The sequence below is a fragment of the Planctomycetaceae bacterium genome (assembly GCA_041398785.1).
In the GTDB taxonomy this organism is placed as follows: domain Bacteria; phylum Planctomycetota; class Planctomycetia; order Planctomycetales; family Planctomycetaceae; genus JAWKUA01.
Genome location: JAWKUA010000004.1, coordinates 1 through 115343, shown reverse-complemented (window position 1 = coordinate 115343; position 115343 = coordinate 1). Strand labels below are relative to the sequence as shown.

The following is a 115343-nucleotide window of genomic DNA, read 5'->3' as shown; positions in this document are numbered from 1 at the left end:
CCGTGACTGACGACTCGCCGCCATCCGACGACGACGCGGTTCCGTCAGGCAAGTCAATTCCGCAGCGCGAAGCCGATGTTCGCGGGATCATTGTGACGAACCTGCTGTTTCAGCTTCTGATGTTCATCACGTTCGGAACCGTGGTGCTGATCGTTCAGCAGGGCCGCCAGCGCGGAGTGCGAAGAAGTTGCGGCTCCGATCCTGACCGAATGGCGCTGCCGAAGGAGGAATACGGTCAAGCCCGGTTTGTAACCAGCAATCCATGGCCGGATCTCGACATGCCGAATCGCCAGCCGGCAGCCGACAGCACTTCCGCGGATCTTCCGGAAACGCCCGGCGATTTGCAGGAAACCGGGGTCTCACACGACACCACGATCGACGGCAACCCGTATGCGGCGCCGGTGGCGGAATCTGAGACTGCCGAACGCGTTTCGAGCGCCGTCGCGGACGATATTGAATTCGAGAAGTGGAGATTCACCGCGGAGCTTTGGTGGGCCTTTGAGGTCTTTCTGGTAGCACTGTTGCCGACGATTCTGCTGAGACTGTTTCTGGTCTGGATTCTGGACGACACGTCGCAGCATCCGTTTCTGGAACTGATCTCCGAAGGCGTCCCGTGGACGATTATGGCGCTGATCGCCGTGATGGCCGTTGTCGTCGCGCCGCTGACGGAGGAACTGCTTTACCGTGTCATCGTGCTCGGCGGATTTCAGCACTCAGGGACAGTCGTGACGGGCTGGATTGCGTCGTCGGTGCTGTTCGCGTTTGCTCACGGTTTCCCCGATTCCATTGCACTGCTTCCGCTGGCATTCGTGATCGGCTACGCCTACATCCGTCGTCGCAGCTACCGGACGGTGGTGATGATCCACTTCCTGTTCAACGGTTTTAACATGCTGCTGGCAGGAATGACCCTGCCATAACCGTTCGATCCGCCCGAGTGTGAATCAGTCCTTGTCGGCGTAGCGTACCTGAGCCCGACCGACCAGCAGCGGATCGACGGCTCCGATCGCTTCCAGGTTCTTGTTCGCGTAAGGCAGGCTGTGCAGCACGTAGCGCAGGGCGTTCAGCCTCGCGCGCTTCTTGCAGTCGGATTTGACGACGGTCCACGGAGCGTCGACGGAATCGGTGTAATGGAACATGGCTTCCTTCGCCCGCGTGTATTCGTCCCATTTGTCGAGTGAAGCCAGGTCCACCGGCGAAAGCTTCCATTGTTTCAGCGGATGCCGTTCGCGTTCCTTGAATCTCCGGCGCTGCTCTTCGCGACTCACGGAAAACCAGAACTTGGTCAGATGGATTCCGCTGCGGACAAGGTTCCGTTCGAACTCCGGCACCTGCCGCATGAATTCGTTGTACTCTTCGGTGTCGCAGAAGCCCATGACACGTTCGACACCCGCGCGGTTGTACCACGAACGGTCGAACAGAATGATCTCTCCGCGAGTCGGAAGGTGTTCCACATACCGCTGGAAATACCACTGGCCCTGCTGCGCTTCGGTCGGCTTTTCCAGCGCGACGACTCTGGCACCGCGGGGATTCAGGTGTTCCATGAATCGCTTAATCGTTCCTCCCTTTCCGGCGGCGTCGCGGCCTTCAAACAGAATGACAACACGTTCGCCGGTTGCCCTGACCCATGCCTGAAGCTTCAGCAGTTCCACCTGAAGTTTGTACTTCTGTTTTTCATAGGCCTTGCGCTGCAGCAGGTTCTTGTAGGGATATCCGCCTTCCCGCCAGTCGTCGGACAGGACGTCATCGGCCGACCGGCCGGCTCCGTTGATAACCGGCTGAGGCTGCCGCAGCAGGGCGCTTCGCAGGATGGCGGCATCATCGGATGACGTTCCTTCCATGATGGCCTGCAGAACTCTGGCCAGCGTCTCCACATCGTGCGGCGGAACTCCTCCGACGATGTCTCGCACAGCCGCGATCTTGGCTTCCTGCGCCGCGGTGACCGATTCCGAAACGGAAAAATTCTCGATCCCCGCAGCGGTTAGTGACGGCGAAATATCACCCTGGGAAGTCCGCCTTGCAGTCCCGTTCATCTTCGCGCTGCTCGTCTTCCGGCGACCGGTCTTTTTGCTTCGTGGTTTCGTCGGCGAAGAATCCTGACGCGGCGATTTACTCTTCATCGTTTTTACTACCGTCGGTGCGAGGGTGTGAAATGGGACTCACCGTTAACTCAACCTTAACATACCTTACCGACTCGTGCACTCGGCATCCCTGACAATGCCGAAGGATCGATCGGCAGGGGCGACCCGCAACAAACGCACACCGCGCGGTCTATCGTGTGACATGCGCGCTGATGAGCGCGCGCCGCCGCCGGAAACCACCGATTGCGTGTGACTTTCGGACAAACCGGAATAAATGGAGCACAACACATGCCGGTCGGATACTTCCGTAAAGACGCCACGCAGGGAATTCCAACATGACGGTTTCGCATTCGGTCAGTCCGGTCGTTAGCCTGCGACGGCTGCAGGACGGAAATGCCGGTGCTGCCGGTCACCCACACCACCAGCGAGAAATCTCATGTGGCATACACCACGCGGTGACCGCGTGCTATCGGGAGCCGAAGCCGCTCTGGTCAAGGCATCTCTGACCGGAGCCGTGGAAGTTATTCGCGAAGAAAGCAGCGGCTTTGCTCCGCAATGGCACTACGGTCTTGACGTATTTGATCTGCTGACGTGGACTCAGCGAATGGTCCTGTTCGACCAGATCGCAACGGACCTGCTTACGGAAACTCCAACCGTGCCCGCTCTGCACGCTGTCAACGAAGCCGCCGTGGCAGTCCTGTTCGAACACGTATGCATGGAGATCGATCGGGAAATTGACGACCCGTCAAATCACGACTGCTTCTGGCGGCAACTGGCTCTGCAGGCCCACCGGGAACTCTTCCCCGATGCAGCCGGCGACGCTGTCGATTCCGACCCTGACCAGGATGCCCCGGATGACTTTGAACTTCCGACTTCAAGCGACTGCCGTGACAGCGACCGATGGCGAATTCTCGTGGAGAGTCTCTCGGACTGCATTCTGTGGGACCGCGATTTCGAATTGCACAACGAGTTCCTGGACACGCCGCCGGATCAGGCTGCGGATCTGCGAACGCTGCTTGGCATCGACGCGGATTACTTCGCGGTGGCCGCTCCCGACGCCGCTACCAATGCTTCGGTACAGTCCGCATTTCGACGGATCAAACGCCTGACGAAATAGAAGGCAGTCACTTCGACACGACCGCGAACCGCCGATCCGATTCCGGGCAACACTGCGTTGTGAGTTCCCGCATTCACTTTCCGGTCGTCGTCGCCGAATTCGGCACCTGCGGTATCCTGTCCAGAATCGCCTGCAGCTTCGCGCCGCGATTCGGGTGGACGGCGCGCACGTGGGCCACTCGGCCCTGCAAATGGGATCGGAAGTCAGCGTGACCGCTGTGATTCTGGGCATGCAGTCCGTACCGCACGCAGTTTGTCAGGATCGCCTTCAACCGGTCGTAGTCGCGACGGTCGATGTTCGGACGCTGATTGACGACCACTCCCGTGATCCGCTGGCATTCGTCCTGCTTCATCACAGCGGTCTTGCGCCGTCGGATTTCGAAACCTTCGTTGTGCGCGATCGCCAGTACGTGAATTCGAAATCGCTGCAGCCGCCGCCGGAATTCCAGACCTCCGCTGAACACCAGATCGTCCGCGTAGCGCGTGTAGAAAGCGTCAAATTTTTTCGCCAGTCCCGTCAGTCGGACGTCCAGCGAATACGCACACAGATTGGCGAGCGCGGGAGACGTCGGAGCTCCCTGCGGCAGATGCGGAGATGTCAGGATGCGAAGCTGCTCGCGAGCCGTTTCGATGCCGTCGCCGGGAACGAGGTCAATCACGCTTTGCCAGGTGCAGTTTGTGCAGAGTCCCGTCAACAGCGAAACCACGCGTTGAGGATATCCGGCGGATCGAAAGATCCCGGCCACGCGCGCCGCGGCAATCGACGGAAAGAAGTTCTTCAGGTCGATCCGCAGCACGACATCGCGGCTCAGATGGCGTCGGGCTGCCGACACCGGCGAACGGCCTGAGACGAATGCGTGAGCCGCGTCGTGAGCCGGAATTCTGTTCAGGATGCTTGAGGCGATCCACCGCTGAGCCGCCTTGAGTCGCTGTTTCGGCACTTCCAGCAATCTGTAGCCGCCGCTGCTCTTTCTGACCCACGTATACCGGTAGTTGCGTAATCGTTCGCCTTCGGCCGTCCGCTCCAGTCCCCGGCAATCCGCCAGCCAGTCAAGATGCGGCGCCGACAGTTCCAGAACATCGCAAAGCTGAGCCGGCGTCGTGATCGACGGAACATTCCAGGCTGCATTGTGATCCAGCCGCCACATCGCCGGCGCGCCGTCGGCTGTCCGCGCGAAGGCTGACCAGCGCAGGAGACCGCGTTCGGCGCGAGCGGTCACCTTCCGGGCGGCGGGGTGCATTCGCAGGAAGTCTGTGAGTTCGCCGGCAGCCGGGCGACGTTCGGGAAAAGCGGTCGGACCGAACAACAGAGCGACAAGTTTCGCGGGCCAGGCTGTGCCTTTTCCCGTGCGTCCAAGACAGTTCCGCAGCCGCTGCAGGACCTGTCGGCGATTCCAGTCACCGGCCAGCATCGCAGCGGTCATCGCCCTGGCGGCAGTAACGTTCATGGTTTCAGACCTGTCGGGCACAAAGTGAAACCGCCCACCGAAAACCGGCGGGCGGCTGCGCGGGTTCACTGCGAGTCATACGTGTGCCGTCCCACCGCAGCGCGGTGTATTGGCACACTGCTGCAAGGTCTGCGAAGTCAGTACAGCTCGGGGTAGCCCCGAACCGGTGTCGAAGCGACGAATCGATCAACACGCCAACTGAACGCGAGCGCAGTTTGCAGACTACCGGTACCGATTGTCGTTGTGAATCCATTTTGCAGGGAATCATCATTTCCAGCTCCTTAGTTGGCTTGCGCGGAATCTCACTGCTAACCTCCGCAGCCGGTCCATTCACTTCCCGACTGACAAGAACTGGTTCAGGCTGTTGAGTAACATCTTTCCCGCCGTCGAAGAACAGCTTCGCGTACTCACACGCGGAGTCGAAAAAGTCGTTCCTGAAGAGGAGCTGGCGAAGAAGCTGCAGCACAGCCGCGACACGGGTGTGCCGCTGCGAGTCAAATACGGCATCGATCCCACCGGCATCGACGTGCATCTGGGACACACCGTTCCGCTGCGGAAAATCCGGCAGTTTCAGGAACTGGGACATCAGGCCGTGATCATCATCGGCAACTACACGGCAATGGTCGGCGATCCCAGCGGGCGCGATGAAGCTCGCAGCAAGCGGCTGACCGAAGACGAGGTCGAAGCCAATGCCCGCGACTATCTGGCGCAGGTCGGCAAAGTGGTCGACATGGACCGCGCGGAAGTCCATCGCAACGGCAACTGGTTCGCAAAAATGTCGTTCGCGGACGTGCTGAACCTGTGCGGACGGGTCACGGTGGCTCAATTGCTGACCCGCGATGACTTCGCCAAACGCTACCGCGAAGAGAAGCCCATCTTTCTGCACGAATGCCTGTACCCGGTGATGCAGGCGTGGGATTCGGTCGAAATCAAAGCCGACATCGAACTTGGCGGGACCGAACAGCTCTACAGCTTCATGCTGGCTCGCGACCTGCAGGCTCAGCAGGGACTTGGCCAGCAGATCGGAATGATGTCGCCGATTCTGGTCGGGCTGGATGGCATCAAGCGGATGGGCAAGAGCCTGGGCAACTACATCGGCATCAGCGAATCTCCGTATGAGATGATGAAGAAGTTCATGCAGTTGCCGGACGGCGTTATGACAATGTACTTCGAATTGCTGACGGAAGTGCCGCTGGACAATGTGGACCAACTGCTGTCCGGTCATCCTCAGGAAGCGAAATTCCAACTGGCAGCAACTGTGATCGATCAATACCACGGAGCAGGGCAGGGAATCGAAGCCGCTGAACGCTGGCGGAACGAAATCCGCGGCGGCGCATTGCCGGAAGATATTCCGGAAGTCGAATTATCCGCGAGCGACCTCGATGACGACGGCACGCTTCCCGCATTTCTGCTGCTGAAGAAACTGAAACTGCAGTCGTCGAACGGCGAAGCCCGGCGCCTGATCGCTCAGGGCGGCGCGAAACTTGGTGAAGAAAAGGAAGTCATCCTCGACGCGAACCAACAAATCACGGTGGAAGACGGTCTGCTGGTCTGGGCCGGCAAAAAGAAATTCTGCCGTGTCAAACGAACCGTTTAACCGCGACCCCTGGGAAGCGCTGCGCTCTTAGCCGCCCGTTGACCAGCGACCATTTCGCCGCAATTGTCGGCCCGGAAACGTGAGTCTCCTGCCGCCGTTGTTAGGCGCAGCGCCTGCGGTTAGACATTCGCTATTCCCTCCCTCAGGGACACCTCCCGTGCCAACCGGACGTAAGAACCGCTGGCATCCGTTTGAAACGCCAGCGGATCAGTTCCCAAAGTGCCGCAAATCCATCCTGCCAGCGAATCTTCTTTCCCTGGACGCAGGAACGCGGTGCGTAGCGAACGGGCACTTCAACGATCTCGACGCCAATCCGACAGACTTTCGCCGTCACTTCCGGACAGAACTCGAATCGTCGGCATCGCAGATCCAGTGACCGAAGAAAGGACGTTGCGAACAACTTGTAGCACGTCGCCTCATCGGTAATGCAGCGGGCGAACAGCAACAACGTTGCCAGGTTCAAACATCGAATCGCGACGTCTTCAACCCGGCGTTTTGGCCGGGGCCACTCCGAGGACGACAGATAGCGGGATCCATACACAACCGGACTGACGCCGCGCCGCATCGGCTCCAGAAGGCTGTCGTAGTCCTCCGGGAAGTACTCTTCGTCAGCGTCCTGGATCAGTGTGAATTTCCGGTCCGCACATGCCAGTCCGGTTCGGATCGCGGTTCCTTTTCCGGAATTCTCCGGATGCCGCTGCACAATCAGTCTCAGCGGCTGCCGAAGGCTTTGCAGCAAATCGTGGGTTCCGTCAGAAGAGCCGTCGTCCACAACAATGACCTGTGCATCAGGAGCGGCGCGGCGAACCCGATGCAGCAGAGCGCTGATCGTCTGCTCTTCGTTGAACACCGGAACGATGATTGACAGATCAGCGTATGAGTCACCGGCCGAGACGACGGGTGACATCGCGTCCGAAGTCAGATGTCGGCGGCGGGCCGTCCCCGCAGCGAGAGTTACCCACACACAGACAGCCAGAGCGGTGAACGGCAGCAAGTCTCCAGCAACCAGATAGGGACTTCGCGCGTCGCAAAGCGGAATCTCCAGCGTCACTGGATCTTTCACATACGAATCCGTCGCGGAACGTGCCAGAACTCGCCCGCAGGCATCGACCGCAAACGATGTTCCTTCGCCGGACGTCCGGACCAGTGCCCGCCGTGTCTCAATCGCACGCAGCCGGGCCTGCACGAGAGCCCAGTCCGCGTAGCTGACGTTGCGGCCGCTGGAGAATACCTCATCCGCGATGTTTACCAGGAAATCAGGCAGTTCGTCGCCAGCCGTTGCGGATTCACGGAGGGCGGATGAAAACCAAAGGTCGTAGCAGATCGAACCGCAAAACCGGTACTGCGTCTTTCCGATGCGATCCGCGACTGAGAAGCAGTCCGCACGACCGCCGGCAGTGTGTCCCGTCCAGTTCAAAGCACCGGGACTCAGCAACTCAGTTCCCGCCGCAAACGACAGCCAGCGCGCGACAGGCGGCTGAAAGTCGTAGCCGGGGCTAAGGTACCGCTTGTCGTACGACTGAACGTTGCGGCCGTACGGTTGCACAACGCACATCGCGTTGTAAGGCATGTCAGGATTCGATGAACACCGCTTCGTACCGAACACCAGAACCGCGCCGTGCTTCTCTGCCTCCCGGATAACCGGGAACAGCGCGGAGTCTGTCGCCGGAACATTCGAATTCGTGCTGACGGTGCCCGGAAACGCCAGCTCCGGCCAGACGATCAGATCAACACGTTGAGCAGACGTGCCAGGCAGAGGACCGCGAGAGTCAGGCAAACGTTCTGGTGCTGCGACCGGCGAACCGGATACCAGCGCGACGGTCGGACCCTCGGTCTGCGAAATCGTGCGAAGCCGAACGAAGCCGTATCCCCAGCCACACAGCAGAATGCAGCCACAGACCGCAGCCAGCCGGAAGTACCGCCTGGCCGACGGTTCGAACCGGCTAAACAAGGATGCTAGACCTGCCGAAGCGATGCAGACCAGCAAAGTCAGTCCCGGCACGCCTGCCAGATCCGCACACTGCAGCAACTCGGAACTTTGGCACAACGTGGTGCCGGCGTGAAGGTACGGGAATGGTGCTCCTAGCAAAGGTGCCATCATCCACGATCGTCCGGATTCGAGGGCGACCCAGACCAGCGGAAACACAAGCCCGATATTCAAACGCAGCCGCTCGCTCAGCATGCGACCGATCAGCAGAAACGGAAAGCTGAATGCCGTCAGGCACACCGCCAGCCACGGCCACCACTGAGCCGCCTCAAGATTTCCGGACGCCGGCAGAAATCTCAGCCCGATCAGGTGAAATGCGAACAAGCCCCCGGCAGCGCTCACCAGCCACAACGTTGATGCCTGCCTGCTGACGGTCCACACAAACGGCACGAGTGCCACGAACGACAGCCAGCAAATCCGTGGCTGATCGAAACACAGGCCCAGCAGCGTTCCGCCCAAAAAAGGCATGGCCAGCGGCAGCAAGATCGCCAAAACACACGCTCGCTTTTCGACACCATCGGTCGTCATGGCCGGACTCCCTGTTCAGGAGCTTCCGGTAGCGGCGGCAGTCCCAGCCGGTCACGAACCGGTGCCACGTCTTGTGCAGTCAGCTGGTAGACGTAGATTGAGTACCCGACGCGGTCCACTGGTTTGAAGAAGCGAAAGTAGCCGCAGATCGGCATCCCGTTTCGCTGCAGATTCTCGCGGTCGGGGCGGGAATCCGAATGCAGCAGCGTCACTCCGACTGCGTACCAGCCTGGCAGCGGGCCCAGTTCCGACTCATTCACCTGTGAGTTTTCTGATCGAAATCCCGACGGCGGACGTCCGGCTGTTTCGATTCCCAGATCCTCCGGCTCCAGCGGCGAGAAATTGACGACGCGGATTGGCGACGCTTCCGGATGCCCGGCCATCCAGTCCTGCAGCAGGTACAAGTCCTGCCCCCATTCCATCCCGCTGTCCAGCAGGTGATGATGGCCGTTCAATGGTCCGCCGACCAGCCTGTTGAAGAACGACATGCTGTGAGGATAGACCCACAGGCTTTCGGGCGCAGCTCGCCAGCAGCAGAGCAGCCACGGGCAGACGCCGCCACATTCCCGCTGTCGCTGCGGGCCAGAACAATCGGCTGATGAAGATAAACAGAAAAGGGAGCGTCGGCATCACATATCGAAAATGGTGACTGAATCCGGTCTGCGAACTCACAAACGCCAGCACACCGATTCCCGGCAGCAGCATCGCCAATTCACGCCGCGCGGACACGCTGTCAGAAGACCGTCGGACGTACTGTCGAATCGCGCAGAGTATTGCCGCCGCGAGCAGAATGAGTGTTCCGACCGGCGTCTTCACCGCCAGGCCGTAAAGATAGAAGTACCACCAGCCGCGCTGTTTCCATTCACCGCGAAGGTAGGACAGAAATCCTTTTTCGAAGTCGACTTTCTGGCGGTCAATTCCCAGAACCATTTCGGCCGGCAGTGGCACCGGAAGACTGCCAAGCCACGTTCCGGCGAAGCGGTTGGAACATTCGGACTCGGCCAGGGCTTGACTCTGAAACGGAAAATCCCCCAGCAAAGTTCCCGTGCCGGAGAACCGGTATCCCGCATTCACCACACTCAGCGTTGTGAAGAAAATGAGCCGCATCGCGGAGTACCGGTCGAAATTTGCTCCGCCAGCCTGCCGGGAAACCGCCTAGAACCATCCACATCACCGGATAGATGGCAACCAGCAGAATCCACGTGAACTTGCTCAGCAGTGCCAGACCTGACGCCAGTCCGCAACCGACTGCAAGCGATCCGTTGTTGGATCCGTCGTCGCACCATTTCCAGAACAGGTAACACGCCAGCAACCCGAATGCCGTGGCGGCAGTGTCCGGAGTGATCATTTGAGCGTTGGCGATGATATTGGGATCGAAGCACCACAGAGCCAAAGCTGCGTACCCGGCCAGCTTGCCATACAATTCCATTGCCCAGCGAAAGCAGACCAGCCGCGGCGAGAATTGTGAACGGCACGCAGAAAATCCGCGCCACCGTGTAGCCAATTCGAATTGTTTGCGGATCGAGTTCCTGAATGACGGCAGGGCCGATGTACATTTCCAGCCGGTCAATTGGTTCGTCAAAGGACATATCGACGCTTGGCACGGCGAACGATACCGGCAGCGTGGCCCACATTCGAACCATCGGCGGATTCACGCGATAGGCGTCAAGTCTGCCGGTTTGCCAGTGATAGAGTCCCGCTCCAAAGTGTCCGATTTCATCGATGCAGGGCGAATGAATTGCTGCCCCGTACGATACCAGTCCGACGTGCAGGGCAATGAGGCCTGCGACACAGACCCGATCCCTGCCCGTGAGTGATTGCCACGGCATCTTTTGCGACCGCTGTTACGATGAGGAACGTCAAAACCGCAGTGGTCGTGGTGCGACCGGTACGAGCATGATCACCGGGCAGATTTTTGTTTTCTTCTAATAATCCAGATGGCGACAAAACACACCACGGCAAAACAACCGAAATACCATGCCATCAATGGCATGCCCGACAATCCTGGATCGCTCGTCATAAAAGTGATGCCGCAGCCTTCGAGAGTGAAGACGGCAGGGTCGGGAGTGGCGAATGAGAGTTCCTTCAAATTGAAATCGATCTGGCGCGTGACCGTTCCGTCTGACTCCGACCCGATCCATGTTGCAGTTTCCGCAACAGCATGGCCCCCGCGTTTGCCGATCTGGGCAATGTACTCAAGCGTACCTGCGTCGATGCCGTCGGTTCGTTTTGACTTCAGCGAAAAACGAGAGACAGTTCCTTGTGCTGGCGCGACCGTCATCAAGCCGAAAAAATGTACGAATTGCCGGCCCGCCATTCGTTTTGTGAAAGCGGGGATCATCACTTCGATGCGTCCATTTACAAAATCGGATTCCTGAAGACCCGTGGCGTGTTGAACCGACACCCTCAAACGGTCGCCATCGTTCATCGCATAGTAGGGCTCGCGATAAAATTCACTGAACGCGAACGGAATAAGCGTTTCTTCTGTGATTCCGTTCTCAACGGATTCGTGCCCGTAGCCGCGTCGCGGAGAGACAAACCGAACGACCTGCCGACCATCAGTGTGTTTGTCAACTGCGAACGAAATGCCTTCGGGATCACAGACCATCACCCGTTCCGGGCGCTCGGGGTCGTCTGGATACCGAAGTGTCAGCCGTGTCTTTTGGTCCGATCGAATAAACTCAAGTTCTGTCAGAATTCCCGTAGAATCCACGTTGTCATGTCGGATTTCGGTCATTTCCGCGATCATCGAAAATTGGCCGTAGGCCAATGACAGCGTTCGATTGTTGTTGACGAAAGTTTCCCAGTCGCCGGTAGCCTGGTCGTCGGCAGCGGCATCGCGATGAGCAATAGGCATCCCTACGGCACAGACCGCAGATGCCAGCACCATCAACCTCAAGTTTTTTGAGCGCATATTGCAGTCCGTGGACTTGCCGGAATGGAAGAACGAACACCGGTCTACTACCAAATACGATCAAAGCAATTTCAGAGTGCTCACGGTCCTCACCTAAACGAAGACCATGAGCAATCGTCAACCAAGAGGGTATACCCGGATTCAGTCAGCTACATTTGCACCGCTGTTGGTCCAGCGTTTCCCCGCATGCGTCACCCCCAGCGCCACTGGTAGCTTCTGCACAGGTGCCGACGCAGCCCGTTGACTTTTTGCATGTACTGGTTCCCTCGGGTTGATAGAGCTTCCCGGTTTTCGCAAACGCAGACGACTCAACCATGACCATCGCGGCAAGGCAAAGGCAAGTCAGCCCGGCCACACGCAACATCGAAACCAGAATGTTCAATCGAGAATTCAACACCTAAATCTCCTTACTCGAAAACAGGAACAGAATCACCGGGCGGCACCGAGCCGTCCGGAACGGGAATCGCAACTAAACTCACCGGATCCCCCGCTACGACTGCCGATCTGCCTCGCAGAGTCACAGTCGGTTGTTCATCGACGTTTGACGTGAACAGCGTCACCGTCACGTCGAATGTTTCGCCCGACCCCGGCGACGCCAGCCGCACGGGAATGGTCGCTCGCTCAAGCGAACCAATCTCCATTGGAAACGACTTCGTCACCACCGCGCATCCGCATGAGGTTGTCCCGCCGGTAATCAAAATCGGATCACCGCTGATGTTCTGCAGGGGGACATGCACGACATGGATCTCGTCCGGAGAAACCTCACCCAGATCGATCATGTCGTCTTCCAGAAAAACGCTTCGGCCGGACGCCATCGCCCGGACAGCAGCAAACGAGCCATATCGAACAACCGCCAACACCAGCACGAAGCAAACCAGACCGCCCGTAAACACCGCGGTGAACAGGAACCTCGAAACCGCTTGCGGGAATCGACCCGGCTGCTGCCGCGACTCAGAAACGTGAGGATTGCCAGCGATACTCATCACGGAACCGCCACCGCATGACCGTCCTGCCGGTTTCCTAAACGGGAATGAAGCTCAGCGTCAGTGGAAAACGACAAAAACCGCACAGAACCGTCGCACAATGCCATGAAGCAACCGCCACTGTGAGCGCTGCCAAAACGATCCGGCTGAACGTCGGATCCATCGGGCACCGGCGGACGCAGAACCCACCGTTTGTTGTCAAGGTCCGCTCCGGAAAACGCATTCTGGTCGTGTCCGGGATCGCCGCCCGCGCTGTAGCTGTCGGCCTGAACGTATTTCTCTCCCGCCAGATAGGTGTTGGACGTGCCGTCTGAAATTTCGGCTATTCTGACACCAAAGCGCTGCATACTGATGCCGGTGACCAGATCACGGTTGATCCAGTTGTATGCGGCCAGGTCGCTGTCTGACTCGCTCGCCGGACCTTCGCCGGAATCCTGCACAAAGTCGCCTTCGTTAACGGCGTAGTCGGTTTTGAAAACATCGGCGCGGTAAACCGCGTTGCGGAAGTCGTGTTCGAACTGAGGAGTTAAGGGCTGTTCGGGACGTGACGGACAGTCGAACACGGGCACAGGAGTCACCGTCAGCTCCCGCGAGTCCGCCGTTCCACGTTCCCACAGCGCTGTCTGCTCCAGATGAGGCAGCAACTGATAGACCCATCCGCCGGGCTGGCCCTGACCCTCACCGCGAGACGCATCGCCGACCCAGCGATATCCCCAGCCGTTGCCCGGAAAATGTCCGAACGTGCTTTCGTGTTCATGGAACGCCAGCGCAATCTGTTTCAGGTTGTTGCAGCACTGAGTCCTGCGGGCGGCCTCTCTGGCGTACTGGACCGCCGGCAACAGCAACGCCAGCAGGACACCGATGATCGCTATCGAGACCAGCAGTTCGATGATCGTAAAGCCCGCTGAACGAGCCACAAACTGGAAGGGTCGAGTTTTCATCTGGCGAAAAACCAGGGAAGTCGTGATGTCGTACAAAAGTCCGCCAGCCCCTTACGCAGCCCCAGTATACACACACACACACACACACACACACACAGCATCCAGCGTGCCAGCCGGATTTCCTGAGAATCACGAAAGTTTCTGAATCGAGCCCTGGACCACTTTTTTTGAATCGTGAAACTGCGCGGCCAGTCACTCAGGGCGGAGCGAAACCTCGTGAAGAAAAGAAAGTCATCGCCGACGCGAACCGGGAAATCACCGTCGAAAACGGCATGATCGTCTGGGCCGGAAAGAAGAAGTTCTGCCGAGTGACGCTCGTCGATTAGAACGGCGCAGCAACCGTCGCCTGATTGTTGAATGCTGCGGAACGAAGCGGAAAGCGCGGCAGGAGCACGCCGGGCAGACTCACCTTCCGTGCCGCATGAACTCATACCGCAACCCGGTGCCGATCGATGGTCGGCCGGTCCTGAATGCCGGAACTGATGGGAGCATCACCATGCTGACGTTTGTTTTTCGAGCTGTGTTTGTATTGGCAGTGGCCGGCAGCGCTGTCGGCGCGGCGGCTGCGGATCGGCCCAACATCGTCTTCTTTTTCATCGACGATCTCGGCTGGGCAGATCTGAGCTACGCGGGTTCCGATTTTCACGAGACTCCCAACATCGACGCGCTTGCAGCCAGCGGCACGGTGTTCACCAGTGCCTACGCGAACGCTCCCAATTGCGCTCCCAGTCGCGCGTGCCTGCTGAGCGGCAAATACACGCCGCGCCACGGAATCTACACGGTGGGGGATCCTAAGCGCGGAAACGACCAATTCCGCCGCCTTGAACCGGTCGAAAACAAGACGATGCTGGCGGACGATTTCGTCACGTGGGCGGAAGTCCTGCAGGACAACGGCTACACGCTGGCAAGCATTGGAAAATGGCATCTCGGTGCCGACCCTACAACACAGGGATTCGACGTCAACATCGCCGGACGCGAATGGGGCAGTCCGAGCGGCGGCGGGTACCACAGTCCATACAAGTTTCCGAATCTTGAACAGAAACATCCCGGCGAATACCTCACCGACCGGCTGACCGATGAAGCCATTCAGTTCATCGACGACAACAAGGCAGGTCCATTCTGTCTGTATCTGACGCACTACGCGGTCCACACTCCCATTCAGGCGAAGGAATCCCTGACGGAATCTTTCCGGAGCAAAGTCCCGGGGCAGCACCAAAAGAATGCCAGGTACGCCGCGATGCTCGCCAGCGTGGATGAAAGCGTCGGCCGAGTGTTGGCGAAGATCGACGAACTGAAACTGACTGACAGCACTCTCGTCATCTTCTTTTCGGACAACGGCGGCTTCGGAGGCGCCACGTCAAATCGTCCGCTCCGCGGCGCAAAGGGAATGCTTTACGAAGGCGGCATTCGAGTTCCCCTGATCGTGCGCTGGCCGGGAATCACTCGCCCCGGCAGCCGATGCGACGAACCTGTCATCGGGATCGATCTGTATCCGACGCTGACGGAAGTCTCCGGGTCAATGACGCCGGATGGCTATCAACTTGACGGAAAAAGCCTGGTTCCACTGCTGAAGGATCCGGCAGCATCGCTTCGCCGCGACGCCATCTTCTGGCACTTTCCGGCCTATCTGCAGGGTCGCGGTGACCCCGCCGGAGGTCCCTTCCGAACAACGCCGGCCGGAGCGATCCGCCAGGGCGACTGGAAGCTGATCGAATGGTTCGAAACCGGTCGACTGGAACTTTACAACCTTCGGAACGACCTCGGCGAAGCCCGCGATCTGAGTGAGTCTCAACCCGAAAAACTCGCCGAGTTGCACGCCGCCATGCAGCGCTGGCGAGCCGACGTTTCCGCGCCGATTCCGACGATGCCCAATCCCGATTTTGATCTCGACGCCGTCCACCGTTACCAGCGAGAAAGGTAGATGGCGGCCAGCAGGATCCAGCAGCAGAGGGGAACGCCGATCGCAACCAGCAGTTCTCGCCGATGGCGTTGCCGGAATGGTTCCATGGGGGAAACGGGCATGTCGGAATAGATGTCGTCGTCGTCGACTCCGTCGTCGCCGGTCACCATGTTGGGACCACTGGACAGAACGCGACTTTCACCGCCGGGCAGCACCATCAGCCGGTATTGTTGCCCCCACGGATCGGTCTTCTCCCACTCATTGTCACTGTTTGGCACGATGACGAAGGAGTTCTCACTGATCGGTTCCGCCGGCTGCAGACGTCCCTTTTGATAATCAGCAACCAGCCAACGGACACGATTGTAGGTCATCGACGTGCGAGCTTCCTGCCGGGACTGCTCGATCGGTGGGTGAAGGTAAAGGAACAACGCGAAGCATAATCCTCCCAACACCAACAGATTCATCGCATCGCCAATGCTTCGCGGAGGACGAATTCGCATCTGTCATTCTTTCGCCGCGACAAAACGTTCCAGCGCCTTCTGTTTGACGGCCTGCAGATCCAGCTTGCCGGTTCCCAGCAGCGGCAGTTCGCTGACTTCCACAAAGCTGTCTGACGACGGCAGCCACAGGTTGGGCATGTCGGATTTCTTCAGTTCGTTCAGAATCTCGTTGACCGAGATTCTCATCGGCTTGTGCAGCACGACAAGCCGCTCACCCTTTTTTTCGTCGGGCACCGAGGTGACAGCGCAGAGTATCTCCGGCTCATCGGTGTCGTCTTCATCGATGATGCGGGTGATTTCCTGCTCAATACGAATGTGAGGAACCATTTCGCCGCCGATTTTGGAAAACCGGCTTTGTCGTCCGGTGATTTCGATGAAGCCGTCGTCGTCGATCCGGCCGATGTCGCCGGTGTCGTACCAGCCGTCCTTCAGAACTTCCGCGGTCTTGTCCGGCTGATTCAGGTAACCGAGCATCACGTTGGGCCCCTTGATGCGGATCAGTCCTTCCTGGTTGGTTGAAAGCTGCTCGCCGGTCTCCGGATGGAACACGGCCGCGGCGCATCCCGGCAGCACGCGACCGACGGTTCCGGCTTTGGTTCCGGAAGTCCCCTGCAGATCGTCGCCGATGCGATTGTCAGGAACGTTAAAGGCTGCGGCCGGGGAAAGTTCCGTGGTTCCGTAGCCTTCGGTCGGTTCGTAGCCGAACTTCGCCTTCCAGGCATCGCGAAGTTCCGGCGGCATTTTTTCGGCGCCAACAATTGCCAGGTTCACGGACTTCATCTGATCGAGCTCGCAGCGTTTCAGATAAGTTCGCAAAAACGTGGGAGTCGCGCACAGGATCGTGACGTTGTGTTTCTCGCACAGCTTTCCGACGGTCCGCCCGTCCAGCGGATTGAAATGGAACACAACACCTGGTTCCGCACACAGCGGCAGCCACATCGTCACGGTGAAGCCGAAGGAATGGAAGAACGGCAGGACACCCAGCAGAACATCGTTGCTGGTCAGGTTCAACAACTGGTTGACCCCATCGATGTTGGACACGATGTTGTTGTTCGACAGCATCACTCCCTTGGGTTCACCCGTGGAACCGGACGTGAAAATGATTGTCATCAGATCGTCGGGGCCGACTTTGTTCAGGCCCATGCTGCCGACCAGCATTCCGGCGGGCATCAGGCGAGCCTTCGCCATCGCGACGGCTTTGGCGACGCCGCTGATCTGTTCGCGGATGTCTTCCAAATAGATCAGTTCAGCGTCCAGGTTAAGCGGCTTCTTTTCCAGGAACCGGCGGCTGGTCAGCACCTGTTTGACGCCTGCCAGCCGAATGCAGTAATTGATGGTGTCTTCGGTCAGGGTGTAGTTCAGGTTGACGGTGACTTTTCCCGCCAGAGTCAGTGCCGTGTTGGCCAGAATTCCGCCGACGGAAGGTGGCAGCAGCAGTCCGACCATGTCGGCGTCCGGCTTCAATACAGACGTGGTCAGAAGTTTGTGAAAGGCGAGTGACCCGGCCAGCAACCGGCCGCCCGTCAGTTCGGTTCCGGCGGAATCCGCAACTTTGACGCGGTTCCATGCCAGCCGACACTGGCGGATAAATCGGCAAGCCGGAATCATGGTGCGTTCCTTTCTGCGTTCGAGCGACTCAGCGCTCAGTGCCAGCACGGCATTGCGAACAACGCTGACGTCAGTCACGTGTTCGATGGGTGTTCCGAAACTGATGGAAACCGGGTACGGCCAGTTGCGCGGCCTTTTCCACAGAAACCGCCCGCCCCGATAGCTAAAGATACTCCCCCAAAGCTCGTCCAGATAGACCGGGACCACGGGAGCGTCCGTGCCTTTCAGAATTGTCAGCATCCCGCGTTCAAACTTCAGCAGCTGGCCCGTGCGACTGATGCGGCCTTCGGCGAAGATGCAGACCAGTTCGCCGTTTTTCAATGCGTCGCGAGCCGTGTTCAGCGACTGAATCAGGGCCCGCGGGCCATCGCCGCTGCGAATCGGAATAATGCCGAACAGTTTCGAAATGCGCCCCATCAGCGGCCCGCTGACATAGTCGGCGTAGGCAATCATCCGAATGTTGCGGGAACTCGCCAGCAGCAGCATCACTCCGTCGATCCAGGTGACGTGATTGGCCACCAGCAGTGCCGGTCCACGTTCCGGAATGTTCTCGATGCCGTACGTACGAACGCGGTAGACGGTGCAACTCAGCAGCCACACCACGAATCGAATTGTCGCCTGAGGAATAAGCCAGACGGCGTAAACCAGAATGGGAATGATGCCCAGACCGGAAACCAGAAAGATCGACGCCGCTGAGAGGCCCAGTGGATTTCGCAGCAGCCAGAACAATCCCGCCACCACCAGCATCCCCAGAGCCGTCAACTGATTGCCAACGGCCAGGATCGCTCCCAGAGATTTGTGCGGACTTCGTTCCTGGATGTACGCGTTCAGCGGCACGTTAAACAGACCGCCTCCCAGACCAATGGATGCCAGCATGACACCGGTCAGCACGGGCGACTGGCGACAGAAGAACAGCAGGATGCAGGCCGCTGCCATCACCAGAGCTCCCAGCGGCACCATTCCCAATTCGACCCGGCCGCCGGACCACCATCCGGCCAGAACGCTTCCCGTGCCGACGCCGATCGAAAGCACCGCCAGAAACAGGCCCACGTCGCGCTGTTTCAGGTGAAGCTGATGAATCACGAACGTGTCGATATTCATCTGCGCCAGCGAAGCCAGTGCCCAGAAGAATGTGATCCCCAGCGTGACGCGAAGAATTGCCTTGTTCTGCATCACCAGCTTCAGATCTCGCCATGAGAAGCGGACGACATTCCACGGAAACGCCAGCGTCGGGTTGGCTGCCGGCACACGTCCGATCAGCACCGCGCCGACCACTCCCAGCACGGCCACCGTCACCAGCGCGACGGCAGAGATCAGCAGGCCCCGTGCGGCGTCGGCCTGAGTTTCCGTCGCCAGCCAGTTGCCGGCGATCGTCCCGAAAATCACCGCCACCAGAGTCGCCAGAGCCACCAGCCCGTTCGCCGCGGAAATCGCGCTGCGGGAAACCAGTTCCGGGATAATTCCGAACTTCGCGGTACTCAGCAGAGCGCTTTGGGCACCGATCAAAAACAACACTGTGAACATCGCGGGCACGCTGCCGGAGTGAATCGTCCACAGCCCGATCGATACCAGCACAACTTCGGCAATCTTCAGGGCAATCGTCGAACTGCGTTTGCTGAATTTGTCCGCCACCCAGCCGGACCACGGAGCAAACACCACAAACGGCAGAATGAAGCAGCCCAGTCCCAGCGACAGCACCAGCGATTCCTGCTGCTGAGCGGCCTCGCCCGCGACATCCTTCCCCGCCAGAAACTGCTGCTTGGCGATCGGAATGATCAGCCAGCGAAACATGTTGTCATTGACCGCCGTCAGAAAGCTCATCGCCAGAAATCCGCAGAACGAAGCGGATGCCATGCGACGAGGCGATTCGGCAGATTCGGCGAGCGATTCCGTCATGAATGCTTTCAATGAATATGTGAAATCTGGTGTGACGCGCTGCGGCGAAAGACCCGACGTCCCGGCAGCTGCAACCTGCAGGCGGCGGGACCCGCGGAAACCGGCACCTGAACGTCCGCCGAAGGATTCTGCCAGCCCCCGTGTCCGATCTCGACGCGAATGCGCCGCGGTGCGCAGATTCGGGACGAGTCAGGCGGAATCAGAGTCAAGCCACGCTCCTTCTGCAAGGCAACTGCACGGCCAGAGCAACATGTTCCCGCCGGAAGACTGTGTTTCCGGCACTTCTCTGCGCACGTGCCTTCGACGCCACTTACTGACACGTTCACCGCTGGCGGTTTCGAAGGCTCAACCGCCGGTCCGGGAGAATGCGTCCACGCCGTTCGTTGCGGGTGCCTGATGTTGATCTGTGATCGTGCTGTGGAAACCTGTTAATCTGTCGTGCGGACTGCGGAAAGGCACTGGGTTCTCGTCACCGGCTTCAACCGGCGAAGCATTGTCCGGAAGAAACTGCTCCGCGGTGCGATCGCCAGGCCGTTCAATCACTGCCACATGGAATTTTCAGAAACTTGGAATTTCAGAACCACGGAACTTCGAAGTGATGGAACTCCCGAGCGTAAAGCCAACCCGACAGAAGCCGCGCCTGCGAACTCCGATGCCTGAACCAAACGTCGTGACCGATGCTCCTGACAACACAGCCGCTGTTGATCCTTCGCAGCCTGTCGTGTTCTTTGATGGAGTCTGCGGGCTGTGCAATCGGACCGTGAACTTCCTGCTGGCCCGTGATACCCGGCGACGCCTGAAGTTCGCGCCGCTGCAGGGCTCCACGGCACGCGCGGTTCTGCCGGCCGACGTTCGCAGTTCACTGGATACGCTCGTCCTGGCACATCGCGGACGGCTGTTCTATCGATCGACGGCTGTGGTCCGAACACTGATGTTGCTGACGGGAGTCTGGCACGTCGTCGGCTGGCTGTTGTGGCTCATTCCGTCGCCGCTGCGAAACGCTGGCTACCGCATGGTGTCTGCGCTTCGTTATCGAATCTGGGGCAGAACCGAAGCCTGCCGTCTGCCAACACCCGAAGAACGCAGCCAGTTCCTCGAATAGACACAGGCCACGTCCGAGTGCCGACGAAGCGGTGCGTCTCACGCTGCACCGCGGAACTCGCGCCGCAGCGTCCGCACAAGAACCAACGGCGACACAACGCTCCGTGCAGTCAGTTCCGGAATACGACAAAGTCCGCCGGGTTGGCTGACGTCGGAAAAGCGCGCATGAGAGCACGGCAGCGAGCCATTTCGGCGCGCGGGAGACCGAACATTCCACAAATGCTCACGTGACTGTGACGCAGCAGCGGATGTTCGTCAGCACCGCCATCCAGCCACAGACGGCCAGCGTGGTATGACAATTGCTCCCTGAACCAGGAACTCCTGTTGTATCGGGACGAATCATCATGCGAGACGACATACTTCGAAGCGATCTCAGCCAATTCGTGCAGGAACATGAACACCTGGCATCAAGGATCGGTGAGTTGCGAACGTGGATCGGCGAAGTGAGCGAACTCGGCATACCGCGCTTCGGCGAAATGGGGGACCGTTTGCGGCCACTGCATCACGAACTTCGCAGTCACTTCGAGCACGAAGAAAAGCAGGGCTACCTGTCGGATGCCTTGACGGTGGCGCCGGACCTCGCGAACAGCACGCAGGGACTGGTGCTGGAACATTCACAACTGCTGAAGCAACTGGATGTCCTGGTTGATCGCCTTCATCAGTCCGAGCCGCCATTCGACAGTTGGCAGCAGGCATGCGCCGAACTGGACACAGTGCTGGATTTGCTGAATCAACATGAAACCCAGGAACTTTCAATTCTGGCGGCAGCGGTAAACCACCAGGACGGCTGCGACGGCAGGTAGCAGGTCACTCAAGTACCGGAGTTGTGTCCGATGTCATCGGCATCGATGCCGACGAGTCGCGATTCCGCAGGTTCAACAGAATGGCCAGTCTGATCACCACACTGCGATGGATCGCCCGCCTCTGGAGCGTCGCCAGCCTGCTGCTGCTGGCCGCAATGGTCCTCGGTGAAGGAGACCCCGGCGCCGCGCGGCTTTCACCCGGTGAAGTGATTGGCCTGGTGTTCTTTCCGGCCGGAATTGTGGTCGGCCTGCTGCTGGGGTTTCGGAAAGAGAGACTTGGCGGACTGATCTGCCTGGCAAGTCTTGCCGGCTTCTATGTCTGGCACATCAGCACGTCCGGAATACTGCCTCGCGGTCCCTATTTCGCACTCTTTGCCGCTCCCGGCGCGTTGTTCCTGGCCTGTTCCATGCTGAATACTACGCGTCTGCACGGCTCGCGATCAGATACGCCGAACGATGGTGCCTGACGTTTGCAGGGCCAGCTTCCGGAATCACAGCTTTCCAGCCATTAGCCGTCTCCTGCTGGACTATGTCGACGCGTGTGACAGTTCGTCGGCAACATTGATAGACTATCGCACATTGTCCAACGGCGAGCTGCAGGGCTGCGAACAAACCGCGACGACGCCGGCCCGGTCAATGCACCGAGGCGAAGGCGGAAACGTCCGCGAGCCGTGTGTTCTCCCGCAGCGAAGCTTCGACATCACCCTGCCAACGGAATTCCCGCGATGACTGAACTGCTCCGAAGATGTCGTCCGACGTTGACATGTTGCGTGTCTCTCGTCGTCGCCGTGTCCGCGATGTCCGCCATCGGTGCGGAACCGTCCATTCGCGACCGGCGCGTGCTGTACAACTTCGACGGAGATTCGTGCCTGTGGACGAAAGCGAACAGCAAGGGCCCCGTCGCCCTGACCGTCGACGACGTAAAACATCTGATCGAAGAAGTCGCCTACGAAGGCAGTCGCGTCGACACGATTCTGGTCTGCATTGACGCGCAGGTGATGTACTACCCGACCAAAGTCGGCACGATGCGGGGGACTCTTTCGACGGACGAAGAGCGAGAGTCCTGGCCCGATTCGGAAAAACAGCGGTTCGAGAACATGAAGAACTTCTTCGACGCCGGCCACGATCCCTACGCGATCATGCTTGAAGAAGCAAAGCGGCGTGGCCTGGAAGCCCTGCTGACGTTTCGCATGAACGATGACCACGGCAACGACTTTCTGCAAACCAGGTTTCTGAAGGATCACCCGGAGTGGCGGCTGGGAACAGAACGCTACCGCGGCGCAGGAGCACTGGATTTCGGTCGCGAAGAAGTTCGCGAGTACGTGTTTCGTCTGCTGGAAGAAGCCGTGCGACGCTATGACAGCGATGGCCTGGAACTGGACTTCAACCGCTTTCCGGCATTCTTCAAAAGCGGCACAACCGACGAACGTGTGGCGATGATGAATTCACTCGTCAGGCGTGTTCGTGACATGCTGGACGAAGTCGGCCGGGAGCGGGGACGTCGGCTGATTCTGTCGGTGCGAGTACCGTCGAACTACGGTCGCACGCCGCCAACACCGCAAACCGCGCGCGAAATCGGCTGCGACGTTCCGGCATGGGCCGCCAGCGGCTGGGTCGATTTTGTCACGGTGTCCGAATTCCTGTTCGAACGCGGTGACCTGCCGATCGGCGAATGGAAACAGGCCATCACAAACGTTCCCGTCTACGGCGGCATCGAATGCACGCGCGGCAGCGGTCAGGACAATCTCACCGGCGACGAATACCAATCCGCGTCTGACAACCTGATCGAACAGGGAGCGGACGGCGTCTATCTGTTCAACTTCTTCACCTCGCGAGAACGGGGCAAAGACGCCAGCGAACCGCCGTTCGAGGTGCTCAGCCGCCTTTCGGTGGCCGCCAGCGAGTAAGCTCAGCGCCACATGATTGAAGCGCCCGGACTGTGAATGGAATCGCGCGTCGGGAAGCTCACGGCTGCGGCAGATCGCCGGCATTTGCGAAATCGTGTGCGGCGACCTTCTGCTGGACCAGGTCCAGCACGTCGCGAGCACGCCCGCCGGCGATTTCGACAAATTGTTCGTACACAGGCTGACTGGCGCTGCGAAACTGCATTCGCTGCTCGTCCGACAGACCTTCAACGATTGTCAGGTCCGGCCGCTTGTCGCGAATCATCTGCAGACGCTCCCGATTGTACGTCTGCTGAACCTGCAGGATGTATTCGTTCAGTTCGTCGGCAACCTCTTCAATCAGCCGGGACTGTTCTGGCGGCAGCGATTCGAAGAACTCGCGATTGGTGACGGTCGTCGTGATGAATGGCGCGTGATACGGAAAGATCATGTAATCGGTGACTTCGTGGAAACTCATTTCCTGAATTGCGAAGACCGGGTTTTCCTGACCTTCGATCATGTTCAACTGCAGCGCGCTGTAGACCTCGGAATACGGCAGCGGTGTCGCGCTGGCTCCGTACGCGTTGTACGCGGCCAGCAGCAGTGGCGACGTCATCACACGAAACTTCATTCCGCGAAAGTCGCTCGGTGCCGCCACCGGCGTCTTCGTGGTCCATACCTGCCAGCCTTCTGACCAGATTGACAGCAACTGCAGATTTCGGGCGGCGTAGAGTTCCTGAAACACGCGGCTCAGGTCCGGATCGTCGTTCAGCAGCTGGTTGTTGAACTGCTCATCATCGGAAAACAGGAAATGCAGCAGGAAGACCTGGACCTCGGGAATCAATTTTCCCAGATGGCCGGGTGAGGCCATCGCGAACTGCACAACATTCATGTCGACCAGTTCCGTGATCTGGTCGGAGGTTCCCAGTGTTCCGTACGGATAGACGGTCACACGAATGGCGCCGTCGGAACGTTGCTCAATCAGTTCGCGAAATCGTTCGGCGTATGCGTGCTGAACGCTGCCGACCGGCTCTTCGATCGCGAATCGCCAGTGAATCGTCGCACCGCGCGGCTCTGAACCGGCCGTCTCACACCCGGCCGGCATCATCGCCAGCGCCAGAATCGTCAAATGCAATCGCATGAAACTGTCCTTCGTGATCGTCACGTGACAAGGCCGCGGGAGGGCCATCGGTGAAGCCGCGGCGTAAAGGCATCGCGCTGGCGCGTCGCCGGCTATTCAAAGGCAAGGTCGCGCAGAAACAGGCTGACCTGTGGTACTCCGATCAGAATCACGGCAACCAGCAACAGGATGGCGATAAACGGCGGAGTGCCGCGAATGACTTCCAGATACGGTCTTCGAAACACAGCGATCGCCGTGAAGATGTCGCAGCCGAACGGCGGTGTCGCGGACCCGATCGCTACCTGCAGCGTCACCACAATGCCAACCAGCACCGGATCGATATGGGCCGCCGTGGCCACGGGATGAAAGATCGGTGTCAGAATCAGGATCACAACAATCGGGTCGACAAACATGCAGGCGACGAAGTAAGCCGCGGCAATTGTCAGCATGATCCGCCAGTAACCGGAGTCAGCGCTGAGTCCCAGCCAGTCACTGATCAGAACCTGCGGCAGTTCCGCGAACGAAATCGCCCACGAAAACGCGGCACCGGCTCCGACCAGCACAAACACGACGGCCGTAACGGTTCCCGTCGAAAGCGCGATTTCGGGCAGGTCTCGAAGCCGGAGTTCCCGAAAAATGCCAACTTCCAGCACCAGCGCGTACAACACCGAAACCGCTGCGGCTTCCGTCGGACTGAAGATCCCCGCGTAGATACCGCCGATGACGATCAGCGGAAATCCCAGCGGCAGCAAAGCCGCCCGCAGCGCAGCGATTCGTTCTGAACCAGACGCGGCCGGCTGCGGTTCGATCTGCATACGGTTCGATGCATGGCGGCAATAGAGGCTGAACAGCAGCAGAATCAGCAGTCCCGGACCAATCCCGGCGATAAACAACTCACCGATGGATGTCCCGGAGACAACCCCGTAGACAATCATGCCGATGCTGGGAGGAATCAGCAGGGCGATGTCACTCGCGTTAATGATCAGAGCAATCGTGAAGTCATCCGGATAGCCGGAACGCAGCAGCCGCGGGCGCAGCGGGCCTCCGATCGCGACGACTGTGGCCTGAGTCGACCCGGACATGGCTCCGAACAGAGTGCAACTGACCGCCGAAGCAATCGGCAGTCCCCCGCGCAAATGGCCGACGCACGAAGTCACCAGGTCCAGCAGGCGATTTGCCGAATGTCCGCGGGTCATGATGTCGGCCGCCAGGATGAACATCGGCACGGCAATCAGCGCCGCCGGTTTGATGCCGCCAATCATCTGCTGCACGACAACCGCAGGGGTGACATCCGGATGAAACACCAGCAACAGCGCCAGTGCGGCCGTGATCAGCGGAACCTTCATCGGAAAGCCCAGCATCAGCAGCAGCAACATCACCAGCGCAATAACAAACAATTCCATAACAACCGTCGATTCCCAATTCCCTGCGGAAGAACCCGGTGCCGGCCGCATTCATGCTCACCGCGCGAATGTGCGCCGCGCAGCTGCGCGACTCAAGGCGGCCGCGCGGCGTTCAGACTTCGCCGACAACCGGTTCTTCGTACTCGTCAGCGACTTCATACGACAGGTACACGCCCGGCGAAGTCACATTGCGAACCACGGCCAGCGCGTACTGAACCGCGGACAGAATCAGCCCCAGCGGGACCACCAGATAGACCAGATGCAGCGGCACTCGCAGCACCGGCGAAACGGATTCCAGAAACCGCACCGTGGCGATGTATTCCAGCGAACACCACGCAAGGACTGACAACAACGCCGCCGTCATCAGCGAGCTGATGACGATCAGAAGTTTGCGATACCGCGGCGAAAGTTGATCGCAGATCGCCGTCATGCGGATATGCCGGCCTCGACCCGCCGCGTAACTGAGTCCGACAAACGTAACCACGATGATCAGAAACTGCGAGAGCTCGCCGGTGAACGCCAGGCTGTCACCCGACACGGCTCGAGTCGCGACGTTGGCGATCGTCAGTCCGGCGATCAGCAGCACTGACCACGCCAGCAGGATTTCTTCGGTTCGACGGACGATCTGAAAACAACGCTGCATCGCCGTATCCTGTTCTGTCTCGAAGTACTCCCTCATGCAGGGAGGCTTCCGGTGTCCGGCGGGTTCGAACGCCACGACCAGTCTGTCGCGGCGTCGGTTCGACTTGTCCACGCACAGTCACGCGAAAATCACACGACTTCACACGTGAACGGAACACGTTTGCAATGTCCGCGGCCTGCGTCGCATGCCGCGAACGCGGAATCGGATGCGCTCACTCGCGCGAATTCAACAGCTTCTCAGAGTTCTCAGAGAAACATCAGGATTCACATAAACCGTTACTGAAACGTCAGTTGGAATCAGTCGGCCGGATCGAAATGGAAAGCAATCCGCGAATCGGGGTTGAGATCTGAGTCTGCACCAATATGGTAGTCGGAACAGCAACCGTTCTTCCTGCACGTTAGCAGAACGGCCGACTCGATGCGACCGCCTGCGAAATCAATGCACGACGCAATGAGCAGGATACCCACTTCGGCGAGTGATAGTTTCGTGAGTTCCGCGGCTACGAGTGAGCCAGCAACAGTCCAGTTCCGGCAGCCATGCGTTACTGACGCGAGCGCCATTCTTCGGCTGGTGCGCGAATCCGGAATCCTGGACTGCAACTCCCTCTATCTGTATCTGCTGCTGTGCAGAAACTTCGCTGCCACGTGCGCGGTGGCCGAACGCAGCAGTCAGATTGTCGGCTTCGTGACGGCCTTTCGATTGCCGGATCGCAGCGATACTTTGTTCGTCTGGCAACTTGGAGTCGCCCGCAGTGCTCAGCGACAGGGAATCGCCGGCGGACTTCTGGACTTCCTGCTGCCCCCTCTCATTCGCAGCGGAATTCGCTACGTCGAAGCAACCATCAGCGAATCCAATATCGCCTCTCGCCGGACGTTTGACGCTTTGGCAAATCGGTTTGGCACGGTGTTGAAGCCAACTGATGGATTCCCGGCCGAATGTTTTCCATCGGCGGAAGGTGCTCACGAAGCAGAACCCGGAATTCGAATCGGGCCCTTTACGCTGACTCAGCCGGATGCCGCTCGCGCGTCGGCCATGCGGTCGGCACGTCCACGGCAAACCAATAAACCGTCCGAAGTCAGGGAAGGCGACACCTTCGCGTGCGAAGAGCAGGCTCAGTCCTGTGCGGGCGGCGTTCCGGATTGATACCCGTCAGCGCTGCCGCGGTATTGCACAGCGACACGCGCCGCAACGTCGCGAACGTCCGGACGATTGCGGCAGTCTGCAGCCGGCGGCGGGCGATTTGACTTTCACCTTCAACAACCAGCAACTTTTCATTCAGACGATACTTCAGGAGCAGGACGACATGACGGACATCTTCGAACGACGCGAATCGGAAGTCAGAGGCTACTGCCGCAGTTTTCCGACAGTCTTCCAGACGGCATCGGGTTCCTGGCTGGTGGACGAAGACGGGCAGGAATTCATCGACTTCTTCGCCGGAGCCGGCGCGCTGAACTACGGGCACAACCATCCTGTCCTGAAGATGGAATTGCTGCAATACCTGAAATGCAACGGCGTGATGCATTCGCTGGACATGTACACGTCGGCCAAACGCGACTTTCTGAGTTCGTTTGAAAAGATCATCCTGCAGCCTCGCGACATGGACTACAAGGTGATGTTTCCGGGGCCGACCGGAACCAATGCGGTCGAAGCGGCTTTGAAGCTGGCTCGCAAATTCACCGGTCGGCACAACGTGGTTTCATTCACCAACGGATTCCACGGGATGACTCTGGGGTCACTGGCGCTGACGGGCAATGGCAGCAAACGAGCCGGAGCGGGAGTACCGCTGAATAACGTGACTCACTTTCCCTACTGCGGATACCACGGCACTGACGCTGATACGATCAGCTCGCTGGAACGCTTTCTGGAAGATTCCAGCAGCGGTCTGGATCTGCCGGCGGCTTTCATCGTGGAAACACTTCAGGCGGAAGGCGGCGTCAATGTCGCATCACGCACCTGGCTGCGGCAACTCGCTGAAGTGGCAGCGAGGTTTGGTGTGCTGCTGATCGTCGACGATATTCAGGTTGGCTGCGGCCGCACCGGTCCGTTCTTCAGCTTCGAAAGTTTCGACATCCAGCCGGATATCGTGTGCCTGTCGAAGTCACTCTCCGGTTTCGGACTGCCGCTGGCCGTGACGCTGATGAAACCCGAACTGGATGTCTTTGACCCCGGAGAACACAACGGCACGTTCCGCGGACACAACGCGGCCTTCGTCACTGCCCGCGCGGCGCTGGAGACCTTCTGGGTCGGCGATTCCATGACGCAGGCGGTTCTGAGCAACGCAGCGATCATTCGCGACTGTCTGCTGAATCTGGCGGATGAACACGATGCTGACGCTCGCGGTCGCGGCATGATCCAGGGGGTTGAGTTTCCGGATTCCGATCTGGCCTCGCTGATTTCCCGTGAAGCATTTCGTCGCGGCCTGATCGTCGAAACATCCGGACCCGCGGATGAAGTGCTGAAACTGCTGCCCCCGCTGAACATTTCCGAGGACGACCTGAACGCCGGATTGGACATCATCCGTGAATCCGTCGCCGCCGTTTCGTCTCGCGATCTGGTTGCATCCGGGAAATAGCTGATCCGCGACCCAGCGCATGCCCGTCCCCGAGACGCGCGAGTTCCGTTTCCTCACCTGCATCCATCCAACGCCCCGGAGCCCTGACTGAAATGATTGTACGTACCCTGGAAGACGTCCTGCTGACCGAGCGGGAAGTCGAAACCGAAAACTGGTCAAGCTGTCGACTGCTGCTGAAGCGCGACGGCATGGGTTTCTCGCTGCACGACACAACGCTGAAGGCCGGAACAACAACCTGCATGAAGTACACCAACCACCTGGAAGCCGTGTACTGCATTGAAGGTACCGGAAAACTGCGCGATCTCGACAACGATCAGGAATACGCGATCAAACCCGGCACCATGTACGCGCTTTCCGAACATGAACAGCACGAGTTGCACGCCGTCACACAATTGCGAATGGTGTGCGTCTTCAATCCGCCAGTGGTCGGGACCGAAACGCACGACGAAAACGGAGCCTATCCGCTCGTCGAATGACCGAATCCTGACACGTCCCGCGCCGCTGCTTTCACCTTACCGACTACAAAGCCCCGCAGTGATTGACAACTTCGCTGCCCGAATAACAGGATGCCGCCATGACTGCCGTCGAATCGCAATCCGCCGAATTCAAGACTTCCAACTCTCTCACTGATCCTTACGCATCGCGGTACGGCAACACGATGGAGATCGCTGACCGCGCCGACCCCGTTGTCTGGGGTTCGTCCCGATCCGAACTGCCGGCCGAGTTTGTGGAAGCCTACGACCGCGACGGCTTTGTCGTGCTGCCGGACGTGTTCGCCGACGACGAAGTGCAGCGGATGCTGAACGAAGCCAGGGAACTCGTGCAGCACTGGCCCGACGGCCAGCCGGGGCTGGTTCGCGAACCCGACAGCCGCGTCGTCCGTTCCGTCTTCCGCCTGCACCAACTCAGCGAACTGATGAATTCCGTGTTTTCAGATGCCCGCATTCTGGGACCTGTTCGCCGGCTGCTTGGTTCCGACGTTTACATTCACCAGTCACGAATCAACTACAAGCCGGCCCTCGACGGTCGCGAATTCTTCTGGCATTCGGACTTTGAAACCTGGCACGTCGAAGATGGCATGCCGCGGATGCGGGCCATCAGCATGTCACTGATGCTGACCGACAGTCATGAGTTCAACGGACCGCTGATGCTGATTCCGGGATCTCACCGGCGTTATGTGCGCTGTCCCGGATTGACGCCCGAAAACCACTTCGAACATTCGCTGCGCCGGCAGCAATATGGTGTCCCGCCGGTGGAAGCGCTTGAGGAACTTGTTGACGCCGGTGGCATTGTCGCTCCGAAGGGCACAGCGGGGTCCGTGATCCTGTTTGACTGCAACACGATGCACGGTTCGGCAGGCAACCTCAGCCCGTCACCGCGAACGAACCTGTTTGCGGTGTACAACAGCGTCGAAAACCACCTGACCCACCCCTTCAGCGGCCAGCCCCCGCGCCCGGAATATCTCGCCGAGCGAGACATTTCAGAAGCCGACATCCTGTCCTGAGATCCTGTTCGCGGCGCCGGTATCACATGCCGGTTCGAGGCTCAGGTCAGGATTTCGCGGATGATTCTCGAAGGCTCGACACCGGTCAGGCGCTGGTCGAGACCCTGGAATGGGAATGTCAGCTTCCTGTGATCGATGCCAAGCTGGTGCAGAATGGTGGCGTGCAGGTCACGGATCGCGACGGGGTTTTCGACGACGTTGTAGCTGAAGTCGTCTGTCTGGCCGTACATCAGGCCACCCCGGATGCCGCCTCCCGCCAGCCACCCCGAGAAACAGCGCGGGTGATGATCGCGGCCGTAGTCGTCGCGTTCCAGTTTGCCCTGGCAGTAGACCGTGCGACCGAATTCTCCGGCGAACACAATGATCGTGTCGTCCAGCAGGCCTCGCTGCTTCAAATCGGTCAGCAGTGCGGCACACGGCTGGTCGACGTCATAACACTGGCCTCGCAGTTGCTGAGGCAGAATGTTGTGGTGGTCCCAGCCGCGATGAAACACCTGTGTGAACCGAACACCGCGTTCCACCATTCGTCGTGCCAGCAGGCAATTCCGGGAGAACGATCCGTTCTTGTGAATCTCCGGCCCATACATGTCAAGGATATGTTGCGGTTCACCGGAGATGTCGGTCAGCTCGGGAACCGACGCCTGCATGCGAAACGCCATTTCCTGCTGAGCCACGGTGGTCTGGATTTCGGGATCGCCGATTTCCTGGAAGTGCTCGCTGTTGACCTGGCCGAGCGCGTCCAGCATTCGTCGGCGAACGCTGCGATCCACCCCGGCCGGATTTGACAGAAACAAGACCGGATCACCCGACGTCTGAAAGGCGGCTCCCTGATGTTTCGAAGGCAGGAAACCACTGCCCCACAGGCGGCTGTAGAGTGCCTGAACGTTGCGAGTTCCGCCGGTCCAGAATGCCGATGTCAGCACGATGAAGTCCGGCAGGTCGCGATTCATGGAACCGAGCCCGTAGCTGAGCCACGCTCCCATGCTGGCCTTGCCGGGAATCTCCGAGCCCGTGCAGATAAACGTCTTGGCCGGATCATGGTTGATCGCATTCGTGTACAGCGAATTGACAATGCACAGATCGTCGGCGACTTCGGAAAGATGCGGCAGAAGTTCGCTCACCCAGATTCCACTTTCGCCGCTGCGTTTGAAACCGAACATTGACGGAGCGACAAGCTGAGTCTGGCCTCGCGTCATCGCAGTGACTCGCTGCCCCATGCTGACACTTTCCGGCAGCGGCTGCTTGAACAACTTCCCCAGGTCCGGCTTGTAGTCAAACAGATCGACCTGACTGGGAGCCCCCGCCATAAACAGAAAGATGACCTGCTTTGCTTTCGGCGTGAGAGTACTGGCCGAATGCGCGGCGGCAGCGTTCTGAGGCAACAGCGAAGCCAGCGCCGTGACGCCCAGACCCATCCCGGAAGTCTTCAGGAACTGACGTCGGGCCTGAAGCTGGTTGTAAGGATCGCAAATGCTGTACATGGCGGTGGCTTTCGTAGGGAACGGTGATTCCCGGCGTGCGTCCCTGCCTGCCCGTGTCGCGGTCCGGGTCAAACCGGCGGATTTCGCAGGGAAGATTGATGGCTCAAAACGATCGGTCGCCTCGCAGAGACGACGCGCTGCTGAGTTCTTCGTCAAGCATTTCTGAAACGATCACTGTCGAGTCTTCGTGATGTCAAGGTTGTAGATTGAACTGACCAGCATCGTCCACGCGGACAGCCTCGCCTTCGACAAATCGTCAGACAACTCGACGCCGTCACAAAGCTGGTCGGCAAGCTCGGGATGATCGGCATAGATGTCTTCCAGATCCGCGACCATCTTCAGCAGGCGCTGAGACTGATTGGCGCCAGGCAGTTTCGAGGTGATCGTTTCGTAAATCAGGTTCAGTTGTTCTTCGTCACTCGCGGAACCATCCTGCAGCGTCGACCATGCCAGATGGCGAGCGGCATTCAGGAACTGCGGCTCATTCATCAGCAGCAGAGCCTGCAGCGGAGTATTCGTGCGTTCCCGGCGAGCAGTACAGGCTTCCCGCGTCGGAGCGTTCAGAATCGTCATCTGCGGCGGCGGCATCCCGCGCTTCCAAAAGGTGTAAACGCTGCGGCGATAGATTCGGTCACCGGTATCCGCCTCGTAGCTGCGAGGATACGAACTCGGCATGCTGACCTGTTCCCAGAGACCTGCGGGCTGTGGCGGCTTAACGCTCTTCCCGAACAGTTCGTGATTCAACAGACCGCTGGTTGCCAGGATCTGATCGCGAATCACTTCGGAATCCAGCCGGAACCGGGAGCCTCGGGCAAGCAGCCGATTTTCGGCGTCGCGCTGGAATTCCTCCGGCGTCGCTGACGAGGATTGCCGGTAGGTTTCGGACATGACCACGTGCTTCATCAGGGCCTTGACGTCCCAGCCGGATTCGACGAACCAAACGGCCAGATGATCCAGCAGTTCGGGATGACTCGGCCAGCTTCCCTGAGCACCAAAGTCTTCTGAAGTTTTCACGATCCCGACGCCGAACAACTGCTGCCAGAACCGGTTGACGGCGACTCGCGCCGTCAGCGGATGATTTGGCGACAGAAACCACTCGGCCAGATCCATCCGCGACTTGTTTTCGCCGCTGGCAGACATCGGCGGCAGGAACGCGGGTGTGTTGCGTTCGACCTGCTGGCCTGGCTTGTCGTACTGGCCGCGGATCAGGATGTAGGCCGGCCGCGGCTCGGCACGTTCCTTCATGACCATCGCTGCGGGAACGGTCATCAGAAACTCCTCCTGAGCATCCCTGGCTGCCTGTAGTTCCGATTCGGCAGCCTTCAGATCGGCTTCGGCCTGAGAAGAATTCGCCGCCTGGTTCGCGGTGCGCTGCTTCAGCTTCGCGATTTGAGCGTTCAGGTCATCGATCCGTGCGGTGAATTCCGCCAGCTTCGCGTCCTGTTCGGCGGTCGTGATATTGATGTAGGGCGGCTGCAGGCCACGTTTGAAGTCAGTTCCTTCGCGCCCGCCGGTTTCCGGTTCGGCATCGATGTTGTTGAAGAATGCCGACAGTTGATAGAAGTCCTTCATTGTCACCGGATCGTATTTGTGATCGTGGCACACGGCGCACTGGACAGTCAGACCGAAAAAGGCCGTCCCGACGGATTCAACGCGGTCCAGCACGTTGCGATTGAAGCTTTCTTCGGGCAGAGCTGTGCCGCGATCGATAATCAGATGCAGCCGATGAAACCCGGACGCGATCAACTGGTCGCGGGTCGGTTCCGAATAGAGGTCTCCGGCAAGCTGAAACTTCACAAAATCGTCGTAGTGCAGGTTCTGGTTGAATGCGCGAATCACCCAGTCACGATAGGGAGTCAGGTCGCGATAGTGGTCGTGGTGAATGCCATTGGTGTCGGCGAAGCGAACCAGGTCCAGCCAGTACTTGGCCATGTGTTCGCCGTACTGCGGCTTTGCCAGCAGATGGTCAACCAGGCGTTCATACGCGTCGGCGGACTCATCGGCGAGGAACTCCGCGATTTCGTTCCGCGTTGGTGGAAGTCCGGTCAGGTCGAGACTCAGCCGACGAATCAGCGTGCGCCGGTCGACGGTCGGCTTCGGCTGCAGACCTTCTTCTTCCAGCCGATGCATGACCAGGCGATCAATGGGATGTTGGTTCCAGCGATCGTCGCGGACGTCGGGATACTGCGGCACTCGCGGTGGAACAAATGACCAGAAATCGACGTATTCCGCGCCCTGTTCAATCCACCGCCGAATTGTGGTTTTTTCGGCATCGGTCAGCGGTTTCTTGTTGGAATCCGGTGGCGGCATCACGTCTTCGCCGTCCGACGTGATGCGCTGCCACAGGGCACTGTCTTCGATCGATCCGGGCTTGATGGCCTGAGTACCGTCGATCGTTCGATGTGCGCCGTCCGTACCATCGCTGCGGTCGAGCCGCAGATCGGCCTGGCGGTCATGTTCGTTCGGACCGTGACACTGAAAGCACCGATCGGACAGGATCGGACGAACGTCCCGGTTGAAGTTGACCTTTGGCTGTGCGAAACCAGTGATCGGCAGAGCCAGAACGACGACCGCGATACGAGCAATATTCACGTTCACGCTTACCTCGAAAACGAAGTCTCTCAAGTCAGTTCGTACTACGATAACTTAAGCTGTGAAACCACGCCTTTCCAGCGCCGGGTGCGCGCAGCAGCGGGTGCCAGTGAAGTTCTGGCTGGTGATGCACGTGAAGCTGCAGATCTCCGCGTCTGCTTCTATCAACGCGGGAGCTGTGGGAATCCGTGGCGGAGATCCTGATCACTCGGCGGCTGTCGGTTCCGTTGCAATCAACCCGAGTTCTCCGGCGATCGACTGCATGGCGGCGATCACGAATGAAATGTGTTCGTCCAGTTCGACGCCCAGGTCTTCTGCGCCTCGAACGATATCGTCCCGATGAATGGCTGAGGCGAAGGACGGCTGCTTCATTTTCTTGCGAACACTTTTCGGCGTCAGGCCGTCAAGACGGCCGGGACGCACCAGGGCACACGCACTGATGAAACCGCTGAGTTCATCGCAGGCATACAGAGCCTTGTCCATGCGCGAGACTCGCGGACAGTCTTCGAGATAATCAGCATGCGATTTGATGGCATAGATAACGTGTTCGGGATACCCGCGTTCCGCCATGATCGCAGCCCCCTTCAGCGGATGATCGGGAGGATCGGGCCAGCGTTCGTAGTCGAAATCGTGCAGCAGACCGACGGTTCCCCACGTTTCTTCGTCCTCGCCGAACTTCTTCGCGTACGCTCGCATCGCCGCTTCGACAGCAAGCATGTGACGAATCAGGCTGGTGCTTTCCGTGAACTCGTGCAGCAGTGCAAGGTCGTCCTGTCGTGACATGGTTAGTCTCCCGGAAAGATCTGAGACGTCGGGCGAGGATCGACCGCGGGTGGCACGACCCGTCGCAATACTGACCGCGGCAATCGTACGGAGGAGATCATTCGCGCGCAGTGATCCACTACTTGCGTGGTGTTCCGCCGATCGGTTTGCCATTCGTCGTCAGAATCTGAAAGTGATGAGCGGCCTGCGGACCTTCGTAGGTCCAGACAATCTTCCTGTCGGGCGTCACTTCGGTCAGCTTGATGCCTTCTTTGGCGTGGTAACTTGTGATGACTGTGTTGCCGTTGGGCAGCCGCTGAGCTCCGCAGGAATCGTCAAACGGCCTGCGGTCAAAGTCGTCATTGCTGACCATCCAGACCACTTTTCCGGACGGATCGAATTCCACGGTCTTGTTGCCGTGAGTCAGATTCACCAGCAGGTTGCCGTTGTCCAGCAGGATGGCGGTGAATGGCCAGTTCTCGGCGGCACGGCCGCCAAGCTGCTGAAGATCGGTCGCAATTTCGCGCACGACTTCTCCTTCCGGCGTGTATTCCTTCACTTTGAACGCCAGCAGGTGGGGCACGATGTAATTGCCGTTTGGCAGCTTGCGCGCCATTCGAGTCTGCATGTGGCCGTTGTCCGTTTCCGGCAGAAGAGGACAATCGACGACGATGGCTCCGGCGCGGCTGACTTCCATCAGGCGCGGCCGCTTGCCGAGTTCCGTGATCAGTGTGTTACCGTTTTCCAGGCGCTGAGCCGTGCCGATCTCCTGGTTGTCTTTGGACAGGTGATACTCGAAGACCACTTCCTTCGACGGCGTGAACTCCCTGACGACGTCGCCCCAGGCAATCAGCACATTGCCATCCGGCAGCACAAATCCGTCGCGAGCTCCGGCGCGGCCGGAATCCCAGATCTCCCGGCCATCTTCGTCGATGATGCCGGTGAACTGCGGTCCGGCGACGAAAAACGAATGCCGAATGGCATCCGCCGCGGCGGCGGAAACACTCGTGCAGGAAAGCAGAAACAACGCCAAAAAGACAAAGCGTCGCATGGGCACGGCATCCGAATTCTGGTGGTAAGACGAAAGGCGCCGCCGCGGAATTTCCAGCCCGGCGCCGCTGCGGATACCGTAGAGCTTTGTTCGCGGAAATGACAGCGAGTTCCCTGTCGCAGCCGATAATCAGACGCCGCTCCTTGAATCCTTCGGACAGCGACACGACGTCCCGTCGTTCGACAATCCGGATGAGATTCTGCCTGCCGGAAGACCCGAGATGTCGCGGCGTAGTTCCGGGCGCACTGCGGATCGCGCATTCGCAATCGGATTTGCATTCGGTAACCGACCGGCTCGCGCGTTCGAAGTCGTCGGAGTCTTCCGGGCGGCGGATAATCCCTGCATTCGGCAAACGCGGCGGCGGCGTCAGAGATTGCGGGCAATTCCCCGCCTGCGCGACAACAAAAGTCTCCCGGAGCGATTCTTTTGACCGAGATTTGCGCGTGACATACCAGCGCTGCAGGCCTCCAGGCTCAATGAGAGCCGCCGCAGCATGGCACGTCGGGGTGGCGGGCTCGGACCTGGAATCATGAGTTACCCAATTACGGCATCCATCGGAGTGTGGCTGTACCAGGTGCGTACGATCGTACGCGACCAGTTCGTCCACATGCAGCCAACCGACTACGGCATTGGCCTGGTGTTCTGCATCGCCATCGGCTGGGTTCTGCTGAACGGACGCCGCTGAGCCTGCAGACACCGCCGGCAGCGGTCGTCACCCGGCTGTCGTCGTCACCGGCTGTAGTCGTCACTCGGCGGAATGAATCGTCGCTGCCGGCGAACAATGGCGAAACGACCGCGCGCTGTGTGACGTCGCGAGCAACGTCGTTACTCGGCCTGATTGCCGAGCCCGCTTGCGAATGCAATCATCGCCCGGCGTTCGTCGTCGGTCAGCAGCGGCCCGACGACATCGCGCAATTCCAGACTGGTCGCCAGCGAATCCTGAGAAAACGGTTCAACGACGAACCACACGCCAGGGTGCGCGGCAACAAGGCTGCTGACAGCGGAAGCATCTCGCTGGTCGCCGTAAATCACAATCGGTGTCAGCCGCGTGCGAGCGTCTGCCCGCAAATTGCTGACCGTGGGACTCACGGTCCACCGATGCACGTTGCAGTGGATCAGGATCAGCGACGAATTCATCTGACCGGTTGCCGCGTCGAATCCTCGCGCGCCGCTGGTTGCGGCCCGGCTGGAGAAGCCCAGGTCAGCAAGAACGGTCGCGGAATGTCGCGAATCGTCAGGTCGCGAATCGATTGCCACAGCTTCCGGCATCGCGGTTCCGTGGACCGCCGACCTGATGACGTCGCGGTATAGACTTGTTCCCGGAAATCCGCGGCCGCTGTTCTGCACGATAGCGGCAGCGATCAGCCGAATGCGGGGATCTCCCGAAGCGATCGCGTCGCGAAGCAGGTCATTTCGAATTTGCGTGACCGCTGCCTGCACGTCTCCGCGATTGAGCAGGTGGATTGCTGCCGCCGCGTTTTCGGTTCTCAGTGCCGTTTCCAGCGCCTGTGCTGCGGTCACGGAGGACTCGTCGGTCGACGGAACTTCGTCCGCGGCATCATGCAGATTGACATCGTTCGGCCATCGGGCAGGCCAGTTCTCAGTGGCCGCCTTCGAGGCCAGTTTTGCGGCCGCCGCTTCGCTCGATGCCGGCTGGATGGCGATCGCGTCGCCGCCAAGACGCGCAGCCAGTCGCACCAGGTTCGATCCATAGGGCCGTTCCGCGGCGGCAATGTCCGCACCGAACATTTCGCCAAGGCGATTGTCCCGCTCGATGTCGACCGGTTGACGAAAGCGTTTACCGGCCGACTTCAACAGCTCTTCAGTTTCGCGAGCAAGCAACTCCGCGGCCTCGTGCGCCGACTGCGGAGCGGGCATCTGCGACATCAGCCGCTGAACTGCCAGAGCCGCCGCGTCGCGAACTGTGCCGGATTCGGAAGCGAACTGGTATCGCAGCAACGGCAGGGCGATCTCCGGATCAGCCACCGTGGCAAGCCGATTCAGGATCCGGACCTGAGTCGCCTCATCTGCGTTTTCGATCGCGGCCAGCAGGCCGAATCGATATTGGCGAGCGTATTTTGTCAGCAGAGCATCAGCGATTCTGCCCGCATCGGTTGTCGAATCAGCGGCCAGCATGGCGGGAACCGCGCGGTTGCCGGCGGACAGCAGCTTCATGGATGCATCAACGATCTGCGGCTTCGTTCCGCCCAGAACTTCGACCAGTGTCGTCAGCTCTGCGTCGGTTGCGATTCCCTGCCGTGCGGCTTCATTGATCAGACTCAGCAGTTCGCCGGCTTCCGGCTGCATCGTCGAGTCCGCGTTCATCCGCAGAAACGGACCGGTCCCGAACGATTCCCTCAAAGCCATCAACTGATCCGCGGAAGGCGAGCCATCCAGCAGCTTGCGAAGATAACCACGCGACAGGTCAGGACGGTCGACCCCTCGCGCCAGTTCGGCGGCTTTGACCAGCCGCTCCGGAGTGTCCGGGGGAAAGAAAAACAGTTCGTCAGCGGTATCTTCCCCCGACGAATCCTGAGCCAATGCGTGCGACATTCCGCCGGTCAGTAAAATCGCCAGAATCAGAATCGTCACCGCTGGAATTCGCCGCGATGCATTCAAAGGTCGCAGTTGTCCGATGCCGACTTCACGGCGGATGGTGTCTTCAGAAAGCTGCATTGAGTTCACCACTTTTGCGATACGGCGTGAATGCGATTCGGCGCCAATTCTGAATCCGTCCGCCCCGGCGGTTCCGCCGGGAAGGACACTTCGCCAACTATCGTCTGTCACGGAATCCAAACTTCGGTTGGCGTGCGTGCGACATCCATTCGGTTGACTCATAGCCGACGGAGCGGCCCACTGGTCGTCCGGCCTGACAACCACGCGTTCAGCACGGCAAGGCACGGCAGCGGTCGCACCAGAAATCGGTTAGCTGCCATCTTGTCCGGCGGGACGAGCGAAGTCCAGAACGGCCTGCGTCGCGGAATTCCGTTCGCTGTGATTTCATCGCGTTCCAAAAGTGCGATGCGCACGACGCAATCCCGTCGTTTCTGTGATCGACGAACTCCGGCAGCACGCTTGACGTCAACCGGATTGCGCGCGACCAAAGCGAATACACGAACCGGGCCGGTACGCTCGCATCCGGATGTAACGATTCTTCCGGCTGAACGGACGGCGAATCCCGGGATTTCACATCAGCCCGCGGCGGCTGAGTTCGGCGACAACCTGCTGGACAATCACCGAAACCTCCGCCGGGTCGGGCGCCGGCATCGAAGAATCGATCGGACAACCGCCGACCGGCTGATCGGTGAACCCGTGATTCGACAACATGCACTGCAGCTCGCGGCTGAGCGTCGCCAGGTCGGTCTTCTGTTCAGCGGACAGCGGCTGGCGCCCGCGTCCCATTTCGAATCCGCGCAGGTTCACCGCAGCGCGGAAGCCTTCAGGGAACTCGGCCGAATAGATCATCGTGTCGAACAGCCGCACCAGGTCGTACTGAATCGCCCGAGCCGCCTCGATGTTGTGCTGCATCGTCAGGTCGTAAAGTCGGCGAGTCAGTTCCGGAACGACACCGGAGCTGGCATTGGTTCCGCCGTCGCAGCCGACCAGCAGCATCGGCATCAATGCCGCGTCCCAGCCGGTCAGGAAGGCAAAGTCCGGACGGTTGGGCTTCACCGCCTGAATCATGCGGATCATGTGCGGAATTTCGCCGGAGGAATCCTTGATCGCGACAATCCGTTCGCATTCTTCAGACAACCGCTGAATCGTTGGCACATCGATCGGACTGGCGAACATGGGGATGTTGTAGAGCGTGACGTCGATGGGCGTATTGTCGCCGATCTCCTTAAAGTAGGCATACACCGACGCCGGGCTGAGCTTGTAATAGAACGGCGCGACAATCGCGACGGCGCGGATTCCCAGCGACGCATAGTATTCGCAGGCGGACAGTGTTTCCCGGACGTTGGCTTCGGCGGCACCCGCCAGAATCGGAACACGGCCCTTCGTCTGGTCGGCGATCACAGCGACAATGCGGCGGCGTTCTTCCGGAGTAAACCGGGTGAATTCTCCGGTCGATCCGTTCGGATACAGACCGTGGACACCGCGTTCGATGAGCCAGTCGACGTACCGCCGCAGTTCGTCTTCGTTGACGTTTCCGCGAGAATCGTATGGCACCAGGTTCGGAGTAAAGATGCCGGCAAGACGTGTTTGAGTCATGGGAAACTAGGGTTTGTCAATTGTGATTTGAGTGTCGCCCGCGAGTTCCGCTTCAGGCCGCTGTCCGAGAAATACGACGACTCCGACGCATGCCAGACAGCCCGCCGGCAGACAGATCCACCACGGAACTCCCAGGCCGATCGGCAGGTAACCGAGCAGCAGCGAACAAATCGCCGTCAGCATCGCGTAGGGAATCTGCGTGGAAACGTGCTGCAGATGATCGCATCCGGCAGCGGCGGAAGAAAGAACCGTTGTGTCAGAAATCGGCGAACAATGGTCGCCGAAGATGGCTCCGGCGAGAATCGCGCCCACGGTACTGAGAAACAGCGGGTCGCTGACCAGTTCTTCGGCTGGAGAAGAACCCGCCATCAGATTCAGTGCGAGCGGAATAAACATCGGCACCAGCAGCGCCATCGTCGTAAACGAACTGCCGATGGAAACCGCAATCGCACCGGAGGACACAAACGCGATCGATGGCAGCAACTCCGGACGAACCGAATCGCCGATCAGCGAGATAATGAAGCCGGCGGTGTCCAGCTTGTCGGGCCGGCAGACGTCCGACACCGCCCACGCCAGCACCAGCACGATGATCGCAGGAATCATCGATGCCACACCATTCGTCCAGCTTCGCGAACATTCCTGAAACGGCAGCCGCCGGCTGAACAGTGGCAGCACGAACGCGGTCGTCGACGCCGCCAGCGACGCAATCAGCAACAGTCGATACGCATCCTGGCCCTGGAAATATCCGACAACGACCAGCGAGACCAGCACGACAACCGGAATAACGGCATGCCACAGACTTCCGTCGGGCGCTGATGTGTCCGGAGTTCGGCCGGACCCGGTGTGGGGACTTCGTTCCGCCTTCAGCATCGGCCCGAAGTCACGGCCGGTATACGCGATGGCTCCGACCGCCGCGATCGCAATCAGCGGATACAGACGAAACGGGATCGTCGCAAAGAAGATGCGTCCGGGGTCTGCCTTCACCGCGGCCGACGAAAGACCTGCGGCCACTTGATCGATTTCAAACGCTGTCCATGTCGACAATGCCAGACCCGCAACGGGAGCCGCCGTCGAATCGATCAGAAACGCCAGCTTGGCTCGCGAGATCTTCAACCGGTCACTCAGCGGACGCATCGCGCCACCGATCAGCAGCGTGTTGGCGTAATCGTCAAAAAACACCACCAGACCAAGCACCCACGTCAGCAGCATTCCCTTTTCTCGAGTATTCGCGTACCGCATCAGCCGATCGACCACGGCTTTCGTACCGCCGCTGTCATTCATCAGCCCGATCATGGCTCCCAGCAGCACCGTAAACAGAATCACTGAAGCGTGGTCAGCGTCGGCCACCTGGTCGACCATCACCTGACAGAACAAATTCGTCGCACCGATGAATTCGACGCCGCGACAGAACAACAGACAGCCGCCGAACGTGGCCAGAATCAGCGACGATGTCACGTCCTTCAGGATGATCGCCAGGCCGATCGCCAGCAGCGGCGGGAGGATCCGCAGCCATGCCGGCATGTTCTGAATATTGATTCGCCAGCGGCTGGTCCCGTATTCGATCCGCAGCCCGGTGGGATCAATGGAGATCTGCCCGGTACTGAGGTCCGCAGGAGTCAGGGTCAGCACACCGTTAACGAAGTCGCGCCGGACAGTCAGCGGTTCAAAATCCGCATCCGGCGGAGCGTCCGGCGGTCGAACCAGCAGTCCTGATACGGTCACGGACTCGTTGAATTCGTTCATCACCGCGCCGCCCGCGCGAACCGCATGCACAATGATCCTGGGAAAAGCAGCCCCGGCCGGTAGTGATCGCGGTTCCTGAAGCGAAAGGCGCAGCGGCTTCAGTTCGGCGGGCGTCGCAAGACCACCGGCGTTCTCCGGGAAATCCTGCGCGATCAGTGGTTGCGCCGGACACGTGAAACTCAGCAGCACGAAGACGACAGCGGAAATGACGGCCGCACCGCGAGCCGGGCGGAGAGCGGCCATCTACTTGTTTCCGATCGCGTACAGAGTTTCCCTGCGCCGAGCGCCGTTGCCGGTGGCATGACGCAGATAGATGACGCTGTCCACTACCGTCGGCGTCGCAAAGGACTCGCTGCCAAGCTGGTTTCGGGCGACCGCTTCGTACTTCTGAGGATTCGCTTTGAAGACGAATGTCGTGCCGCCTTCATTGGACGCGTAGATCGTGTCGCCAACCAGCACAGGAGACGCGGAGACGGGGCCGCGCAGGCGAGTTCGCCACATTTCGTCGCCGGTTTTCGCGTTCCAGCAATACGTCACGCCTTCGTCGTTGAACGCGTACAGATAGCCGTCACGGACCACCATCGATTGTTCATAACACTTGATGTTGTTCTTCCAGATGATCCGGCCGGAACCATCGGCCTGCACAGCCACTGTTTCCGCCTTCGGATAGCCACCACTGGCGAACACGACACCGTCTTCGAACGTAACCGTCCCGGCGGTCGCGATTGTCAGGCACGGAGTACTCCACAACGGCGTCCCCGTTTTCGGATCATACGACGCCAGCATTTCGCAGCCACCGAGGAACAGTTGCTCCCGGCCGTCCATGTCAGCGACAATCGGCGATGACCAGTTAAGCATCCGCGGACGTTCCTGCTGCCATCGCAGCCTGCCGGACTTCGTGTCGAGAGCCTTGACCCAGGCGATCGTGTCGCAGTCGCCGGCGATGATTACCGTATCGCCATACGCCGTCGGAGAAGCCGCATATCCGTACTCATACTGCCGGGGAGCAAAGCCGCCGACATCCTGCTTCCAGACGATCTGCCCGTCATGATCCACGGCAACGGCTTCCACCTTGTTGTGATGAAAGAAGGTTGCGAAGAACAGGCGGCCGTCACTGGCCACGGTTGACGACGCGTGAGTGTTCTTGCCGTGGATCGACGGAAAACCTCCCTGGCTGACGACGGTCAGCCACCGCTGCTTTCCCGTTGCCCGATCAAACCCGATGACCGCCTGCTGCTGCGCCTGTTCATCAGCACTTGTCAGCACGATCAGATCGCCGACGACGGTGGGTGAGGAATGCCCGCGGCCGGCGACGTCGGATCGCCACAGTACGTTCTTTGTGTCGCTCCATTCGACGGGAACATCCTGTCCGGCATCGGCAATGTTGTTGTGGTTCGGCCCCCGCCATTGAGCCCAGTCGGCGGCGTCAACTGTCGGAACCGACGGCAGGGCCGACATCACCGTCATGGCAGTTACGAATCGAATGGCTGACATGGCGATCTTCTCCGGAATATCGGCAGCAAGTCTGAAACGGCAGCAGGAAGCCGAAAGTGTCGTCGACGGCCAACCGCCGTCAAGTTACAGCGTGGTCGTCGAAGCAGTGACGGCTCCGGCGCCGTCACTCCGGACCCCGCGGCATCGGCGGGATTTGCCAGGAACGCGGAGCCGATTCTTTCCTGGGTTTCCGAAAGTCGATCGGCCGGCATTCCGGGACCTTGGAATTGCCCTGGCCTCTGCCAGAATTGCCTGCATGGGGCGTCGCTTCAGACTGCATGTCAATAGGCATGTCCAGAAGAGAAATCCGCAATCCGAAGCAATTCAGAAACCGGTCGTTTTCCGGTCAAAGGTCGCTCAGGATTGGGTTTGTTTTATTTGGCGGCCCTGTCAGAATGCCAGCGCTCTACCGTTGCCCCTGCTTTTTTGACGTAAATTGATAACTCTCCGGAGCAATCCCTGATGTCCGCCGTTGATACTCCCGCACCGCCGCAAGGCCGCCGTCACGAATCTGTGGATACTGTGGTGATTCGGTTTTGCGGCGACAGCGGTGACGGAATGCAGTTGGCAGGAACTCAATTCACCAACGTTTCCGCGGTGTTCGGCAACGACGTCAGCACTCTTCCTGACTTCCCCGCCGAAATTCGGGCTCCCGTCGGAACGATTGCCGGAGTCAGCGGGTTTCAGATCTGCTTTTCCAGCCACGACATCTTCACGCCGGGCGACGAAGTCGACACGCTGGTCGCCATGAATCCGGCGGCCCTGAAGGCGAATATCGCTGACCTGAAACGCGGGGGCACGCTGATTCTGAACGAAGACGCGTTTGAAAAGTCCAACCTGCACAAGGCGGGCTACGATAAGAATCCGCTCAATGACCCCGATCAGCTGGCCGCGTATCGGGTTCACAAGGTTCCCATGACCCGCCTGACCCGCGATTCCGTTGAAGGACTCGGACTGTCCCAGCGGGAGGCCGATCGGTGCAAGAATTTCTTCGCTCTGGGACTGGTCTACTGGCTGTACGACCGGGATCCGAAGCCAACAGAAGACTGGGTCAAAAAGAAATTTTCCAAACTGCCAAACGTTGCCGAAGCCAACCTGCGTGCGCTGAAGGGCGGGTCGAACTACGGGTATTCCACAGAACAGTTCACCGTTCACTACGAGGTTCCTCCGGCAAAGCTGGCACCCGGCAAGTATCGCAAGATTACCGGTAACGAAGCCCTGGCAATGGGGATGGCAACGGCCGCCAGACTGTCCAATCTGGACCTGGTGTTTTCCGGATACCCGATTACTCCCGCCAGCGACATTCTTCATGAACTGTCACGACTGAAGCACTTTGGAGCCACAACGTTTCAGGCGGAAGATGAAATCGCCGCGATGGCCGCCACGTGCGGCGCCGCGTTTGGCGGCGCCCTGGCAGTGACCGCCAGCAGCGGTCCCGGAATCTGCCTGAAGGGCGAAGCCATGGGGCTCGGAATGATCACCGAACTGCCGATGGTCGTCATCAACGTGCAGCGCGGCGGACCCAGTACCGGTCTGCCAACCAAGACAGAACAATCCGACCTGCTGCTGGTCATGTTTGGCCGCAACGGAGAATCGCCGCTGCCGATCATTGCCGCGCAGACTCCGGGAGACTGCTTCTGGGCCATCCAGGAAGCCCTGCGTCTGGCCGTTGAGTTCATGACTCCGGTAATCCTGCTTTCCGACGGCTACATCGCAAACGGTGCCGAGCCATGGAAGGTACCTGCCGTCAGCGACATCAGTCCCATCATCGCCAATCTCGCAACGGAACCGAACCGAGGTGATGAATTCATGCCGTACCTGCGAGATTCACGGCTGGTACGGCCATGGGCGGCGCCCGGAACTCCGGAACTGGAACACCGCGTCGGCGGTCTGGAAAAAGCGGACACCACCGGCAACGTGGAATACAGTCCCCAGAACCATCAGCACATGTCCGACACTCGCGCCCGCAAGGTCGCCAACATGGCACAGTTCATTCCCGAACAGGAAGTGGATGGCCCGGACAGCGGCGACCTGCTCGTCCTGAGCTGGGGCGGGACGTACGGAACGGTCCGAACAGCCGTCCGTGAATGTCAGAAGAAAGGGCTGTCCGTGGCCCACGCTCATTTGCGGTACATGAATCCCTTCCCGAGAAATCTGGAGAAGATCATCCGCAGCTATAAAAAAGTCCTGATTCCCGAGCTGAATCTGGGACAGTTGTCGATACTCATTCGTAGCCGGTTTCTGGTGGACGCGATCGGTCTGAACAAGATTCAGGGAAAACCGTTCAAAATCGGCGAAGTCGTGACGAAAATCCAGGAGGTGCTGGGCTGATCTCGTGTGTTGACGTCCGGTCGTCGTACAAGCGGGGCACATTAAGCACCAGCGGAACGACGAACAATCGCCTCATGGCACGTCTTCAGCGCCCTGCGAACACTGACGTCCGCAAGTCGGGGCTGGCCGTGAACCGGACATGCGGTTCCCCGAAAAAGTCGTCCGACGGGTATGCAAGTTGCTGATCCCGGAGCAGAGATTGACTCAGGAATCACCGGCCATTTTCTCCCCACACCTTTTCCTCCACAGGTTCTTCAAACAACAGGATTCAGAAAGAGATGTCCACTCTGCTGCCTCAGCTTTCCGCCAGGGACTTTGCGAGCGACCAGGAAGTACGCTGGTGCCCGCGATGCGGCGACTATTCCATCCTGGCGCAAATGAAGAAGGTGCTGCCGGAACTCGGCATCCCGCGGGAAAAATTCTGCTTTGTCTCCGGAATCGGGTGTTCCAGCCGGTTTCCGTACTACATGAATACTTACGGATTCCACAGCATTCACGGTCGCGCGCCGGCAGTTGCCGCAGGCGTGAAACTGGCGAATCCGGAGATGAACGTCTGGGTTATCACCGGCGACGGCGACGCATTATCGATCGGCGGCAACCACCTGATGCACGCAATTCGCCGCAACATCGATCTGAACATCATCCTGTTCAACAATCAGATCTATGGCCTGACCAAGGGCCAGTACTCACCCACCAGCCCGCTTGGATCAAAAACCAAGAGTACTCCGTTTGGCTCCGTCGACAATCCGCTGAACCCGCTGTCTGTCGCCATCGGCTGCGAAGGCACGTTTGTCGCCCGATCCGTTGACGTCGATATCAAACATTTGACAGAAGTCCTGCATCGTGCCGCCCTGCATAAGGGCACGTCATTCGTGGAAGTCTACCAGGACTGCAACGTGTTCAATTCCGGCGCGTTTCTGTACGCGTCGAAGAAGGGCGAAAAGGAAGACAATGTCGTCTACCTCGAACACGGCAAGCCTTTGATCTTCGGCAGGAACCGGGAGAAGGGAATTCGACTGAACGCTCACGGCAAAGCCGAAGTCGTCGAACTCAGCAGCGGCATCTCCGAGGACGACCTGCTGTTCCACGATGAAAAAGCGGAAGACCCCAGTCTGGCGTTCCTGCTGGCTCAGATGCGGCGCCCCTATTTCCCGGAACCGTTGGGCGTCCTTCGCAACGTGTCACGCCCGATCTACGACGAACAGGTCCGCGATCAGGTCGCCGCCGCCCGCGAAAAGAACGGTGACGGTGATCTGGAAAAACTGTTCAACAGCGGCGACACCTGGGTCGTGAAATAAGCCAGACCCGCTCGCGCGTCGGTCCGTTCGTCGGCGCGATTTCGGCTGGGCGAGAGATCGACGCTGTTTCGTGCATGTCAGGTCACAACGTGCCTGGGCTTGGTATCAGCGAGCGAGATCGGATCGTCCATGAGCGCGTTTGTTCTTCATATTGCCAGCGGGCAGGTCTTCTTTACGGGAGTCGCGCTGCTGCTGTCCGGATTGTGGCTGACCCGTCGAATCCAGCGAAGATCAGGGCAGCGTCTGTCGGCACTTCTGCTTTTTCTCGGGCTGGTCGGCGTCGCGATTTCTTCCACGCCATTTCCATTGCCATTCTGGATCGTCGGTTCGCTGCTGGTGATCCTGGCATCGCGTCAGAAATTCCGCGTCAGGCGTCGGTGGCTGATGCCCGCGACAATTGGATTCTGGCTGCTCGCGGCCGGCTACGAGGCGACCTGGCAACGGACTCCGCACCTCCCGCGCGACATCGCTGCGAAAGAGTTGCCTGTGGTAGTGCTTGCCGATTCGGTAACCGCCGGACTCGGCGAAGGCGAAGCTGTGACATGGCCGAAACAGATTCAGGAAACCTCGAAGTTGACGGTGATCGATCTGTCACACGTTGGCGAAACTGTTGCCTCAGCGCTGCGGCGAGCCCGCGACGCCGAAATCCCTGACGAAGCCGTTGTGGTTCTGGAACTCGGAGGCAATGACATTCTGGGAAGCACGCCCGTCGACCGATTCGAAGAAGACCTTGATGCCCTGCTGACGTTCATTTCACGACCGGGACGCTGCGTCTTTCTGATGGAATTGCCGCTGCCACCGTTCTGCAACAAATGGGGAATCGTCCAGCGACGGCTGGCGAAACGGCACAACGTGAAGTTGATCCCGAAGCACCGCTTCGCTGCCGTCTTCGCCGGAAAGACCTCCACGCTGGATTCCATCCATCTGTCACAGGAAGGGCACGACCGGATGGCGGCGATTGTGCGGGAGGTGCTTCTGCTGCATAGCAATCCGTAGTACGAAGCGGCTCGCGTTCCCGGATCACCGCAGATCAAAGCACGCCATTTCGTAGGCGTCGCGAATATACAGGCGACCGCGATTCACCACCGGCACGTTCCACGCCTTGACGATCAAGCCGTCCTGACGATTGCTCAGGGCCGCGAATCGTGAGATTTCCCGATAGCCGTCCGGTTCGGCGGCCACGGCAGCCACGTAGCCGGCTTCCGCCTGCACAATCAGGACATTGTCCCACAACAACACCTGTCCGTATCGGTATCGACCGCCCTTCCAGATGCGTTCGCCCGTTGAGGCTTCAAGGCAGGACAGGATTCCGTCGTCCAGCCCGTAGATGTAGCCGTTCCGGGAAACCGCTTCGTTGAACTTCAGCTTCAGGTTTCGATTCATCGGCCAGACTTCCTGTGGCACGCCGTTCTCAATCGCCGTCGGATCGATCAATACACAGCCGCCGTCGTAACCGTTGCTGAGGAAGATCCGGTTGTCAAACCGGATCGGCTGTGCGACGTTGATGTGATACATGTTGACGAACGGATAGTTCCACAATTCCTCACCCGAGTGAGGATCGCGGCCCTGAAGTCCTTCGCCGTGGAAGATCAGCAGTTGTGCCTTTCCGGAAATCTGTTCAATTCGCGGAGCGGCATAGCCGGCAATGTGCTTTCCGGCGGCCCAGACGATTGCACCGCTGGCGCGATCGTACGCGATCACGGCCTTGTCCTGCTGACCGCCGGCGTCGACGAGTACCAGATTCTCAAACAGCAGCGGAGACCCGGACATCGCCCAGTCGAGCATCCTCGCGCTGGCATCATCCAGAATGTTTCGCTGCCAGATGGACTCACCGGTCACCGGATTCAGGCAGTTCAGAATTCCCGTAGCCCCGAGCGCGAACAGTGCGTCATCAGCCACCGTCGGAGTCGCCCGCGGACCGATGCCGCCCATGGCCGTGTCAAATCGAGCGCTGTCTTCGTGTCGCCACAGTTCCACACCGGTGTCCGCGTCATAACACGTGACGCATTCCTGCGGCCCGCGCTGTTCCTGAGTAAACAGCCGTGATCCGACAATCGCGAACGACGACCAGGCTTCGCCGACGGGATGCCGCCACACTTCCTGCGGCGGAATGGAATCCCAGTCAAAGTCCGGTTTTGGTTCCGAAACCAATCGAGCGCCCGCGAAGCCGCAATACCGGGGCCAGTCGTCCGCCGTGATCTGAAACTGTGTGTCTTCACTGGCCGACGCAACGGTGGCTGCGGGAGCGTTTTGCTGCAGCCATTCGGCCGTCCGTTCTTCAGCGGACGGTTCCCACCGCCAGTGAAACCGCGGCACCATATCGCCGGTGAATTCCAGCCTTCTGACGCTGGCAGACACGACTCCGCCGATGACCGCAAGGACACCGATCAACCCCAGTAGCTTCGTCCGCAATGACGCACGCGACGCAAAACACCACCATCCCAGCAGCGCCACGAAAGTCAGGCCGACGCAGCGGTAGATGTTGATCACCAGAGAAGTTCGATCGGCGACCAGCACAGAAGAAGAAATGATCCCGCCGGCGCACAGCAGCAGAATCAGGAACGCGGGCTTCCATCTTAAACCGCGGCGGTGACTGGTGGCGGTTGGGGACGAAGGGGCGGTGGCAATTTGATTTTCGTCGGACATCAGCAAAGAAACCTCCTGCGCGGCAGCATGCCGGACGACGGGTCGCAGCACGGTCATGGTAAGGCAGACAGACCAGGGAGTGCTAATCCGGTCACTCATCCGGCGCTTTTCTCAACCCGAATTGCCGATGTTCACTGTTCGTTCAAACGGCCAGTCTCTTACTGACTTGCCGCTCACCGCGACTTCTTTGGTTCCTTTCGAATTGTCGTCCCGGCAGGTCTTGAACTTCCCTCCGGATAGATATACTCCGACCGCAGTGGGCCTGTTCCAAATTCACTACGGGAGGTAAGAGAATGCTGGGCGAGTTTAAGAAGTTCATCCTCAAGGGCAACGTGGTTGACCTTGCGACAGGCGTCATCATCGGGGCCGCGTTTGCAAAGATCGTCGATGGCTTCACAAAGGGCATTGTTCAGCCTCTGCTGAACATGATGGGCGGCGATCCGAATGTGGCATTATCTATCGGTCCGTTCGATGTCGGCGTCGTCATCAACGCCATTATCAGTTTTCTGATCACGGCTGCGGTGATCTTTTTTCTGATCGTGAAGCCGGCAAACGCACTGATGGCCATGACGAAGGAAAAGGAAGCCGCCGCTCCGCCGCCGGCGCCAACTGTCGACCAGGTTTTGCTGACGGAAATTCGTGATCTGCTGGCAGCGAAGTGACAGATCCTGCGAAGCTCTGCTTGACGTGAATCGCTCTGGTTTGCCCGAACGATTCCGACCATTCGCCATCCGACGGCACACCGGAAATTGCAGCGATCGCCGCCGGATTCACACTGGCGGCTTTCCGATTCCGCAGTCGCAGGGACTCGGAACGGACTGGTTCGCAACCATTGGCATCCAGGCTGGTGTGTCGCTTCGCCAGCGGGTCGCTTGTCGTGGATTGCTGCACTATCCAGCGCTGATTTGCACAGCGATTGACGACGCGGCTTTCCCGGACAATCCTCAGCGAGGTGTCGTCACAACCAGATTGTCGCGGTGGATGACTTCGCCATAGGGAACGTGTCCGAGAACGCTGCCGATATTCGCCGATTTCTGTCCCGCGATCCTGCGAATCTCCGTGGCGGAATAGTTTGCCAGTCCCCGCGCGATCGATTCGCCGGAGACATTCACCAGTTCCACGGAGGCTCCCTGATCGAAATCGCCGCGCACTTCGCGGACACCGACGGCCAGAAGTGACCGCCCCTGCTGACAAACGGCCCGGCAGGCGCCGTCATCCAGGACCAGAACTCCCTGCGGCTGAGCCGTATAGCCGATCCACTTTTTCCACGCCGGAACAATGCCGCCGGACGCCAGAAACAGAGTTCCGGTTTCGAGTCCTTCGCGAATTTCGTCAAGAACATGCGGACGCTTGCCGCCGGCAAGCAATACGCTTTCGCCGGTTCGCGTCGCGCTCAGGATGGCCTTGAGTTTCGACGCCATCCCGCCGCGACCGCGACTGCTTTGTTCGTTCGCAACCAGCTTCAGCAATTCGTCTTCCGGCTGTTTGATCAGCGGAATGACGGTGCTGGCGGGATTCGATGGCGGGCCGTCGTAAAGCCCGTCGACTCCCGACAGAATAATCAGCAGCGGGCCCGGCACCAGAGTGGCGATCATCGCCGCCAGTTGATCGTTGTCGCCCAGCGCGATTTCTTCGATGCTGACGGTATCGTTTTCGTTGACGACCGGAACAACCCCGAATCCGACCAGCGTCCGCAGCGTATTTCGGATATTCAGATACCGGCGGCGATTCCGAAAGTCATTCACCGTGACCAGAATCTGCCCGACATGGTGACCGGTGCGGATCAGGCTTTCATCCCAGGCTTTAATCAGGTGAGCCTGCCCGACGGCAGCGGCGGCCTGCAGTTCTGAAAGTGACTCCGGTCGGCGTTTGAGTCCCAGAATACCGACTCCCGCCGCAACGGCGCCGCTGGACACAAGCACCACCTTGCGACCGGTCGCCAGCAGCCGGTCAATCTGATCCGCCAGATGCTGGATCCGGTCCCGATCCAGCCGATCATCGTCGCGCGCCAGGACGTTGGACCCGATTTTCACGATCAGCGTCTGCGCGGCCTGAAAGACTTCCTGACGAACGATGTTCTGCATGAATGGTCTTGAGTGGTATTCGCTAACGACCGGCTTTCGCACGAAGTTCGGCGATCTGCTCCAGTCGTTCCTGTTTCTTCTCGTCACTGAAAAATCGCGTCAGCGAATCCTGCATCTTATTGCACAGTCGGGTGACATCGCGCTCCTGACTTCGATTCCGTTTTTCCCGGGCTTCGTTCAGAGCCGGAACACGTCGCAGACTGAGTTGTTCCAGAAAGTATTCCCGGCCCGGTATTTCCGCCAGAGCTTTCAGGTGTCGTTCCATTTCAACCGCGTTTCCGGCCTCCGCCGCTTTGGAAGCCATGCTGAAATACACCTCGCGCAGGGCCACGGCGTCGACCAATTCATCCTGCAGCAACTGCAGTTCTCCTTCCAGGCTCAGACGAATCGAATCGTCGGGCAGCTCGATCACATCGGTGGGCAGCATTCCGGGAGCGTACGGCACGCGAGCCAGCAGAATGCCGCCGCTGTAAACGTAGATCCAGAACGTCGGGAATTCCGGATGCCGGAAGATCTCGACTTCGCCGTTGCGATCACTCAGCAGCCGAACCTGTTCGGCCTGGTCCTGATCGGTGTATCGCAGCTTGAATGCCAGCGCCGTGCGCTGGCTGACGAGCGGTCTGTCGGGCCGGGTTCTCAGAACGATCTTCACGCGGCTGCTTCCCGCGGCAGGTCGCTGCCGCAGTGCCATCTGTTCGGTCCGCCGGGCACGGCCGCCAAACGGGACCAGCGACGCGTGCGAAATCAGTACTCCGGTCACCATTCCGCGGGCAATCTCGTTGTCGACACCGGTGACTCGAATATAGGTCAGCGGCAATGCCTTCAGCGCCTTCAGCTTCGAGGGATCGCGCCGGTCCATTTCTCGCAGGAACGGGCGCAGGACATCGTCGATGACGATCTGTTCCGCCGACGGATCCGGCGCGGGAAATTCGCCGGCCTGCACTTCCAGCTCCACGAACTCGTTACCGTCAGCGTCCTGAAACCGGCGAAAAAACATCAGCGTCGGACGAAACGAATCCCGGATCAGTCGTGCCGCGACGGCGGGTATGGACCGTTCGTCAAACGTGATGTCCGTTCGGATCGGCGTCAGTTCCTGCGATCTGGAATCGTATTCGCGGCACGCGACTGTGTAGGAGTTTTGGATTGCGGAAACCGTGACAAGAAAGGCTTTGTGGACTTCCGTTTCCGGATATCGAACCAGCGAATTGCCGGGTTCCGGAGCTTCGCGGATCAGGTCCGTCAACTGTAGTCGCTTCAGTTGATCCGGCGTTCCCGGCTGCAGCCACGTATTGATTTCGAAGCTGGCATTCCACATCGGACCGTACATCCGCCGGACGGCGTCGGCCGTTGCCTTCAGGACATGTTCCCGGTTCAGCACCGCCAGTCGCGAATCGCCGGAAAACGCCATCGAGACAGTGACCTGGTACGGCCGCTGGCGGATCGGCAGCAGTTCTTCCGGCGTTTCCGCGGCGACTTCCGCTGTCTCGTCGCTGACGGGTGATTCCGTTTCCAGTGCCGCTTGAACTGATACCGGCACAAACGCAATGGCGAACAGCAAGACCACAGACGACATTTGCGAAACCCGGCGATCCGGAAGTGACAGTTCGGACCGGTCAGCCAGGGAAATGCGACTCACGGCTGTCGGCGAAATCAGTGCGGCCGCCGCGTCCGCGCGAAGTTGTTCTGAGTGCGTCATTGTCACGGTTTCACCGCCCATCGTTCCACGTCCTGATAGGTGGTTACCGGCCGCGTCTCAAACCCGTTCACATTTCGTCGAAACGCGATGAAGTCGTCGACTTCCCACAGCGGAATCAGAAATGCCTGCGCGGCGATGTGCCGGTGAATCTGAAACAGCTTTTCCTGAGCATCCGTAAAACTGGTGACGTAGTCCAGGTTGATCAATTCCTGCCGCATCCAGTCGGGGTACGCAGACAGTCGGTTGACGTCGAACGTGTCATCCGAAGTCAGCAGGGGCCACAGATCCAGTACCGGCTCCTTCAGGCAAACGACACGGTACATCATGTCCCAGCCGTCATCCGCGATCGTTTCTCCGGGTTTATCGGCTGGAATGAGTTCGACTTCGATACCGATTTTTGACCAGACGGAAACCATCTTCGCCGCGGCCTGCAGCGCTGTCTGTTCCGGCACACACAGCATCTTCAGTTTCGGCAGTTTGATGTGTGCGGCAACGGCTTTGATTTCCTCACCATGGACACTGCGGAATTCCAGTTCGTCCCAATCCTGCTTTTCCTGCAGAGCCCTGGCTTTGGCCTCCGCGATGAATTTCAGCTTGTCGGGAATCCGCAGCGATTCCTCCGCGGCGAACTTCAGAGCAAACGCCAGCCGGATGTTGTATTCGGGAGGCGCGACCAGCGGACTGGTGGCGTAACTTTGTGAATGCCACGCGGCGCCCGACACACGACCGTACTTGCCTTCCGGATCTCGAAGGATGATGTTCTTCAGCAGGCTGTCACGGTTGATGGATAGCGACAACGAACGCCGAAGCTGAGTGCTGTGCGTCGTCTTTGACAGCGGGTTGAACACGATTACGTGGTTTCTCGGCAGAGCGTATTGCTGCACGAAGGCTTTACCGGATGCCTGAAACGCGTCGACTTCCCATGGTTCCAGATGCGGCAGCACGTCAACGTCGCCGCGTCGAAACGCCTGAATCTGTTCGTGCCGGGTATCAAACCGCTGCTCCACGATTTCCGCGACGTGGTATTGCTGAATGGTCAGGCCGTCCGGTTCGGGAATTCTGCGCTGGTACGCGCGGTGGCTTTCGCTTTCTTCAGTCAGCACGAATCGCGACGACAGCGTCCGGGGTTTGGCAGCGGGATTGCTGCGTTCGTCCTCCGGAATCCCGACGATCGGAAATCGAAACATTGCCTCGATGTTCAGCGGAACGCGCGAAAACTCCACGGCCAGCTCCGTGGGCGACCGCACGGAGAATTCTTTGACAAACGACGCCATGCGGGGACTGTACGAAGGCAACTCCGGATTCAGCAGATCGCTGAGCGTGTCGGCGATCTGGTTGGCGGAAAGAATCGGCTGAGACTGCCAATAGGGTCGCGTCGCTCGCAGGGAAAACACAACCTGGCGGCCCAGATCGGCGGGCTCCCATTTTTCAAAATAGTCCGACTGAAAATACGTCAACTCTCCGGCGGATTCCGGTTCCAGCAGCGAAACTTCCGTCAGCTCCCGATCGCGCAACCCGGCGTCCAGCGGAACGGGGGAAATGACGCCGGCATTCGCCAGCCGTGGCACTGCCACGCGAATGACCTGATGTCGGGCGAGGATCGTTGAATAGGCCGCCAGCATGTTGCCGGTGGGAGACCAGATTCGATCCGCTTCGCGCGCGCTGTCAGCGGCCTGCCTGAACCTGCGCTGATCCGCCAGGCTGATGGCTTCAGTCATCAGACGTGCGGATCGCTGCTGCAACTGGTCCGTCCATTTCGTGGCCACTTCATGATCGGGAAAATGATTCTTCAGGCGGGAAATCAGGTGGCGTGCCTGTGAGAAATCGTCCGCTGCAACAGCTTCGCCGACCGACAGATCCACAATAGTCCCGAACTGTTCTTTCAACTGCGGATTGTTGATGTTTCGCGTGGCGAGTTCATCCAGCAGTGCCAGCGCGGCGTAATTGTTCCCCTTCGCTTTCTGCAACTCGGCTTCGCGCAGCAGGAGCGATTCGAATCGCGGAATCGCCTTTTCCCAGCCGGGAGCCGCCAGTTCCACAAGCCGCAGCAGTTCGTAAGCCGTCCGAACGTCACCTTCTTCAAGCAACCGGTCTGTTCGGTGCAGCATCAGGTCTTCGAAGTTAATGACCTGAGCAATCTGCCCCGCAGGCAGCCGATAGAGTTCCCTGTCGTTGAACAGTTCCAGTTCCAGATACCGCAGTTCTTCCCGCCGATTGTTGCGTGCGACACGTTCTTCCTGCGTCTGCGGGTTGGCCGCTTCAAGCGTTTTGATTTCCTCGGCTCGCTTCTGCATCGTATCCGGCCGCGGCCACAGCGGCTGAACAACAAGCACACCATCGTTGCCGAGCACGACCCAGTCGAAGATCTTGTCGTCATTGAACCGCTGAATCAGCTCGTCGGCTGACGGCAGCGTCATGGATTCAAGTTTTGGAAGCTCCGATTGCTCGGGCCGTGCGTTCTGAGCTGGCGGATCGTCCTGTGCGAAGGCACTGCGATCCGGCACAAGTGTCAGTGCGACCAAGGCAACCAGCAGCCGCGTCAAAATGCCGTGCCGCAGAATGCGCGCGTGGAACGGGCCGCACGGAGAACATCGAAGGCTGAGGGGTCGTTTGTCGGAAGTCATCAATGGCAGCCAACTATTTCAGGAAGCCTTCAATGGAATAGAGACTGCCGTCGATGGCGATGACAACCAGTGACGGGTCGATCGCCAGCGGCCCCTGCTGAATCGCCTGGCCCAGTGACATCGTCTTCGCCGTCGCGTTGCCGTCAGCGTCGAGCACGGCGACGATTCCGTCGGAACGGGCCGCAACAAATCCACCGGCACCGTCCGGCACGGGTGTTCCCGCAAGATACGCTGAGTCCGTCTGCAGGAAACCCGTCTGCTGCAGCGACGGATCCAGCGAATACACCTTCACACCCTTGCCGGCCACATTCACGAATATCCGATTGCCTGCAACAAACGCGGAATGCGACGGCACGCCCTGCAGGTCAGCTTCGCCGAGCACTTCCAGCGTTCCGGCCTGCATCAGCAGAAGCCTTCCGTCGGCGGTCGCCACGACCAGCAGGTTTCCGGCGGGAGTGGGAGCAACCTCCACGGGGTGATCCATTCGCGTCACGCTGACTTCGGCCAGTTGCGGCGGCGACGTTCGGAATTCCGCTTTGACGAACTGGTTTTCCGAATTCACCGCCAGAACCTGCGTGTCACCAAGTGCGACAAGCGACTTCCACGATGCCTGCTGGTTCAGCGTCTGCGACGCGCGGTAGTCCTGGACACTGCCGCCTTTCCGGGCGGTCATGTGCAATCGGCCGGGAAGTGCGACGACAACTCCTTCCGCCAGCGACGCCGGCTGTGTCTCCGGAGCTGCGGGAAGCGGCCACTTCTGTTCAAGCTGGCCGGTACCGCTGAAGGTCCACAGCGCCGGTTCGGCACCGCCGCAGTATGCGGCCAGGCGACCATCGGTCAGCCGCAGTCCGCCGACGGGATCCTCCAGCTTGTCAGGCAAACGAAAATTGCTGGTCGACTCAAGAACGAAGCCGCCGGTGGCAAGTTCCGGCAGCGGAATGCGGAACAGCTCACCGAAATCGCTGACCGCCAGCATCGACTGCGACGTTGACGACGGACCGACGGCAACCAGATTCGCGCCGATCACGGTTCGCCAGAGTCCAGTCATGCGTTCCCGGTCAACGCGCGTGAAGAACATCGACGACGAATACGGCTCGCTGGTTGTTACGAACACACTGTCGTCCAGGAACTGCATCTCTCGGAGGTGCAGTCCCTCAGCGACCGCTTCTGTGTTATCCAGCAGCAAGGCATTGGTCTGCACACTGAAGCGTCGCAGAGCCTGGCTGGCGAGCCACAACTGCCCGCCGGGTCCGGCCAGCAGATACATCGGAGAAATGCCCGCGTTTTCAATCTGATTCGTGCCGATTCGGCCCAGCGGAGCAGCATCCGGATCATCGGTGACTCGAAACGCGGAGACGCGCTGCGGCGACGACGGCACGAACAACTTGTCTCCCCGCAGCAGGCAGTGGTCGCGCACCTGGCCGGCGACGCTGTCTTGTGCCCGAACGGTCAGCCGCGATGTCTGCGGATCCATCGCCAGAACTCGCAGCCGGCAATCGTCAACAGTGTCGTTGTCACACAGCAGGTACAGGCCGCCAAGCGTCAGCACCGGTGCTTCCACACTTCCCGGGCGATGAGGAATGTAGGAAACCGCAACACATTCCAGCGGCGACAGGCTAAGCGTGTAGACCAGTGCCTGGTCGCCGGGAATCACAAGGAACCGTTCATCGGAACTCAGGGCAGGCGGACCAATCACGGGTTGCGTGAAGTTGACAACCGACACAGCTCGACCGCTGTCCGCGGAAATCTGCCAGAGTCTGCCTCCCTGAGTTGTGATGTAAATCTGCTGCTGGAAAATCAGCGGATCGCCGTTCGGCACGTCCGGCATGGACTGGTGCCACAGAACACTACCGTCCTGCCGAGACAGCATCACCAGTTCGCGGCTGCCGGTGTGATAGATCAGCAGTCCAGGAACGGATGCGGCAACCGTCTGCGGCGCGAATGGGGCGTTGGCACCGACGACTCGCTTCCACCGCGGTTCCCCCGTTTCGGCGTCCAGGCCGTAACAACTGTCGACGCCCAGCGCGAACACCATTCGGCCCTGGGAGACCTGGTCGACAGTGGCCTGAGTTCTGAGAGTCAGCGAAACGGAGCTGAGGCCTGAACCCGGCAGTTCGGTGGTCTCGGCATCCCGACCGGCCGCTTCCCGTGTGATCAACTGCTGCTCGCCTTCGAGGATTTTCGTCAGCACTGCCTGCACGTCGCTGTCGTCATTCAGAACTTCGTACTGGTCGATCAGTGCCTGCCGAGCGGCCAGCGCGTCGATGGTGTTTCCGGAATCAATCTTTGCATTGATGTCCGCGAGGGCTCCTTCCAGCACTGTCTGCTTCAGAATCTCGGACTCCGCGCTGCGCTGCAGTCGAGTCAGGGCATCTTCCGTGTCTTTCGGAATGCCTCCGTCCGGAGCAAACCGGTTCAGAATTGCGGTCGCCGCGATGCTGTCGTCGAGCGGCTGACGCTTCTTGGTTTTGGCAGCGGAGACGGCTCCGGTTCGTGCCAGAATTTCCGCATACCGCCGAACGTTGTCTTTCTCTTCGCGAAAGGCTTCAAAGTCACGGCACACGTTCACGAACTGTTCAAGCTGCGCGACGCCTTCATGGATACCATCGGGCGTCAGGCTGGAACTGGCGGTATATTGCTGGACGCGAGCCTTGTGAAGTCCGATCCGCGCAACTTCGGCGCTGCTGCTGTTGGGGAAGTCCACAAGAAACTGTTCGAACTTCTTGTCGGCCTCCTGATAGCTTTGCCCGTCGAGAGCCGCCTGGGCGGCTTCCAGCGAACGGCTTTCGCTCGTATAACGAATCAGCACATAGAAGACGAGTGCTGCAATCGCCAGCACGCCGATGGAGATCCCCAGGCCGACGACAAACGGAGACCGTGCGATCTGCTCTTCACCGGGCCGTTCGGCACCACCGGTCAGCCGATCGCTGAACCGGGAAGCGGCGCCGCGAGCAAGCTGCCGCCGGCCCTTTTCCTCCGCTTCGCGCAGTTCTTCGGCCACTTCGGCGTCTTCCACGTCGTCGTATTCGTCGACCTCGTCGTAGTCTTCCGTTGGCACGGTCTTGTGTTCCGCCCGTTGTAAAGGATTTCAGTGGCTGAGTCCGTCCGCTGTCGCGCTGCAAGAATCAGCGGACTTCCTTAATCAGTGTCTTGACGACAAATCCGACGCTGGTTGCCGCATCGACAACCATGATGCGCGTTCCGTGGTTGGAATCTGGATCCACCTGCAGCCGCAGTTCCAGACCGCCGGTCGTATCCTTGGCATCCCGCAGCATTTCATGAACCTCCGTGTACGTCGTTCCCTGACGGTCATCCATAAACACAATGTTGTCCGGGCCGATTTCGGCGGTCAGGGAATCTTCCGGCGGAGTTTCAACCGGCTGAGTCGACACGCCTTCGTCCTTGCTGGCGGGCAGCATGTCGAATTTCTTTTGCAGATTAAACGCAGCCGTGATCATGAAAAAAATCAGCAGCAGAAATGTCACATCGACCATCGGCGTCAGATCCATTTCTTCAAAGTCCGGGGTATGGCGATGAATGGGAATGTCATCGTCATCTTCCTCCTCCCACGACGGCAGACTGACCCAGGGAAGGGTGTCTTTCGGAACCGGCGACCGGCGCCGGCGGCCGACATCGGGTGAGAGTGGTTCCGCAACAACCGTGGCGCCGAGTGGAATATCGGTTCCCAGATCATAGTTGCCGCGGCGTCCGGACGGCGTTCGGCTGGCCGGCGAATCGCTTTTCTGTTTGATCGCCTTGTGTTCACCGCTGGCGGATACATCGCCGCCGCGGGCGTCGGCGGCGGCACGATCCAATTCATCCAGCCGGGGCAGCCGGATCAGGTCCAGTGACCGGCCCTGTTTCAGAGCAGTAATCAATTCCTTTAAATCCGCGGCAACGTCAGCCGCCGACTGATACCGCAGCGACCGGCGCTTGGCCATCATGCGATGCACGACGCGACACAGCACCTTCGGAACAGTGCGATTGACTTCGTTCAGAGGCGGAGGCTGCGTGTTCAGGTGCTGAACGGCAATCGCCATCGGGTTGGCACCGGTGAACGGCGTCTTGCCGCTGAGAATCTGATAACAGGTGACGCCGAAGGAATAAATGTCCGACCGCGGGTCGAGTTCCTTGCCCTGCACCTGCTCCGGACTCATGTACAGCGGAGTTCCCAGCGTCATGCCTTCCCGCGTCAGGTGCCCGTCATCGGAACTGTCGTGAAGCTGTGCCAGACCGAAGTCAGCGACCTTCACTTCACCTTTCTTCGTAACGAGTATGTTTTCGGGCTTGATGTCCCGATGCACGATCCCCGCCTGCCCGGAGGCCTTCAGCGCCGCCGCCACCTGGCGAATCACATGCATCGCCGACGGAAGATCGGGAGCGCCCTTGTTCTTCAGGATCGCGGAAAGATTCTTCCCCTGAACAAATTCCTGCGCGATGTAGTGGTAGCCATCCTGTTCGCCGATCGTATAGACCTGAACGATGTTTGTGTGATTCAATCCGGCGGCCATCATCGCTTCCTGCTTGAAGCGGGCCAGCATCGCTTCTCCGGAAGTCGCGATCAGCGACGGTTTCATGACCTTGACGGCCACGTATCGCTGCAGCGACGTCTGTTCGGCAAGATACACATCAGCCATACCGCCGCTGCCGATATGCCTCAGCAGGTGGAATTCGCCGAATGTCTTGTCTACCAGATCCGACATGAACACTCCCGAACGCCACCGGCGTTCATCGCAGCTTGGTTACTTCTTGTCTCGAACGGCAAAGCTGTACGTGATTTTTCCTTCGTCCACTTCATTGATGACGCCCTCGACTTCTCCGATGAATCCGGAACGAACGTCGCGTTCCGCATAGATCATCAGCTTCAGTCCGACGTCGGGAGGAGCCAGCGGGGCTCGCTGCATCAGTTCGTTCTGCAGTTCATCAAGCGTCGTCGTCCTGCCGTCCACCAGAATTTCACTGTCGCCGCCCGGAGTCTTCGGAGCCAGCACGGTCACTTCCAGAAACGACGCGGCGTTCGCGTTATCGCCGGTCTGCGCCGGGGGAATGTCCTTGTCGGGAGTTCCCTGCATGGTGGACGTGACCATAAAGAAGATCAGCAGCAGAAACGTGACATCAATCATGGGAGTGATATCCAGTTCCGCCTCGGCGATCTTCTTTTTGCGATGCCAACCGCCACCCTCGTGGAACACTGCTATTTCTCCGGAATTGCTGCCTCTGGCACGAACTTCCGCGCCGCTGATGTCACCCGCGACTTCTGACCTGCGCGGCTTCCAGGTCATCCACAAACGTCCCCACGTGTTCCTGCACGGAATCCTGCAGTCTGGAGATCCGAACCTGGACCATCGCGCCGAGAATCACCAGCGGAATTGCAATCGCCAGCCCGGCCGCCGTCGTGAACAGAGCGAAGCTGATGTCGGATGCCAGTTCCGACGGTTTAACGCCCGATTCCCCGGTACCGGCGATCTTTTTGAATGCCGTGATCATCCCGGTGACTGTTCCCAGCAGTCCCAGCATCGGCGCTGCCTTCACCATCGTGTTGACCCACGACAATCGAGCATCCAGGTCGGACACGATCTCCCGCTCGAAATACTCGCCGATGATCTGCTTGATTTTCTTCACCGGTTTATTTCGGTTGTCGACGGCAACATACACCAGTTGAGGAACGGCTCTGGCCCATAGTTCCGGGCTGTCGCAGATTTCCTTGACACCGTCGAAGTCGTTCTGATCCAGGCGTTCACCCACGTCGTCGATGAACGTATTGGCAGCATTCCGGCTGGGAAAGCTTTTCTGCTGAACTCGCCGCCAGAGAACGACAATGCAATAAAGGCCGAAACCTGCCGCCAGCGCCAGGGCTGCGTAGATGGCGTTTCCGAAGAAATCCAGCAGCGGAGTGAAATTGATCTGAGCAAGCGCCGCTGCATTCGGAGCAGCCTCCGACAGGCACATCAGTTCCATAGCGATTTGGACCTTTCTTTCCGAATTCCTGTCAATGACTGCACACTCAACATGCCCCGGGCTAACCGCAGGTCAATACCCGATAACGATACGACCGCCACGCCAGCCATGTGTCGCACGCCGCATTTCGCCAACCGTGGTCTTTCGCGGGCTCGGCCGAGCCGCGCCGGGTCACGCGGAATCCCGGCCGTCAGCAGCGCCTGACGGACGCGTGCCGCGAATCCTTTGCCCTTTCGGAACGGCACTACCGACGCTTTTGATTTGTGACTTCAAACTTAAACCCGTCGCCGTCGCGCGCGACATCGAAATACGTTCGACGGATCTGATCCGGCCGCAGGTTTGCATAATCGTGTTCAAGACGCGCCAGTATCTCCTCAGTTTCCCGTGGATAGAAATGAAGAATGATGCCGGAACTCACGTCCGTGATTCCGGCCAGAGTCAGCAGGTCAATGTCGGCCTTCACCCGTTCACCGCCAGCCTGCCAATTCATGAACAGCCGCTGCTCACTGGCACTGATCCGTGCATTGCGAACGACCGGCGTGGTACTGAAATTCCTGACATAGACGATCCGGCCGTCCCGAAACGCGACACCCAGTTCGATGTTGAAGAAATCCAACTGCCGCGCGTACGACTTCAGGTCACTCTTGTCGGCGAACTGCACAAACCAGCGTTGTTCGCGAGGCGTGCCGCCGGTCAGTCCGGCTCCGGTTCCCAGCGGCTTTCCGGTTCCTTCCGCGCTGCCCGGATTGCCGCCTCCCGTCGGGTCCGTGTATTCATTCGGCGCGACAAGTTCGGCGGCTGTTTCGGAAACTGTGATGACCTGTTCCAGCACCTGTTCCAACTGCATTTCCTGTTGATCGTTGGACAGCGACGGGTCATCGGAAGGATCTTCGGGCGACTCAACGTGCAGCGTTTCGTCCGGATTGCCGTCTTCGTAACCGCCGTCACCGGGCAGTTGCATCGGGTTCAGCGGTGTGTTAGAGGGAAGCAGGTTGCTGAGCCAGATGGCAACCAGGATCGCCACGAATGCCACCAGCGCCAGCAGGACCGAAATCAGCGCCGCTGTCGCAAGGTCGTAGCGTGTTTCTCCCATCACGGGAACGCGCCCGGCCACGCGCCGCGCCGCTCTGCCCGGTACAGTCACAGACACCCACCTTGCCTCGCACCATGCCCTGAGGGGGGGGGGGATCAACAAACTCCGTAACTTCTACGGAGGCAACAGTTTCCATAATGACGGGTGAGCCGCCGAGAGTCTCCGGGACGATGCTATCGCCGCGACACTGCGGGTGTCAACGAATTGGACTTCACCGCATGTCGATGCCGGGAAAGTATACCGTGACATCAGTCCGGCAGCGATCGCTCGAACTGCAACCACGCGGAACCGAGATACTTTAGCACGTCGGAAGCGATCAGACCTCGCCGCGACAGTTCGACAGCGGCAAGGTCCGCCGCAAACCCGTGGATGTAAACCGCCAGACAGGCCGCAGCAAACGCGGGTATTCCCTGTCCCAACTGAGCCGCCAGCAACCCGGTCAGCACGTCCCCGCAACCGCCGGTCCCCATGCCTTCGTTTCCCGTCGAATTGATATACACCCGCTGTCCGTCCGTGACGACTGTCCCGGCCCCTTTGAGTACGACGATCGCGTTTGCCCGGCGAGCAAACTCCACGGCGGCACCTTCGCGATCCGCGTTCACTTCGGAAATCGAAAGCCCCGACATGCGAGAAAACTCTCCCGGATGCGGTGTCAACACGCGCGCCGGCAGGTCCGATGCCGGAGTCGGATCATTCTGGCCGGACCAGACTCCGTGTTCCGCCGCAAGGTTGAGTGCATCCGCGTCGACCACGACCGGGCACGGAGCATCGTTCATCACGGACAACACGATATTGGCGGCATGATGAGATCTGCCCAGGCCAGGACCGATGGCGACGGCATCCCGGCCTTCAACAATCGACGTCACCTGGCCGGGAGGCACCGCGCTCAGCAGGCCGCCGGAAGAGCAGGGCAGACCAATCGTCAGGTAGCTCGGTTCGAATCCCGCGACAAGCGACTGTATCGACTCCGGCACCGCGGCATACACCAGTCCCGCGCCGCCGCGAAGTGCTGCCGTCGCCGCCAGACATGCCGCACCGCTCATTCCGATCGAACCGGCGATCACCAGCACCTTGCCGAACGTTCCCTTGTGCCCGTCGGTCGGCCGATCCGGAATCACGATGTCTGAAATCAGGATCCGCTGAACTGAGTCCATCACGATGCTTTCCGTTTAATATCCATTCACCGCGGATTATTCTGCCACTGAATCAGACACCCACCGTCTTGACAAACCGCGTCGAGTGATCCGAAGCAGGATGCGAACGACCTCGCCGGTTCGCGCCATCCAACGCATTGCGATACCTCACACATGGCGACATGCAGAATACAGGAATGTGTTAAAGCGATCGGCAGATGAGAATTTACCAATGCAGAGCCGTAATTGCTTCACCCTCCCGTTTCAACGGGAGGGTCGCCGGTCGAATGCCGTTCAGGCGTTCGATCGCGGGGAGGGGACGCACGGGGAGCTCCCGATGCGCGGCCACCCTCCCCTCGTTTGATCGCCTGAACTGCGATCAAAATTCGACCCTCCCGTCAAAACGGGAGGGTGTATTCTCATCTGCCGCAGGTCTAAGCAATCGGTTCACCATGCAGCAGCTTGGAGATGCGCCGCCCGCTGTAACGACGAACTCCGGTGGCACAGCCGTCCGGAAAAACCAGCGCCGCGGACTTGCGTCGGTTCTGGCGATCGTGGTGGTCGGCATCGCCGTCACGTTCGCCGTTTTTCATCAGCGGCACGAAGCCGAACAGGCATTTATCGAAAACGTCTCGACACTTCAGCCGGGATCAACTCGCGAACAGGTCCAGGCCGTGCTGGGCGTTCCGGAATGGACAGGTACGCAGACCGGTTTCCCGTTTGGAAGCAACTTCATCGATGCATCCCATCCTCTGGCACCGACTGACGAGACTGCTCGCAATTACACGCTGTGCGTTTGGAGTGCCGGAGCCGAAAAAGCCACCGTGGTGTTTGATGAGTCGGAAACCGCCAGAGTGCGCTGGCTGCACTTTCGACGGCGGCCGGGCTACGCATTCTGGAGATTGATGGATCGGCTGAAGCGGCTGTTCTGACGACATCCGTTTCGTGAGTCACTTCCCGGAGTCTCCGAAAAGGGCCGCCTTCATCCCCGGCGCGGGCGCGTTCGCTTGTTTGTCCCAGTAGTGGAATCCGGCCTTCCAGTCCCACATGCTCCATCCCAGCCCCAGTTTTTCGGCGGTCAGACGGAAATCCCGGTAAAACGCCGCGCGGTCTTCGGCACGAGCCGTCGCGATGGCACCGAATTCACCCACGTAGATCGGACGACGATGCTCGCGTCCCCACGCGGCAGCTTCCTCCAGCGACGGCTGAAACGCGGGAACGCCGGCCGTCTGAGTTTCCACGCTGCGGTTGTAGGACTCTACCTGCCGCCGAATCCAGTCCGGCACATTGTCCGGAGCACGGACCCTGCGTTTTCCGGGTTCCGGATATGCGACGTCACGAATGTCGGCCATGCCGTCCGTCCAGGTGGCTCCCTGATGAGTAAACAGAAACGGATCGTAACAATGGACGGTCACCGCAGTTCGGTCATCGTCCGGCACAACCAGATTCTTCAACCCCCGCACGCCGTTCCATTCGTCGGGCCCGACGATGATCAGGTGCCGCGCATCAATCCGGCGGATTCGTTTGACAGCCTCCGCCAGAACATCGTTCATCACGGCGGCGCCGGCGGTGGAATGTGGTTCGTTCAGAATCTCGAAGGCAACCGTCAGCGGACGGTCTCGAAACCGCGTGGCGAGCTGTTCCCAGATCTTCATCAGCTTCTCCCGCTGACTCGCCGGGTTTGAGATGAACTCGTCGAAGTGATGAACGTTGATGACGATCGCCAGACCGTGCTTTTCGGCAAGGCTCACCTGCTCCTCCACGCGCTTGAAAAACGCCGGCTTGATCGTGAATTCCGGAGCCGGTCCGGTGTAATGCTGCCACGCGGTCGGAAGGCGAACGTGGTCGAAGCCCTGTTCCGCGACAAGGCGATAGTCGACATCGTTCGTCGAATTATCCCCCCAGTTCTGATCGGGAGGCACTTCCAGAAAGTTGCCGAAGTTGACACCGTGCTGAAACGACTTCATCAGCTCAAACGCAGCCGCATTTTCGGCTGTGGTCTCGGCGGCGGCACCTGAAGCCGGTACGCTGGACGTCTGAGCGTTCATCCGCGCCGCGACAGCGAACAGCAGCGTCGCCAACACGAAATGCGAGCGGAAATGTCGGATTGGCAACAGTCGCGGCATCACGCGATTCTCCGGTTCTGAAGTACTGTCGAATTGCATCTTGCGGCCCGCGTTACAAATATATGAATCCGCTCGCGAAAGCGATTCATCCGTCGAATCCTCCCAGGAGAATACTCGTGAAATTGCTTGTGCAAGGTTTGTGTGCCGGACTTCTGACTGCCGGAATCGTGTCGGCTCAGGAATGGAAAAGCGGTGTCGAATGGCAGGAACCTCCCGTCGTGACACCCGGAACCAGCGATAACCTGCCCCCGTCCGACGCGACGGTGCTGTTCGACGGCTCTGACCTGTCCGCGTGGGAAGGCGGTGAAAAGTGGCTGGTCGAAGATGGCGTCGCAATTCCGCGCGAAGGCGAAATCCGCACGAAACAGACCTTCGGCGACATCCAGCTGCACGTCGAATGGGCGGCCCCCACCGAAATCCGCGGCTCCGGCCAGGGTCGAGGCAACAGCGGTGTCTTCCTGATGGGACTGTTCGAAGTGCAGGTGCTGGATTCGTACGAAAACGAAACCTACTTCGACGGCCAGGCCGCCTCGATCTATAAGCAGACGCCGCCGATGGCAAACGCCATGCGTAAGCCCGGCGAATGGAACAACTACGACATTTTCTTTACGGCTCCGAAGTTCCGAACCAACGGCGACCTGCAGACTCCGGCGTTCGTGACCGTTCTGCACAACGGAGTCCTGGTGCTGAACCACTTCGAAATCATGGGCCCGACAAGCTACATCCAGGCGCCGCATTACTCGGCAATTCCCGAAACCGGACCGATCTCACTGCAGTTCCACGGCGACCCGGTCAGGTTCCGAAACATCTGGGTTCGAGATCTGAGACCAGCCGTCGGCAAACGCGTGAGCGCCCCGTTCAACATCAAGCCATACGCTCCACCAAAGCCGGAAGCGGCTGACGACGACGACGACGACGACGACGACGACGACGATGACGATGACGATGACGATGACGATGCGGGCGACGACGAATGAAGCATGCCGTTCGCGACGAACTGCGCGGCGTTCTGGTCTTTGTCGGAACCGTGTGGGCCGTGTTCCTGGCAGACTTTGTCATCCCCGGTGACCTGAACCGGTTTGGCATCTTGCCGCGCACGGTCTCCGGATTGCCCGGCGTCGTTGCGATGCCGTTCCTGCACGCTGGCTGGGGGCACTTGCTGAGCAACACGATTCCGCTGATCGTGCTGCTGTGTCTGCTGGCCGGTTCGCGCGCGAATTCAGCAGCGGTTGTTATCGGGATTGTGCTGCTCGGCGGCGCGCTGCTGTGGCTGTTTGGCCGCGGCGATCGCGTTCACGTCGGAGCCAGCGGTCTGATTTACGGGCTGATCGCGTTTCTGCTCGTCGCCGGTTTCCGCGAACGCCGCTTCGTCCCGCTGGCAGTCGCGGTCATCGTCGGTTTTCTCTACGGCGGCACGTTGCTGGCCGGCGTGCTGCCGACGGTCGGACCCGGAATCTCGTGGGACGGACATCTGCTGGGAGCAGTCGCCGGCGCGGTTGTCGCCACCGCGACAGTGAGACCACAACGCCACGAATTCGTACGCGCTTGACCCGCTGTCGCGGATCCGTGCCCTGGGCAAAGTGCCCTGACGTGTGGCACTGGCTGTGCCAGTGCGTCCACGCTGCGAAAACCACGGGCAAATCCAGCGACACACAAGTCATCGATTCAGTGCTGGCCAGGCACCAGGCAGTCAGCTTCAAACGGCCTGGTCTGCGACGACAGTGTGAACGAGCGGCGTCGCTGTCTCACGGCGAATCCGCTGGGACGGCATTGAGCAACCCCAGTTGCCAGGGAATTTCGCCGTACTGTTTTCCTTCGCGGTCCCGAGCACTCACTCCCTGAAACAGAAACTGCAGATTCGACGGATCAACTTCCAGACGCTGATCGGCACCGGTTCGAATCAGTTCGCCGTGGCTGATCGCGGCCGTCCAGCCGTCACCGGGCTGAGTCACATTCTTCAGCGACGCGAACGCGTTCTCTTTCGTCGCGGCCAGAGGCTGCCAGTCACCATCCAGTCGGTCCGCGACGTACGCCTTGAAGTAACGGAAACCGTGGCCATGTTCGCATTCAACAATCGTCAGGTACTGATCGAGTCCCTTCAGGCGGTAGGTGTGAGACGCTTCGAAGATGTCTCCGTTAATCGCAAGTTGGGGTTCTGACCAGCCAAACGGAACTGGTCCAGCGGAGTTTCCCGTCGCCACATATTCCCGTCTAGCGTCGTGTAGAACAGGTGAGCCAAGCTGTCATCGCAGATCACCCAGAAATCGAGCCCCGACTTCGGCCCGGTTGCATCGAGATTGAGCATCGGCTGCAGCTTTGACCAGGACTTCGGATCGCCGATCGTTTCCGTCGTCGAAAACGCCGGACGGTAAGGTCGCTCACCCCACGCTTCGTTCGATGCCTGGCAGATCAAATACCACTTCCGGTGAGGCTCAAACCAGAACACCTGCGGCGCGCAGAAGTAACCGTCATGCATTGGCAGGACGTGACGCTCGGCGGCTTCCGCGTCGTTCCAATCAGCGAAGGACATGTAGACGATTGCATGGCTGCGATCGGAACCTCGCACGGTGACAAACAAATGCCACGTGCCATCGTGCTTAACGATGGAAGGATCCTTCACCGCATGCCACGGCCACCCGTCCACGGCCCGAGCCGTCAGCAGGGGCTCACTGGCCCGCCATTGGAAGGTTGCGACCTGGCTCGTCAGCTTTCAAAGTGTAAGTTGCCTGAGCCGCGGCAATCAGGATCAGAACGTGTACGCGATGACGGGTGAAGACATGGCTTTCAGTGTCCGGCAGAGTCGTTGCTCGCGATCAGCGCGCTTATTCGAGGTACTCGGCGGCAGAACCGCCTTCGCGTGCTGAAAGCGACACAGTCTGTTCTGAGTCACCATCTCCAGCCGGGCGGAAATGGCTTCCGGAACATGTCGACGCAATACTATTTGCAGATTCGGTTCCATCTGTCAGCTTCTCGATGTCGGCAAGATCACGGTATCGTCCGGCGATTCTCTTCATGGCGATCAGTCCCTCGCGAGAAACGACGCTGCACTCCATGTCCTCCAGCGTCACACGAATGCGACTATCCCAGACATCTGAAGTCCGGGCGAGACAATAATCAAGTCGAGAGAAATCATTGAGTTTCGATGGCTTTGGATGCCCGCCAGATATCCATCGCCATCGGAGTTTTCGCCTTGAACGGCATTAGCCCGCTGGGAATCAGAACCCTTTTGTTTCGGCGATCTTCAGCACTTGTTCGCGTTCAGACTCGGGAATCAGGAAATCAATGTCCTGAGTTGCTCGTGGACGCCGTGCATCGCCATCGCCAGGCCACCGCACAAAGCATACTCAACTCCGGCGTGATTCAACGCTGAGCGAGTTGCTTCATTTCTTCAACCAGGTCCATGAGTCGTGCCTAATTCATACAGCTCTCGAAACCAATGCACGAACGGTGCTGCATATTCGGAATTCGGGTTGAGAATTCTCGGCTGAACGGCCGCGTGCAACTGCTGTCGAGGTTCATCCTGCCATGCGACCACGTGTGGATTTCGGCTTTGTCGCGATGGGCGCTTGAAGTTCGCACCGTGTTCCGTCGCCGTGACACGCTTCTGAAGCGAATTTTCGAAGCGGGTTCGTTTCGTGATCAGGCACCAGGAATGTCAGAAGGTCTCCAGCATTCCGTGTGACTGATTGTCGGCATGATCAGACTGCCGAGACGCTGACCGCGATCGTTGACAGCGATCAGGCGGTTGTGGGAAAGTCGACTGAAGAAGTCCGAACAAATGGGGCGGGCTTTTCCCACTTGTTCGCGGCGTTGTGATCAGCGTCGGGATGATGCCGAAGTACTTCGTCGTCGGATCTTTGAAACGAATCGCCAGCTTCTTTCTGTCGAGCAGATTCTCTTTGCCGCCCTGTCTTCAATCGCCGAGAAATTCACGAACTCCCGTGCGGCCCGTCTGTTCCCACTGAAAGCCATTGGCCTCGATCAACTCCGGGATCGTTCGGTTCAGTCGCCTCAACGAACAATTTGCGAGGATTATCGGCTCTGGTCACGTCACCGAACCTCTATTCCGGCTTCAGCGGCGGCAACGATCAGCTTCGGGATACGGCACCGAATGATCCGCCTTCAATGCGTGAATCATCACTTCGCTGTTTTCGAATACGCCATGGTGTGCGATGTCGCGAGGCTCTCGGCAGTCGCTGTGAGTTGTGGCGAAGACCTGAACGTTCAACTTCTGCGACTCGCTGCATATGAGTCGCCATCTATCCAGCACTGTGTGATGCAATCCCGTATCAATCTCATCGACTAAAGAACTGGCCTCTCGCGAGAAAATGAAGTGCGAGTCCAAGAAGTCGCCAAACACCGTCCCCCAAGCTGCCAATGGGAACCGGCTCATCGGCATCCTCCAGACCTACAATAATTCCGCGGCTGCCTTCACCGACATGACGCGATGCTTCCCCAACGGTTGCAATGGCTTTGATTCGGGGTTCAACGATCCGGATGGCATCCAGAATCAATTTCTCTTCCGCACGGAGCTTGAACTGATCCAGTCCAAATGCAACACCCTTCGGCGACAGACCGGAAGTCGCCACGAATCGCGGCACAGACGGGTGATTTCTGGATCCCAACTGAGTCCGGCCAAGTCTCATGGCGACGAGGCCCTCCTGGCCAGGATAGAGCGGCCCTGCAGGCAGGCCTGAGTCAGCTCTACCCCGCGATTGGATGCTTATCCCCAGTCGACCTTCAAATGGCGGACTTACCGGGACGGAAGTCTGCGAGCCGTCGACAGCGACCACGGGGCTGTTTTCGACAGTCACGACATCCAATGAAACCCGGCTTTCGATTCCGCTGGCTTCGGTGCCGGTGATCTGCAGTCTTTGGCCGTCAGCGTTCGCGACCGCTGAATACCTGGCGAATGTCCTGCAAGTATGGGCGACCGTTGCCGTTATCTTCTGCAACTAAACACTCGCCGCGACGAAGGGCGACGTCCAAAAGTGAACCGCGCGCGCCATCTGCAAGCAGATGTATCGCCTCCAGAATGGAGGTCTTGCCACTGTTGTTCTCGCCAACCAGAAGATTGATTCTTCCGAGAGGCTCAATCGTCAGCCGACTGAGAGAACGGTAACCGGAAATGTTGATGCTGGAATACACAGCGTGCGGTCTCTGAACGTAACAGCTTTAGCGGCACTCTTCGATCGTCATCGCGCCACGCACCTAATTCGTCAAGTATATCTGATGATCCAGATCGTACATCGCGAATCGCCGACCGACACGGATTTCGCGTCGTCCGGCGGTGCATCAACAAGCGTGATGTCGTCGGCCAGAGTTTCGCCTCGAATGTAGTCGCTCCATTCGGCGACCATGGCCTGAAGCATGTTCTCTTCGGAATGGAATTCGACGCGGATGCGGTCCTGGATGTGCAGGTTGGCGTCCTTGCGAAGCTGCTGGACGTGGCGGACGAAGTCTCGGGACATGCCTTCGCGGATCAGGTCGTCGGTGAGCACAGTGCTGACGGCGATTTGGATGCCGCTTTCATCGGACGAAACCCAGTCGGCCGCCTGTTCGGTGCTGACAAGAACGTCGTCGGGCGAAAGGTCGACTGCGTTGCCTTCGATCTCGACCGAAACGCTATCGCCGCGACGCAGCGGGCTGAGAACTTCGTCGCCGAGTTCCGGCAGTTTCGTGCGAAGAATTCCCAGCAACTTGCCATACTTCGGGCCGAGCGTCTTGAGGTTCGGCTTGTAACTGTAGCGGACTTTGTCGTCGAGATTTTCCTGTCGCGTGATCTGTTTGATGTTCAATTCTTCGGCGATAACGTCTGCCAGATGAGCAATCGCATCGGCTGTTTCGGCATCGGCCGCGGCGAACTGCAGTTCCGCCAGCGGCTGACGAACTCGCAGGTCGGATTCTTCCCGCAGCTTGTGCCCCAGCTTTACCACACGCTGAGCGGCCGCCATGCGCTGGTTCAAGGCTGCGTCCAGCAGTGCTGAATCGGCTGTCGGGTAATCGCACAAGTGAACACTTTCGGGCAGCGTCTCACCCGATCGGTCTGATGTTTCACCCGGCTGAGTCCCCAGCACCAGATTCTGGTACATGCGTTCTGTCAGAAACGGGATACACGGTGCCAGCAGCCGCGAAAGCACGACCAGCACTTCGTACAGCGTTTCGTAGGCCGCCATTTTATCGGCGTCGCTGGCGTCTTTACTGCGCCAGAAGCGGCGGCGGTTGCGGCGGATGTACCAGTTGCTCAGGTCATCGACGAAACCCGCCGCCGCGCTGCAAAACGCAGCGACGTTGTATTCGGGAAATTCCCGATGAGCGACTTCAATCAGCGACTGCAGGTTGGACAGAATCCAGCGGTCAATTTCCGGACGATCTGAAACGGAAAGTGTGCCACTGGCTTTGCCAGTGATTGTATTCTGGCCCCCGGACGATGCACTGGCACACGTTCCGGCTACTCGAGCACGCAGTTCGTCGCTGGGCACAAACCCGTCGGCGATTGCGTAGTCGACGAAGAACTTATAACAGTTCCACAATGGAATCAGGATTCGCCGCCGAGTCTCATCGGCCGGACTGCTGGTGACTTTCGCAGTGGGGACGCCTTCCTTCGTCTTTTCGATCGGTCCGTCTGCCGTTTGCAATGTCACGGGTTCGTGCGGATGACGCGTGCCGAACCGCAGGTCAGCGGCCGGATTCTGCTGCAGGTACATCCAGCGCATGGTATCGACGCCGAGTTGCTCCGCCGCTTCTTCGAACCAGATGGCTGTGCCGTCCGACTTGTGCATCGGCTGGCCTTCTTCGTTCTGCACGAGTCGATGACCCAGCAGAGTCTTAAACGGCCGCTTTGCTTTGGATCATCAGTCTCGTCGTAGCCATCATCGTTGACAGCGCCAACATGCTGTAGAACCAGTTGCGGAACTGGCCGGGAAGCATTCCGTCACCAGATCAGCCGGGTACCATTTCTGCCATTCATCGTGATCGTGGTTGTAGTGCATCGTGCTGAACGGAGTGATGCCCGCGTCCAGCCACGGGTTGCCGACGTCCTCGATGCGAGTCATCAGGTTGCCGGTTTTTGGGTTGCGGATCCTGACGTTGTCGATCCACGGCCTGTGAGGCGTGTTGCCTTCGGAAGTCGTCCCATCCTTCGACGGCTCGGTCGCGCAGTTCCCCCAGCGACCCGATCACTTCGAAGTCGCCGGTTTCGTCATCGACCCAGATCGGCAGGGCGAGTCCCCAGAAGCGTTTCTTCGAAATCATCCAGTCGCCCATGTTGGACAGCCATTCGACTTCGCGATTCTGTCCGTCGATGCTGTCCGGCAGCCAGCGAATCTGCCGAGTGACGTCTTTGATTTCTTCCCGCCAGTCCATGTTGATGAACCATTCATCGACGAGCCGAAACACCAGTTCGTCGCCGGTTCTCCAGCAGTGCGGATAGATGTGCGGATAGGTTTCGACCGCGACGAGCAGGTTCTTCTCGCAGCTTCTGGAAGACCAGCTCCGCTGTTTCCGGATCGATGGCTTCGCGGCCGGTGAAGTCTCCGAAGCCTTCGTCGAACGTTCCGTCGTCCTTGAGCGGAGCAATGATCGGCATGCCGAGCGACGTGCCAATTCTATGGTCGATGTCGCCGCAGCCCGGAGCCATGTGAACGATTCCGGTACCTTCCCCCGCGACGACGTTCGCGTTGCCGCGAGAATCACGGCCGCCGTCGATGACTTTGTGCCATGCGGCTCCGGTCGCCGTGTTCAAATCGTCGATTGGGTGGCCGCCAACCTGATCTTCGCGCTCGGCAGGTCATCGAACGGACCTGCATACCGGAGGCCGACGAGTTCAGGAGACCTCTCGCCGAACCGCCACCGATTTCCTCAAGCCCGCCTTGTTCCTTGAAGATCTGAGCGATCGTTTTCAGCTTGCCGACACCGTCCGGCCATTTCCATTCCGGGCGGCCGAAGCCGTCTTTGAATTCACTGGCCAGTCGCTGGAAGTGCAGATTGTCCTTCGCGAAGTAGTAGATCGCGCGTCCCTGTTCGCCCGGATCTTCACGTATTCCAGGTCCGGGTTGACGGCGGCTGCCACGTTGCTGGTCAGCGTCCACGGCGTCGTGGTCCAGACCAGCAGGTATTCCTGATCGGTCGAGTCCGACGGATTGGACGGATCAGACGGATCTTTTGAAAGCATCGGAAACCTGACGAACACGCTCTTGTGAGTCGTCAGCTTGCGGCCTTCGGCGATTTCCATCTGCGAATACGCGCTGCCGCCTCGGCCTGACCACGGCATCACGTCGTGGCCCTGGTAGATTTTGCCTCGTTCGAAACACTTCTTCAGAAACGTCCAGATCGTTTCGTTGTTTTCCGTACTGAACGTGAAGTAGCTGCCGCCCCATTCCGGGCAGCCGAGCCGTTCGACGATCTGGTGAGCCTTCGCCGTTTCTGCCTTGCCACTGGGAGCCGTGAACGGGACGTTTTCATCGGTGCCCAGCTTTTCCGCCAGCATTCGCAACTGATCGGGATCGTCCCAGTCCATCCAGTAGCCCAGCCGCTGCGATTGTTCGGTCTGCCGAGCCGCAAATCGCAGGACTCGCCGTTTGCATTCGTTGACGAACCTATCGATGCCGAAATCGGCGACGGCGCTTTTCGTTCCCAGACCGAGTTCCTTTTCGACTTCGACTTCGACCCACAGGCCCTGACAGTCGAAGCCGTTCTGGAATCGCTGGTCGTGACCGGTCATCGCGAAGAACCGCTGGTACGTGTCCTTGTACGTGCGGCCCCACGCATGGTGGACTCCCATCGGGTTGTTGGCAGTGATCGGGCCGTCGAGAAAGCTCCAGCGCTTCTTTCCGCGATTTTTCAGCCGCAATTGACGAAACGTGTCGTGCAGCTTCCAGAATTTCAGAACGGAGTGTTCGCCGGGAATGAACTGACTGTCAGAAACGGGTTGGAACATCTGATGTGAGACAATGTGAAGTTGAATGCAGCCGGTGCCGCAGAAAGAAAAGTGACCAGGCCGGAAGGCGGCGGATTGTAGAGCAAACGTCGCGTCAATCGAATTGCCGTCGCCTGGCAGAAGTGGAATCCGGCGGAAAACATGACCTTGCGGATTGGAAGGCCGTAGGGAATCGGGTTCAATGTCGGTCAGACTAGGATGACTTTTCACCACAGGAGCACTCCGCCGTGTCTGTAACTCACCAGCCTCACTGCCCGAAGTGCCGAACGTCGTTCCTCGAAGAGAAGATGCTCAGTGACCAGAAGACGAAAATCGATGTATGCCCAAGCTGCCGCGGAGGCTGGTTTGACGCCTCTGAACTGAACGCTGTCCTGTCGTGCGCGGTCGCGGAACTCGAAGTGCCGCGAAATGTCCAGAAGACCAGCCGCATCTGTCCTCGTTGCGGTGTGCCGCTGTCGAAGATCGCCTACCCGGAAACGCAGATCGAAGTCGACCTTTGCGACGAATGTCATGGTATCTGGCTGGACCGCGGCGAGTTCCGCGGCATCAATGAAGCTCGTGCCCGACATCAGGACCAGCAGAAGTTCGACGCTCCCGAAGAAGCGCCGGCCAGCCTGAAGGAAGCTGCGGTGCGATTCGTCGACCGTGTGCTTGTCCGATTTCTGAACGTCGGATAACCCGCCACAAAGGAAAGGGTGCGATATGCGTGAATTTCAACGAGCCATAACAGACGGATTCGGCGGTCGACGCGGCCAGATGAGCACACCGGCCCTGGTGTTTCTGATTCTCGGAATCGTGTTCGCGGCTTTCGTGGTACTGGCGATCGTCGGTGCGGCCCTGATGCTGCCCGCCATCCAGCAGGCAAGGAGTGCGGCCCGCACCGTGCAGTCGAAAAACAACCTGAAGATGATCGGTCTGGCGCTGCACAACTACCACGACGTGTACGACGTGTTTCCGCCGGGCGGGATTTACACGGCTGACGACGAACCGTACAGCAGTTGGATGACCAGCCTGCTGCCTTACGTCGATCAGGCCGGGCTTTACAGCCGGATCAACCAGGACCAGCCGTGGACGTCGGAGGACAATTACGAGTGGTTCGAAGTCGAAGTCCCCGCGTACCTGCATCCCAAACTCGCGGCTGACGATCCGGAAACGACGCATGTCAACGGACTGGGAGCTGCCCATTACGCAGCGAATTCGCAGTTGCTTCGGAAGAACACGGGCACTCCGATTCGATACCTGAAGGATGGCACGTCAAATACGCTCATGGCAGGCGAGGTATCTTCCGGCTTCATGGCCTGGGGAGACCCTGCCAACCTCAGAGACCCGGCGGCGGGAATCGGATCTTCGCCCAACCAGTTCGGAGGAGTCATCCCTGGTGGGGGAGCCATGATGCTGATGGCTGACGGCTCGGTCCGGGTCATTGGACCTGACGTGGCCCAGGACGTGTTGAGAAGACTTGCCGACCCGAATGACGGGGAAGCCGTCGGGGACTTCTGAGGTCCCGGAAGCGCACGATTGGCACGTCGTACTACGGCCAGTGCAGGTCGACGGATACGGGAGCGTGATCACTAACGGTCTGACCGGCTTCGCGGTGAATTGTGGCGGACCGAAGCAGCGAACGTGCGTCTGCGTTGGCCAGCAGGTAGTCAATTCGCCAGCCGCGATCCAGTTCGCGTGCTCGTCCGCGGTTGGACCACCAGGAGTACGGCCCCTGCATCTCGCCGAAATGTTCGCGGGCAAGGTCGTGCCAGCCGGAATCCAAAAGGCGGCTGAACCAGCGCCGTTCGTGGGGCAGGAACCCGGACGTCTTTTCGTTCGCCCGGGCATAGAAAATGTCCTGTTCGGTGTGAGCGATATTGAGGTCGCCGCCGAAAATCGTCGGGCCGCTCCGGCCTTGACAGCCAGCCCAGCGACGAAACTTCCTCATCCACTGCTCCTTCACCGCCTGACGGTGCTCACCGGATGAACCGGACGGCAGGTACACACAGGAAACGCTTAGTCCGTTGATCGAAACGGTAATCAGTCGGCCCTCGATGTCCGATTCCCGGCCGGCATTCTGGTGACCGTATCGAAGATCGTTGATCGGAAACCGAGACCAAATCGCCGTTCCCGAGTAACCCCTGCGGTCGGCGGGATGCCATGCAACGTGCCATCCGTGGGGTTGTTGCCACTGTTCCGGAAGCTGTTCCGGAAGCGCACGGACTTCCTGAAGCAGCAACACGTCAGGCTGAATTTCCGCGATGTGTTCAGCAAAGCCTTTGCGAATCGCCGCCCGCAATCCGTTGACATTCCAGGTAGTGATTCGCATGGACGTCGAGTAACTGGTGAGGCCCGAAAACGGAGGAACGAATGGATGATGCGGATGAATGGGGGGAACCGGTAATTTTTTCGGATTTGCCGATTTCTGCCGATTCCGTTTGCATTGCCCTGTGTCGATGCAGAATAATCCACCAGATGCGGAAAGTCACTCCTTGGCAGGATTCAGGTCCATGAGATGGTTTTCCGGTTCGCCGGGTCTCCCAGCAAGTCAATCAGAAGGTAGCAAAATGAAAACCATGAAGTTCGTACCGGGGTTTGCCGCACTGACGCTGGCATGTGCCACGACGGTCGGCTCGATGTATGTCACGCTGAGCGCTGCAGCCGAGAATGAAGCGGCGTCTGCCACAGTGGTGGAAGAAACCGAAGTCGCGACGGATCTGTCAGGGATTTCTCTGGCAGCACGCCTTTCCGGCCGGATTTCAACAATTTCGGATGGTGGCGTTTTGTCGCCGGCCAGTGGCGTGTCGGTGTCGATCGCACCCGGAAATGGCACAGGAATGGTGACGGCCAGCACCGACGCTGAAGGTGTGTTCGCACTGGGAGAAGTTGGAACCGGAGCCTACACCCTGACGGCCAACAGCAGTCAGGGACTGCTGACTTACGGCGTCGTCATTTCCGGCAACGCTCTTGCCGAACGCGAATCCAATGATCCGCTGATCCCGGTGTCGCTCGACCTGAATTCTCAGGACATCCAGTTGAACTCCACGCTTGTCCCTGCAGTCGACGTACCGGCTGTGAAAGCGATTGTGGGACGAGCATTGGGAGTCATGAGTGCCAGCAATGAACAGTCTGATGAGACGGCAGCGATTCCCGTTTCTCAGCCGGTGCTGGCTACGAGTGATCAGCCTACCGCGTACGCTCATGAGCAGGTTCAACTGAATGCGAATGGATCACTGGACGGCGTTGTCCGCCTGATTGACCCGGTCTCGCTGCAGATTGTTCCCGTGAATGATCTTCGCGTCCATTTGGTCAGTGAAGGTGTGGAAGGTAGCTCCGCTCGCGTAAATCGTGACGGGTCATTCACGATCCCCAATGTGTTGCCAGGCATCTATGCAATGGTTGCTGCCGGGACTGACGGGATTGCCGCGTCCGGCATCGATGTTGTCGGAAACTTTGCCGATTTAGAGCGAAGCAGTGAGTTTATTCCGACCAGTACGAAGATCGCCGCAGCAGGTGCCTCAACTGCCATCATCAAAGGACAGGGCGGTGCCGCAGGAGCTGGCATCGGTGTTGGCTCCGGGAATGGCGGAGACGGGGGTGCCGGGGTTCCAGGAGGCCCTGGTGGACCCGGTGGACCATTTCCGACCGGTCCTGCTCCGTTTGTTGGCGGAGGCTTCCCCGGCGGTGGATTTCCCGGTGGCGGTGGCGGATTTGCCGGCGGTGGCGGTGGATTTGGGGGCGGCGGTGGCTTGGGCGCATTGCTCGGAATCGGAGCGGCTGCAGGTATCGCTGCGGCGATCGCCGACAACAACAACGATCGTACTCCGGCGTCACCGTAACGGCGTCTGACAGATTGTACTCCTCCTCTGCGGCCTGCTACCGCCGCAACAGGAAACTGAAAGCCGAGGCAGAGAACTGCCTCGGCTTTTTCTGTTCGCTACTTCGGTATCCTGGTTTCTTCAGCCTCCGTTTCGACGGGACCATGACTCGACGGAATGCCTGCGACGACCGGATCGGTGTAACATCGCACAGCGTGTTCCTGGGGCACACGGCAGAATCAGATGCCGGAGGCCGGGTCGCCGCGGACTGAATGACTCGCTGGAATCATTCCGGCTTGTTCCAACGGCCAGACAGAGTGCGAAAATCTCCCCACCACTGTGACATCCGGCGCCGACAGTCTTTGTGACTCGTAATCGCGACTGCAGACATACCAGGAAACGCTGGTTCACGGGAACTCTTCGCTCAAAGCAACGGCCCGGATGGAAACGATTTGCGGTGGTTTCTGACAATGAACCGGCCGGCAGTCTGTTGAAAAACGTTGCTGTATTGAAGCAGGCGTCTGGAACTTTTCGGTGGCTCGATTTCAACAAGTTTGCGTGCCGACGCCAAAGTTCCAGGCAATTCTTTCAACGGGCTGCTAACCCAGCCGTCGGATCAACTCACTGAGGAGTCGTTCCAGTCTGGCGCCGCCTTCGGCTGCAACTTTCAGAATCTTCTCGATTGCCACCGGCTCCAGCAGCTCCGGCAGGCACATATCGGTGACGATTGAGAATGCGATCGCCCGCAGCCCCGCATGGTTCGCGACAATGACTTCCGGAACCGTCGACATTCCGACAACGTCCGCTCCGATGAGCCGCAGCATTCGGTACTCGGCACGCGTTTCCAGGTTTGGCCCCGGCACGGCAACGAGAGTCCCTGTTTGAACGGCAATGTCCAGGTTCCCGGCGGTCGTAGTCGCAAGGCTGATAAGTTCGTGATCGTATGGCTCGCTCATATCGGGAAACCGCGGACCAAGTGAATCATCATTGACGCCGCGCAACGGGTTGTCAGGCATCAGGTTGATGTGGTCCTCGATGATGACGACATCGGACAGTCGAAAATCGGGGTTCATGCCCCCCACGGCACTTGTCAGGATCAGGATTTCCGCGCCCAGTGCCTTCATCAGCCGCACGGGAAACGTCACCTGTTGCAGCGTGTAGCCCTCGTAGTAGTGAAAACGGCCTTCCATCGCGACGAGCGGCACTCCGTGCATCGAGCCGCATACGAGGTGACCGGCATGTGAGGGTGCCGTTGCGTCCGGAAAATGCGGAATCTCGCAATAGGGGATCCGGATATCAGCGTCGATTCGGTCAGCCAGTCCTCCGAGTCCCGTGCCGAGTACGATTCCAATGACCGGCCTGCCCGACCAGACGGTTCGGACCCGGTCTGTCGCCTCCTGTACCTGCTGACGAATTTCGTTCATTCAATGGTCCCCAACGACCGAAGGCCGGCATCGCGGCCCGACAGCCACAGCGATGCCGCAAAGAGTTTCCCGACGAACCTTCGAAATCCGGCCGCGGAAGCAGTGGCACAGAGCTGCGCGGATGACGGAAGCTGCCGACCACCGGTCGTCACGCGGCCCACCCGCCGGGAATGCGCAAGAAAACAGACGTCCTTCAACTGAGGAAAGACGTCTACCAGAGAAACGATCGGGCGGCATCAGATTGTCAGACTGTGCAGGCAGGCGAATCGTTAGAACTCGTCATCGTCCTCTTCGAATTCGTCCAGATCGTCGTCGTCATCGAAGTCGTCATCTTCGTCGTCGAAGTCTTCGTCATCATCCTCGTCCTCGAAGTCTTCGTCGTCGAAATCGTCATCGTCGAGATCTTCATCATCCAGATCCTCGTCGTCATCCAGATCGTCTTCGTCGTCGTCGAAGTCGTCGGCATCAACGTCGTCGTCCTGCATCAGGACAGCCGGCGACAGGCATTGGCGCTGTCGAACCGTTGCCCCGGGAGACACCACGACTGCATCTGATCGGAAGAACGATTCCAAAGCAAATGCCAGCAACATAACTCCAGCCCCTGTCAGGTATGCAAAATTCTATTGAGTTGAACGAGTTCTGAGATCGGCGGATCAGCCGAGTGATAGCCACAGCGCGAAGGGCTTGTCAACCCCTCACGGCAGCCGACAACTCTGAAATCTTTTCGAAAGTCCGGGGCCGGGAATCCGCCCGTTGTGGACAGCCTTCAGGAAACGGATTCCCACAACCTGAGCTTTGCTGATACGATCTTCGGCGCTTCGCGGATCCATCGCGCGGCGGAGCAGGCAGGACACGACTGTGGCAAAGTTTTCCAGCGAAATCCAGATGTCCGGCACCGCGTTCTGGGTCTGCAACAGGGGACGACGATTCGGACCCTTCGACTACCAGTGGAGTGCGGACCTGCGCGGGCTGGAACTTACGTACTGCGGCGAAAAGTACGGTGAGGTCTGCAGTGAGGATGAACTGTTCGCGGACCTCGCTCCGTTTCGAATTCCGCTGGCCGTCTGTCGTGTGGCGACGATTGCGGCCGCGACAATTGTTGAGGGAATCGGAAGAGGTGAAAGTTCGCAGCAGCGCAACCGGCGACTTTCGACAGCTCTGGAACGCTTTGGATTCGACAGATTCCGCATCCGCGATGAATCTCAGGAATCTTCGTCAAGCTGACTGCGGCGGCGCGCAGCGTCGTCCAGAAGCTTTTGCAGAACGTCGGAATCGCCGTCCTGGATTGCCGCTCGAAGCTTCTTCAGTTGAGATTCAGCCTCGCCAATTGAAGACAGGACTTCATCGCGATTGCAGCACAGGATCTGTTGCCATAAAGACGGCGAACCGGCTGCGACGCGCGTCGTGTCCCGAAACCCGGACCCGGTAAACGGCAACTGATCCTCTGCGACACAGGCGGCGGCAACACTGGCTAACAAGTGAGGAAGGTGGCTGGTGCGCGCCAGGATTCGATCGTGCTGCTGTGCAGTCATCCGGGTTACTCGGCAGCCGAGCGACCTCCAGAATCGCTCAGTTCGCTCAACCCTTTCAGCGCCGGCGGAGGACTCCGTAACGATGCAGGAGCGACCTTCAAAGAGGTCTTCCCGGGCATGTTCAAAGCCTCCCCGGTCGCTGCCGGCGATCGGATGGGCTCCCACAAACAGGCGCGCGGCAGCGGGATCCTGCGACACGCGATCACAGATCCTGGCCTTGGTGCTGCCGGCGTCCGTGATCAGCACATGCCCCGACGCAAGACTCGCCGTTTGCCGCACTGCGTCGACAATCATGTCGACTGGTAGGCAGATAATCACAACACCGTCCTGCACGTGAGACGCGTCCAGCCGCGTCGACCACCCATCCAGCAATCCGGCATCTTCGGCCGCCTGCAGTCGCGTCTCGGAGCGGCCGATCCCCACGATTCGTGTGTCCGGGAACCGCCGACGGACGGCTGCGGCAATTGACCCACCGATCAGGCCGACTCCGTTGATGACGATCTGACGTTCCGGTTGAGGCACATGTCCCTGCATGGCCGGAACTATAGGCCGACATCATCACGGTCGCAATTCGGGCCATACCTGAACAACCACAGCCACGCCTCACAACGGCCTGTCAGGTCGTGCGTTCCCGCACGCTACGTTCGAATTCCAGCCGCGGCGGCGTCGGTCAGCAGCCTCGCAACAGGGTCAGCCGACGCATACCGGATCGGCCTCCCGATCGGTGTGATGAATTCGAGGCTTCCGTCGATTCCCATCGAATGCAGGATCGTTGCGTAAAGCTCCGGAATTGTAATCGGATCCTCGGGCCTGATATCGCTGACTGCGGGCACGGTTCCCGGCGTCAGACCCAGCACCAGCCCTTCACGAAAGCCTCCGCCGGCAACGACGCAGGAAAACCAATTGGGCCAGTGATCACGACCACCCGCAGGATTGATCTGCGGTGTACGGCCGAATTCGCTGATGCAGAGCACGATCGTCGACGCCAGCAGGTCTCGCTCACGCAGTTCCGTCAGCAGCGTCGCAAATGCCGGGTCGAGGATTTCGCAATTGGTCTTCTGGCCTTTGTAGTTGTCAATGTGAGTGTCAAAGCCGTTGAGGCATACTTCAATGGCCCGCACACCTGTTTCCACAAGACGACGCGCGACGAGGCAACCCCGGCCGAAGCGTGTGTCGCCGTACGCTTGCCTGACTGCGGCCGGTTCGTCGTCGATTTGAAACGCGTCTAGCTGATCCGACGACATCATTTTCAAAGCGCGATCAACGGTGTCCTTGTGCAGCGTCCTGTCGAGCGCTTTCGGACGGCCGTGTTCGAATGCGCGGCCCAGCACACTCAGACCCTCCAGCCGGCGATGCTGCTGTGAATCCGAAACACCGGAGTGCAGATTTCCCTGCAGTCGCCCCGGGTCGAAGACTCGGAAAGCATCCCATTCGTTTCCAAGGTACCCGCCCAGCGGCCAGAACTGTTCGCCTCCCAGCGACACATGCTGGGGGATCTCAACCCCGTGATCGGGCAATTCGCGGGCAGCGATGGCTCCCAAAGCCGGATACTGCAGCGTAGGTTCCAGCCGATACCCCGTTTTCACGAAGAACGTCCCGCGTTCGTGATCGCCTTCCAGTGATGTCAACGATCGGATCAGCGTCGTCAAGTGCATCTGTTCGGCCATTTGCGGAAGCAGATTCGAAATCTGCAGCCCGTCGACTGTCGTGCGGATCGGCGCGATCTGGTCGTCGCCGGGAGCCTGCGGGTGAGGATCCCAGGATTCCAACTGACTCATGCCGCCCGACATCCACAGCGTGATTAGTGACTTGGGACGCTCACTGCGGCGCAGACCGGCGGCTCGCGCGTTCATGCCGGGAAGCATCACTGAGAGCCCCATCGCCGCCATTGATTGCAGGACGCTGCGACGAGTGTGTTGATGTGGTGAACCGCTCATGGTTAGTGATTCCACGAAAACTCCGGTGAATTGAAAAGCACCCAGTACAAGTCACGAATCGTCTCTTCGCGGGAGGCAGCCGCCTGGTCGTCGGCATGATCCGCGGAGTTTTCGCCGTCCGGATTCGCAGCTTCCGCCAACTGACCGGCGAAGTATCTCAGCTCATCAGCGGCCGGAAGCCGGGTCAGGCATGTCAGAAAGCAATTCGTAACCAGCGATTCGTCATCGGGCGAAAACTGAGCGATCTGCCCCGCTGCCGAAAACGCCTCCGCTTGAGTCAGTTCCCGTGTAAACTTTCCGTTCATTCTCAGCAGTGCCTGGGGAATTGTGCCGGTTTGCTGCAATAGCTCGTCTTCACCCAGATCTCCGTATTCCTTCAGAAAATCGTTCTCGTTCAGCAACCGTCGGAACCGCACGAACAGGTTGGAATTCTGGTCGATCGTCCTGACGTGAGCCGCCTGGAACATCGAACCAATCACCTGCTCGGGGCGTAGCCGAACGACGGGAAACACGGCCCAGTGATCGGACATGGCGTCGTACGTTTCCTGCTCGACGTTTTCCGCATCGGATCGCAGGCGAAATGCATCCGATTCACCGATCATCCGAACCAGAAAACGCAGGCTCTCACCGTTGGCTCGGTACTCGGCCCCGAGAATGTCCAGCAGGTCGGGATCGGCCTCGCCGTCCTTCGGGTGGGGCAGGTCATCAACCGGATCGTGATACGGCCGGCCGAACATCAATCCCCAGATTCGGTTTGCGATGGCACGTTCAAACCTGCGATTTTCCGGATGGACGACCCAGCCGGCGAGCTGCTCGCGCCGGGTTCCGGTTGTGGGCAGCCAATCGTCATGGAACGGAACGCGTGGTTTGACCAGCCGGCCGACTTCTGAACCTGGATCGATGACTTCGTATTCCACGGGCTGTTCGTCTTCGCGAGTGCGATCAACCGCACCGCCGGGCGTGACCCGAGCCTGGCCGAAAAACGCCGCAAGGCCCTCAAAGTCCTGCTGTTGCCAGGTATCAAACGGGTGATTGTGGCATTGAGCACAGTCGATCCGCTGCCCGAGAAATGCTCGCACCGTTTTTCCGGCCAGCTTGTTTTCATCGATCCCCTCACCGTCGACCAGCGCCGAGGTGATGAAATTCGACGCCGGGTGATCCGTCCAGAGACCTTCCGCCGTAATCAGTTCGCGAGTGATCTCCGGCCACGGACGGTCGGCGAGCAATTGCTCACCCAGCCAGTCTGTCAGCCGGTCTCGCCGGTAAACGACAAACGCGCCGCCCTGCGTTCCGACAATTGTGCGAGCCAGTCGCTCCGCGAAGTAGTCACCGAAACGGCTGTCTTCGAGCATTTTCGTCAGCCACCGCTCGACACGATCCTTCGATGAATCAGCACTGAACGTCCGGATTTCCTCCAGCGACGGCACGGTCCCGTGCAGCGCCAGAGACAGCCGCCGAAAAACGGTCAGATCATCCGCGAGCTCCGCAGGCTGCAGGCCCTCGTCCGCCCAGTGCCGCCGAAACCAGGCGTTGATTCGCGCTACGGAGTGGTCGATCCGGTCTGCTTCAGCAAGCTGTGCCGGAGCCTGTGCCGCGGGGGTGATGTGGCCAGCCTGCACGACCATCAGATACAACACGCCCGTGACAACCAACATGGCCAGTATTGAAAGAAGTCGCATCGGGTTGCTCACTTTCAGCGCGATTGCCAGGTCGCCTCGCAAAGACTACTTCGGCTCGCCGGACGATATCCTGGCAATTTCAGGCCAATTCTATCCGGTTTCCGACGAATCAATAAGATCTTGCCGCGTCACAGCAGGCTTCCATTGGGGAACTTCAGTCAAGTCCGTCCGCGTCCTGCCGAATGGTTCGGATGATGTCCACCGCGCACGCAGAACCATCACAGATCCGGGACACTGCTGACACAGGTGTTCCCGGCCACATGCCGACAGAAGCGGTTCCCTCCGGTGAACGTGAGGGGCTGCCGATCGGGCCAGGTCCATTTCCCGGCATCCGGCGACCGCTGCGAAGCCTGGTGTGGCTGATTCAGGTCATCGTTGGGCTGGTCTTTCTGGTCGGACTGCTGGCAGTGCTCGCGGCGATTCCCGGCCTGAGCCTGCTGACGCTGGGCTATCTGCTGACAGCGGAAGCCCGCGTGGGACGCACCGGTCAGCTGCGAACCGGATTTCCTCTGCTGGCTGTGTCCGCCCGAATCGGCATGATTCTGCTGGCCGTCACCATCTTCCTGATTCCGGTTCAGATCCTTGCAGTTCAGTCCGCGGCGCGAGGAATCATTGTTGATGGGTCTCCGCTGAGCCCTGGCCGGTTGCTGACGATCACGCGAACTCTGCAGACGATTCTGTTCTTCCATCTTCTGCTCGCGATCGCCAACGGAGGTTCGTTCTCCTGCTTCTTTCGGCCGATCCGAAACCTGAAGCGACTGGTTCGAGGATTGCGAAACGGCGACTACGCTGCGTCCGTGAACGTCTGGACGAATCGGCTGCTGGACATCTTCCAGCCGTGGGAGACCATCAAGACGGCGGTTCGCGGCGCTGTGGGAGCATTCCTGTGGCTGGTCATTCCCACCGCGCTGCTCGCCACGTCCACGACACCTCAGCAGAATCCGGGGCCTGCGCTGCTGGCGACGCTGATTGGTGGAATCCTGCTGATTCCGGTGGCCGCTTGGCTGCCGCTGCTGCAGGCTCACCAGGCTGTCACCGGTCGTTTCTCGGCGATCTTTGACGTCCGCGCAGCGCGTCAGGTTATCAATCGCGTTCCGCTGCGATGGCTGATCGCCACAACACTGCTGTACGCTCTGGCTCTGCCGCTGTACTTCACGAAGATCCGCCTGCCCGCCAACGACGCGATGTGGCTGGTGACGCCGCTGTTCGTGCTGCTCACATATCCCACTCGCATTCTGATGGGATGGGTCTACGGCACCGGAAAGCGCAAATCCGGCAATGCGTGGTTTGGTATCCGCTGGACCGCGAAGCTGGTCATGATCCCGCTGCTGGCCATCTACGCCGCCATGTTGTTCGCGACGCCGCTGATCAGTGAAGTGGGCCGGGCCGCGATCTTCGAAAACCACGCGTTCTTGCTGCCCGTGCCGGTTGGGAAGCTGCTTGGCGGTTGACGCCCGTGGCAACCTAGAACCCCACGGACGAATCATCCTCGTCCAGCAGATTCGCGAGCTGCTGGTCGAGATCCCGCTGAGTGATGCGTTTGAATTCTCCGGCGTGCAGCGATTCCGCGATCAGGCCGAATTTCTCGTCCTGCACACGTTCCAGTTCGCGGGCGATCTGCTGCATCCATTCCGGCGGTTCGATTCCGGAACCCAGCCGGTCTTCCATGTAATCCGCGATTTCCGATCGAAGCGTCGCGAAGTTTTCCGCGGCTTCATCGGCGGACACATCCGTCAGATCGGGGCAACAGCGACCGATGCGAGCGGTCATTCGATTCACCGTCAGTGTGCCAATGATGCGTTCGCAAATGTGATCGTGCAGAGTCGGCAGACGCACGCCGTATTCGGCTTCCAGTTCGGTCAATTCGTCGACCAGGGACTCCGCCAGTTCGCGAGTGGAATCGGCAAGTTCTGCTTCGACTTCGGCCGCCAGTTCCGCGGCACCGTAACGAACCATCGTTTCGTGCGCGACCTGATACGGGACGTTGTTCCAGTCGAATCGATCGTACAGAGATTCCAGCCGCAGAAAGTCCAGAAGGCAGTACAGCCGATTTCCGTAGTCGGAGTGCGTAGTGGTGGTGTTGTACTCCAGAAACACGTCGAAATTGTCGACGACGGACTCATACACGAATTCCATCATGTCGGCCGCGTCATCGCGATCGATCAGATCGGCTTCCAGGTCATCGATCAGTTTCACGGGCTGGAAGCGTGCGACGTTTTGTTCAAGTTCCTCGATCAGCGACTCCGCGCCGCTGTGAACGATCGCTCTGGCATTTCCCAGTGTCAGCATTCGCGTGTGGAACAGATCTTCGCCGTAGGTCTCGATGAAATTCCTGATCTCCGCCGCGCGGTCTTCGTCGTGCAGTTCTTCAACAACGGACAGCCGCATGGAGCTGCTGTGCGTTCCCCACAGTTCACGATAGGCGTCCATCAGTCGCTGGATTCGGCGATACACGTTCTTTCGCTGCTTCTGCGTGTCCGTCTTCCAGCGGCTGGCGGCGTGCAGAATGGCATCGACGGATCCGGCCAGCCCGATGCGGAACAGCCGGTCGAATTCGGTGACGGCCTGACCCAGCGGACGCGAGCTGCGTTCCATGCGGTAAGCTGTCTGCAGCAGTTGAAACGTCTCCTCCAGCAGTCCCAGCCGCGGAAGCTGACTCAGCAGTAATCGAATAATGGCCTGCAGCGTGCGAGCCTTCAGGATGGACGTCGGCTGTCCGCCATGTTCGAACGGAACGTACAACAGCGGTCGTTTGCGAAGAGCGCTGCAAAACTGCCTGAAGTGCTTCTGAACGGTGTCCGTGTCATTGCCGAGCACGGCTCGCAGCATGATGACCAGCCGCTGATCGAACGCTCGTCCGCTGTCGGACAACTCTTCGCTGTCTTTCAGAATCGCACACAGCATGCGTTCGGCCATCAGAAATTCGACGGTTGTGGAAATGGCATTCTGCATCAGCAGAAACCGGGACTGCATCTGAATGTCGTACTCGATGTTCGCTTCCAGGTCAGATGAATAGACCTCAATTTCGTAATCGCGCACTTCGCGAACGAGTTCTGACAGATCCTTCAGGAAACGCCGAATGGCCTTCAGCCACTCGCGCAGGTGCAGTTGCCGCTCGTCGTCGTTGACGCTGACATCGGGATTCCGCGACAAAGCCACGGCGGTCGTGCTCCACAGCGACCCCAGCGTGTGCAGAAACTTCAGCCGCGGTTCCAGTTGACGGTAGATAAGTTCGAACTCCGTTGTTCCGGGACCGTACCCTTCGTCGATCGTGTCGGACTGGTTGCCATCGTCGGCGCTGTCTCGGAAGACAACGTTGTCATACGCGGCGTCGAACAGGTTCGATTCGTCGTCGTCGTCTTCGAACAGGTTCTCCAGATCGACGGCTTCTTCTGCGGAGCTCTCCGAGGCGGATCTGCGGTGCCGGTCCACAAACTCATTCAGTGATGGCACCTGCCAGAAGACTCCGGCGTTGGCTTCCAGGAAGGCAAACAGCCGTCGCAGATTCTGCCACTGCTGATCTCGATCGTCGCCGGCGTGTGTGATCGCCCGCAGCAGCCGGTGCAGCAGGTTGTGAATGGAATGCTTGCCGGATTCCAGCCCGAATGTCTCGGCCTCGCTGAGCCACTGCATCAGCAGTCCCATGGCGGCAACGGAATCCCGACGTTCCAGCAGAGCGGCCACGACCTGCGAGAAACTTCGTGCGGACTCGAAACGCCCCACGTGTTCCCGCCAGAACGAAATGTCGCCCGCCGCTTCACCAGCGGTTCTCCACTCGGCCAGAGCGGCGGCAACGTGTTCGGCGGCGTTCAGACTTTCCGCCCCTTTCACGGCAGGCAGGTCGCCGACGGTCGTAGTCGCGTACGTATCCCATTGAGTCGCCAGCTTTGCGAAGTCGCTATGCACGGCCTCCCGAACGGCCACGTTGCCCACGGCTGCGGATTCCGCGATGACCAGCGAGCAGGCATCGAAGATCTGCTCCATCAGTTCCAGCAGCACTTCCACGCGATTGTCGGGGATGGCGTCTTCGCGAGCGAAGAACAGCGGAAACATCCCCTGAAATCCCAGAATGTTCCACGGGTCGACGATGGCTCCGCAGCGAATTCCCCGCTGCAGCAGGTCCATGCAGTCATGAATCAATTCAGCCGCGGCCGACAGTTCTCCAAGCCTGACGTTTCTGCGCGCCAGCATCAGCCGCGACAACAGCTCCGATTCAAATCGCGCCGAAGCGCAGGGAATCACGTGAGCTTCTTCGCAGCCGGCCTTTTCGAAACCCATCGCGGCAAACATGGATGACAGGTGCCGATGCTGAACCTGGCGAGCCCCGTACTGTGACAGGTGCATGTTCAACTGATGCCGGACATGCCCGAACGGCTGCCGGGAGACTTCCGCCTGAGCTTTCAGCCGCTTGCGCCGCGCGCCCGTGGCGGTGTCCATCAGAGTCTGGTAGAAGTTGTCCCGCTGCCGAGCCACCACGGGCAGCAGTGATGTCAGCGACATCGACGAATCATAGGTCTGCGGACCGGAACCGCTGATCGCCGAAGCCATCAGGATCGTTCCCGCCAGCACCGCTGACGCGTCGTACAGCCGCTCGCTGAACTGCGTCGGATCGCCGTCCTGCAGCCATTTCAGCAGTGAATCCAGAATGATCTTTCGAAGCACAAAGCGACGGTAGTAGCCGCGCGTACTGATGTCTTCCGGATCCCATTCACCAAACATGTAATTGGTGCGTTTGTTGACAGGATGAAGGTGGTCGTGAGCCCGGACATCAAGGCTCAGTTCATCCAGATTGTTCAGTTGAAAATGCGCGGGTACGGTCAGGTCTTCGGGCAGCCCCCGAATGAAATCCAGCGTGGCCCTGACCAGTGTGCAGTATTCACCGGCGGCGGCTCCCACGTCCCGCAGGTACAGCGGCACGGGACAGAAGCGTTCGTGATCGTAGACTTCAGCACGCCGGTCGTTTTCCAGAACGGCCACCGGGCGATATCCAACGAAGAAATTCAGTCGCTGGATGGCTCCGGCAACAATCACGTCCGTGTCGCTCCAGACGCTCGCGGCGGCGGTTGCCAGCGTGGCTTCGAACATCCGCGCCAGCAGCAGCGGCTGAACAAAGTCGTGTGGCGTCAGATGGAACAGAAGATCCCGATGGTGTTCCCGGTATGCTGGCAGCACGCGATTGAGTGTAATGGCCACGGCCTGCCGGGCCTGCTGGGATTCCTGAAATGCCGCTTCTCCCACAGAAGCCAGTTCTGTCAGCGCGGTCAAGAGTGTCTGCTGCAACTGCTCCGCATCCCGGGGCGGGTCGGGAGCAAGAAACAGCTCATTCATGCAGGCCTGAAACCGCGTTCCGGGAGTCCCGTCCGAGAAATTCAGGTAGCCCAGCAGATCTCGCAGGCAGTCTGTCGAAGGCAAAACCGAATCCGTGGCATCGGACGACATACGAATGACTCAGGGGATACGTGATTTCAGGTGAGCAGGTGACACATCATCAACAGCAACATTGTTCGCAGACGAAGCCGCTTCGCAAAGCCGGAAATCGTTCTGACTGAGGTCGACAATCCGGCGTCCGTTGACGTCGCAGGTCGTTTGGTGAATTCTGCGGTCGATCAATTCGTACAACAGATCCGCGACGGTCGCATGTCGGACATATCGCGACCGGCAGCGGGTCGCATCACGGACTCACGCCAGCGGCAGCACCATCGACATCACAACGGTGACGCCCATACTAACCGCTGCCAGCACGAGAAGCAGCGGAGTCCACGTCTTCAGCGCTTCGGTTTCCGTCAGTCCGCTCATTTTGGCGAAAACCCAGAATCCGCTGTCGTTCATCCACGACCCAACCAGCGACCCGGCTCCGATGGCGGTGGCGACGTAGACCGGGTTGTAGGGCAGCGTGACGCTGGCCAGCGTCGGCGCCAGCATCCCGGAAACGACAATCATCGCCGTCGTGCTGGATCCCTGAGCAATCTTCAGCAGCGCTGCAATGCCGAAGCCGAGAAACAGGTAGAAGGTCCCTCCGGAGCCGGATTCCACCGTGAACATGCCTTCGATCGCGGGTCCGATCTGAGCAACCGCCAGCATCGCGCCGAATGCTCCCCCTGCGGCCGTGATCAGAATGATGGCTCCACCGCTCATCAGGGCATCCTCGACCGATCGCGCCATCCGTTCCAGAGTCGGTTTCCTCTGCTGCATGTACACAAAAATTGCCGCCGCCGTCGCCAGAAGCAGTGCCAGGTTCGCGTCGCCGATCAGTGACGTCCATTCACTCAGCTTTCGCAGCGACGTATCCCACACGTGAGGCGTGAGCGCCGTCGGAAATGTCACTTCCAGCAGCAGTCGATTCATGCGTTCGATTACGACGGGCTTGGTTCGCGATCCAAGTTCTGAATGCAGCATGTAAAATGACTTCAGACGTCGGGCCACCGCGGTGTCGGCATCGTCCGCCGATGCGTCACCGTCGGCGGGTTTCAGGACGGCGTCCACCTTCCATTCGGGAATCGCAACATCCTGAAACTTCTCCGGCGAAAAGTTTTCGATCTGCCAGCAGCCGATTCATCCCTTTCACGATCTCCGCCTGCTGTTCTTCCGAAGGAGCTGCCGGAACGGACTCGACGCCGACTTTCTGAAGTTGATCGGCGATGTAATTGCCGGCGGTGGAATTGTTGATCCCGTCGGAAAGCGCCGCCCAGTCGGTGATTTCCGTGGTTCGCAGCATTCCCGGCCGGCCGGAATCCGCCATCGTGGTGATCACCGTGTTGCAGGAAATCATCAGCACGGGCAACAAAATCGGCAGCAGGGACACAAACAGTGTGGGAAGCTGGGAATCTTCGAGCGGTTCCGGTTCGGGCTGCGTTCCCGTCTGACGCATGGGAATGTTGTATCGCCGGTCCAGCAGGCTGGCGGCAACGATGCCCGCAAAGGCAGCCGGCAGAGCCACCATCGACCCGATCAGTATCATCCAACCGATATCGATTCCCAGCGTCGCGGCCATGATCAGCGGTCCGGGAGTCGGGGGCACCAGCGTGTGCGTAATCGCTCCTCCGGCCGAAATCGCAAGGATGTACAGCACGTAATTCTTCTTCGTCTTGCGAAACAAAGATCGAGCCAGCGGCACCAGCAGATAGAACACCGTGTCGAAGAACACGGGCACGGCTAGGACGAAGCCACTTCCCATCAGCGCGAAGGAGGCTCGTTTTTCGCCCAGAGCCCGCAGAAACGCCCGCACGATCCGGTCCGCGGCACCACTGTCCATCATGCACTGGCCAATGACCGCCGCCAGAGCGATCACGATTCCGATGGAGCCGGCCAAACTTCCGAACGCGTCAGCAACGCGTTTGATTTTGTCTTCAACCGCACCGGGAGCAAGCAGGCTGACGACAATGGCCGCCGAAATCAGCGCAATGAAGGCGTTGATCCGCAGGAAGATGATCATTCCCAGAACAACGGCGATGCCGATCGTCAGAATCAGAAGTGGGTCCAGCATTCGAAGAGCTTTCTATTTCGCGTATTCCACCGTTCTGGTTTCGCGCAGAACAGTGACTTTGATTTCTCCGGGATAGGTCAGTGACTGCTCGATGGCGTCCGCGATGTCCCGGCTCATTTTTCTTGCCTGGCGATCGTTGACTCGTCCGGAATCCAGAATGACGCGAATTTCCCGTCCCGCCTGAACGGCAAACGCCTGTTCCACACCGGGGAACCCGCAGGCCAGGGCTTCCAGTTCCTCCAGCCGTCGCACGTACTTTTCCAGAGTCTCGCGGCGTGCGCCCGGTCGGGCAGCGGAGATCGCGTCGGCAGCGGCGACCAGCACCGTGTAGATGTGGTCCGGGCGAATGTCATCATGGTGACCGGCAGCGGCGTGAACGACCTCTTCACATTCGTTGTACCGCTTCAGCAGTTCCGCGCCGACTGCGGGATGTCCGCCTTCCATTTCGTGATCGGCCGCTTTTCCGATGTCGTGCAGAAATCCGCAGCGGCGGGCAAGCGTACCGTCCAGCCCGAGCTGTTCGGCCAGCATTCCCGTCAGATAGGCAACTTCGATGCTGTGCTGTCGAACGTTCTGGCTGTAGCTGACGCGGAAGTGCAGCCGTCCCATCAGGTCGACGATCTTCGCGTGAAGGCCGCGAATGCCGGCTTCTTCACAGGCTTCCATTCCCAGCCGTCGAATGTGCTCTTCCATCTCCTTCTGAGTCTCCGCGACGATTTCTTCGATGCGGGAGGGATGGATGCGTCCGTCCTGAATCAGCTTGGCGAGCGCCAGTTTGCCGATCTCCCGGCGGACATTGTCAAACGCGGAGATGATGACGACCCCCGGAGTATCGTCCACGATGACGTCGACGCCGGTCGCCTTTTCGAACGCGCGAATGTTACGGCCTTCGCGGCCGATGATCCGGCCCTTCATGTCGTCACTGGGAATGTCGACGGTCGAGACCGTGGTTTCCGAAACGTGCGCGGAGGCGTACCGCTGCACGGCCATGCCGATGATTTCGCGGGCCTGGCGATCGCATTCCGCCTTCACTTCGGCTTCGTGCTTCATGATCAGACCGCCGACGTCGTCAGCAAGTTCTCGTTCGACCCGCGTAAGCAATTGTTCGCGAGCCTGATCGCGGCTGAGTCCGCTGATCTTGTACAACTGCTCCTGCTCTTCCTGCAGCAGGCGATTCAGTTCCTTCTCACGAGCCTCCATGGCCTTGGCGCGTTCGGTGAGCTTGACCTGCGTGGTCTGCAGCATCTGCTCCTTCTTGCGAATATCGCTGTGCTGTTCCTTCAGACGCGCTTCACGCTTGTCAACTTCGCGTTCCTGCTGCCGGACTCCCTCCTTCAGTTCGTCAAGCTTCTGATCCAGTTGTTCACGTCGTCTGAGCAATTCTTCCTTGAGCGAAATCTCCTGGTCTCTGCGAAAATTCTCCGCGTCGCGTTCGGCCTGCTGCAGAATCTCGTCCCGGCTCTTGTAGGCGCTTCCCTTCAAAAAGCGATCGAGAAAGAATCCCAGAGCCAGTCCGACGACGCCGGTTACAATCCCGGCGATGTACGGCTCCATTGAAGCGTCCTGTAAAAAGACGGCTCCTGCCGGCCAGTCGTTGGCAACAGTAAACTCACATCGCAGCAATAGAACCGCAGTGGTCGCCGACAGAAAACTGACGACGCGATACGATGGCCGAGAAAGCGAACCAAATCGATCGCCGCGCTGAGTACGGAGCGCGCGCCGTCTGCACTGACGGTGGCGCATGGGGATGAGTCAGCATGGCCCTGACAATCAACGAACGACCGCACGGTTCGTCTGTCGAAATCAGTCGTTCTCCGCACGAGTGACTGCCAACCGGAACCACAGCCCGGAGTGACAGAACAAGACGGCGACTGAAGCAGGCGAGCAGCAGGGTCAGCAAAGACAGGGTCAGCAGGAAAGAAAACATCACGTACAGCAGGGAAGCGATTGAGGAACTTGGTCGCAAACTCAAACGGAACACCGCGATCGGGTATTCTGCGCCTTATGGTTTACGGCAGGATCCGAAGACCTGATCTTTCATCCAGCCACTTTGGCAGCCACAGCCGCCGGATGGCAACGGGCAGATGCTACCAAAGCCGCTGTCAGGTTCAACCGGACAGCGAGAACCAGCGATCATCTGTCCATCCTTCTGCGGAATGGAGCCTCACGGCCGGTGAATCGACTGTCGATCGGCAACGGTGATGCATCCTGTTCCTGACCAAATCAGCTGTCGTCTTTTCCTGACTTCGCTGCACATAACGGGCAGACACACTCCTGGACCATCCATCCGACGATTTCGCCGCTCAGTTGCGAAGCGGTTTCAAACACTGCGGTGTCGACACGCACAGCCGCGCCATTGTGGCCGTGTCCGGCGGAGCGGACAGTGTCGCTCTGCTGCACGGAATTTTGGAACTGGGCGATGTCGTCTCACCGCCGCGGCTGATGGTTGCTCACGTCAATCACGGACTGCGCGGCGTTGAATCCGACGGCGACGCAGCGTTTGTCGCGGCACTCGCGGAGAAACATCACCTGCCATTCGAACGACACACCGTTGATGCCGGCAGGCTCGCGGACGAATCCGCAACGACCGTGGAAGAAGCGGCCCGCAACGCCCGGTACGATTTCTTCGCCCAAATCTCCGGCCAGCGAAAATGCGACGTGGTCGTCACCGCACATCACGCGGACGATCAGGCCGAGACTGTTCTGCACCACATCCTTCGCGGCACCGGATTGCGGGGACTGAGCGGCATGCAGTACCGCCGTCCTCTGGCCGATGGTGTGACTCTGATTCGACCGATGCTTCGAATCAACCGCGCGGAAATTCTTGCGTATCTAAACGCCCGACGACTCGGTTACCGCACGGATCAGACAAACGCCGACGCTGCATTCACACGCAACCGAATTCGCGAACGTCTGCTGCCGATGCTGGCCGAAGAGTTCAATCCGCAGGTCGCGAAGAACCTGGTGTCGCTGGCGTCGCAAAGTGAGCAGATACTCGAATGCCTGGATGCTCTGGCGGACGGAATTCTCGCCGACGCGACGCTCGATCAGCAGCCGGACGCCGTTCGGCTCAGTCGCAGCGTGCTGACGTCATGGCCGGCGCCCGTCATTTGCCACACACTGACGATTCTGTGGCAGCGCATGAACTGGCCACGGCAAAAAATGACGCGTTCGCACTGGCAATCGCTGGCGGAGTCCATTGAAAGCAGCAGCGGCGGCACTCGCGATCTTCCCGCCGGAATCCGCTTCGAGAGTTCGGACGACGTGGTCCGGCTGCTGAAACAGCGGACTTGACTGCATTCGATTCGCAAAAAAAAGGAGTGCCATCGAAATCGAGGGCACTCCTATGGCTTCTTCAGGAAACGACGCCGTCGCTACGCTTCGGACGAGACTCCGGCCGCCACTTCGGCGGCGGTTGCCTGGTCCTCAGTCAGCGTCTTTGCCTTGTACCCGCCTTGCGCCTTGAAATACAGGATCAGCAGCAGATACAGAACTGCCATTGTTGCGGGAACGTAGGAGGTGAGCCTGAGCGCCATGCGCCCACCGTGCAGACCGGCTTCGGTGACCTGTTCCTTGTCGGTCGCCGCAAATTGCCTGGCATCGTTCCACCACTCATTCAGCTTCTGATTGTTCTCGCTGGTTTCGCCCGACGCAGCGATCAGCTCAGTGGCACGGGCAAGTTCCTTTCCGTCGTCTCCCAGCACGCCGACCTTGGCACCATCCAGCCCAACGACCTTGAAGCCGATGAACGAATTCTCTTCCGGCGCTTTATAGCGTTCGTAGATTTCGGCGGATTTTTCCTTCAATGACGCGGTAGCGTAGTAGTCCTGCTTGAACCCGATGCCTGGTCCGCCCAGCAATCCGGCTGAAAGCATCCCCACGCCGCCGATCGCTCCAATCGTAATGGCGCCGCCCTTTGGAAACTGCTCGGATACCACGGCCAGCATCGTCGGCCAGAAAAACGTCTTTCCGCACGCGTAGACGGTGGCTGCAACAACGCACAGAGCAACGGTTGTCGCCGATCCCAGCAACTGCAGCCCCGCGAAACCCAGCAACGCACTGAAAAACAGCAGTCCCAGCGGCGAGATGCGATGCACGATCGGGCCCGCGAAGAACCGGAGTGCGAACATGAGTCCCGATGTGTAGACAAAGAGCAGCAGTCCCTTCTGAGGTGATTCCATAATCGCGCCGGTGATCTTGGCGATCCACGAGTCCGTTCCCAGTTCCACGTAGCCGACCATCGCGTGGATGATCAGAAGCACGATCATCAGCGGAGCGGCCAGTTGAGCGAACATCTGGCCGTAGCTGACTCCTGCGTCACCAGCCTCAGATTTTGGAAATCGCTGCCCAAGCACCATCAGTCCGTAGAGGACTACGGGTACCAGGAACAACGCAATTTGAATCTGCCGGCAACCGGCTTTGCGTTGTCCGGATTCATGAAGTAGGAAGCCAGCCCCCCGACAATCAAACCGCCCGGCCAGCCAGCGTGCAGAATGTTCAGATAGTGGGTCTTCTGCTGAGGAAACAGGGCGGCGACCAGCGGATTCACGACGGCTTCACAAATTCCATTGCCGATCGCAAACAAGAACATGCCCCAGTACAGACACTGAAACGCGGCATCTTTCCCGCCGGATGCAAAGGCCGCTCCGGCGGCCAGCGTCAGCGCAGCGGACAAGAGATGCGTCAGCAGTGCGGTGCCCATCAGTTTTCCATATCCCACCGCGTCGGCAATGAAGGAACTCAACAGAATGATGATGCCAAATCCGGTCAGACCGCCACCGGTAATCGCTCCGAGTTCCGTCATCGTGAAGCCATACTGTTCGGCCCACTGTCCGAGAATGCCGGCCCGGATGGAAAATCCGACTCCTGCGGCCAGAATTGCCATGAAGCCTGCCCACAACAGTCGCTTTGCGTTCGGCGCTGCTGCCTGAAGTTCGCCGTCACTCATTCGAAGGTGTCTCCCGTCTTTGTGTCGTTATGACGGAACCGAAGCGCACCGCGAAGGTTCCGGGATATCAGGAATCGATCGGATCATTTCCAGCGCGCTCACTCGTTGAGCCGCTCAGGACAAGGCGGGCAAGTCTAATCACAGCCACGAGCGGATGCCACAGAGCGGGGCTCCGGTCAGCCCGGGACGGAATCGCTGTGTTCCGCGGTCGTCACCGCGGCACGTTCAAGGGCGAGTGGTGATCCTGAACCTGCGCCGCTGCCAGCATCGACTGGCAAGCGCGGATATGCAGGAGCCGCGGCCTCACCGCGAATGCCCGTTTTTGCGACGAACAACGCGCATGAGTTCAAACGCGGACGCGGGAGTCGCTCAGTCGGCACAGGGAGCGACGTCACCGCCATCCATCGACGACCGCACAGGCCCGAAATGCCGCAGGCAATGTCGAATCAGCTTGCCGCTGACTTTGTCGCTCAGGGCGTGGCACATCTCGATGAAGCAGTCGACGGCGCGGTCTTCGTTCAGTTCGTGTGCTGTGAATTCGGAAAGCACTTCCTGACGCAGCAGAGTCACCTTGTCCAGAAGCTCCTGCAGGACCGCGTAGTCGTCCGGGTTCTCGCCGTCGACGCCCAACTGGTCGCGTTCCAGTTGCAGCAGGTTTCTGATGTAGCGATCCAGCCGGTGCTCCTGACTCCGCGTGCGCCGTCGAATCCACCACCGCCGGACAAACCAGACAGCGACGACGATCGATACCAGAAACGAACGCAGCCCTTCGGTGCCTTCCACGAAATCCGGATTCACCAGCGGCTTCAGGTCGGGGTAATAGATGTGAGACGCTCCCGCATGCATCGTGAATTCCGGGCTGTCGGTCGCATAGGGGATTCCGTCGCCGAACAGCTCGGTCAGGTGCTGCTGCCGCTGAAAACGCGGGTCGAGCACGATGGAAGTAACTTCTTCCACCAGCCGGACGGGAGCCCTGCAATTGGCCAGCAGTTGAGCCCGCAGCGCCACAGTTTCGAAATCGCGCTCGGGCATGGGATCGGGACGGATGCGAAAGTAGCCCGCCGGCACCGTCACTCTCTGCAGCGAAATGTGCTTGTCGGCGAACGCATCGACAAACGGCACGTCCAGCGGTCGGGCGACCCGGCGGGTAAACAGCTCCTGCAGAATCGGAGCCTGCAGTCCGCAGCAGACGATCGCCACATGAACGGTTCCGTCGCGAATCTGCCGCGGAAGGTCGTCGTAGGGCACGCTGATTACATCGATGGTGTCGTCGTTCGCTCCCAGATGATCCAGCAGCAACTGCGTCATCGCGAAGTCACCGGACAGCCGGTCATTGCTGGACCAGATTGTTCCGGACAGCGACTGCAGCTCATGCTCCGGGTGATCGAAGGCCGCCAGCGGAAGCAGGTATTCCGCATACAGGTTGCTGACGAAAAAGGCCGGTTCGGATTCCGGACGATCGTCCGGCGGACCTTCCAGAACAGTACGGGTTTCCGGCTGATAGAAGCCCAGGTCGACGGTGCCGTCGTCCAGCAGATGCAGGTTCTCCAGCGATCCCTTCGTCTGCCGTACTTCCACCGCCAGGCCCAGGCGAGATTCCAACTCCCCGGCCAGAGCATTCGCCAGACGATCGTACCGGCCTCCCGAAGGACCACCGGCGATAATGACCCGACCCGGCAACCGTGTCTGAAACCAGTAGGTCCAGACGATCAGCAGCATCGCTGCGCACAACAACAGCGGCAGCCACGGCAATCGCTGCAAACCGGAAACAGAACGTGTTGCAAAGTCACGACGCAGAGCCCCGCTGTTCACGAAACGCCACCTTTCCACTGCCGGGAACAAGTCCGGACGTAACGATAACAGTGAGCAAACAGGTGGTCATCCGTGAGTCATGAATTCCCCTTCGAGTAAATCCGATCAGCGGAAACCGGCGTCAAAATCCCGGCCTACAGTTCATTCAGTTGAGTTGCCGCCCCCGTACCGCTTTCCCCGCCGACTCACTCCGGCCGCCTTCCAGCCTTTCGAGTCCGCATCATGTCTCTCAACGAGTCGCTCGGCGCTCCGCAGCGGTGCCGAATTCTCGTCATGGACGACGAACCACTGGTTCGCGAAGCAATCGCCATGCTTCTGAAGTCCATGCAGTACGACGTGCTGGACGCAGCGACCGGGGAGGAAGCGCTGCAGATCCTGCGGGAATTGCCGCCGACCGATCCTCCGCTGCTGCTGATCGCTCTGCTGGATCTGACGGTTCTTCATGGGCAGGGGGGACACGAAATCATCGACCCGCTGCGACAGGAATTCCCCGACGTCAAAGCCGTGGTCATGACCGGCCGGCAGGACGACCCGCTGGTCGCGAATTTCGAGGAACACGGCTTCGTGGCAGTGCTGTCCAAGCCGTTTCAGGCAAAGGACCTCAGCGAACTGATCCAGCGACTGTGCGACATGCCCTGACGGCGCCGTCCGCCGCAGAACGCAAAATGTCACAGAACAGCGGGCGTGCGGTTTGCCATTTCCACACACGACGGTCACCATTCGAACCCGGCACGACCGGCGCCGGCCGGTCGCGGGATGTCGCTTCGCTTTCGGATTCGTGATCGGTGATTCAGGATCGGACGTTCAAACTTGTCACGCTGGGCTGCAAAGTCAACCAGTACGAAACTCAGCTTGTGCGCGAGGCGTTTCGTTCAAACGGCTACCGTGAAGCGGAAGACGCCGATCGCGCGGATCTGTGTGTCGTCAATACGTGCACGGTGACAAACACCGGTGATTCCAAGTCGCGTCAGGTGATCCGGCGACTGGCACGGGACAATCCCGGCACGAAAACAATCGTGATGGGCTGCTATGCAACTCGCGATCCGCAGTCCGTCAGCGAATTGCCGAATGTCATCGAAGTCGTGACGGACAAGCGCGAACTGCCGGACGTGCTCGGGCGGTTCGGAATCGTCGACATGCCCGGCGGGATCAGTGAGTTCGATGGCCATCACCGCGCCTTTGTGAAGGTCCAGGACGGCTGCATCCTGAAATGTTCGTACTGCATCATTCCCACTGTGCGCCCGGGACTGCGCAGCCGTCAGCCAGGCGACATCGAGGACGAAGTCCGCAGACTGATCGACAACGGATACCGCGAAATCGTGCTGAGCGGAATCCACGTCGGACATTACGGAATCGACACCAACAACCTGCCGCCCGGCGCGAAGCCGCATCGGCTGTGGGATCTGTTTCGCCGACTGGACTCCATCCCAGGCGATTGGCGAATGCGACTGTCCAGCATTGAAACGGTGGAGGTCCACGACGATTTCATCAAAGCCGCCGCTGACTGCGGGAGACTTTGCCCGCAGTTCCATCCGGCATTGCAAAGCGGGTCGAACACGGTTCTGCAGCGAATGAGACGGCGTTACCGCGTCCAGCGATTTCTGGATCGGCTGGAACAGATCCGCGAGACTCTCGGCGGCGACCCGGCGTTCACGACCGACGTCATCGTGGGCTTTCCCGGCGAAAGTGATGCAGAATTTCAGGACACAATCGACACCTGTCGTCGAGCCCGGTTCATGAAGGTCCACGTGTTTCCGTTCAGCCGCCGTGAAGGGACTCCCGCGACCGATTTCGAGAATCAGGTTCCGCCGGAGGTGATCCGGCAGCGAGTGCATCGCCTGAGTGAGCTGGAACGTGACCTGGCGCTAAATTTCTATAACAGTCGCGTCGCGTCGCAGGCCACTCTGGAAGTTCTGGTTGAACGTTCCGCCGACGATCATTCTGGTTATGTGCGAGGAACGGATCGCTGGTACATGCCCGTGGAGCTTCGCGGAACACGGCACGAGGCGGGGCAGTTTGTGTCCTGCGTTGCTGATTCAGCAAGCCGAGACGGAGTGCTGGCGACTCGCGTCACGGTCGATTCGGAGAGCGATTCCTGCGGCAGCATGCCCGAGGATCGCAACACTGTCGCCTCGTTCCCACAACCACGCTGAGCCTTCGCCACATGACTTTGCTTATCGCCATTGAAGGAATTGACGGAGCCGGCAAGGGAACTCAGTCTCGGCGACTGACAGAGCGACTGTACGCGGTCGGCAGGTCTGCCACCTGCATTCAGTTTCCTCGGTATACCGATACGCACTTCGGCGCAGCGATCGGCGATTATCTGAACGGACGGTTCGGTTTGCTGAATGAGGTTCATCCGCAGCTCGCCGCGGTGCTTTACGCTGGTGATCGGTATGAATCGAAGAATTTGCTGCTGGAATCAATGGCCTCACACGATGTCGTTGTGCTGGACCGGTTCGTCGGTTCCAACCTCGCGCATCAGGCTGCCAAACTGCAGGGTGAGGATCGCACGCGGTTGTTGGCGTGGATTGAAACGATCGAACATGACGTCTTTCAACTTCCACGTCCGGCGCTGAACATTCTGATCGACATTTCTGCAGGCTGGAGTCGTACGCTCGTCGGTCGAAAAGGGCAGCGCGATTACACCGACGCGCAAGCTGACATTCATGAATCAGATTTGACGTATCTTGAAGACGTCCGCCAATGTTACGTCAGCCTCGCTGCCAGCCGGGACGATTGGTGTGTTGTTAACAGCCTGAGCGACGATGGGCAGCTCCGCGGCGTGGATGAGATCGCGGACGAGATCTTCGGCAAAGCAGCGGCCCTGCTGTAGCCGGCCGGCTGTGCCCCCGCGCGACGCCGGCTACTCCTCAAGTGTCGTATAGTCAGCGAACGGCGACTGCACTGGTTTGTCCGATGTGTACCGATGAGCCGTCATCCATGCGAATTGGCGTTGCTCCGGATTCGCCGGATCCGGTTCCGGCAAAGGTTCGCCATCTGCCTCAATCCACGCGGTGCGGACAACACGGACCGGATTCTTGGACTTCGGGATCAGCTGATAATCAGACCCGCGGGTCAGCAGCAGCCAGCTGTTTTCACGGAAACCGGACTGCATTCGATTGCGAGCCGCGCTGGTGAGCACAGCTTTCTGCTGCGAACTCAGCTGTTCATCGTTCCGGATTTTCTGCACCAGTTTCTGAGTTTCTGAGACGTCGTAGCTCACCCAGCCGTATGGCGGCAGAAACGCTTCCAGCTTGCAATGCGAAGGTGAATTCTTCGGAAACAGCGACAGGCCATACGTGACTTGTGCCGGGTAACCCAGCATCCGTCCCATGGTTGCACACAAACCGTGATAGTCACTGCAGTGTCCTCGCCGTTCCGCTAAGGCGTGATTCGCATCCGCCGACAGCGAGGCGTGAACGTGGTCATAGGTCATATTCTGATCGACCCAGTTCATGACGTTCCGGAGCTCGTTTCCGGGTTCTGTTCGTTCCGGAACGATACTCTGCAGCAGCGTCTGCAACTGCTGCTCATCGTCCACAGGCTGCGGACGGCGATAGGGATCAAAACGATCCGGCCAGCGGGTGGGCCGCGTCGTCTTTTCCGCATCCAGATTCCATTCCAGAGTCCAGACTTTCGCCTGAAATTGGTGCCGGATGATCTGCGCGCCCTGCGGATGGTCGAAGTGAAAGTACGCGAAGCGATTGTTGTAGATCGGTTCGTTGCCAATCTGTGCGGCGGTCTCAACGGGAAACGTGCTGAACTGACTGTTGGCAATTTCCTGTGCCTGATCCGATTGAGGAACGGGAATCCACACATCCAGGCTTTGACAGTGATACGGCGGCGTCACGATGACGACGAATTCGACATCATGCTCAAGCGGATCGCTTCTGACGGCTGAATACGGCTGGCTCGGCGACAAATCTTCCGTGTCTGATCCATCGTCGGCCGCCGCGGCAGTGACAGCAGCCGCCAGCGCGGCGCAGGCCAGAAATCGTGGGAAACGACGCGGCAACATGACTCTGACTCCGGAATTGGCGGGCAGTCACCGAAGCGACGCCGCTGGCTCTTGCGTGTTCCCGCTGAGCGTACCCGAGCGGCGCGGGGTGTCAAACAACCGGCTTCCACAACTGTCCGACGCCGCGCAGTTGCTGATCTTCTGGCGGACCGTTTCAAGCTGCCTGGCAGTTTCAGGCAGCCGGTGCCTGCCGAGTGCTTTCGTTGTCGGAGGCCGCCTCGTCAGCGGCGGCGACTTCGGCAGAATCTACTTTGGGCTCGACTGCCGGGGCGGTGCGGCCCAATGTCTGAAAATCCGGCATGTCCTGAATGCGTCCGAGGCCGAGCATATCCAGAAACTGCCGCGTCGTTTCATACAGGAATGGCCGGCCGAGCGAATCGTCTTCCCCACCAACTCGAACCAAACCGCGATCGATCAGTTGCCGGATCAGATCTGACGACTGCACGCCTCGAATGCTTTCCACATCGGCGCGCGTCACCGGCTGCCGGTAGGCAATGATCGTCAGCGTTTCCATCGCCGGCTGAGACAGCTTCATGCGCGCCTGACGGTGATGCAATCGATCCAGCCACGCGGCAAGTGCGGGACGGGTCATCATTTGAAATCCCGTGCCCGTCGGTTCAATGCGAAACGCGGAACGTGATCGATCGTAGCTGGTATTGAGCCGTTCGATCAGTTGATGAACTTCCTTCACGTCAACCAGCCGCGCGAGTTGAACCAGTTTCCTGGCCGACACGGGAGTTCCGGCGATCAGCAGCGTCGCTTCCAGCCGAGCCAGTCTCGTCGAACGAATGAGCGTGCCGTCGTCAAGCAGCAGAGAATCGTCCAGCGACGTACGAAGCTGAAACGCCGGGCCGCTTCGCAACCATGATCGCGACACTTCCGTTTTGTCGCCGTCCGGTGAGCCGACGGACCGCAGGTCGCGGTGCCTGCCGCTGCGTTCTGCGTTGAAGGGGGTCAGTGAATTCATTGCCGTTTCACCGGACGTCGCCGGGGAAGGAACAGATTACTTCGAATCTTCCCACGGCAGTTCCTGTTCGGGCTGCGCGCGGACCGTATCCGCGGCCGGCGAAGCACCCTGAAACTCGCGAACCTGCCGGATCACATCGTCCATGGCGGCGGTTTCGGAGGACGCGATGGATTCGAAGCGATAGCTGATGATTCCGTCGCCCGCCGGGAAGAAGGCTGCAAAACCAACTGACCGGGAACTTCCGGGGTTGAACCACATCGTGCGACTGGCACCCATCCGGCTCAGTTCCGTGAACCGCTGCTGCTGGTCGACGGGGGAGTTTTCCGGAACTCGCAGGGTCGCAGCGGTCTGGCGATTCCCAAAGTCCTGTCGCAGGGCGGTTGGCTGATCGGAAAACGCGGAACCGCCCCTGGTTTCGAAATCATCACGTCTGCCCGAATTCTGCAGGAATCCGCCGTTTTCATCGGCAGAATTCAAACTGTCGAAATCCAGATCGCCGAAATCATCAAGGGCGTCGCCCATTGAAGCGGCGGACAGATCGTCGCTGGTGACTCCGCTGCCACGCTCCGCCGGACGAAGGATGGCGATCAGGGGCACTACGATCAGCGGCAGCACCATAATGAAGTTTGTCAGCGGCCCACCGCGTGAGGAATCCATTCCAGAATCCGGCATTGAAGCACAGGGAGGGAGAATCCTTCTCCAATCAGCAGATATTGCCGGATTCTAGAATTGACGTAAGAATGCGGCAATCGCAGTTTTCGACATCGTAAACCGTAGTCGCCGTCAGTCTGACCCGGCGGCACACGAAATGACAGATCCACGGAGAATTCCCATGATATTCCGCCTGCGGCAGACGGCCGTTTGCATTCTGGCCGGCCTGGCCTTCACCGGCACGACTCAGGCCGACGAAGCTGCTGACGCCAAAGAACATCCGCTGACACCGGCAATTCGATACGCCACGGAATGCATGGCAAAGGTGGATTCCCTCCCCGGCTACGAAGCCACGTTTTTCAAACGCGAAGTTGTCGGCTCAACCCTGGTTTCTCAGAAGCTGCGGATCAAAATCCGACACGAACCGTTCAGTGTCTATCTGTACTTCGAAACTCCCAATGAAGGGCGTGAAGTCATCTACGTGGATGGCAGTAACAGCGGAAATCTGCTGGTCCACGAAGCCGGACTTGCCGGACTGATCGGGACACTGGAATTGGCACCGGGCAGCCCGACAGCCATGAACGAAAACCGTTACCCCGTCACCATGGCGGGAATCAGCAAGGCCGTGCAGGCCGTGATCGACCAGTGGGAAGAAGAGACCAAATACGCCGAATGCGAAGTCAAGTATTTCAAGGACGCCAAGCTCGGCACCATGAAGTGCCGTGTCGTGGAATCCAGCCACCCGGAGCCTCGCAAGCAATTCAAGTTCCACAAGACTCGCCTGTGGGTGGATGAGGCGACCGGCTACCCCGTGCGAATCCAGCAGTTCGCCTTTCCGAAGAAAGCCGGAGCCGAACCGCCGGTTGTCGAAGACTACACGTTTACCGATATCAAGACCGACGTGAAGCTGACAGACGTTGACTTCGACACAAAGAATCCGAAATACAATTTCTAACCGGACATCCCGGTACGTGAATTCCCCGAAGCCCGGCTCTTCTGACGGAGAGTCCGGGCTTCTTGCTTTTCCGTTTGCTTCAGGAACCACCGACGTGCTGGTTGAATGCTCGCCCGCGAAAACTCGCCAACTGTTGATGGCACGAAAGAAGGAAGGAGCCACCGTTGGCGTCGTCCCCACGATGGGGGCACTGCATCAGGGACACCTGAACCTGATTGACGCGGCGGCGACCGACTGCGACTTTGTCGTTGCGACCATCTTTGTCAACCCGACACAATTCGGTCCGAACGAAGACTTCAAACGCTACCCCCGGACACTGCAATCGGACCTGCAGCTCTGCGAAAAGGCCGGCGCTGATCTCGTATTCACACCCGACACCGCTGACATGTACTCGTCCGACGCCGCCACGTCGGTTCACGTCAGTCGGTTGACCGAAGTTCTGGAAGGTGCTCTACGGCCCGGACACTTCGATGGCGTGACCACCGTCGTCGCCAAGTTGTTCAACATCACGGTACCGGACAAGGCGTTCTTCGGTCAGAAGGACTACCAGCAGCAACTGATCGTTCGCCGGATGATCGCCGATCTGAACTGGGGCATTGAAATTGTCACGTGCCCGACCGTGCGGGAAAGTGACGGTCTGGCGATGAGCAGCCGAAATCGGTACCTGTCGGCCGATCAGCGACAACAGGCGCTGGTGCTGTCCCGCAGCCTGGAACTTGCCGAAATGCTGGCGGCTGAATGCGGGAACCTTCCGAACGACATCGCGGCTAAAATGCAGCAATTGGTTCAGGAATCTCACGGAGTGCAACTGGACTATGCCGTGGTTGTGGACTGCGAAACTCTGCAGACACTGTCGCACCGACCGTCGCAGGCTGTCGCCCTGATCGCCGCAAAGCTGGGGACCACACGGCTGATCGACAACGCAATTCTGCGGTTCACCTGATCGCAGCCCACGGCTACAGTTCCGGTGACCGGACACTCCGGTTGAGAAATCACGTCATGCCAGCCGCCCGGTTTGGACCAAACGTCCGGGACTGGAATTCTTCCCGATGCGAAAAGTCCTTCTAAGAATCGTCTTCGATCAATACTGGCAGATGGAATCCGTCGGCAACGAGCTGCTCGTCGGCGCGGGATGGGTGCTTGCCGCGTGGACGCTGATCGCGGTCGTCGGACTCGCCGTCCTGTGGAAGCTGACTCGCGATTCCGGTCAGGTGCTTTCATCGCTGCTGTTCTGGGCCATCATTCCGACGGCTATCGTCATGATTCCCGTGCTGGGGTTGCCGCTGGCAAAGTCCGGTGTCCCGCTGTTCGGCTATGGCCTCATGCTGTTCGTCGGCTTCGCGTCAGGAACGCTGCTGGCAACACGACGGGCACGGCAGGTGGGACTTGATCCGAACGTCGTGTGGGATCTGACGATGTGGCTGCTGATTCCCGGAATCATCGGAGCTCGCGTGATCTACCTGCTGCAGAACTGGCAGCGCGTTGTCGGCGGCAAAGCAGGAATGGACGCTGTCCTGGCGACCGTAAACCTTACGGACGGCGGAATCGTGTTCTATGGCTGCGTGATCGGCGGGGTGATCGGTGCGATCACCTTCTGCCGGCGCCGAAACATCCGCATTCTGCAGTTGGGCGATGTCGTGATTCCGTCGCTGATGCTGGGCCTTGGCTTCGGACGAATCGGATGTTTCCTTTACGGATGCTGCTTCGGCGGACCATGTTCTCTGCCGTGGGCCGTCCGGTTTCCTCCCGACAGCCTGACGTTTCAGAAACTGGTGGAACGCGGCACGATTCCGCCCGACGCGGCCGCGACGATTCCGCTGCACCCGACGCAGATCTACAGCTCCATCCTGGCGTTTTCCCTGGCGGCGTTCCTGACTTGGTATTTCCGTCATCGACCGTTTGAAGGAGCCGTGCTGGCTCTGGGCTGCACGATTTACCCGATCAATCGCTTCGTGCTGGAAGTAATCCGCGATGACGAACCCGCGCGGATGGGCACGGGCCTGACGTTCTCGCAACTGATGAGCATCGGGATCTTCCTGACCGGCTGCGGGATGCTGATCTGGCTCAGCCACCGTCACCGCGGCGAACACTCCGCTGCCGGAGCCACGAAAGCCGGCGCAGGGTAAGCAGCCTCCCGACACGTCGCGGACTACCGTTCTGAAAACTCAGCCGATGGCGTGGCTCCGAAGACTTCGATGGGAACGGCGGTATCCGGCACCAGTCCGACCGTCTTCGCTCTCCCGGAAAGTTCCGTCAGCGCCTGCCGGCCGACGCTGCCCAGATCCACCGTCCAGTCGTTGACGTACAAATCCACGTGCTGCATCAAGACACCGTCGTCGAATTCCTGAGCGTACTTTCTCATCGTGGGCAGCGCGGCGTCACGATCCGCCAGGGCCAACTGCAGCGAATCGTGAATCACCGCCTGGACGGTTGCGATCGTTTCCGGTGACAGACGCCGCTGAGCAACGATGCCTCCCAGCGGAAGAGGGCAGTGCGTCTCAGCCTCCCAGCGCGTACCCAGGTCTTCCACCAGCCCAAGCCCCTGCTGTTGCCACGTAAAGCGTCCTTCGTGAATGCAAACACCGAAATCCGCTTCGCCGCGTCGCAGCATCGGCATGATGTCGGAGAAAACAACATGCCGAACACAAGTCGTCTGCGGATGAAACAACTCGAACAGCAACGCCGCTGTTGTGTGCTTTCCGGGACACAGGGTTGTTTGCGTCTTGTCCGTCGGTCTGGCGTCGGGCAGCGAAGACAGCAGCAACGGACCAACTCCGAATCCCAGAGCCGCCCCGCTCGGCAGCACCACAGTCCGATCCGACAACAGCAGCGCCGCGTGAAAACTGGTCTTGGCGACATCAAAGTCATCAGCGAACAGCCGGTCGTTCAATTCCTGAATGTCCAGCAATTCCACTTCAAAATTCAGGCCCCGCCAGTCAACGGCGCGCGTCAGCAGCCCGTGAAACGCAAACGTGTCGTTCGGACACGTGGAGATTCCAAGTCGAATGGTGTGGGACATGAAAGGTTTTCCTGGAATCAGCCGCAGTGTGTGTTTTCGATGACAACCGTCGCGGCGGACTGAAGGGCTGCGTTGGTTTTCCAGTGAGTCTTGTCGCGATCGCCCGCCTGGTTGGAGATTCCTCGAATAATCTGCAGCGGAATTTCCGCCATCCGGCAGGCGACGGCGACGCCGAAGCCTTCCATGTCTTCCGCAGCGGCACGCGGAAACTTTTCGCGCCGGCGCCGGAGGTCTTCCGCGTTCGCTGAGGCCGCGCAGGCGGTCAGCAGCAGTCGGTCAGCCGATGCTGAAACATTGCTGAGTTCCAGGAGATCGCCAATCCCGGAGTCGGTGCAATCCGTTTCCTTAATCGAAAAGCTGCCGTCGACGCGCCAGTGCCGCCAGCCCATTTCGCCCGCCGTGATGAACTCATCGCCCGAGCCTGCACCGATGCCGTAGCAACCGACGCGGCTGAAGTTGAATGCCTCGCCGACCGCAAGCTCTTCGTCGAACGTGCCTGCGGTTCCAGTCAGAATCACACGTTCCGGACGATGTCTTTCCACAAGCATCGCCGTGCGCGCCGCCGCCGCCGCAATCCCGAAGCCGCACAGTTCGATCCTCCACCGATCATCCGAGGTGGTCGGTTGCAGCAGAGGCTCCATGACGGCTCGTTCGCCGGCAGTGGGGATCAGAATGAGATTGGGCACGATTGCCATTTCCAGCAACAGTCGGTGCAATGCGACCCGCTTTCGAACTGAAGCAGGCCAACGTCGGCAGAATAACCGTTGAACGCCTCGTCCGACCAACAACTCATCAGGCAATCGCTTGACGGAGACGACAGCGCCTTCGACGAGCTTGTCACGCGCTACCAGGACCGGCTGGTTCACAGCCTGGAATTCGCGCTGGGTTCGCGCGACGATGCGCTGGAAGCCGCGCAGCAGGCATTCATTTCCGCATGGCGGCGACTGGCGACGTTTCGTCACGAAGCGGAGTTCTATTCCTGGCTGTACCGCATCGCGATGAACGCAGCCATCAGTCGTCGTCGAAAGCAGCGGATCGAAACAACGTCGCTGGAGTCCCTCGAAGAAGCGTCGGGCGCATCACCCGCGGATCCAAATCCCGCCGCCGACCCGGCTCATCCGATGTCCAGCGAGGAACGTGTCCGCATCGTTCGACAGGCGCTGCAGGAGGTCGCGGAAGAATTTCGACAGCCGCTGATCATGAAGGAGATGGACGGATTCTCGTACGAACAGATCGCGTCGATCCTGGAGATTCCGCTGGGTACCGTCCGCAGCCGCATTTTTCGTGCTCGCCAGGAACTCACCGAACGCCTGAAGCGTGTGCTGGGTGATGATCGCTGAACCGCAGTTCGCGCACTGCGCGAATTCGCGCGCATGCTGACCCGATGTGCGTTTTCGCGCGGCGGGAGGCCGAATCCGCCCATAAGTCTATGCAGTCGCGTGCGACCGCGCGACAGGCACGCGAGTTGCTTTCGACAGGTCTTGTCGGGCTTTGTCGAATTCTGCCGGGTCCCGAACATCGCAGACACGACCGGTCGCACGGTTCGTCCGCCCCGGCAGGAGCAGAGTTCCCGGAAAACAGGAGCAGCCGAGATGATTGAACTGCAGCGAATTCTGGTGGCCACAGACTTCAGTGAACACAGCGACAACGCGGTCCGCTACGCTGCGGAGTTCGCGAAGGTCTTTGGATCGGAGCTTCACCTGCTGCACGTGGCCGAACGCGTTCCGATCATGTACGGAGAAGGCGGCGCAGTGACTCCGGAAATCGAATCCGAAGCGATCACCCGTGCGCAGGGCATGCTGAACGACCTTCTGGCTGATTCCGTGAACCTGAAGGTTGAACGCAGTGTCGTACCGGGACATCCGTTCGTGGAAATCTGCCGCTACGCAAAGGATCACGACATCGACCTGATCGTGATCGGCACGCACGGTCGCGGAGCGTTCGCTCATCTGCTGATGGGCAGCGTCGCGGAACGCGTCGTCCGGAAAGCAAAGTGCCCGGTGATGACGGTTCGTGAAGGCGAACATGAATTCGTCATGCCGTAGGGCGACTCGACGTTGTCTGGACCGAATTGCCGCAGCACCGTTGCGACACGCATTGTCGTCAACGCAGGTATCGCTGCGCATCCGATGCCGCAGCGCAAACCGCAGACTCGCTTCTTGAAACGGCGGGTGAATCAGCAGCCGGCATCCGGGCCGGGTTGGTTGACGAGTGCCAGGTGAGTCGTGAAGCTGACCGCGCCGTCACGGCATTTCCCGAAAGGAACCGCCGATGACAGGCGCAATCTATTTCGACTCACCTTCACCAGGCATTGGCAGCCATGATTCCGACCGATTTCGCGCTTCGGGCTTCTGTTGTGAAGTCCGCCGTTTTCATCGCGGCAATCGTGTTACCGTTGCCGAAGTTGGCTGACGCCGACGAACCGACTTCCGCCGGTGCGGAAATCCTCATCGGCGGTTTGCTGCCAGAAGAAGGCGGCGACTGGAATTTCGAATCCGGACCGCTGACCAGCCCGTTCGGCGTCGATTTCAATCGCCAGGGCGACATGTTCATCGTGGAACTCGAAGGCGGGCGTGTGCATAAGCGGTCGCCGGACGGCACGCTGACTCACGTTTCCGGGGACGGCAGCCGCAGCTACAGGGGCGATGGAGGACCGTTCAGCGAAGCAACATTCAACGGCATGCACAACTGCGCGGTGACACCCGGCGGAGACCTGTACATCGCCGACAGTTGGAATCACTGTATTCGAAAGGTCGATGCCGAAACGGGCCGCATCTCGACGATCGCCGGCACGGGAGAAGCAGGATTCTCCGGCGACGGCGGACCCGCAACGGCCGCGGAGTTCGATTTCGTCATGTGTATCACGCTGAACCACAACAGTGATGTGCTGCACATGGCCGATTTGAACAACCACCGAATACGAGCGGTTGACCTGAAATCCGGCATCGTCGCAACAATCGCCGGCAATGGCGAAAAGGGCGTTCCGCAGGACGGTATGCAGGCCGTCGAAAGCCCGCTCGTCGATCCGCGAGCCGTCGCGGCGGATTCGCACGGCAGCGTCTATGTTCTGGAACGCGGCGGCAACGCTCTGCGTGTCGTCAAGCCCGACGGCACCATCCACACAGTCGCCGGAACCGGCCAGCAGGGTTACCGCGACGGTCAGGCGCTGCGGGCACAGTTCGATTCACCGAAACACATCTGCGTCGACGAACACGACAACGTCTACATTGCCGACGATCAAAACGCGGCGATTCGCAGATTCGATCCGCGGACAAACACTGTCTCGACGGTGCTGGGCCGCGGCCACGGCGACAAACGCATTCAACTGCTGCATCCTCACGGTGTTTGCCGGGAAGACGGTCGCTTGTATGTCGTGGATACCGGACACAATCGGGTTTTGCGTCTGCGGTAGGTGTTTGTCCTGGCAAAACTCAGCCGAAGACCGTGGGGCCGACGACATCCGCACGAGCGTCAGTTCTGAACGAATGTCGATGCCAACGTCGACGCGGACGTCTTCAGTTCTGCGCGACGAATTAACAATACAACACGGCCCCGCCGGGCCAGGGAACACAAGGCGTGAGCAAACACGAAGATCAAATCATCTCATTTCTGTCGGAACCGAACTACCGCCCCATCGACGCGAGTGCATTGTCGAAGAAGCTGCGAATCGGCAGAAAGGGCGTCGCGAAGTTTTTGGCGGTTGTCGACGAACTCGTTCAGTCCGGCCGAATTCGTGAAGGACGAAAGGGCCGCCTGCAACTGAAAACCGCGGAAGGATTCGTCACCGGAGTTGTCAAGAAAACCAGCAGTGGCGCCGCGTTTGTGATTCCGCACGAAACGTCGGCGGAGCTTCACGGCAGGGATGTGTACGTCGACGCTCGCGACCTGAAGGACGCTCACACCGGCGACGAAGTTCTGGTGCGACTCACCAGCAAACGCCGCTCCGGCGGACAGCGCTGCGGCACGGTCGAAAATGTGCTGGAACGCGCCAACAAGTTGTTCGTTGGCACCTATTACGAAAAGCGGGGCCAGGGCTACGTTCGAGTTGACGGAGACACGTTTCACAAGTCGATCCACGTCGGCGACCCGGGCGCGAAGGGAGCCAGGCCGGATGACAAAGTCGTCATCGAAATGCTGCGGTTTCCCGCCATCGACCAGGCCGGAGAAGCCGTGTTGACGGAAGTTCTCGGACAGCGCGGCGATCCGGGAGTCGACACGATGACCGTCGTCCACAGTCTGGGCCTTCCCTATGAATTCAGCGAAGCCGCTCTTGAAGATGCCCGCACGCAGGCGGACCAGTTCAATGAAAAGGACTTCGGCGAGCGGCTGGATCTGACGAATGAAAACATCGTCACGATTGATCCGGCGACCGCCCGGGATTTCGACGACGCGATCTCCCTGCGCCGGGACAAGCGCGGGCACTGGCAGCTTGGAGTGCATATCGCCGACGTCGCACATTTCGTCACGCAGGGCACCGCTTTGGACCGGGAAGGCCGCGATCGGGGAACCAGCGTGTACCTGCCCCGACACGTCATTCCAATGCTGCCCGAAATCATCAGCAACGGACTGGCCAGCCTGCAGGAAGGCCAGATCCGCTACACGAAAAGCGTGTTCATCGAATTCGACAAGCACGGTAAACCGCAGGGCGCGGAACTTGCCAACAGTGTCATCCGGGTTTCAAAGCGATTCGCCTACGAACAGGTGATGCCCATCATCAAATCGCCGAAGCAACATGCCACGGAGGTCGGCACCAAAGTCGTTCAACTGCTGCTGCGGATGCATGAACTGGCGATGCTGCTGCGGAAGAATCGGTTCGCGACCGGAGCCCTGCAGATGGGCATCCCGGAAATTGAAATCGACTTCGACGATGACGGTAACATCACCGGCGCTCATGAACGCCACCACGATGAAAGTCACGAGATCATTGAGGAATTCATGCTGGCGGCGAATGTCGCGGTCGCCCAGATTCTGGCGTCGAAGGACATTCCGTTTCTGCGGCGCGTCCACGGTTATCCGGACGAACTGCGGCTGAAGAACTTTCAGGAATTCTGCGCCGGCCTGGGTTACGACCTGCAGAAGTTTCAAAGCCGCCAGGAAATCCAAAAGGTCATTCACGATGTCCAGGGCAAACCGGAAGAACGAGCCATCAACTTCGCGCTGCTGCGTTCGATGAAGCAGGCCGAATACAGCCCCGAAGATTTCGGCCACTACGCGCTGAACGAAGAAGACTACAGCCACTTCACAAGTCCAATTCGCCGCTACCCGGACCTGACGATTCACCGTATCGTCGGCGACCTGGCAGCCGGACGGAAACCGAAACCGGACAAC

93 protein-coding genes and 1 pseudogene (1 of these 94 running past the window's edge) are annotated in these 115343 nt (G+C 59.4%); 38 read left to right on the top strand and 56 right to left on the bottom strand.

The features are described 5' to 3' along the window. Positions 1-917 carry the 3' portion of a CPBP family intramembrane glutamic endopeptidase gene (locus R3C19_06055; GenBank protein MEZ6059907.1) on the top strand. It extends 367 nt beyond the left edge of the window, so only the last 917 of its 1284 coding nucleotides appear in the window; its start codon lies off the left edge, out of view; its stop codon occupies positions 915-917. A 24-nt stretch (positions 918-941) separates the two neighbouring features. On the opposite strand, the gene ppk2 is transcribed toward R3C19_06055, so the two are convergent. Then, positions 942-2030 (bottom strand): polyphosphate kinase 2, encoded by a 1089-nt coding sequence (gene ppk2, locus R3C19_06050; protein MEZ6059906.1) that lies wholly within the window; start codon positions 2028-2030, stop codon positions 942-944. 484 nt (positions 2031-2514) lie between these two features. Here ppk2 and R3C19_06045 point away from each other — a divergent pair, with 484 nt between their 5' ends. Continuing rightward, positions 2515-3195, top strand: coding sequence for a hypothetical protein (locus tag R3C19_06045; GenBank protein ID MEZ6059905.1), 681 nt, complete (start codon positions 2515-2517; stop codon positions 3193-3195). Between the two features lie 73 nt (positions 3196-3268). Here the strand turns inward: R3C19_06045 and R3C19_06040 are convergent, their stop codons facing one another. Then, entirely contained in the window at positions 3269-4642 is a 1374-nt protein-coding gene (locus tag R3C19_06040) for a reverse transcriptase family protein (protein MEZ6059904.1), read from the bottom strand. 364 nt (positions 4643-5006) lie between these two features. Between R3C19_06040 and tyrS the strand changes: the two genes are divergently transcribed. Further along, on the top strand, positions 5007-6239 hold the full coding sequence (tyrS, locus tag R3C19_06035) for a tyrosine--tRNA ligase (protein ID MEZ6059903.1): 1233 nt from the start codon (positions 5007-5009) through the stop codon (positions 6237-6239). Positions 6240-6381: 142 nt separating this feature from the next. On the opposite strand, the gene lnt is transcribed toward tyrS, so the two are convergent. The 6 genes from lnt to R3C19_06005 all read right to left on the bottom strand — a co-directional run bounded on the left by lnt (position 6382) and on the right by R3C19_06005 (position 13592). Next, the gene (lnt, locus tag R3C19_06030; GenBank protein ID MEZ6059902.1) at positions 6382-8754 is read right to left on the bottom strand and encodes an apolipoprotein N-acyltransferase; all 2373 of its coding nucleotides are present in this window, start codon (positions 8752-8754) and stop codon (positions 6382-6384) included. Beyond that, complete coding sequence (locus tag R3C19_06025; protein MEZ6059901.1) at positions 8751-9242, bottom strand: hypothetical protein; 492 nt, start codon at positions 9240-9242, stop codon at positions 8751-8753. Before R3C19_06025 ends, lnt begins: the two co-directional genes overlap by 4 nt. Positions 9243-9833: 591 nt before the next feature. Then, positions 9834-10583: a hypothetical protein gene (locus tag R3C19_06020; protein ID MEZ6059900.1), complete on the bottom strand. Its 750-nt coding sequence runs from the start codon at positions 10581-10583 to the stop codon at positions 9834-9836. A gap of 71 nt (positions 10584-10654) precedes the next feature. Continuing rightward, positions 10655-11644 carry a hypothetical protein gene (locus R3C19_06015; GenBank protein ID MEZ6059899.1) on the bottom strand — a complete coding sequence of 330 codons (990 nt, stop codon included), beginning with the start codon at positions 11642-11644 and terminating at the stop codon, positions 10655-10657. 431 nt (positions 11645-12075) lie between these two features. Then, positions 12076-12651 carry a DUF1573 domain-containing protein gene (locus R3C19_06010; protein MEZ6059898.1) on the bottom strand — a complete coding sequence of 192 codons (576 nt, stop codon included), beginning with the start codon at positions 12649-12651 and terminating at the stop codon, positions 12076-12078. Beyond that, positions 12651-13592, bottom strand: a complete 942-nt coding sequence (locus R3C19_06005) for a DUF1559 domain-containing protein (GenBank protein MEZ6059897.1) — start codon at positions 13590-13592, stop codon at positions 12651-12653. Before R3C19_06005 ends, R3C19_06010 begins: the two co-directional genes overlap by 1 nt. 167 nt (positions 13593-13759) lie before the next feature. Here R3C19_06005 and R3C19_06000 point away from each other — a divergent pair, with 167 nt between their 5' ends. Beyond that, entirely contained in the window at positions 13760-13918 is a 159-nt protein-coding gene (locus R3C19_06000) for a hypothetical protein (protein MEZ6059896.1), read from the top strand. A gap of 170 nt (positions 13919-14088) precedes the next feature. Further along, positions 14089-15513, top strand: coding sequence for a sulfatase (locus R3C19_05995; protein ID MEZ6059895.1), 1425 nt, complete (start codon positions 14089-14091; stop codon positions 15511-15513). Here R3C19_05995 and R3C19_05990 read toward each other — a convergent pair. Beyond that, entirely contained in the window at positions 15495-15863 is a 369-nt protein-coding gene (locus R3C19_05990) for a hypothetical protein (protein ID MEZ6059894.1), read from the bottom strand. The genes R3C19_05995 and R3C19_05990 overlap by 19 nt on opposite strands. Positions 15864-15995: 132 nt before the next feature. After that, on the bottom strand, positions 15996-19496 hold the full coding sequence (locus R3C19_05985) for an acyl-[ACP]--phospholipid O-acyltransferase (GenBank protein ID MEZ6059893.1): 3501 nt from the start codon (positions 19494-19496) through the stop codon (positions 15996-15998). A 652-nt stretch (positions 19497-20148) separates the two neighbouring features. Here R3C19_05985 and R3C19_05980 point away from each other — a divergent pair. The 4 genes from R3C19_05980 (at position 20149) to R3C19_05965 (ending at position 23307) form a co-directional block, all read left to right on the top strand. Further along, positions 20149-20598 (top strand): DCC1-like thiol-disulfide oxidoreductase family protein, encoded by a 450-nt coding sequence (locus tag R3C19_05980; GenBank protein ID MEZ6059892.1) that lies wholly within the window; start codon positions 20149-20151, stop codon positions 20596-20598. 343 nt (positions 20599-20941) lie between these two features. Next, a complete protein-coding gene (locus tag R3C19_05975; protein MEZ6059891.1) occupies positions 20942-21400 on the top strand; it encodes a hemerythrin domain-containing protein in 459 nt (152 codons plus the stop codon). A 23-nt stretch (positions 21401-21423) separates the two neighbouring features. Continuing rightward, the gene (locus R3C19_05970; GenBank protein ID MEZ6059890.1) at positions 21424-21867 is read left to right on the top strand and encodes a hypothetical protein; all 444 of its coding nucleotides are present in this window, start codon (positions 21424-21426) and stop codon (positions 21865-21867) included. A 258-nt stretch (positions 21868-22125) separates the two neighbouring features. Beyond that, positions 22126-23307 (top strand): family 10 glycosylhydrolase, encoded by a 1182-nt coding sequence (locus R3C19_05965; GenBank protein ID MEZ6059889.1) that lies wholly within the window; start codon positions 22126-22128, stop codon positions 23305-23307. A gap of 58 nt (positions 23308-23365) precedes the next feature. Here R3C19_05965 and R3C19_05960 read toward each other — a convergent pair whose 3' ends face one another. The 3 genes from R3C19_05960 to R3C19_05950 all read right to left on the bottom strand — a co-directional run bounded on the left by R3C19_05960 (position 23366) and on the right by R3C19_05950 (position 26485). Beyond that, a complete protein-coding gene (locus tag R3C19_05960; protein MEZ6059888.1) occupies positions 23366-24424 on the bottom strand; it encodes a DctP family TRAP transporter solute-binding subunit in 1059 nt (352 codons plus the stop codon). 92 nt (positions 24425-24516) lie between these two features. Next, the gene (locus tag R3C19_05955; protein ID MEZ6059887.1) at positions 24517-25806 is read right to left on the bottom strand and encodes a TRAP transporter large permease; all 1290 of its coding nucleotides are present in this window, start codon (positions 25804-25806) and stop codon (positions 24517-24519) included. 112 nt (positions 25807-25918) lie between these two features. After that, positions 25919-26485: a TRAP transporter small permease gene (locus R3C19_05950; protein MEZ6059886.1), complete on the bottom strand. Its 567-nt coding sequence runs from the start codon at positions 26483-26485 to the stop codon at positions 25919-25921. Positions 26486-26935: 450 nt separating this feature from the next. Here R3C19_05950 and ectA point away from each other — a divergent pair, with 450 nt between their 5' ends. The 4 genes from ectA (at position 26936) to R3C19_05930 (ending at position 30525) form a co-directional block, all read left to right on the top strand. Further along, positions 26936-27592 (top strand): diaminobutyrate acetyltransferase, encoded by a 657-nt coding sequence (ectA, locus tag R3C19_05945; protein MEZ6059885.1) that lies wholly within the window; start codon positions 26936-26938, stop codon positions 27590-27592. Positions 27593-27752: 160 nt separating this feature from the next. Beyond that, positions 27753-29021: a diaminobutyrate--2-oxoglutarate transaminase gene (gene ectB, locus R3C19_05940; protein ID MEZ6059884.1), complete on the top strand. Its 1269-nt coding sequence runs from the start codon at positions 27753-27755 to the stop codon at positions 29019-29021. 92 nt (positions 29022-29113) lie between these two features. Further along, complete coding sequence (locus tag R3C19_05935) at positions 29114-29497, top strand: ectoine synthase (protein ID MEZ6059883.1); 384 nt, start codon at positions 29114-29116, stop codon at positions 29495-29497. 98 nt (positions 29498-29595) lie between these two features. Beyond that, a complete protein-coding gene (locus tag R3C19_05930) occupies positions 29596-30525 on the top strand; it encodes a phytanoyl-CoA dioxygenase family protein (GenBank protein ID MEZ6059882.1) in 930 nt (309 codons plus the stop codon). Between the two features lie 41 nt (positions 30526-30566). Here the strand turns inward: R3C19_05930 and R3C19_05925 are convergent, their stop codons facing one another. From R3C19_05925 to R3C19_05910, 4 genes are all read right to left on the bottom strand, one after another. Further along, positions 30567-32006 carry a DUF1501 domain-containing protein gene (locus tag R3C19_05925; protein MEZ6059881.1) on the bottom strand — a complete coding sequence of 480 codons (1440 nt, stop codon included), beginning with the start codon at positions 32004-32006 and terminating at the stop codon, positions 30567-30569. 171 nt (positions 32007-32177) lie between these two features. After that, a complete protein-coding gene (locus R3C19_05920; protein ID MEZ6059880.1) occupies positions 32178-34598 on the bottom strand; it encodes a DUF1553 domain-containing protein in 2421 nt (806 codons plus the stop codon). A 204-nt stretch (positions 34599-34802) separates the two neighbouring features. Then, on the bottom strand, positions 34803-35381 hold the full coding sequence (locus R3C19_05915) for an HDIG domain-containing protein (protein MEZ6059879.1): 579 nt from the start codon (positions 35379-35381) through the stop codon (positions 34803-34805). 118 nt (positions 35382-35499) lie between these two features. Further along, positions 35500-36411, bottom strand: a complete 912-nt coding sequence (locus R3C19_05910; protein MEZ6059878.1) for a hypothetical protein — start codon at positions 36409-36411, stop codon at positions 35500-35502. Between the two features lie 529 nt (positions 36412-36940). Here R3C19_05910 and R3C19_05905 point away from each other — a divergent pair. Next, on the top strand, positions 36941-37096 hold the full coding sequence (locus tag R3C19_05905) for a hypothetical protein (protein ID MEZ6059877.1): 156 nt from the start codon (positions 36941-36943) through the stop codon (positions 37094-37096). Between the two features lie 140 nt (positions 37097-37236). Here the strand turns inward: R3C19_05905 and R3C19_05900 are convergent, their stop codons facing one another. The 4 genes from R3C19_05900 to R3C19_05885 all read right to left on the bottom strand — a co-directional run bounded on the left by R3C19_05900 (position 37237) and on the right by R3C19_05885 (position 43860). Further along, the gene (locus R3C19_05900; GenBank protein MEZ6059876.1) at positions 37237-39198 is read right to left on the bottom strand and encodes a hypothetical protein; all 1962 of its coding nucleotides are present in this window, start codon (positions 39196-39198) and stop codon (positions 37237-37239) included. A 399-nt stretch (positions 39199-39597) separates the two neighbouring features. Then, positions 39598-40623 carry a dihydrodipicolinate synthase family protein gene (locus R3C19_05895; GenBank protein MEZ6059875.1) on the bottom strand — a complete coding sequence of 342 codons (1026 nt, stop codon included), beginning with the start codon at positions 40621-40623 and terminating at the stop codon, positions 39598-39600. Positions 40624-40629: 6 nt separating this feature from the next. Next, entirely contained in the window at positions 40630-42609 is a 1980-nt protein-coding gene (locus R3C19_05890; protein ID MEZ6059874.1) for a Na+/H+ antiporter NhaC family protein, read from the bottom strand. After that, positions 42610-43860: a PQQ-binding-like beta-propeller repeat protein gene (locus R3C19_05885; GenBank protein MEZ6059873.1), complete on the bottom strand. Its 1251-nt coding sequence runs from the start codon at positions 43858-43860 to the stop codon at positions 42610-42612. Between the two features lie 462 nt (positions 43861-44322). Here R3C19_05885 and R3C19_05880 point away from each other — a divergent pair, with 462 nt between their 5' ends. The 3 genes from R3C19_05880 to R3C19_05870 all read left to right on the top strand — a co-directional run bounded on the left by R3C19_05880 (position 44323) and on the right by R3C19_05870 (position 48485). Next, entirely contained in the window at positions 44323-46191 is a 1869-nt protein-coding gene (locus tag R3C19_05880; GenBank protein ID MEZ6059872.1) for a 2-oxoacid:acceptor oxidoreductase subunit alpha, read from the top strand. A 278-nt stretch (positions 46192-46469) separates the two neighbouring features. After that, positions 46470-47489: a 2-oxoacid:ferredoxin oxidoreductase subunit beta gene (locus R3C19_05875; protein ID MEZ6059871.1), complete on the top strand. Its 1020-nt coding sequence runs from the start codon at positions 46470-46472 to the stop codon at positions 47487-47489. A 129-nt stretch (positions 47490-47618) separates the two neighbouring features. Beyond that, positions 47619-48485, top strand: coding sequence for a GDSL-type esterase/lipase family protein (locus R3C19_05870; GenBank protein ID MEZ6059870.1), 867 nt, complete (start codon positions 47619-47621; stop codon positions 48483-48485). 24 nt (positions 48486-48509) lie between these two features. Here R3C19_05870 and R3C19_05865 read toward each other — a convergent pair whose 3' ends face one another. After that, positions 48510-50135 carry a PQQ-binding-like beta-propeller repeat protein gene (locus tag R3C19_05865; protein MEZ6059869.1) on the bottom strand — a complete coding sequence of 542 codons (1626 nt, stop codon included), beginning with the start codon at positions 50133-50135 and terminating at the stop codon, positions 48510-48512. Positions 50136-50428: 293 nt separating this feature from the next. Between R3C19_05865 and mscL the strand changes: the two genes are divergently transcribed. Beyond that, a complete protein-coding gene (gene mscL / locus R3C19_05860) occupies positions 50429-50797 on the top strand; it encodes a large conductance mechanosensitive channel protein MscL (GenBank protein ID MEZ6059868.1) in 369 nt (122 codons plus the stop codon). Positions 50798-51079: 282 nt separating this feature from the next. On the opposite strand, the gene proB is transcribed toward mscL, so the two are convergent. The 9 genes from proB to R3C19_05815 all read right to left on the bottom strand — a co-directional run bounded on the left by proB (position 51080) and on the right by R3C19_05815 (position 64744). Further along, entirely contained in the window at positions 51080-52219 is a 1140-nt protein-coding gene (gene proB, locus R3C19_05855) for a glutamate 5-kinase (protein MEZ6059867.1), read from the bottom strand. A gap of 22 nt (positions 52220-52241) precedes the next feature. After that, the gene (locus R3C19_05850; GenBank protein MEZ6059866.1) at positions 52242-53936 is read right to left on the bottom strand and encodes a hypothetical protein; all 1695 of its coding nucleotides are present in this window, start codon (positions 53934-53936) and stop codon (positions 52242-52244) included. Then, positions 53918-56332 carry an ABC transporter substrate-binding protein gene (locus R3C19_05845; protein MEZ6059865.1) on the bottom strand — a complete coding sequence of 805 codons (2415 nt, stop codon included), beginning with the start codon at positions 56330-56332 and terminating at the stop codon, positions 53918-53920. The genes R3C19_05850 and R3C19_05845 overlap by 19 nt, the downstream gene beginning before the upstream one ends. A 220-nt stretch (positions 56333-56552) precedes the next feature. Further along, on the bottom strand, positions 56553-59597 hold the full coding sequence (locus R3C19_05840) for a PQQ-binding-like beta-propeller repeat protein (GenBank protein MEZ6059864.1): 3045 nt from the start codon (positions 59595-59597) through the stop codon (positions 56553-56555). A gap of 67 nt (positions 59598-59664) precedes the next feature. Further along, positions 59665-61242: a protein kinase gene (locus R3C19_05835; protein ID MEZ6059863.1), complete on the bottom strand. Its 1578-nt coding sequence runs from the start codon at positions 61240-61242 to the stop codon at positions 59665-59667. A 39-nt stretch (positions 61243-61281) separates the two neighbouring features. Next, entirely contained in the window at positions 61282-61731 is a 450-nt protein-coding gene (locus R3C19_05830) for a biopolymer transporter ExbD (GenBank protein MEZ6059862.1), read from the bottom strand. 52 nt (positions 61732-61783) lie between these two features. After that, positions 61784-62497 (bottom strand): MotA/TolQ/ExbB proton channel family protein, encoded by a 714-nt coding sequence (locus tag R3C19_05825; GenBank protein MEZ6059861.1) that lies wholly within the window; start codon positions 62495-62497, stop codon positions 61784-61786. Positions 62498-62741: 244 nt separating this feature from the next. Beyond that, positions 62742-63647, bottom strand: coding sequence for a hypothetical protein (locus R3C19_05820; protein ID MEZ6059860.1), 906 nt, complete (start codon positions 63645-63647; stop codon positions 62742-62744). 191 nt (positions 63648-63838) lie between these two features. Further along, positions 63839-64744, bottom strand: coding sequence for an NAD(P)H-hydrate dehydratase (locus R3C19_05815; GenBank protein MEZ6059859.1), 906 nt, complete (start codon positions 64742-64744; stop codon positions 63839-63841). A 431-nt stretch (positions 64745-65175) separates the two neighbouring features. Between R3C19_05815 and R3C19_05810 the strand changes: the two genes are divergently transcribed. Continuing rightward, the gene (locus R3C19_05810; GenBank protein ID MEZ6059858.1) at positions 65176-65655 is read left to right on the top strand and encodes a hypothetical protein; all 480 of its coding nucleotides are present in this window, start codon (positions 65176-65178) and stop codon (positions 65653-65655) included. Positions 65656-65673: 18 nt separating this feature from the next. Here the strand turns inward: R3C19_05810 and R3C19_05805 are convergent, their stop codons facing one another. Beyond that, positions 65674-66849, bottom strand: coding sequence for a glycoside hydrolase family 5 protein (locus R3C19_05805; protein MEZ6059857.1), 1176 nt, complete (start codon positions 66847-66849; stop codon positions 65674-65676). A 116-nt stretch (positions 66850-66965) separates the two neighbouring features. On the opposite strand from R3C19_05805, the gene R3C19_05800 reads away from it, so the two are divergent. Both R3C19_05800 and R3C19_05795 read left to right on the top strand, forming a co-directional pair. Continuing rightward, positions 66966-67826, top strand: a complete 861-nt coding sequence (locus tag R3C19_05800) for a DUF1080 domain-containing protein (GenBank protein ID MEZ6059856.1) — start codon at positions 66966-66968, stop codon at positions 67824-67826. Next, a complete protein-coding gene (locus R3C19_05795; GenBank protein MEZ6059855.1) occupies positions 67823-68398 on the top strand; it encodes a rhomboid family intramembrane serine protease in 576 nt (191 codons plus the stop codon). Before R3C19_05800 ends, R3C19_05795 begins: the two co-directional genes overlap by 4 nt. 196 nt (positions 68399-68594) lie before the next feature. On the opposite strand, the gene R3C19_05790 is transcribed toward R3C19_05795, so the two are convergent. Further along, entirely contained in the window at positions 68595-69050 is a 456-nt protein-coding gene (locus tag R3C19_05790) for a non-reducing end alpha-L-arabinofuranosidase family hydrolase (protein MEZ6059854.1), read from the bottom strand. Positions 69051-70627: 1577 nt separating this feature from the next. On the opposite strand from R3C19_05790, the gene R3C19_05785 reads away from it, so the two are divergent. Continuing rightward, the gene (locus R3C19_05785) at positions 70628-71155 is read left to right on the top strand and encodes a hypothetical protein (protein MEZ6059853.1); all 528 of its coding nucleotides are present in this window, start codon (positions 70628-70630) and stop codon (positions 71153-71155) included. Here R3C19_05785 and R3C19_05780 read toward each other — a convergent pair. The 5 genes and pseudogenes from R3C19_05780 to R3C19_05760 form a co-directional block, all read right to left on the bottom strand. Then, positions 71145-71438, bottom strand: coding sequence for a hypothetical protein (locus R3C19_05780; GenBank protein ID MEZ6059852.1), 294 nt, complete (start codon positions 71436-71438; stop codon positions 71145-71147). The genes R3C19_05785 and R3C19_05780 overlap by 11 nt on opposite strands. A 292-nt stretch (positions 71439-71730) precedes the next feature. Further along, complete coding sequence (locus tag R3C19_05775; protein MEZ6059851.1) at positions 71731-71997, bottom strand: AAA family ATPase; 267 nt, start codon at positions 71995-71997, stop codon at positions 71731-71733. A 71-nt stretch (positions 71998-72068) separates the two neighbouring features. Then, positions 72069-73655, bottom strand: coding sequence for a DUF5915 domain-containing protein (locus tag R3C19_05770; protein ID MEZ6059850.1), 1587 nt, complete (start codon positions 73653-73655; stop codon positions 72069-72071). Positions 73656-73815: 160 nt separating this feature from the next. After that, positions 73816-74488 (bottom strand): annotated as a pseudogene (locus R3C19_05765) (class I tRNA ligase family protein). 261 nt (positions 74489-74749) lie between these two features. After that, the gene (locus R3C19_05760) at positions 74750-75787 is read right to left on the bottom strand and encodes a class I tRNA ligase family protein (protein MEZ6059849.1); all 1038 of its coding nucleotides are present in this window, start codon (positions 75785-75787) and stop codon (positions 74750-74752) included. Positions 75788-76014: 227 nt separating this feature from the next. On the opposite strand from R3C19_05760, the gene R3C19_05755 reads away from it, so the two are divergent. After that, the gene (locus tag R3C19_05755; protein MEZ6059848.1) at positions 76015-76464 is read left to right on the top strand and encodes a zf-TFIIB domain-containing protein; all 450 of its coding nucleotides are present in this window, start codon (positions 76015-76017) and stop codon (positions 76462-76464) included. 25 nt (positions 76465-76489) lie between these two features. Continuing rightward, positions 76490-77287, top strand: a complete 798-nt coding sequence (locus tag R3C19_05750) for a DUF1559 domain-containing protein (GenBank protein MEZ6059847.1) — start codon at positions 76490-76492, stop codon at positions 77285-77287. A 31-nt stretch (positions 77288-77318) separates the two neighbouring features. On the opposite strand, the gene R3C19_05745 is transcribed toward R3C19_05750, so the two are convergent. Continuing rightward, a complete protein-coding gene (locus tag R3C19_05745) occupies positions 77319-78098 on the bottom strand; it encodes an exodeoxyribonuclease III (GenBank protein MEZ6059846.1) in 780 nt (259 codons plus the stop codon). Between the two features lie 238 nt (positions 78099-78336). Between R3C19_05745 and R3C19_05740 the strand changes: the two genes are divergently transcribed. After that, the gene (locus tag R3C19_05740; GenBank protein MEZ6059845.1) at positions 78337-79608 is read left to right on the top strand and encodes a hypothetical protein; all 1272 of its coding nucleotides are present in this window, start codon (positions 78337-78339) and stop codon (positions 79606-79608) included. A 578-nt stretch (positions 79609-80186) separates the two neighbouring features. Here the strand turns inward: R3C19_05740 and R3C19_05735 are convergent. Together R3C19_05735 and R3C19_05730 are read right to left on the bottom strand one after the other, a co-directional pair. Further along, positions 80187-81011 (bottom strand): purine-nucleoside phosphorylase, encoded by an 825-nt coding sequence (locus R3C19_05735; GenBank protein MEZ6059844.1) that lies wholly within the window; start codon positions 81009-81011, stop codon positions 80187-80189. A gap of 269 nt (positions 81012-81280) precedes the next feature. After that, positions 81281-81601, bottom strand: a complete 321-nt coding sequence (locus tag R3C19_05730; protein MEZ6059843.1) for a hypothetical protein — start codon at positions 81599-81601, stop codon at positions 81281-81283. A 268-nt stretch (positions 81602-81869) separates the two neighbouring features. Between R3C19_05730 and R3C19_05725 the strand changes: the two genes are divergently transcribed. After that, positions 81870-82235, top strand: coding sequence for a hypothetical protein (locus tag R3C19_05725; protein ID MEZ6059842.1), 366 nt, complete (start codon positions 81870-81872; stop codon positions 82233-82235). On the opposite strand, the gene R3C19_05720 is transcribed toward R3C19_05725, so the two are convergent. The 3 genes from R3C19_05720 to R3C19_05710 form a co-directional block, all read right to left on the bottom strand. Beyond that, the gene (locus tag R3C19_05720) at positions 82214-83077 is read right to left on the bottom strand and encodes a prephenate dehydrogenase/arogenate dehydrogenase family protein (GenBank protein MEZ6059841.1); all 864 of its coding nucleotides are present in this window, start codon (positions 83075-83077) and stop codon (positions 82214-82216) included. The two genes, R3C19_05725 and R3C19_05720, sit on opposite strands and share 22 nt — an antisense overlap. 104 nt (positions 83078-83181) lie before the next feature. After that, positions 83182-84480 carry a DUF1501 domain-containing protein gene (locus tag R3C19_05715; GenBank protein MEZ6059840.1) on the bottom strand — a complete coding sequence of 433 codons (1299 nt, stop codon included), beginning with the start codon at positions 84478-84480 and terminating at the stop codon, positions 83182-83184. 2 nt (positions 84481-84482) lie between these two features. Further along, on the bottom strand, positions 84483-86159 hold the full coding sequence (locus R3C19_05710) for a DUF1549 domain-containing protein (GenBank protein MEZ6059839.1): 1677 nt from the start codon (positions 86157-86159) through the stop codon (positions 84483-84485). Positions 86160-86419: 260 nt separating this feature from the next. Between R3C19_05710 and R3C19_05705 the strand changes: the two genes are divergently transcribed. Next, positions 86420-87610 (top strand): hypothetical protein, encoded by a 1191-nt coding sequence (locus tag R3C19_05705; GenBank protein ID MEZ6059838.1) that lies wholly within the window; start codon positions 86420-86422, stop codon positions 87608-87610. Between the two features lie 13 nt (positions 87611-87623). On the opposite strand, the gene R3C19_05700 is transcribed toward R3C19_05705, so the two are convergent. From R3C19_05700 to rny, 4 genes are all read right to left on the bottom strand, one after another. Further along, entirely contained in the window at positions 87624-91598 is a 3975-nt protein-coding gene (locus tag R3C19_05700; protein ID MEZ6059837.1) for a hypothetical protein, read from the bottom strand. Positions 91599-91838: 240 nt separating this feature from the next. After that, positions 91839-92642, bottom strand: coding sequence for a hypothetical protein (locus tag R3C19_05695; GenBank protein MEZ6059836.1), 804 nt, complete (start codon positions 92640-92642; stop codon positions 91839-91841). Further along, positions 92611-93642 (bottom strand): SLC13 family permease, encoded by a 1032-nt coding sequence (locus tag R3C19_05690; protein MEZ6059835.1) that lies wholly within the window; start codon positions 93640-93642, stop codon positions 92611-92613. Before R3C19_05690 ends, R3C19_05695 begins: the two co-directional genes overlap by 32 nt. A 12-nt stretch (positions 93643-93654) precedes the next feature. Continuing rightward, on the bottom strand, positions 93655-95196 hold the full coding sequence (rny, locus tag R3C19_05685) for a ribonuclease Y (GenBank protein MEZ6059834.1): 1542 nt from the start codon (positions 95194-95196) through the stop codon (positions 93655-93657). Between the two features lie 753 nt (positions 95197-95949). Here rny and tilS point away from each other — a divergent pair. Then, positions 95950-96936, top strand: coding sequence for a tRNA lysidine(34) synthetase TilS (gene tilS / locus R3C19_05680; GenBank protein MEZ6059833.1), 987 nt, complete (start codon positions 95950-95952; stop codon positions 96934-96936). A gap of 80 nt (positions 96937-97016) precedes the next feature. Here the strand turns inward: tilS and R3C19_05675 are convergent, their stop codons facing one another. The 3 genes from R3C19_05675 to R3C19_05665 all read right to left on the bottom strand — a co-directional run bounded on the left by R3C19_05675 (position 97017) and on the right by R3C19_05665 (position 100402). After that, positions 97017-98033, bottom strand: a complete 1017-nt coding sequence (locus R3C19_05675) for a hypothetical protein (protein MEZ6059832.1) — start codon at positions 98031-98033, stop codon at positions 97017-97019. After that, positions 98015-98590 carry a hypothetical protein gene (locus tag R3C19_05670; protein MEZ6059831.1) on the bottom strand — a complete coding sequence of 192 codons (576 nt, stop codon included), beginning with the start codon at positions 98588-98590 and terminating at the stop codon, positions 98015-98017. The genes R3C19_05675 and R3C19_05670 overlap by 19 nt, the downstream gene beginning before the upstream one ends. A gap of 369 nt (positions 98591-98959) precedes the next feature. Further along, positions 98960-100402, bottom strand: coding sequence for a TAXI family TRAP transporter solute-binding subunit (locus tag R3C19_05665; protein MEZ6059830.1), 1443 nt, complete (start codon positions 100400-100402; stop codon positions 98960-98962). A gap of 222 nt (positions 100403-100624) precedes the next feature. Here R3C19_05665 and R3C19_05660 point away from each other — a divergent pair, with 222 nt between their 5' ends. The 3 genes from R3C19_05660 to R3C19_05650 all read left to right on the top strand — a co-directional run bounded on the left by R3C19_05660 (position 100625) and on the right by R3C19_05650 (position 103238). Further along, positions 100625-101041 (top strand): response regulator, encoded by a 417-nt coding sequence (locus R3C19_05660; protein ID MEZ6059829.1) that lies wholly within the window; start codon positions 100625-100627, stop codon positions 101039-101041. 146 nt (positions 101042-101187) lie between these two features. Beyond that, positions 101188-102555, top strand: a complete 1368-nt coding sequence (gene mtaB / locus R3C19_05655) for a tRNA (N(6)-L-threonylcarbamoyladenosine(37)-C(2))-methylthiotransferase MtaB (protein ID MEZ6059828.1) — start codon at positions 101188-101190, stop codon at positions 102553-102555. 11 nt (positions 102556-102566) lie between these two features. After that, positions 102567-103238 carry a thymidylate kinase gene (locus R3C19_05650; GenBank protein ID MEZ6059827.1) on the top strand — a complete coding sequence of 224 codons (672 nt, stop codon included), beginning with the start codon at positions 102567-102569 and terminating at the stop codon, positions 103236-103238. 30 nt (positions 103239-103268) lie between these two features. Here the strand turns inward: R3C19_05650 and R3C19_05645 are convergent, their stop codons facing one another. From R3C19_05645 to R3C19_05635, 3 genes are all read right to left on the bottom strand, one after another. Further along, positions 103269-104423 carry a transglutaminase domain-containing protein gene (locus tag R3C19_05645; GenBank protein MEZ6059826.1) on the bottom strand — a complete coding sequence of 385 codons (1155 nt, stop codon included), beginning with the start codon at positions 104421-104423 and terminating at the stop codon, positions 103269-103271. Positions 104424-104595: 172 nt separating this feature from the next. Then, positions 104596-105390, bottom strand: coding sequence for an SMC-Scp complex subunit ScpB (scpB, locus tag R3C19_05640; GenBank protein MEZ6059825.1), 795 nt, complete (start codon positions 105388-105390; stop codon positions 104596-104598). Positions 105391-105426: 36 nt separating this feature from the next. Further along, positions 105427-106047, bottom strand: a complete 621-nt coding sequence (locus R3C19_05635; GenBank protein ID MEZ6059824.1) for a hypothetical protein — start codon at positions 106045-106047, stop codon at positions 105427-105429. 175 nt (positions 106048-106222) lie between these two features. Between R3C19_05635 and R3C19_05630 the strand changes: the two genes are divergently transcribed. The 3 genes from R3C19_05630 (at position 106223) to R3C19_05620 (ending at position 109122) form a co-directional block, all read left to right on the top strand. Beyond that, the gene (locus tag R3C19_05630; protein MEZ6059823.1) at positions 106223-106996 is read left to right on the top strand and encodes a DUF1571 domain-containing protein; all 774 of its coding nucleotides are present in this window, start codon (positions 106223-106225) and stop codon (positions 106994-106996) included. Positions 106997-107090: 94 nt separating this feature from the next. Further along, a complete protein-coding gene (panC, locus tag R3C19_05625; GenBank protein MEZ6059822.1) occupies positions 107091-107939 on the top strand; it encodes a pantoate--beta-alanine ligase in 849 nt (282 codons plus the stop codon). A gap of 106 nt (positions 107940-108045) precedes the next feature. Then, the gene (locus R3C19_05620; GenBank protein MEZ6059821.1) at positions 108046-109122 is read left to right on the top strand and encodes a prolipoprotein diacylglyceryl transferase; all 1077 of its coding nucleotides are present in this window, start codon (positions 108046-108048) and stop codon (positions 109120-109122) included. 23 nt (positions 109123-109145) lie between these two features. Here R3C19_05620 and R3C19_05615 read toward each other — a convergent pair whose 3' ends face one another. Together R3C19_05615 and mqnB are read right to left on the bottom strand one after the other, a co-directional pair. Then, positions 109146-110015, bottom strand: coding sequence for a 1,4-dihydroxy-6-naphthoate synthase (locus R3C19_05615; GenBank protein ID MEZ6059820.1), 870 nt, complete (start codon positions 110013-110015; stop codon positions 109146-109148). Positions 110016-110032: 17 nt separating this feature from the next. Beyond that, positions 110033-110701 (bottom strand): futalosine hydrolase, encoded by a 669-nt coding sequence (mqnB, locus tag R3C19_05610; GenBank protein MEZ6059819.1) that lies wholly within the window; start codon positions 110699-110701, stop codon positions 110033-110035. A gap of 78 nt (positions 110702-110779) precedes the next feature. On the opposite strand from mqnB, the gene R3C19_05605 reads away from it, so the two are divergent. From R3C19_05605 to R3C19_05590, 4 genes are all read left to right on the top strand, one after another. Then, a complete protein-coding gene (locus tag R3C19_05605) occupies positions 110780-111355 on the top strand; it encodes a sigma-70 family RNA polymerase sigma factor (protein ID MEZ6059818.1) in 576 nt (191 codons plus the stop codon). A 252-nt stretch (positions 111356-111607) separates the two neighbouring features. After that, the gene (locus tag R3C19_05600) at positions 111608-112060 is read left to right on the top strand and encodes a universal stress protein (GenBank protein ID MEZ6059817.1); all 453 of its coding nucleotides are present in this window, start codon (positions 111608-111610) and stop codon (positions 112058-112060) included. A gap of 275 nt (positions 112061-112335) precedes the next feature. Then, on the top strand, positions 112336-113427 hold the full coding sequence (locus tag R3C19_05595; GenBank protein ID MEZ6059816.1) for a hypothetical protein: 1092 nt from the start codon (positions 112336-112338) through the stop codon (positions 113425-113427). 164 nt (positions 113428-113591) lie between these two features. Further along, on the top strand, positions 113592-115343 hold a 1752-nt coding region (locus R3C19_05590), incomplete at its 3' end, for a VacB/RNase II family 3'-5' exoribonuclease (protein MEZ6059815.1).

Bases quoted from the DNA above. Each gene is read 5' to 3' on its own strand.
- R3C19_05875 (MEZ6059871.1), top strand. From the start codon at position 46,470: ATGTCCACTCTGCTGCCTCAGCTTTCCGCCAGGGACTTTGCGAGCGAC.
- R3C19_06015 (MEZ6059899.1), bottom strand. From the start codon at position 11,644: ATGGTGCTGGCATCTGCGGTCTGTGCCGTAGGGATGCCTATTGCTCAT.
- R3C19_05670 (MEZ6059831.1), bottom strand. From the start codon at position 98,590: ATGAGTGACGGCGAACTTCAGGCAGCAGCGCCGAACGCAAAGCGACTG.
- mscL (MEZ6059868.1), top strand. From the start codon at position 50,429: ATGCTGGGCGAGTTTAAGAAGTTCATCCTCAAGGGCAACGTGGTTGAC.
- R3C19_05595 (MEZ6059816.1), top strand. From the start codon at position 112,336: ATGATTCCGACCGATTTCGCGCTTCGGGCTTCTGTTGTGAAGTCCGCC.
- R3C19_05730 (MEZ6059843.1), bottom strand. From the start codon at position 81,601: ATGTTGCTGGCATTTGCTTTGGAATCGTTCTTCCGATCAGATGCAGTC.
- R3C19_05950 (MEZ6059886.1), bottom strand. From the start codon at position 26,485: ATGAGGGAGTACTTCGAGACAGAACAGGATACGGCGATGCAGCGTTGT.
- R3C19_05690 (MEZ6059835.1), bottom strand. From the start codon at position 93,642: ATGCTGGACCCACTTCTGATTCTGACGATCGGCATCGCCGTTGTTCTG.
- R3C19_06005 (MEZ6059897.1), bottom strand. From the start codon at position 13,592: ATGAAAACTCGACCCTTCCAGTTTGTGGCTCGTTCAGCGGGCTTTACG.
- R3C19_05925 (MEZ6059881.1), bottom strand. From the start codon at position 32,006: ATGTACAGCATTTGCGATCCTTACAACCAGCTTCAGGCCCGACGTCAG.
- R3C19_05880 (MEZ6059872.1), top strand. From the start codon at position 44,323: ATGTCCGCCGTTGATACTCCCGCACCGCCGCAAGGCCGCCGTCACGAA.
- ppk2 (MEZ6059906.1), bottom strand. From the start codon at position 2,030: ATGAACGGGACTGCAAGGCGGACTTCCCAGGGTGATATTTCGCCGTCA.
- R3C19_05835 (MEZ6059863.1), bottom strand. From the start codon at position 61,242: ATGTCGGATCTGGTAGACAAGACATTCGGCGAATTCCACCTGCTGAGG.
- R3C19_05630 (MEZ6059823.1), top strand. From the start codon at position 106,223: ATGATATTCCGCCTGCGGCAGACGGCCGTTTGCATTCTGGCCGGCCTG.
- R3C19_06025 (MEZ6059901.1), bottom strand. From the start codon at position 9,242: ATGTCGTTCTTCAACAGGCTGGTCGGCGGACCATTGAACGGCCATCAT.
- R3C19_05955 (MEZ6059887.1), bottom strand. From the start codon at position 25,806: ATGGAATTGTTTGTTATTGCGCTGGTGATGTTGCTGCTGCTGATGCTG.
- R3C19_05885 (MEZ6059873.1), bottom strand. From the start codon at position 43,860: ATGTCAGCCATTCGATTCGTAACTGCCATGACGGTGATGTCGGCCCTG.
- R3C19_05760 (MEZ6059849.1), bottom strand. From the start codon at position 75,787: ATGTTCCAACCCGTTTCTGACAGTCAGTTCATTCCCGGCGAACACTCC.
- R3C19_05985 (MEZ6059893.1), bottom strand. From the start codon at position 19,496: ATGACGGAATCGCTCGCCGAATCTGCCGAATCGCCTCGTCGCATGGCA.
- R3C19_05965 (MEZ6059889.1), top strand. From the start codon at position 22,126: ATGACTGAACTGCTCCGAAGATGTCGTCCGACGTTGACATGTTGCGTG.
- lnt (MEZ6059902.1), bottom strand. From the start codon at position 8,754: ATGACGACCGATGGTGTCGAAAAGCGAGCGTGTGTTTTGGCGATCTTG.
- R3C19_05870 (MEZ6059870.1), top strand. From the start codon at position 47,619: ATGAGCGCGTTTGTTCTTCATATTGCCAGCGGGCAGGTCTTCTTTACG.
- R3C19_06045 (MEZ6059905.1), top strand. From the start codon at position 2,515: ATGTGGCATACACCACGCGGTGACCGCGTGCTATCGGGAGCCGAAGCC.
- R3C19_05935 (MEZ6059883.1), top strand. From the start codon at position 29,114: ATGATTGTACGTACCCTGGAAGACGTCCTGCTGACCGAGCGGGAAGTC.
- R3C19_05810 (MEZ6059858.1), top strand. From the start codon at position 65,176: ATGCAGCAGCTTGGAGATGCGCCGCCCGCTGTAACGACGAACTCCGGT.
- R3C19_05785 (MEZ6059853.1), top strand. From the start codon at position 70,628: ATGGGGCGGGCTTTTCCCACTTGTTCGCGGCGTTGTGATCAGCGTCGG.
- R3C19_05910 (MEZ6059878.1), bottom strand. From the start codon at position 36,411: ATGCGACGCTTTGTCTTTTTGGCGTTGTTTCTGCTTTCCTGCACGAGT.
- R3C19_05980 (MEZ6059892.1), top strand. From the start codon at position 20,149: ATGCCTGAACCAAACGTCGTGACCGATGCTCCTGACAACACAGCCGCT.
- R3C19_05620 (MEZ6059821.1), top strand. From the start codon at position 108,046: ATGCGAAAAGTCCTTCTAAGAATCGTCTTCGATCAATACTGGCAGATG.
- R3C19_06010 (MEZ6059898.1), bottom strand. From the start codon at position 12,651: ATGAGTATCGCTGGCAATCCTCACGTTTCTGAGTCGCGGCAGCAGCCG.
- R3C19_05615 (MEZ6059820.1), bottom strand. From the start codon at position 110,015: ATGTCCCACACCATTCGACTTGGAATCTCCACGTGTCCGAACGACACG.
- R3C19_05915 (MEZ6059879.1), bottom strand. From the start codon at position 35,381: ATGTCACGACAGGACGACCTTGCACTGCTGCACGAGTTCACGGAAAGC.
- R3C19_05745 (MEZ6059846.1), bottom strand. From the start codon at position 78,098: ATGCGAATCACTACCTGGAATGTCAACGGATTGCGGGCGGCGATTCGC.
- R3C19_06040 (MEZ6059904.1), bottom strand. From the start codon at position 4,642: ATGAACGTTACTGCCGCCAGGGCGATGACCGCTGCGATGCTGGCCGGT.
- R3C19_05750 (MEZ6059847.1), top strand. From the start codon at position 76,490: ATGCGTGAATTTCAACGAGCCATAACAGACGGATTCGGCGGTCGACGC.
- R3C19_05715 (MEZ6059840.1), bottom strand. From the start codon at position 84,480: ATGAGCGGTTCACCACATCAACACACTCGTCGCAGCGTCCTGCAATCA.
- R3C19_05930 (MEZ6059882.1), top strand. From the start codon at position 29,596: ATGACTGCCGTCGAATCGCAATCCGCCGAATTCAAGACTTCCAACTCT.
- R3C19_05650 (MEZ6059827.1), top strand. From the start codon at position 102,567: ATGACTTTGCTTATCGCCATTGAAGGAATTGACGGAGCCGGCAAGGGA.
- R3C19_05710 (MEZ6059839.1), bottom strand. From the start codon at position 86,159: ATGCGACTTCTTTCAATACTGGCCATGTTGGTTGTCACGGGCGTGTTG.
- R3C19_05740 (MEZ6059845.1), top strand. From the start codon at position 78,337: ATGAAAACCATGAAGTTCGTACCGGGGTTTGCCGCACTGACGCTGGCA.
- ectB (MEZ6059884.1), top strand. From the start codon at position 27,753: ATGACGGACATCTTCGAACGACGCGAATCGGAAGTCAGAGGCTACTGC.
- R3C19_05635 (MEZ6059824.1), bottom strand. From the start codon at position 106,047: ATGGATTCCTCACGCGGTGGGCCGCTGACAAACTTCATTATGGTGCTG.
- R3C19_05805 (MEZ6059857.1), bottom strand. From the start codon at position 66,849: ATGCCGCGACTGTTGCCAATCCGACATTTCCGCTCGCATTTCGTGTTG.
- proB (MEZ6059867.1), bottom strand. From the start codon at position 52,219: ATGCAGAACATCGTTCGTCAGGAAGTCTTTCAGGCCGCGCAGACGCTG.
- R3C19_05700 (MEZ6059837.1), bottom strand. From the start codon at position 91,598: ATGTCGTCCGATGCCACGGATTCGGTTTTGCCTTCGACAGACTGCCTG.
- R3C19_05895 (MEZ6059875.1), bottom strand. From the start codon at position 40,623: ATGACTCAAACACGTCTTGCCGGCATCTTTACTCCGAACCTGGTGCCA.
- R3C19_05720 (MEZ6059841.1), bottom strand. From the start codon at position 83,077: ATGCAGGGACATGTGCCTCAACCGGAACGTCAGATCGTCATCAACGGA.
- rny (MEZ6059834.1), bottom strand. From the start codon at position 95,196: ATGGAGCCGTACATCGCCGGGATTGTAACCGGCGTCGTCGGACTGGCT.
- scpB (MEZ6059825.1), bottom strand. From the start codon at position 105,390: ATGAATTCACTGACCCCCTTCAACGCAGAACGCAGCGGCAGGCACCGC.
- R3C19_05995 (MEZ6059895.1), top strand. From the start codon at position 14,089: ATGCTGACGTTTGTTTTTCGAGCTGTGTTTGTATTGGCAGTGGCCGGC.
- R3C19_05850 (MEZ6059866.1), bottom strand. From the start codon at position 53,936: ATGGGCGGTGAAACCGTGACAATGACGCACTCAGAACAACTTCGCGCG.
- R3C19_05975 (MEZ6059891.1), top strand. From the start codon at position 20,942: ATGCGAGACGACATACTTCGAAGCGATCTCAGCCAATTCGTGCAGGAA.
- R3C19_05735 (MEZ6059844.1), bottom strand. From the start codon at position 81,011: ATGAACGAAATTCGTCAGCAGGTACAGGAGGCGACAGACCGGGTCCGA.
- R3C19_05960 (MEZ6059888.1), bottom strand. From the start codon at position 24,424: ATGCGATTGCATTTGACGATTCTGGCGCTGGCGATGATGCCGGCCGGG.
- R3C19_05890 (MEZ6059874.1), bottom strand. From the start codon at position 42,609: ATGGCCGCTCTCCGCCCGGCTCGCGGTGCGGCCGTCATTTCCGCTGTC.
- R3C19_05645 (MEZ6059826.1), bottom strand. From the start codon at position 104,423: ATGTTGCCGCGTCGTTTCCCACGATTTCTGGCCTGCGCCGCGCTGGCG.
- R3C19_05600 (MEZ6059817.1), top strand. From the start codon at position 111,608: ATGATTGAACTGCAGCGAATTCTGGTGGCCACAGACTTCAGTGAACAC.
- R3C19_05660 (MEZ6059829.1), top strand. From the start codon at position 100,625: ATGTCTCTCAACGAGTCGCTCGGCGCTCCGCAGCGGTGCCGAATTCTC.
- R3C19_05825 (MEZ6059861.1), bottom strand. From the start codon at position 62,497: ATGGAACTGATGTGCCTGTCGGAGGCTGCTCCGAATGCAGCGGCGCTT.
- R3C19_05705 (MEZ6059838.1), top strand. From the start codon at position 86,420: ATGCCGACAGAAGCGGTTCCCTCCGGTGAACGTGAGGGGCTGCCGATC.
- R3C19_05815 (MEZ6059859.1), bottom strand. From the start codon at position 64,744: ATGGACTCAGTTCAGCGGATCCTGATTTCAGACATCGTGATTCCGGAT.
- R3C19_06020 (MEZ6059900.1), bottom strand. From the start codon at position 10,583: ATGCCGTGGCAATCACTCACGGGCAGGGATCGGGTCTGTGTCGCAGGC.
- R3C19_05795 (MEZ6059855.1), top strand. From the start codon at position 67,823: ATGAAGCATGCCGTTCGCGACGAACTGCGCGGCGTTCTGGTCTTTGTC.
- R3C19_05865 (MEZ6059869.1), bottom strand. From the start codon at position 50,135: ATGTCCGACGAAAATCAAATTGCCACCGCCCCTTCGTCCCCAACCGCC.
- R3C19_05845 (MEZ6059865.1), bottom strand. From the start codon at position 56,332: ATGACGCTGCCGTCAGCCGACGAGCTGATTCAGCGGTTCAATGACGAC.
- R3C19_05905 (MEZ6059877.1), top strand. From the start codon at position 36,941: ATGAGTTACCCAATTACGGCATCCATCGGAGTGTGGCTGTACCAGGTG.
- R3C19_05990 (MEZ6059894.1), bottom strand. From the start codon at position 15,863: ATGACCTACAATCGTGTCCGTTGGCTGGTTGCTGATTATCAAAAGGGA.